General features: G+C 70.1%; 85 protein-coding genes and 2 tRNA genes. 41 read left to right on the top strand and 46 right to left on the bottom strand.

Going from position 1 to position 85,959, the window contains the following annotated elements:
• Positions 1 to 1,212 precede the first annotated feature (1,212 nt).
• The 7 genes from era to hrcA all read right to left on the bottom strand — a co-directional run bounded on the left by era (position 1,213) and on the right by hrcA (position 7,690).
• Complete coding sequence (gene era, locus KY462_07985) at positions 1,213 to 2,157, bottom strand: GTPase Era (GenBank protein MBW3577661.1); 945 nt, start codon at positions 2,155 to 2,157, stop codon at positions 1,213 to 1,215.
• A 5-nt stretch (positions 2,158 to 2,162) separates the two neighbouring features.
• The gene (locus KY462_07980; protein ID MBW3577660.1) at positions 2,163 to 2,630 is read right to left on the bottom strand and encodes a cytidine deaminase; all 468 of its coding nucleotides are present in this window, start codon (positions 2,628 to 2,630) and stop codon (positions 2,163 to 2,165) included.
• Positions 2,627 to 3,898 (bottom strand): hemolysin family protein, encoded by a 1,272-nt coding sequence (locus tag KY462_07975; GenBank protein MBW3577659.1) that lies wholly within the window; start codon positions 3,896 to 3,898, stop codon positions 2,627 to 2,629. Before KY462_07975 ends, KY462_07980 begins: the two co-directional genes overlap by 4 nt.
• On the bottom strand, positions 3,895 to 4,341 hold the full coding sequence (gene ybeY / locus KY462_07970) for an rRNA maturation RNase YbeY (protein MBW3577658.1): 447 nt from the start codon (positions 4,339 to 4,341) through the stop codon (positions 3,895 to 3,897). The genes KY462_07975 and ybeY overlap by 4 nt, the downstream gene beginning before the upstream one ends.
• A gap of 3 nt (positions 4,342 to 4,344) precedes the next feature.
• Positions 4,345 to 5,292 carry a PhoH family protein gene (locus KY462_07965; protein ID MBW3577657.1) on the bottom strand — a complete coding sequence of 316 codons (948 nt, stop codon included), beginning with the start codon at positions 5,290 to 5,292 and terminating at the stop codon, positions 4,345 to 4,347.
• A gap of 222 nt (positions 5,293 to 5,514) precedes the next feature.
• A complete protein-coding gene (locus KY462_07960; protein ID MBW3577656.1) occupies positions 5,515 to 6,621 on the bottom strand; it encodes a J domain-containing protein in 1,107 nt (368 codons plus the stop codon).
• On the bottom strand, positions 6,614 to 7,690 hold the full coding sequence (hrcA, locus tag KY462_07955; protein ID MBW3577655.1) for a heat-inducible transcriptional repressor HrcA: 1,077 nt from the start codon (positions 7,688 to 7,690) through the stop codon (positions 6,614 to 6,616). Before hrcA ends, KY462_07960 begins: the two co-directional genes overlap by 8 nt.
• 255 nt (positions 7,691 to 7,945) lie before the next feature.
• On the opposite strand from hrcA, the gene KY462_07950 reads away from it, so the two are divergent.
• Both KY462_07950 and KY462_07945 read left to right on the top strand, forming a co-directional pair.
• Positions 7,946 to 8,302: a phage holin family protein gene (locus KY462_07950; protein MBW3577654.1), complete on the top strand. Its 357-nt coding sequence runs from the start codon at positions 7,946 to 7,948 to the stop codon at positions 8,300 to 8,302.
• Positions 8,299 to 8,532 (top strand): hypothetical protein, encoded by a 234-nt coding sequence (locus tag KY462_07945; GenBank protein ID MBW3577653.1) that lies wholly within the window; start codon positions 8,299 to 8,301, stop codon positions 8,530 to 8,532. Before KY462_07950 ends, KY462_07945 begins: the two co-directional genes overlap by 4 nt.
• A 5-nt stretch (positions 8,533 to 8,537) precedes the next feature.
• Here the strand turns inward: KY462_07945 and hemW are convergent, their stop codons facing one another.
• On the bottom strand, positions 8,538 to 9,680 hold the full coding sequence (gene hemW / locus KY462_07940; protein MBW3577652.1) for a radical SAM family heme chaperone HemW: 1,143 nt from the start codon (positions 9,678 to 9,680) through the stop codon (positions 8,538 to 8,540).
• Entirely contained in the window at positions 9,677 to 11,530 is a 1,854-nt protein-coding gene (gene lepA / locus KY462_07935) for a translation elongation factor 4 (protein MBW3577651.1), read from the bottom strand. Before lepA ends, hemW begins: the two co-directional genes overlap by 4 nt.
• A 171-nt stretch (positions 11,531 to 11,701) precedes the next feature.
• On the opposite strand from lepA, the gene rpsT reads away from it, so the two are divergent.
• The gene (gene rpsT, locus KY462_07930; GenBank protein MBW3577650.1) at positions 11,702 to 11,962 is read left to right on the top strand and encodes a 30S ribosomal protein S20; all 261 of its coding nucleotides are present in this window, start codon (positions 11,702 to 11,704) and stop codon (positions 11,960 to 11,962) included.
• A 67-nt stretch (positions 11,963 to 12,029) separates the two neighbouring features.
• On the opposite strand, the gene KY462_07925 is transcribed toward rpsT, so the two are convergent.
• Positions 12,030 to 12,770, bottom strand: a complete 741-nt coding sequence (locus KY462_07925) for a zeta toxin family protein (GenBank protein ID MBW3577649.1) — start codon at positions 12,768 to 12,770, stop codon at positions 12,030 to 12,032.
• 484 nt (positions 12,771 to 13,254) lie between these two features.
• Between KY462_07925 and KY462_07920 the strand changes: the two genes are divergently transcribed.
• The 3 genes from KY462_07920 to KY462_07910 all read left to right on the top strand — a co-directional run bounded on the left by KY462_07920 (position 13,255) and on the right by KY462_07910 (position 17,162).
• A complete protein-coding gene (locus KY462_07920; protein MBW3577648.1) occupies positions 13,255 to 14,526 on the top strand; it encodes a hydrogenase expression protein HypE in 1,272 nt (423 codons plus the stop codon).
• Positions 14,527 to 14,792: 266 nt separating this feature from the next.
• Complete coding sequence (locus tag KY462_07915; protein ID MBW3577647.1) at positions 14,793 to 16,523, top strand: nickel-dependent hydrogenase large subunit; 1,731 nt, start codon at positions 14,793 to 14,795, stop codon at positions 16,521 to 16,523.
• A gap of 9 nt (positions 16,524 to 16,532) precedes the next feature.
• Positions 16,533 to 17,162: a hypothetical protein gene (locus KY462_07910; protein MBW3577646.1), complete on the top strand. Its 630-nt coding sequence runs from the start codon at positions 16,533 to 16,535 to the stop codon at positions 17,160 to 17,162.
• Between the two features lie 43 nt (positions 17,163 to 17,205).
• On the opposite strand, the gene KY462_07905 is transcribed toward KY462_07910, so the two are convergent.
• The 5 genes from KY462_07905 to KY462_07885 form a co-directional block, all read right to left on the bottom strand.
• Positions 17,206 to 17,388, bottom strand: a complete 183-nt coding sequence (locus KY462_07905; protein ID MBW3577645.1) for a hypothetical protein — start codon at positions 17,386 to 17,388, stop codon at positions 17,206 to 17,208.
• A gap of 100 nt (positions 17,389 to 17,488) precedes the next feature.
• On the bottom strand, positions 17,489 to 18,379 hold the full coding sequence (locus KY462_07900; GenBank protein ID MBW3577644.1) for an alpha/beta fold hydrolase: 891 nt from the start codon (positions 18,377 to 18,379) through the stop codon (positions 17,489 to 17,491).
• Between the two features lie 44 nt (positions 18,380 to 18,423).
• Positions 18,424 to 18,825: a DUF2267 domain-containing protein gene (locus tag KY462_07895; GenBank protein ID MBW3577643.1), complete on the bottom strand. Its 402-nt coding sequence runs from the start codon at positions 18,823 to 18,825 to the stop codon at positions 18,424 to 18,426.
• 150 nt (positions 18,826 to 18,975) lie between these two features.
• Positions 18,976 to 19,404, bottom strand: coding sequence for a hypothetical protein (locus KY462_07890; GenBank protein ID MBW3577642.1), 429 nt, complete (start codon positions 19,402 to 19,404; stop codon positions 18,976 to 18,978).
• Positions 19,401 to 20,225: a TIGR02587 family membrane protein gene (locus KY462_07885; GenBank protein MBW3577641.1), complete on the bottom strand. Its 825-nt coding sequence runs from the start codon at positions 20,223 to 20,225 to the stop codon at positions 19,401 to 19,403. Before KY462_07885 ends, KY462_07890 begins: the two co-directional genes overlap by 4 nt.
• A gap of 146 nt (positions 20,226 to 20,371) precedes the next feature.
• On the opposite strand from KY462_07885, the gene KY462_07880 reads away from it, so the two are divergent.
• The 6 genes from KY462_07880 to KY462_07855 all read left to right on the top strand — a co-directional run bounded on the left by KY462_07880 (position 20,372) and on the right by KY462_07855 (position 27,804).
• A complete protein-coding gene (locus KY462_07880) occupies positions 20,372 to 21,808 on the top strand; it encodes a hypothetical protein (protein MBW3577640.1) in 1,437 nt (478 codons plus the stop codon).
• A gap of 38 nt (positions 21,809 to 21,846) precedes the next feature.
• Positions 21,847 to 22,638, top strand: coding sequence for a hypothetical protein (locus tag KY462_07875; GenBank protein MBW3577639.1), 792 nt, complete (start codon positions 21,847 to 21,849; stop codon positions 22,636 to 22,638).
• 65 nt (positions 22,639 to 22,703) lie between these two features.
• Positions 22,704 to 23,777, top strand: a complete 1,074-nt coding sequence (locus KY462_07870) for a serine/threonine protein kinase (GenBank protein MBW3577638.1) — start codon at positions 22,704 to 22,706, stop codon at positions 23,775 to 23,777.
• Positions 23,774 to 24,241 (top strand): hypothetical protein, encoded by a 468-nt coding sequence (locus KY462_07865; protein MBW3577637.1) that lies wholly within the window; start codon positions 23,774 to 23,776, stop codon positions 24,239 to 24,241. Before KY462_07870 ends, KY462_07865 begins: the two co-directional genes overlap by 4 nt.
• 95 nt (positions 24,242 to 24,336) lie before the next feature.
• Entirely contained in the window at positions 24,337 to 26,862 is a 2,526-nt protein-coding gene (locus KY462_07860) for an HAD-IC family P-type ATPase (GenBank protein ID MBW3577636.1), read from the top strand.
• Positions 26,863 to 26,874: 12 nt separating this feature from the next.
• A complete protein-coding gene (locus tag KY462_07855) occupies positions 26,875 to 27,804 on the top strand; it encodes a ribose-phosphate pyrophosphokinase (GenBank protein MBW3577635.1) in 930 nt (309 codons plus the stop codon).
• Between the two features lies 1 nt (position 27,805).
• Here the strand turns inward: KY462_07855 and KY462_07850 are convergent, their stop codons facing one another.
• The 10 genes from KY462_07850 to KY462_07805 form a co-directional block, all read right to left on the bottom strand.
• The gene (locus tag KY462_07850; GenBank protein MBW3577634.1) at positions 27,806 to 28,228 is read right to left on the bottom strand and encodes a cupredoxin domain-containing protein; all 423 of its coding nucleotides are present in this window, start codon (positions 28,226 to 28,228) and stop codon (positions 27,806 to 27,808) included.
• A 120-nt stretch (positions 28,229 to 28,348) separates the two neighbouring features.
• A complete protein-coding gene (locus tag KY462_07845) occupies positions 28,349 to 29,743 on the bottom strand; it encodes an NADH-quinone oxidoreductase subunit N (GenBank protein MBW3577633.1) in 1,395 nt (464 codons plus the stop codon).
• A 2-nt stretch (positions 29,744 to 29,745) separates the two neighbouring features.
• Positions 29,746 to 31,227, bottom strand: coding sequence for an NADH-quinone oxidoreductase subunit M (locus KY462_07840; protein ID MBW3577632.1), 1,482 nt, complete (start codon positions 31,225 to 31,227; stop codon positions 29,746 to 29,748).
• A 2-nt stretch (positions 31,228 to 31,229) separates the two neighbouring features.
• Positions 31,230 to 33,158, bottom strand: a complete 1,929-nt coding sequence (locus KY462_07835; protein MBW3577631.1) for an NADH-quinone oxidoreductase subunit L — start codon at positions 33,156 to 33,158, stop codon at positions 31,230 to 31,232.
• A 2-nt stretch (positions 33,159 to 33,160) separates the two neighbouring features.
• Entirely contained in the window at positions 33,161 to 33,466 is a 306-nt protein-coding gene (locus KY462_07830) for an NADH-quinone oxidoreductase subunit K (GenBank protein MBW3577630.1), read from the bottom strand.
• Positions 33,463 to 34,191 carry an NADH-quinone oxidoreductase subunit J gene (locus KY462_07825; GenBank protein ID MBW3577629.1) on the bottom strand — a complete coding sequence of 243 codons (729 nt, stop codon included), beginning with the start codon at positions 34,189 to 34,191 and terminating at the stop codon, positions 33,463 to 33,465. The genes KY462_07830 and KY462_07825 overlap by 4 nt, the downstream gene beginning before the upstream one ends.
• A complete protein-coding gene (locus tag KY462_07820) occupies positions 34,191 to 35,141 on the bottom strand; it encodes an NADH-quinone oxidoreductase subunit H (protein ID MBW3577628.1) in 951 nt (316 codons plus the stop codon). The genes KY462_07825 and KY462_07820 overlap by 1 nt, the downstream gene beginning before the upstream one ends.
• Complete coding sequence (locus KY462_07815; GenBank protein MBW3577627.1) at positions 35,141 to 36,445, bottom strand: hypothetical protein; 1,305 nt, start codon at positions 36,443 to 36,445, stop codon at positions 35,141 to 35,143. Before KY462_07815 ends, KY462_07820 begins: the two co-directional genes overlap by 1 nt.
• Positions 36,436 to 36,762, bottom strand: coding sequence for an NADH-quinone oxidoreductase subunit A (locus KY462_07810; protein MBW3577626.1), 327 nt, complete (start codon positions 36,760 to 36,762; stop codon positions 36,436 to 36,438). Before KY462_07810 ends, KY462_07815 begins: the two co-directional genes overlap by 10 nt.
• Before the next feature lie 88 nt (positions 36,763 to 36,850).
• Positions 36,851 to 37,261 (bottom strand): four-helix bundle copper-binding protein, encoded by a 411-nt coding sequence (locus KY462_07805; GenBank protein ID MBW3577625.1) that lies wholly within the window; start codon positions 37,259 to 37,261, stop codon positions 36,851 to 36,853.
• A gap of 302 nt (positions 37,262 to 37,563) precedes the next feature.
• On the opposite strand from KY462_07805, the gene KY462_07800 reads away from it, so the two are divergent.
• On the top strand, positions 37,564 to 37,917 hold the full coding sequence (locus tag KY462_07800; protein ID MBW3577624.1) for a hypothetical protein: 354 nt from the start codon (positions 37,564 to 37,566) through the stop codon (positions 37,915 to 37,917).
• 97 nt (positions 37,918 to 38,014) lie between these two features.
• Positions 38,015 to 39,016, top strand: coding sequence for a potassium channel family protein (locus KY462_07795; protein ID MBW3577623.1), 1,002 nt, complete (start codon positions 38,015 to 38,017; stop codon positions 39,014 to 39,016).
• A gap of 101 nt (positions 39,017 to 39,117) precedes the next feature.
• Here KY462_07795 and KY462_07790 read toward each other — a convergent pair whose 3' ends face one another.
• Positions 39,118 to 39,504: a metalloregulator ArsR/SmtB family transcription factor gene (locus tag KY462_07790; protein ID MBW3577622.1), complete on the bottom strand. Its 387-nt coding sequence runs from the start codon at positions 39,502 to 39,504 to the stop codon at positions 39,118 to 39,120.
• Between the two features lie 854 nt (positions 39,505 to 40,358).
• Here KY462_07790 and KY462_07785 point away from each other — a divergent pair.
• On the top strand, positions 40,359 to 40,745 hold the full coding sequence (locus KY462_07785; GenBank protein MBW3577621.1) for a cell wall-binding repeat-containing protein: 387 nt from the start codon (positions 40,359 to 40,361) through the stop codon (positions 40,743 to 40,745).
• Between the two features lie 171 nt (positions 40,746 to 40,916).
• Here the strand turns inward: KY462_07785 and KY462_07780 are convergent, their stop codons facing one another.
• Together KY462_07780 and KY462_07775 are read right to left on the bottom strand one after the other, a co-directional pair.
• Entirely contained in the window at positions 40,917 to 41,327 is a 411-nt protein-coding gene (locus KY462_07780) for a hypothetical protein (protein ID MBW3577620.1), read from the bottom strand.
• Between the two features lie 8 nt (positions 41,328 to 41,335).
• A complete protein-coding gene (locus KY462_07775) occupies positions 41,336 to 41,773 on the bottom strand; it encodes a YciI family protein (GenBank protein ID MBW3577619.1) in 438 nt (145 codons plus the stop codon).
• 133 nt (positions 41,774 to 41,906) lie between these two features.
• Here KY462_07775 and KY462_07770 point away from each other — a divergent pair, with 133 nt between their 5' ends.
• From KY462_07770 to KY462_07760, 3 genes are all read left to right on the top strand, one after another.
• A complete protein-coding gene (locus KY462_07770) occupies positions 41,907 to 42,476 on the top strand; it encodes a hypothetical protein (GenBank protein ID MBW3577618.1) in 570 nt (189 codons plus the stop codon).
• A 509-nt stretch (positions 42,477 to 42,985) separates the two neighbouring features.
• Positions 42,986 to 43,633 (top strand): dihydrofolate reductase family protein, encoded by a 648-nt coding sequence (locus tag KY462_07765; protein MBW3577617.1) that lies wholly within the window; start codon positions 42,986 to 42,988, stop codon positions 43,631 to 43,633.
• A 397-nt stretch (positions 43,634 to 44,030) separates the two neighbouring features.
• Positions 44,031 to 44,468 (top strand): VOC family protein, encoded by a 438-nt coding sequence (locus KY462_07760; GenBank protein MBW3577616.1) that lies wholly within the window; start codon positions 44,031 to 44,033, stop codon positions 44,466 to 44,468.
• Between the two features lie 461 nt (positions 44,469 to 44,929).
• Here the strand turns inward: KY462_07760 and KY462_07755 are convergent, their stop codons facing one another.
• Positions 44,930 to 46,015 (bottom strand): helix-turn-helix domain-containing protein, encoded by a 1,086-nt coding sequence (locus tag KY462_07755; protein ID MBW3577615.1) that lies wholly within the window; start codon positions 46,013 to 46,015, stop codon positions 44,930 to 44,932.
• Between the two features lie 73 nt (positions 46,016 to 46,088).
• Between KY462_07755 and KY462_07750 the strand changes: the two genes are divergently transcribed.
• A complete protein-coding gene (locus KY462_07750) occupies positions 46,089 to 46,475 on the top strand; it encodes a hypothetical protein (protein ID MBW3577614.1) in 387 nt (128 codons plus the stop codon).
• A gap of 654 nt (positions 46,476 to 47,129) precedes the next feature.
• Here the strand turns inward: KY462_07750 and KY462_07745 are convergent.
• Together KY462_07745 and KY462_07740 are read right to left on the bottom strand one after the other, a co-directional pair.
• Positions 47,130 to 48,194: an ornithine cyclodeaminase family protein gene (locus tag KY462_07745; GenBank protein MBW3577613.1), complete on the bottom strand. Its 1,065-nt coding sequence runs from the start codon at positions 48,192 to 48,194 to the stop codon at positions 47,130 to 47,132.
• A 500-nt stretch (positions 48,195 to 48,694) separates the two neighbouring features.
• Positions 48,695 to 49,708: a hypothetical protein gene (locus KY462_07740; GenBank protein ID MBW3577612.1), complete on the bottom strand. Its 1,014-nt coding sequence runs from the start codon at positions 49,706 to 49,708 to the stop codon at positions 48,695 to 48,697.
• A gap of 576 nt (positions 49,709 to 50,284) precedes the next feature.
• Between KY462_07740 and KY462_07735 the strand changes: the two genes are divergently transcribed.
• Positions 50,285 to 50,647, top strand: coding sequence for a hypothetical protein (locus KY462_07735; protein ID MBW3577611.1), 363 nt, complete (start codon positions 50,285 to 50,287; stop codon positions 50,645 to 50,647).
• A 783-nt stretch (positions 50,648 to 51,430) separates the two neighbouring features.
• Complete coding sequence (locus KY462_07730) at positions 51,431 to 52,345, top strand: cation diffusion facilitator family transporter (GenBank protein MBW3577610.1); 915 nt, start codon at positions 51,431 to 51,433, stop codon at positions 52,343 to 52,345.
• A gap of 5 nt (positions 52,346 to 52,350) precedes the next feature.
• Here KY462_07730 and mnhG read toward each other — a convergent pair whose 3' ends face one another.
• From mnhG to KY462_07675, 11 genes are all read right to left on the bottom strand, one after another.
• A complete protein-coding gene (mnhG, locus tag KY462_07725; protein ID MBW3577609.1) occupies positions 52,351 to 52,704 on the bottom strand; it encodes a monovalent cation/H(+) antiporter subunit G in 354 nt (117 codons plus the stop codon).
• A gap of 5 nt (positions 52,705 to 52,709) precedes the next feature.
• The gene (locus KY462_07720) at positions 52,710 to 52,967 is read right to left on the bottom strand and encodes a hypothetical protein (protein MBW3577608.1); all 258 of its coding nucleotides are present in this window, start codon (positions 52,965 to 52,967) and stop codon (positions 52,710 to 52,712) included.
• The gene (locus tag KY462_07715; GenBank protein ID MBW3577607.1) at positions 52,964 to 53,485 is read right to left on the bottom strand and encodes a Na+/H+ antiporter subunit E; all 522 of its coding nucleotides are present in this window, start codon (positions 53,483 to 53,485) and stop codon (positions 52,964 to 52,966) included. The genes KY462_07720 and KY462_07715 overlap by 4 nt, the downstream gene beginning before the upstream one ends.
• A complete protein-coding gene (locus tag KY462_07710) occupies positions 53,482 to 54,945 on the bottom strand; it encodes a Na+/H+ antiporter subunit D (protein MBW3577606.1) in 1,464 nt (487 codons plus the stop codon). The genes KY462_07715 and KY462_07710 overlap by 4 nt, the downstream gene beginning before the upstream one ends.
• Complete coding sequence (locus tag KY462_07705) at positions 54,945 to 55,346, bottom strand: NADH-quinone oxidoreductase subunit K (GenBank protein MBW3577605.1); 402 nt, start codon at positions 55,344 to 55,346, stop codon at positions 54,945 to 54,947. Before KY462_07705 ends, KY462_07710 begins: the two co-directional genes overlap by 1 nt.
• Positions 55,343 to 58,090: a DUF4040 domain-containing protein gene (locus KY462_07700; GenBank protein ID MBW3577604.1), complete on the bottom strand. Its 2,748-nt coding sequence runs from the start codon at positions 58,088 to 58,090 to the stop codon at positions 55,343 to 55,345. The genes KY462_07705 and KY462_07700 overlap by 4 nt, the downstream gene beginning before the upstream one ends.
• A gap of 239 nt (positions 58,091 to 58,329) precedes the next feature.
• Positions 58,330 to 58,572 carry a hypothetical protein gene (locus KY462_07695; protein ID MBW3577603.1) on the bottom strand — a complete coding sequence of 81 codons (243 nt, stop codon included), beginning with the start codon at positions 58,570 to 58,572 and terminating at the stop codon, positions 58,330 to 58,332.
• Positions 58,565 to 58,828, bottom strand: coding sequence for a hypothetical protein (locus tag KY462_07690; protein MBW3577602.1), 264 nt, complete (start codon positions 58,826 to 58,828; stop codon positions 58,565 to 58,567). Before KY462_07690 ends, KY462_07695 begins: the two co-directional genes overlap by 8 nt.
• Positions 58,818 to 59,054 (bottom strand): hypothetical protein, encoded by a 237-nt coding sequence (locus KY462_07685; protein ID MBW3577601.1) that lies wholly within the window; start codon positions 59,052 to 59,054, stop codon positions 58,818 to 58,820. The genes KY462_07690 and KY462_07685 overlap by 11 nt, the downstream gene beginning before the upstream one ends.
• Before the next feature lie 18 nt (positions 59,055 to 59,072).
• On the bottom strand, positions 59,073 to 59,303 hold the full coding sequence (locus KY462_07680) for a hypothetical protein (protein MBW3577600.1): 231 nt from the start codon (positions 59,301 to 59,303) through the stop codon (positions 59,073 to 59,075).
• 2 nt (positions 59,304 to 59,305) lie between these two features.
• Entirely contained in the window at positions 59,306 to 59,617 is a 312-nt protein-coding gene (locus KY462_07675; protein ID MBW3577599.1) for a hypothetical protein, read from the bottom strand.
• A gap of 148 nt (positions 59,618 to 59,765) precedes the next feature.
• On the opposite strand from KY462_07675, the gene KY462_07670 reads away from it, so the two are divergent.
• A tRNA-Gly gene (locus KY462_07670) sits at positions 59,766 to 59,839 on the top strand.
• A gap of 75 nt (positions 59,840 to 59,914) precedes the next feature.
• On the opposite strand, the gene KY462_07665 is transcribed toward KY462_07670, so the two are convergent.
• Positions 59,915 to 59,991 (bottom strand) — tRNA-Pro (locus KY462_07665).
• Positions 59,992 to 60,140: 149 nt separating this feature from the next.
• On the opposite strand from KY462_07665, the gene tig reads away from it, so the two are divergent.
• The 5 genes from tig to KY462_07640 all read left to right on the top strand — a co-directional run bounded on the left by tig (position 60,141) and on the right by KY462_07640 (position 67,826).
• Complete coding sequence (gene tig, locus KY462_07660; GenBank protein MBW3577598.1) at positions 60,141 to 61,628, top strand: trigger factor; 1,488 nt, start codon at positions 60,141 to 60,143, stop codon at positions 61,626 to 61,628.
• Positions 61,629 to 61,679: 51 nt separating this feature from the next.
• Positions 61,680 to 62,306 carry an ATP-dependent Clp endopeptidase proteolytic subunit ClpP gene (gene clpP / locus KY462_07655; protein MBW3577597.1) on the top strand — a complete coding sequence of 209 codons (627 nt, stop codon included), beginning with the start codon at positions 61,680 to 61,682 and terminating at the stop codon, positions 62,304 to 62,306.
• Positions 62,307 to 62,421: 115 nt separating this feature from the next.
• Positions 62,422 to 63,693, top strand: coding sequence for an ATP-dependent Clp protease ATP-binding subunit ClpX (gene clpX, locus KY462_07650; protein MBW3577596.1), 1,272 nt, complete (start codon positions 62,422 to 62,424; stop codon positions 63,691 to 63,693).
• Positions 63,694 to 63,789: 96 nt separating this feature from the next.
• Positions 63,790 to 66,519, top strand: coding sequence for a valine--tRNA ligase (locus KY462_07645; protein MBW3577595.1), 2,730 nt, complete (start codon positions 63,790 to 63,792; stop codon positions 66,517 to 66,519).
• On the top strand, positions 66,516 to 67,826 hold the full coding sequence (locus KY462_07640) for a bifunctional folylpolyglutamate synthase/dihydrofolate synthase (GenBank protein MBW3577594.1): 1,311 nt from the start codon (positions 66,516 to 66,518) through the stop codon (positions 67,824 to 67,826). Before KY462_07645 ends, KY462_07640 begins: the two co-directional genes overlap by 4 nt.
• A 14-nt stretch (positions 67,827 to 67,840) precedes the next feature.
• On the opposite strand, the gene KY462_07635 is transcribed toward KY462_07640, so the two are convergent.
• Positions 67,841 to 68,674: a CAP domain-containing protein gene (locus tag KY462_07635; GenBank protein MBW3577593.1), complete on the bottom strand. Its 834-nt coding sequence runs from the start codon at positions 68,672 to 68,674 to the stop codon at positions 67,841 to 67,843.
• A 241-nt stretch (positions 68,675 to 68,915) separates the two neighbouring features.
• Between KY462_07635 and ndk the strand changes: the two genes are divergently transcribed.
• Complete coding sequence (gene ndk / locus KY462_07630; protein MBW3577592.1) at positions 68,916 to 69,332, top strand: nucleoside-diphosphate kinase; 417 nt, start codon at positions 68,916 to 68,918, stop codon at positions 69,330 to 69,332.
• Between the two features lie 142 nt (positions 69,333 to 69,474).
• Complete coding sequence (gene radC, locus KY462_07625; protein MBW3577591.1) at positions 69,475 to 69,981, top strand: DNA repair protein RadC; 507 nt, start codon at positions 69,475 to 69,477, stop codon at positions 69,979 to 69,981.
• An 11-nt stretch (positions 69,982 to 69,992) separates the two neighbouring features.
• Here radC and KY462_07620 read toward each other — a convergent pair whose 3' ends face one another.
• On the bottom strand, positions 69,993 to 70,994 hold the full coding sequence (locus KY462_07620; protein MBW3577590.1) for a hypothetical protein: 1,002 nt from the start codon (positions 70,992 to 70,994) through the stop codon (positions 69,993 to 69,995).
• 57 nt (positions 70,995 to 71,051) lie between these two features.
• Between KY462_07620 and KY462_07615 the strand changes: the two genes are divergently transcribed.
• From KY462_07615 to KY462_07565, 11 genes are all read left to right on the top strand, one after another.
• Positions 71,052 to 72,071: a rod shape-determining protein gene (locus KY462_07615; GenBank protein MBW3577589.1), complete on the top strand. Its 1,020-nt coding sequence runs from the start codon at positions 71,052 to 71,054 to the stop codon at positions 72,069 to 72,071.
• Positions 72,072 to 72,107: 36 nt separating this feature from the next.
• Complete coding sequence (gene mreC / locus KY462_07610; GenBank protein MBW3577588.1) at positions 72,108 to 73,058, top strand: rod shape-determining protein MreC; 951 nt, start codon at positions 72,108 to 72,110, stop codon at positions 73,056 to 73,058.
• Between the two features lie 34 nt (positions 73,059 to 73,092).
• Positions 73,093 to 73,599: a rod shape-determining protein MreD gene (mreD, locus tag KY462_07605; GenBank protein ID MBW3577587.1), complete on the top strand. Its 507-nt coding sequence runs from the start codon at positions 73,093 to 73,095 to the stop codon at positions 73,597 to 73,599.
• A 94-nt stretch (positions 73,600 to 73,693) separates the two neighbouring features.
• Complete coding sequence (gene mrdA, locus KY462_07600) at positions 73,694 to 75,721, top strand: penicillin-binding protein 2 (GenBank protein ID MBW3577586.1); 2,028 nt, start codon at positions 73,694 to 73,696, stop codon at positions 75,719 to 75,721.
• Between the two features lie 77 nt (positions 75,722 to 75,798).
• The gene (gene rodA / locus KY462_07595) at positions 75,799 to 76,980 is read left to right on the top strand and encodes a rod shape-determining protein RodA (protein MBW3577585.1); all 1,182 of its coding nucleotides are present in this window, start codon (positions 75,799 to 75,801) and stop codon (positions 76,978 to 76,980) included.
• A 478-nt stretch (positions 76,981 to 77,458) separates the two neighbouring features.
• Complete coding sequence (locus KY462_07590; GenBank protein MBW3577584.1) at positions 77,459 to 79,183, top strand: Rne/Rng family ribonuclease; 1,725 nt, start codon at positions 77,459 to 77,461, stop codon at positions 79,181 to 79,183.
• A 124-nt stretch (positions 79,184 to 79,307) separates the two neighbouring features.
• Positions 79,308 to 79,610, top strand: a complete 303-nt coding sequence (gene rplU, locus KY462_07585; protein MBW3577583.1) for a 50S ribosomal protein L21 — start codon at positions 79,308 to 79,310, stop codon at positions 79,608 to 79,610.
• 59 nt (positions 79,611 to 79,669) lie between these two features.
• Positions 79,670 to 79,924, top strand: coding sequence for a 50S ribosomal protein L27 (gene rpmA, locus KY462_07580; protein ID MBW3577582.1), 255 nt, complete (start codon positions 79,670 to 79,672; stop codon positions 79,922 to 79,924).
• 15 nt (positions 79,925 to 79,939) lie between these two features.
• Positions 79,940 to 81,394 (top strand): GTPase ObgE, encoded by a 1,455-nt coding sequence (gene obgE / locus KY462_07575; protein MBW3577581.1) that lies wholly within the window; start codon positions 79,940 to 79,942, stop codon positions 81,392 to 81,394.
• Positions 81,387 to 82,514: a glutamate 5-kinase gene (gene proB, locus KY462_07570; GenBank protein MBW3577580.1), complete on the top strand. Its 1,128-nt coding sequence runs from the start codon at positions 81,387 to 81,389 to the stop codon at positions 82,512 to 82,514. Before obgE ends, proB begins: the two co-directional genes overlap by 8 nt.
• 144 nt (positions 82,515 to 82,658) lie before the next feature.
• The gene (locus tag KY462_07565) at positions 82,659 to 83,903 is read left to right on the top strand and encodes a glutamate-5-semialdehyde dehydrogenase (GenBank protein MBW3577579.1); all 1,245 of its coding nucleotides are present in this window, start codon (positions 82,659 to 82,661) and stop codon (positions 83,901 to 83,903) included.
• Positions 83,904 to 83,934: 31 nt separating this feature from the next.
• Here the strand turns inward: KY462_07565 and KY462_07560 are convergent, their stop codons facing one another.
• Positions 83,935 to 84,843, bottom strand: a complete 909-nt coding sequence (locus KY462_07560) for a LysR family transcriptional regulator (protein MBW3577578.1) — start codon at positions 84,841 to 84,843, stop codon at positions 83,935 to 83,937.
• Between the two features lie 152 nt (positions 84,844 to 84,995).
• On the opposite strand from KY462_07560, the gene KY462_07555 reads away from it, so the two are divergent.
• On the top strand, positions 84,996 to 85,928 hold the full coding sequence (locus tag KY462_07555) for a putative selenate ABC transporter substrate-binding protein (GenBank protein MBW3577577.1): 933 nt from the start codon (positions 84,996 to 84,998) through the stop codon (positions 85,926 to 85,928).
• The last annotated feature ends 31 nt before the right edge of the window (positions 85,929 to 85,959 follow it).

Genomic DNA, 85,959 nt, shown 5'->3' with positions numbered 1-85,959 from the left:
CGGACGACCGACGGGCGGTCGCCGACGTCGCGCCGAACCCGGGCGGCGCTCCGCTCCTCGTCGATGGCGTCGGCAACCCCTGTGAACGTCCGTGGTCGGGCCGCAGACCACGCAATCCGGCGCGCCGTTCCCCCACGGTGCAACCGTCTCGCGAACTTCGATGCCATCCGTCGGTGCCTCTACGCCGGTGACGTGGGGAGGGGAGACGACACGCTGGTCCCTCTGCCCGTCATGTCTGTCGACCAGGTCGGGATGACGTCCCTCTCGAACCCGTTCAGGCCTTCCGGTGGTTCACGCGACGCCCACTCATGCGCGTCAGTAACTATGTGCGGGAATCTGGACCTTAAGGGACCCCCCAGAACGGGGAATGTCGCGCGGTTCGCGCCCAGCTGCACGGCTCCTGAATGCGGTAGTCCGGGCGGGTCCGCAAACAAACGCCGCTACGGCCTGCTCCGGCTTCCGCCACCGCGGGACGCGGGTCCGGGTGTGGCGCAAGGGTTGAACTGAGCGGGGCCGGCCATGGAGTGAAGTGCCGCGTCACCGGCACCGGGGCCGCCTGTAGGCTCCAGTGCACTCGGCAGCTTGGTCAGCGCATGGATGAACTCATTGCAGTCATCCGCACTGCACGGTCGAGGCCTTCGAGTGCCGGACCACCGCGTGAGCGGATACCAGGAGACTTCGAGACGGTGTCACTTCCCGGGACGGATGCTGATGCCCTCACGGCCCTACTGCAGTCCCAGGGTGTCCACTCCATCATCGAGATCGGACTTGCCTACGGCGCGTCGGCACTGGCGGTGGCCGAGGCGCTGGCGGTCCAGCCGGAGAGCGCCAGACACACGTCCGCGAGTACGTCGATGCCCACCTTGTCGAACTGATTCTGGAAGGCGTCGATGATCGTCACGATAGCCAGCCCTGCAAGGAATTCTAGGCGCATACCAATACCTTCGATCGCGACAGACTGACGAAGAGTGTTGAATCCACGGACGACTGCCCTAACATTGGCCCGCAATCGGCGGCTGTTGTCGTCTTAGCCGAGAGAATGACAGCCATGGCATGACCGAACGCGTGTCCTCGACGCCCGCAGCCACCGGTGAAACCTCTTCGCTCGCCGTGTCCGTGTCGGCCGCAAAGCGGCCCTCGCCTCGCAGGTAGGGGACTGCCGACACATATCAGGTCTCCGGCGGCCCGGGTAAGTGCGTCCGACACCTAGTCCTAGTACCCGAAGCGCTCCAGGCGGCGGGGATCGCGCTGCCACTCCTTGGCGACCTTCACGCGAACATCGAGGAAGACACGCGCCCCCAGCAGCGTCTCCAGCTCCTGGCGCGCCTGCGTGTTGGCCTTCTTCAGCACGGCTCCCCCGCGCCCGATCACGATCGCCTTCTGGCTGTCACGCTCGACGTAGACGGACGCGAAGATCCGGATCAGGCCAGGTCCGCTGTCGTGCCGCGGCGCCTCCTCCTCAACCTCTTCCACAACCACCGCGATCGAGTGCGGCACCTCCTCGAACACCCGGGTGATGAATTTCTCGCGGAGGATCTCGGCGATCAGCTGCCGCTCCGGCTGATCGGTGACCATGTTGCGCGGGAACAGCGGCGGCCCCTCGGGAACGTATCCGGCGAGAACGTCGGCGAGGTGCTCGACGTTGAAGCCGGTCACGGCCGAGGTCGGAACGATCTCGGCCCAGTCCCCCAGTTCGTCGGCCCGTGCGAGGATCGGAAGGAGGCCGTCGCGCGAGACGCGGTCCTCCTTGTTGACCACCAGCACGACCGGAGAACCGACCTCAGCCAACTGCTCGGCGATGAACGCGTCGCCCCGCCCGATGCCCGCATCGGCGTCCACCAGGAAGCACACGACGTCCACGCCCGACCAGGTCCGCTTGACCAGATCGTTCATGCGGCGGCCCAGCAGGGTGCGGGGCTTGGCCATCCCGGGGGTGTCGATGAACACCAGCTGCACGTCGGGCCGCGACACCACACCGCGGATCGCGTTGCGGGTGGTGCCCGGCACCGGGGTGACGATCGCCACCTTCGACCCGACCATGGCGTTGAGCAACGTGGATTTGCCCACGTTGGGCCGTCCCGCCAGGCACACGATCCCCGACCGGTGATCCTCGGCGACCTCCTCGTCGTCGGAGGCCAGGATGGCGCCGAGATCCAGCTCGCTCACGGCGTCTCCGGGAACGTTCGCGCCCCGGTGTTGCGGGCCTGCGCCAAGCGCACCGGACCGAACGCGTGTGGCAGCAGCTCTCGGATCGATGCCACCAGCGGCCGCCCAGCGTCGCCGCTGGCGTACACGACCGCCTCCGGACCGAACTCGAAGATCACCTGCCGGCACGCCCCGCACGGCACGCACGGGTCGTTGCCGTCGCCGACCACCGCGACAGCCACGATCGGCGAGCGCACGCCAGTCCCCACCAACGCCTGGATCGCGACCCGCTCCGCGCACTGTGCCAGCGGGGCTGCGGCGTTGTCGACGCTCGCGCCCTCAGCGAGGCGCCCATCCTCGGTCAGGACCGCCGCCCCGACCCGGAAGCCGGAGTACGGGGCGTACGCACGCTCCCGCGCGGCCCGTGCTCGCCGCAGCAGGTCGGCCTCGTCGACCGCATGTCCGGGTCGGGCCGCGCCTCTCATGACGCCTCAGCCCGGCTGGGCTCCTCCTCGGGGCGGGTGACCAGGACCTTGCTGACCCTGCGGCCCTGCACGCGCTCGGCGACGAACGTGAACCCGTCGACCTGCACGGCCTCGCCCGGTTCGGGGACGCGCCCCAGCAGGCCGATCATGAGGCCCCCCACCGTGTCCCAGCCCTCGTCCTCGGGCAGCTCGGCGTCGAGAAGCTCGTTGAGGTCGTGCACCGTGATGCGCGCACTGACCCGCAACCGGCGCTCGTCGAGGTGCAAAACCGGTGGCTCCTCGTGATCGTGCTCGTCGACGATCTCGCCGACGATCTCCTCGAGGATGTCCTCGATCGTGACCAGCCCGACCGTCGCGCCGTACTCGTCGACGACGATCGCCAGGTGCACCTTCTGGTTCTGCAGCTCACGGAGCAGGTCGTCGGCGCGTTTGGACTCAGGCACGAAGGTGGGCGTGCGTATCAGCTGTTGCCAGCCGTCCACGTCGTCGCCGTCGCCGAGAAGCCCCAGGATGTCCTTGGCGTACACCACCCCCACGATGTGGTCGCGCTCATCTGCCCACACCGGGACGCGTGAGAAGCCGCTGTGGACCATGGTCCGCACCACCGCCGCGAGAGGCGCGTCGGCTTCGACGACCACCATGTCGGGGCGCGGAACCATGATCTCCCGGCAGACCGTGGCGCCCAACTCGAAGATCGAGTGGATCATCTGCCGCTCGTCCTCTTCGATCTGGCCGTCCGCCTGCTCGTCCTCGTCGGTGGAGCGCATCAGTCGGCGCAGCTCCTCGTCGGATGCGAACGGTCCGGCCCCGGCATGTGGCGCCACCGCCCCGCCGGCGGCGATCAGCCACCGCACCACCGGCTGCAGAGCGCGCGCCAGCCACGCGATCGCCGGGGCGACGCGGAGCCCGACCGTGTCGAGGTTGCGCAGCGTGTAGCTACGCGGCGCAACCTCCGCCAGGACGAAGCTGAAGATCGCGAGCAAAGCTACCGCGACCACCGTGACGAGCGACCCCGCCCGCAACGCGACCGCCGTGAGGACCGCCGCGGCGGTGACACGCGTCACGATCGTCAGCAGCAGCAGCACGTTCAACCCGCGTGCCGGGTGCTCGACCAGCCACAGCAGCTGCTTCGACCCCGGCGCGCCTTCCTCATCGAGCCGCAGGGCGCGCACCACCCCGATCCGGGTCAAGACGGTCTCGGACGCGCCGAGGAAGCTCGCGAAGGCCACCAGCGCGACGACGAGGATGACACCCACGGCGACGCTCAACGTCCCGCCTCGCGGTAGCTGTCCAACAGCTCCTGCGTCACCGCCGACATCTCCCGCTCGTCCGCCGGGTCGGCATGGTCCATGCCCAGCAGGTGCAGGATCCCGTGGACGGTCAACAGCCGCAGCTCGTCGGTGACGCGGCGCCCGAGCTGCGCAGCCTGACGCTCGGCGACGCCGGGTGCGAGCACGACATCACCGAGGATGGCAGGCACGCCCGGCGGGGACTCCCCCGGCTCGTCGATCGGAAAGGCGAGGACGTCCGTGGGACCCTCCTCACCCATGTGGTGGGCGTTGAGGGCCGCGATCGTGTCCTCGTCGACCAGGATGACCGACAACTCCATGTCCGGTGGGACGCGGCGCGCGTCCAGGACGTGACGGGCCAAGGCAGCGAGGTCGTCGCTGTCGACTGGATGGTCCTGCTCGTCGGCGACGAAGACGGCCATCGGTCACAGACGACCCGGAGCCTGCGCGGTGCGGCGATCCTCCTCGTCAGCGTGACGTTCGTAGGCTTCGACGATCCGCTGGACGATCTGGTGGCGTACCACGTCGCCGGCGGCCAGGTACGCGAAAACCACCCCGTCGATGTCGGCGAGGATGTCTCGGACGACACGGAGCCCCGAGTGGCGCCCCGCCGGCAGATCAACCTGCGTGATGTCTCCGGTCACGACCGCCTTGGAGCCGAACCCGATACGGGTGAGGAACATCTTCATCTGCTCCGCGGTCGTGTTCTGCGCCTCGTCGAGGACGATGAACGAGTCGTTGAGCGTGCGGCCCCGCATGTACGCGAGTGGAGCCACCTCGATGGTGCCGCGCTCGACGTGTGCGACCAGATCCTCGGCGTCCATCATGTCGTGCAGCGCGTCCCACAACGGCCGCAGGTACGGGTCGATCTTCTCCTGGAGCGTCCCGGGGAGGTACCCCAGGCTCTCACCGGCTTCGACCGCGGGACGGGTGATGATCAGCCGGTTGACCTCGCGCGCGCGCAGGGCCTGTACGGCGGCGGCCATCGCCAGGTAGGTCTTGCCGGTCCCGGCCGGTCCGATCCCGAAGGTGACGGTGTTCGCTGCGATGGCATCCAGGTAACGCTTCTGACCCAGCGTCTTGGGACGGATCGTCCGTCCGCGATGGGTGAGCGCCGCGTGGCTCAACACCTGCGACGGCGCTTCGGGAGCGTTCGCACGGACCATCCGGATCGTCTGGCCGACGACGCTTCGGTCCAGGCCCTGGCCGCGACCTAGGAGGCTCAGCAGCTCCTCGAAGAGGCGCACCACCCGATCGACCTCGTCGGGGTGGCCGGTGACCGAGATCTCGTTGCCGCGGACGTGAACGCTGGCGTCGAAGGCTTCCTCGACCAACCGGAGCAGCTCGTCTCGGGTCCCCAGCAGCGCGACCATCGAGCGGTCGCCGGGGACGAGGACCTTGGCGGAGGTGACCGGGGCGGTGCCGGGCGACGACGGCTGGGGCGTCGGGGAAGGCTGTGGGCTGCTACTCAAGTGGCGCGCGTGCTCCTCGCGGCGACGCTGTGGTCGGGGTTGACAGCCAGTGTACCCGGTACGACTGTCGAGAGGCTTGGTCGGCGGACGTCTGGTTCGGTCAGCCGGCTGCGGCGACGACGGTCAGCGGAAGGCTTCGCGGAGCCGGCGGAACAGACCGCGACCGGTCGGTGGTGCCTGCTCGCCGCGGACCTCGGCGAACCGCCGGAGCAACTCCTCCTCCTCCGGTGACGACACGCGCGGCACCTCGACGTTCACCCGAACGTGAAGCGCCCCCGGGTCGTGGCCGCCGCGGCGGGGCAAACCCGCCCGGCGGATCGTCAGGACGTCGCCGGGCTGCGTGCCGGCCGGCAACTCCACCGTGGTGGTCTGCCCGGTCAGCGTCGGGACCTCGAGCGTGGCGCCGAGCGCGGCGTGGACCAACGGGACCGACACGTCGCAGGTGAGGTCGCGGGCGTCGCGGGTGAACACCTCGTGCGGCCGAATGCGGACCTCGACCAACAGGTCTCCGGTCCGAGCGCGGCGGCGTCCAGCCTCGCCCCGAGCGGATACGCGCAGCCGATCACCGTGCTCGACCCCGGGCGGGACCTCGATCGTGACGGTTCGCCGCTCGCCGTGACGGCCTTCCCCCTGGCAGCGCGGGCACGGGTCCCCGACCGTCCGGCCGGAGCCACGGCAATCCGGGCAGGGCCGGACGGTCGCCATCTGTCCGAACGCCGAGCGCACCACCCGACGGACCTGGCCGGCGCCCCCACACGTCCGGCAGGTGACCGGTCCGCCGTCGCCCGCCGAACCGCTGCCGTCGCAGCGCTCGCACTGCACCGCCGTGTCGATCGTGACCTCGCGCTGGGTGCCGACGGCAACCTCCTCGAGGTCCAGTTCGATGCCGACGAGGACGTCACGCCCCGGTTCGTCGGTGCGCGGACGGCTCGACGTGGTGAACCCCGTCCCGAAGAACGCATCGAACACGTCCCCGAGACCGCCGAAACCGCCACCGAAGCCGAACGGATCGGAGCTGGCTGCACGCGTCGCGTCGTCACCGAACCGGTCGTAGCGGGTCCGGCGCCCAGGGTCGGACAGCACCTCGTAGGCGTGGGTGACCTGCTTGAAGGCATCCGCGTCGCCGCCGGCGTCAGGATGCAGTTCGCGGGCTCTGCGCCGGTAGGCGCGCTTGATCTGGTCCTGGGACGCATCGCGCGGCACTCCCAGGAGGGCGTAGAGGTCAGCCACGAAGACCCCCGTGGTCCCCCGCGCCGCCACCGTCGGTCAGTTCCCGCAACATCGCCTGGAGATGTTCGGCGACCGCCTGCACGGCGGCGAGCACGATCGGGTAGTCCATCCGGGTGGGACCCAGCACCCCGAGAGATCCCGGCACCTGCCGCCCGTAGCCGGTGGCGACGATGGAGGCGGCCCTGAGCTGCTCGATCGGCTCGTTCTCCTCGCCGATGCGGACCAGCGGCCGGTCCAGCGACGCCGACTCGGTGAGCACCCGGCCGAGCGTGACCTGCTCCTCGAGGAGCTCGAACACCTGCTGCAGCTCCGACCCTTCGAACGTCCCCTCGGCGGCCAGGGCCGCCTGGCCGCCGACGAAGACCCGGTCGGGGTCGGGGTGGACCAGTTCCGTGCCGACGGCGGTCGAGACGTGCTCGATGAGCTCGCGCAGCTCCGGCGGGGCGGCGTCGACCAAGGAACTCACCGCACCGGGGACGTCGGTCATGGCCAGACCCGCGCTGGTCTCGTTCAACACCGTGCGGGTCCGTTCGACCTCCAGGGCACCGACCGGAGCCGACAGCTCGATCAGCCGCTTCTGGACGCGGCCGGTGTCGGCGATCAGCAGCACCAGGACGGTCTGGGGAGCCAGGCCGACCAGCTCGACCAGCTTCAGGCGGGACCGGTCCAGGGCCGGTGCCAGCACCAGCGAGGCGTACCGGGTGAGGCGCGACAACACCGAGGTGGTGCGACGCAGCAGGTCCTCGAGGTCACGCGCTTCGGACAGGAAGCCCCGGAGGGCGGCCCGCTGGGCCTCACCGATCGGGCGCAGCTCGTCGATCGCGTCCACGAAGTAGCGGTACCCCTTGTCCGTCGGGACCCGGCCGGCCGAGGTGTGCGGCTGGGCGATGTATCCGGCTTCCTCCAGCGCCGCCATGTCGTTGCGCACGGTCGCGGCGGACACCTCCAAGCCGTACGACTCAACGATCCGCTTGGAGCCGACCGGCTCGGCCCTGTCGACGAACTCGCGCACGATCGCGGTGAGGATCGCCGCTTTGCGCGGCTCGAGGGACGCGGGGTCGTCGGACACGGGCGCTCGGCACCTCCTCACAGGCGCGGGGTCCCACGCGGAGTCGGACGGGATGGTACCGCCACGCCTCGCGCCCCGGTCGTGACCGTCCGTTCGTCCACGCGGCCGCACGGGTGACTGCGAGAAACTCGAGTCGCAACCCGACCGCGGGAGGCTCTGCTGAGCACGTCCACCACGCCGTCCACCACGCCGTCCACCACCCCGCCGCGCACGCAGCGGGTCCCGCCGCCCGACGGCCGGCCGCCCACAGAGATCGTGCGCTCGCTGCTGGACGAGACACAGCGGCTGGCCTACAAGCACGTGGAGTTGGCACGGATCGAGATCCTCGCCGCCGTGGAGGCCCGGATCCGGGGTCTGGCGGCGTTCATCGTGGCGGGGGTCGTGGGGCTGTTCGCGCTGGGCTTTATGGCCAGCGCCGCTGCCTTCGGGTTGGACGAGGTGATGGCACCCTGGCTGTCGCGGATCATCGTGACCGTCTTCTTCCTGGTCGTGGCCGGCGGCGCGGCGCTGTACGGGTTCAAGCGCCTGCAGCAGCCGTCGATGACGCCGCAGACCACCAAGCAGACCTTGAAGGAGGACGCCGAATGGGCCAGGACCCAACTCGGACGGTGAGGGAGATCGAGGCGATCCGCACGCGGATCGACACCCAGCTCGTGGAGCTGGCCGACGCGTTCCCTCCCCGCGACGAGATGGTGAGGCGCGCGTTGCTCGCGGCGACCGGTGCTGCGCTCGCCGCGTTCTCGCTGTGGCTCATCGTGCACCGGGTCAAGGTCAACCGACGCGAAACCCGCGTGAAGCGGCTCGTCAAGGACGCGATCCGGGAGTTGAACGGAGCAGCCTGACAGTCTCAAGCCAGCCGGCGGATCAGCTCGTCGAGGAGGAACCAACCGTCGGCGGTGGCCTGGAAACGACCGCAGGACAGCTGCAACAGGCCGGCTCCCACAGCGTCGTCGACCGCGGCCGCGTCCAGCGGCGGGACGTCGGCCGGGTGCAGGCCCTCGCGGACCCGCAGGCCGAGCAACAGACGCTCCATCGCACGTTCGTCGACGGTCAGGTCCTCGTGGCCGGCGATCGGGTCCTCGAACCATCGCTCGATCGAGCGGTGGTTCCACCAACGGCGACCGGAGCGGTGACCGTGTGCACCGACCCCCAAGCCGAGGTAGTCCCCGTGCCGCCAGTACAGGACGTTGTGACGGGATCGTCGTGACGCGCCCCGCGCCCAGCTCGACACCTCGTAGTGGTCGAAGCCGGCGTCAGCCAGGATCTGGCGGCCGACGTCGAAACGGCGCCGTTGCAGGTCGGGGTCGGGTTCCCGGATGCGGCCGTGCGCGACCGCCCGGCCGAACGCGGTGTTGGCCGCGACGGTGAGCGCGTACGCCGAGACGTGGTCGACCTCGCAGGCCAGCACCGCGGCGAGGCTCCCGGCCCAGTCCGCGTCGGTCTCCCCCGGTGTTCCGTAGATGAGATCGAGGTTGACCTGGGCGATCCCGGCTGCCCGCGCCGTCGCGACGGCGGCCGGGACCCGGTCGGGGTCGTGTCGCCGCTCCAGCGTGGCCAGGACATGCGGGGCGAACGACTGCGCCCCGAGGCTGATCCTGTTCACGCCGGCGTCCGCCAGCGTCCGGAAGCCAGCCTGGTCGGCCGTCTCCGGGTTGGCTTCGACCGTGATCTCCGCATCGTGTGCGACGTCGAACGACGCCCGCACCGCCGCGATCAGGCCGGCGAGGTCGTCGGCGGGCAGCAGCGTCGGTGTGCCCCCGCCCACGAACACGGAGGTGACTGCCGGCCAGGGGCCCCGCTGGGCCCATCTCGTGATCTCCGTCCGCAGTCGCGCTGTGTAGCGGCCGATCAGGTGAGAGCGGTCGTCGTAGGTGGCGAAGTCGCAGTAGCCGCAGCGGTGCGCACAGAAGGGGACGTGCAGGTACACGCCGAACCCGGCCTTGTCGCCGCACTCCAGGGGTTGCCTCAGCCACCGCTTCGAGCTGCTCACCGACCTGGGACCTCCTGGCCGCCCCCGCCGACCTTGAGTGCGGCGACGAACGCCTCCTGAGGGACCTCCACCGACCCGAGCATCTTCATGCGCCGCTTGCCGGCCTTCTGCTTCTCGAGCAGCTTGCGCTTGCGCGAGACGTCACCGCCATAGCACTTGGCCAGGACGTCCTTGCGCTTGGCCTTGATGGTCTCGCGGGCGATGATCTTGCTCCCGATCGCGGCTTGGATCGGGACATCGAAGAGCTGGCGCGGGATCAGATCCTTCAGCTTGCTGACCATCGCCTTGCCGTAGTCGTAGGCCTTGTCGCGGTGGACGATGTTGCTGAAGGCGTCGACCGGCTCCCCGTTGAGGAGGATGTCGACCTTGACGAGGTCGCCCGGCTGGTACTCGTCACGTTCGTAGTCGAGTGACGCGAAGCCGCGGGTCTTCGACTTCAGGTGGTCGAAGAAGTCGGTGATGATCTCCGCCAGCGGCAACCGGTAGCGCAGCTCAACGCGCTCCTCCGACAGGTACTCCATCGCCACCATCTGCCCGCGGCGCCCCTCGCACAGCTGCATGACCGCACCGACGTACTCGGCGGGTGTGAGGATCATCGCGCGGACTGTGGGCTCCTCGATCCGTGCGATCCGGTTGGGGGGCGGCAGGTCCTGGGGGTTGGAGACCTCGATCGTCTGCTCGGGATGCTGTGCGCCGTCTTCGAGCACGACCTGGTAACGGACACTCGCGGCGGTGGCCACCAGCGGGATGTCGTACTCGCGTTCGAGGCGTTCCATCACGATCTCGAGGTGCAGGAGTCCCAGGAAACCGCAGCGGAAGCCGAAGCCCAGCGCCGTGGACGTCTCGGGCTCGTAGACGAACGACGAGTCGTTGAGGCGTAGGCGGTCGAGCGCCTCGCGCAGCAGCGGGAAGTCGTCGGAGTCGACCGGGTACAGACCGCTGAACACCATCGGCAGGGGGTCGCGGTAGCCGGGCAGCGGTTGCGCCGCCGCGCGGGTGCGGTCGGTCAGCGTGATCGTGTCACCGATCTTGGCCTGACTCACCTCCTTGATCGAGGCGTGCAGGTAACCGACCTCACCGGGCCCCAGCGCGTCGACCGGGGAGGGCTCGGGAGAGATGACACCCAGCTCGTGGATCTCCGACTCGAACCCGGTGGCCATCAGGCGGATGCGATCGCCGCGGCGCAGCCGCCCGTGGACGACCCGGAAGTACACCACCACACCGACGTAGGGGTCGTAGATCGAGTCGAACACCAGCGCGCGAGTCGCCGCATCCGGGTCCCCGGCCGGGGCGGGCACCGCCTGCACGATGCGGTCGAGGAGCTCGGGGACGCCTTCGCCGGTCTTGGCCGAGATCGCGAAGACGTCGTCGACCGAACCGCCGAGGATGGAGACGATCTCGCGGGCGATCTGCTCGGGGCGCGCGGCCGGGAGGTCGATCTTGTTCAGCACCGGGATGATCTCGAGGCCGGCGTCCACCGCCAGGTACAGGTTCGCGATCGTCTGGGCCTCCATCCCCTGGGCCGCGTCGACGAGGAGCACCGCCCCCTCACAGGCGTTCAGCGCCCGGCTGACCTCGTACGAGAAGTCCACGTGCCCAGGCGTGTCGATCAGGTTCAGCAGGTACTGCTCACCCGCCCCCGGCGGGCGGTACGGGATACGCACCGCCTGCGCCTTGATCGTGATACCCCGTTCACGCTCGATGTCCATGCGGTCGAGGTACTGGTCGCGCATCTTGCGCGGGTCCACCAACCCGGTGTGCTGCAGGATGCGGTCAGCCAACGTCGACTTGCCGTGGTCGACGTGGGCGACGATGCAGAAGTTGCGGATGCGCTCGATCGGGTACGTCACGACAGGGAAGCGACCTCATCGTCGACGAGCGCACGGGCCGGGCGCTCAGGGAGACACGGCCAGGGTACCGACCAGGGTCACGGTTGGTTGCCGGCGATGCCCGTGGTAACCTCCCCGCGCAGCCTGGATCGGGTTGCGTCCCTTGTCAGCGTGGAACGAGTCGTACCCGCCGTGGCCAACATCCAGTCCCAGATCAAGCGCAACCGCCAGAACATCGTGCGCCGCGACCGCAACAAGGCGGTGCGCTCGATGCTGAAGACCTACAGCCGGCGCTTCCGGGAAGCAGTCGAGATCGGCGACCGTGAGGTCGCCGCGGAGGCCTACCGCGTCGCCGCCAAGCACTACGACAAGGCAGCGAGCAAGGGTGTGATCCACAAGAACACCGCTGCCCACAAGAAGGCCACGCTGGCGAACCACCTCAACGGGATGTGACGCGGCCTGGCACCAGCAGACCTGCCAAGCCCAGCAGACCTGCCTGCACTGGCGTCCCCGGGATGGGTCACGCCTGCTGATGTCGTGTGATGGCCTCGACGGCCAACCCCGTGACTTGCGCGACGGTGGCATCGAGCGCAGCCGAGCGCACCGTGGGGGTGTCGTGCTCGCGCGCACGGCGAAGCACCTCGTCGTGGATGCGCCGGATCTCGTCGAAGTGGTCGAGGTAGCGCTGTTGCGGTCGGTCCTCGCCATCCGAGCGATCTGTGAAGCGACTCCGATGAGCTTCGGCGTCTTCGATCTCCAGGACGACCTGCACGGTCAGCGCGTCGTCGACGCTGGGTAGGTCCAGCGTCCCCGGGACGAGGTGGACGCCCTCCAGGACCATGTCCTGCTTCTCGACGACGGCGCGCTGAAGCACGTGCCGGACGCCGACGGCCACGACCGACGCCTGATGCAGGAACCCGATGATCAGCCGGTCGATGGAGCCGTGTGCGAACACGGCAGGGACGGCGTCTGCCGCCTGGAAGGACGAGCTGTGCAGGCTCGGCGCCAGTTGTGGGCTCATCGTGCTGCGCATCACCTCTCGGATGGCATCGGTGGAGATGACCCGGGTGATGTCGAGGTGGTAGGCCACATGTGTGGCGACCGTCGACTTCCCGGCCCCGGTCGCCCCACCGATCAGGACGATCAGCGGCAGAGCCCGCTCAGGAGCATCGTGCCAGGCAACGTAGCGGTCGGCCTTCTCGTCGCCGACGTGCCTGCGGAGCATCCTGGCAGTGACGTCACGCAACTCATCGATGCTCACCGCCGCCGGCTCCGAGTCGTCCATCGCGACGGCGACCGAGCGACGCCCTGACGGGGACGACGCGGCGTTCCGCGCGCACATCGAGGTTCGGGCTGCAGCATCGGCCATCGTTGTTCGACAGTGACGCCACCACCCTATCCAGCCTCCAGGTCGGCGTCCTCGCCGCCGGGGGCGGTTGCCAGGTGGACACGGCCGCGATCGAAGTCGTCCGACCCCAGCGCGTCGCTGCATGCCCGACCGGCCGGCCGACGCCGCCTCGGCGGATGGTGTGGTTGGGCACTAGCACTATATGTTGACAACATGTAGGTCTTGGATGTCGCTGTTCGAAGCAGGCATCGCCGAACGACGGCCGGAGAACGCGTTGAGAGGGCACCAGGCACCCGACAAGACCCCCGCACAGCGTCTCCTCGACGCATTGGGGTCGGTGGAGAACTTCCGCGAGCGCGAGGAGTACGGCGACTTCGGGCTGTTCGCCGGGGCCACGATGGAGGAGTACCTCGACCCGGTCTCGAAGGGCAGCCACGTCAGCCGTCTCGGACCACTGGACAAGGTCCACGCGTTCTGGTTCTCCGGGATGAGCTGCGACGGGTGCACGGTAACGGTGACCGGCGCCACGACGCCGTCCATCGAGGACCTGCTCACGGGGAGCCATCCCGGCCTGCCACAGATCGTGCTGCACCACCCGGTCGTCAACCTCGAGTCGGGCCCCAACTTCCTGCGGGCCCACGAACGCGCGCTGCGAGGTGAGCTCAACGCCCCGTACGTGATCATCCTCGAGGGTTCCATCACCGACGAGACGGCCGCGATGGAGACCGGCGGGTACTGGGCGGGCAACGGCGACGAGCCGTGGGGCGCCGACGGCGAAGAGCGCGCCGTCACCGCCGACGAGTGGATCGCGCGTCTGGCACCCGGTGCGGCGGCGTCGATCGCGATCGGGACGTGCGCCACCTGGGGCGGGATCCCCTCGGCCGACGGCAACCCGACCGGGGCGATGAGCATGATGGACTTCCTCGGCCAGGACTACCGCAGCGCCTTCGGCCTGCCGGTCGTGAACGTCCCCGGCTGCGCCCCGATCGGCGACAACTTCAACGAGACCGTCGCGGCCATCCTGTACTTCCTCCAGGGCTTCGGGCCCCTGCCCGAGTTCGACGAGATCGGTCGGCCGGCGTGGCTGTTCGGCGAGACGGTGCACCGCCACTGCGTGCGGGGCGCCTACTACGAGGAGGGAAGCTACGCCCAGGAGTTCGGCGACCCCGAGTGCCTGGTCGAGATCGGCTGCTGGGGGCCGGTCGTCAACTGCAACATCACCTCCCGTGGTGCGATCAACCACGTCGGGGGGTGCATGAACGCCGGCGGAGCATGCATCGGGTGCACGATGCCCGGCTTCCCCGACAAGTTCACGCCGTTCTACAAGGTGCCGCCAGGGTCGGCGGTGTCCACGGCCGCGTCGCGGATCCTGGGCAGCCTGATCCGGCCGATGCGTCTGTACACCAACGAGCACCTCAACCGTGAGGTGCGCTGGGACCTGCACCACGACGTGCCGTCCGGGTGGGCACGGGGAAAGCAGGAGCCGGGGCGCTTGAAGGAGGCTGGTCACCGCATCTACGACAAGCTGCGGCGCTCGAACGACACCGGCAAGGCCGACGTCGCGCCTTGGGGCAAGCGCCACGAGTGGACCTACGAGCGCGATCCGGCCCGCGAGCGAACGCTTCCCGGCGGCACCGACCGCAACACCGCCGAGCGCGGCGCCGAGTAGACGACCATCAGCTGCTCGGTGGGCGCCGGTCCCGCCGGTCCACCGACCAGCGAACCAGCGGCGTCTGAACCGGAAGCGAGGAGGAAGCCAGCGTGTGCTTCAAGAACCTACCGATCGAGTTCGACGCTGCGGGCAACGCCCGCTTGACCGGCGACGTCGCCGACCCCTACTCGGTGTCGACCGCCCGCCCCGAGGTCGGCATGACCGAGGAGGAACGGATCGCGCACATCCACGAGCTGATGGCCCGCAACGGGCACATCAAGGACATGAGCATGGATCCGGTGACCCGCATCGCGGGGGCGCTGGCCCTGCATGTGACCGCCGACCTGTCCGAGGGCCGCCACCTCAACGTCCACTCGCAGGCGCCCCTGTTCCGCGGGTACGAGGTCATCCTGATGGACCGAGACCCCCGTGATGCGATCTTCGTCGCATCCCGGGCGTGCGGGGTGTGCGGTGGCGTGCACTCGCACGCCGCCGCGTACGCCGTCGAGATGGCCTGGGGGCTGCAGCCCCCGCCGTTGGGCACGGTGATCCGCAACCTCGGCGAAGCGGCCGAGATGGGCTACGACAACCCGCTGCACCTGTACCTGCTGGCCGGGCCGGACTACTCCGAGGCCGTGGTCAAGCGCACGAACCCCGAGCTGTGGCCCAAGGCGGAGAAGTGGAGCTGCCCGGGGCAGAACTTCCACGGGTTCGACACCATGGCCGACCTGATGGCGGCGTTGAACCCGCTGACCGGTGAGCTGTACCGCGAGGGTCTGCACTTCACCCGTGTGGCGCGTGAGCAGTTCTCCCTGTTGCACGGCAAGTACCCGCACCCCCAGACGATCGTGCCCGGAGGGGTGTCGACCACGTTCACGCTGCAGACGCTGAACGAGTTCCAGTCGCGCCTGTCCGCCACCTTCGATTACGCCCAGCGGATGGTCGCGGTGTGGGACGACATCTCCGAGTTCTTCTACGAGGCGGACGAGCGCTACAAGCAGGTCGGGGCCCGCCGCGCCAACCTGATCGATCCCGGCTACTGGGACGACCCGTACGCGTACGACGCCACCTACGCCAACTGCAACGAGTGGGGCGAACAGCGACCGTCCACGCCCGGTGTGGTCATCGACGGTGAGCTTGTGACCACGCGCCTGACCGACATGAACATGGGGCTCGAGGAGTTCGTCGAGCACTCCTGGTACGACGAGTGGGTCGACGGCGACCAGCGTTACGACACCGATCCGCTCGGAAACCCGCTCAGCCCGTACCACCCGTGGAACAAACGCACGCTGCCCCGGCCTGGCGCGAAGGACTTCCGCGGCAAGTACACCTGGGCGTGCACCCCGCGGTGGGACCGCCAGACCGTCGAGGCAGGCGCGTACGCCCGCCTGTTGATGACCGCACTGGCGCAGAAGCACCCGCCCAGCGACTTCTACGAGGCCACTGGCCACAGCCTGCGGATGCGGGTGCCCAAGGGCATGCAGCCCGAGGCCGAGTTCGAGTGGGATGTGCCAGAGGTCTGGAACGCCTTCGAGCGCAACCGCGGCCGTGCCTACCACTACCTGTTCTCGCAGCTGGTCTCGTTGCAGAACGTCGTCCTCGCGCACCAGCTGCTGAAGAGGGGCGAGGACAGGGTCGCCGCGGTCAACGACAAGGAGCTCGAGCGCCGCATCCCCAAGGACGAGCGCCTCGGCGTGGGCTGGTGGGGCGCGGGGCGGGGCTGGTTGACTCACCACTGCGTGCTCGACCAGGGCAAGATCGTCAACTACCAGATCTGCACCCCGTCGACGATCAACGCCTCACCGCGCGACCCGTTCGACCAGCCCGGCGCGTACGAGGAGTCGGTGCTCAACACCCCCATCCTGGAACGGATCGCCGAGCCCAACGACTACACCGGGATCGACATGGTCCGGGCCGTGCGCAGTTTCGACCCGTGCATGCCGTGCACGACGCACCTGCACACCGGCCACGGGACGATCGTGCGTGAGATCAACACCTGCGCCTGCGACGGCTGAGGGGACCTCATGGCCGGGTTCGTCGCACTGACCGACATCTTCGTCCAGATCGTCCAGGCGGGCGTCGACGACGCGCAAGCCGTCCGCCGGTCCTACGACCGCTGGGTCCGTGACCTGGCGCCGGGCGCCGACGGCTGGCTGGCGTCGACCGCGGGGATCAGCGACGACGGCCACCTCATCTCGGTCATGCGGTTCGCTTCGCCGCTCGCAGCGCGGCTGAACAGCCAGCGGCCGGAGCAGGATGCGTGGTGGCGTGACCTGCAACAGCACCTGTCCGACACCCGCGTCATCGACTGCGTCGCGGTCGCGACGTTCGGTGACGACCGCCCCGACGCCTCCGGCTTCGTGCAGATCTTCCAGGGCCGCACCTCCGGGCTGCGCGACGCGATGGAGCAGGTGGCCGAGACCGCCCAACACCACATCTACGAGCACGGCCTGGACGTCGTCGGTGGGTTGATCGCCGACCACGGCGACGACGGGTTCACCGAGGTGGTCTACTACCCGCCTGGCGATGCTGCTTCCCGACGCGACCCCGACCAGGTGGGCGACCAGGGCCTGACCCTGGTCGACGAGCTGTCGGGGCCGATCTGGGACCTACGGACCTACGAGCTGCGCGAGCCGTGGCACCACTGCGCGTGACAACCGGGAAGCGGTGAACCGGCCACCGCCGCCGCCAGCGTGGTCAGCGGCCCTCGAGCTCGGCGAGCCGCTCCTCGACGGAGGTCTGCAGCTGCTGGAGCTCGGCGATCTCCTCGTCGCGGCTGGCAGCCGGTGCCGTGTCCCCACAGCAGCCGCACGAGCAACCGCCGGAGGACCCCAGCAGGTTGCGTCCGGTGATGGACTGCGTGCTTGGCGTGTTCTCCATCGTCGTTCCCCGATCTCGTGGTTGACCGCTGGCGTCGACGCCAGCGATGGGATTCCCCGGCATCGTACCTCTGCCCGGACGGGTCGGCCGGCTGGGCCGCTCACCTGACGCGGCGGGCCCGGTCGCGGTCGGGGAACCGACCGGCCGACAACGCCGCGTGGACGGCGCGGCCCAGCGCCACCGCGAACGCCGGGGTGATGCCGTCCTCGGCGTGCCCGAACCCGGCGGGCTCGCGCCACAGCGTCGCCGGTCCGGCCGCCGCGACGTGGAGCTGCGCGCCGTGGCGGAACGGGAAGAAGTGGTCGTCCTCGCCGTGCACCACCAGCAGCGGCAGGTCGACCTTGGCGGCCAGCTCGCGCGGGTCCGGTAGCGCGTCGAAGCCGCGGGGCGCCGCCAGCCGGACCCCGGTCAGCAGCCGCAAGCCGACCCGCTTCCAGGCGGTTCGCCACACGTCGTCGAGGCCGGCCAGGGCCTGGGTCTCCACGACGCCGACCACCGACGGCGTCGAGATGACCACGGCGGCGTCGGCTGGCGCCCCGTGCGCCAGGGCGTGCAGCACCGCGGTCCCGCCCATCGACAGGCCGACCGCGGCGACCCGCCGGTGGCCGGCCTCGCGGACGGCGCGCAGCGCTGCGGCGACGTCGAGCCGTTCGCGGCCGCCGAGGGTGCACCAGCCGCCGGAGTCGCCGTGACCCCGCAGGTCGAGCGCGAGGACCGACATGGTTCCGGCGAGCACGTCGGCCAGGAGGGCGTACGCGGGTTTGCGTCGGTGCGCGGCGAACCCGTGGACGATCACGACCACGGGCGCGTCGCGGGATGGCCCTGGCAGGAACGAGGCGGCCAGCCGGGTGCCGTCTGCCGCCGTCAGTCGGATGTCGCGGTGCGGGGCGCGGTGCCCGCCCACCAGGCCTCGCACCTCCAGCAGGCGACGTCGCTGCGTCCGTCGCGTGCGTTGACTCTGGGCCAGAGCGTGCTGTGGGTCGGCGTGCACGCGGCCTCCTCGATATCGCGCGGAGCTGGCCGGGTTTGCAGCCGTCAGGCGCCCGCCTGGCCGCCTTCCCACGTGAACAGCTCGGAGAACTCCGCCGGCAGCGCGGCGCGGAGGTTGTCGACCGTGCCCTGGCTGACCGCGTCGCGCAGCACCGAGATCACCGCGCGAGCGTGGAAGGCCGCCTGCGGCAGGTCGGTGCCGGGTGACTCGACCTGTGCCACCCGTTCGTAGAACTCCGTGATCCCGAATCGGTCCGTCTCGTCCTCGCTGCGCTCGAGGTGCAGTCCTAGCTCGGGTGGGAGCTGGGCCGCGACGTTGCTGGGCAGGCCGCCACCGAGTCGGGTCGCCAACGTCTCCAGCGTCGCCCGCGTGGCCTGCTCGGCGGCACCGCGTGAGTCGAGCCGGGCGCGCGCCTGAACGTAGCCGATGAACTCGTCGTGCTTCACGGGTGTCTTCCCTCGGTCGCCTTGGCGATGTCGCAGTCGATGCCAGCCCAGCGCCGGTCGGGCGGTACGGCGACCCAGCCGTGCGGTCGAACGTCGGGCCCCGTACCACGAGTTGGACGTTCGGACGATGTCCGCCTCGGGGGCAGCGAGCTACGGCTGCTCGAAGCCGATCACCCGCACGCGGACCTCGTGCGCTGCGGGGTCACGTTCGAACACCAGCCCGACCCGGCGACTGCTCGATGGGGGGAGCACGTCGACCACGGCCTCGGTGCGCTCGACGACCGCCCCGCTGGCGTGGAGCTCACCCTGGATCTGCACCCCCGTGGCGGCCGTCCCGCCGCGGTTGATCACATCGACGGTGACCAGGTAGCTGTCGGGCTGTGTCACCGTGGCATGTGGCCTGGCCTGCGGCTGCGGTGGCCCGTCCGAGCGGTTGACGGCCGACAGCACCAGGACCACCAGGATGGCGACGGCCAAAGCCGCACCGATCAGAGCGATGACCCACTCCAGCAGCGGGGTACCCGATCCCAACACGACCGGATCGCGATCGCTGCCGGCGTCGCCGCCCCCGAGGGTCACAGCAGGAGCCGCGCGGCGGCCGCCCCGAGCGCCGCGGGCAGCGCCAGCACCACGGTCCGGGTCGCGGCGACGATCAGCGCCACGTCGTCGAAACGTCCGAACAGCCACAGCAGGTACGCCGAGACCAGCAGCGCCACCCCGTACCCGGCCAGGGTGAACCCGAAGAACACCGACCACACCGGGGCGTCCGAGCGGTGCTGGCCGCGGAAACCCACCCCGTACACGATCGCGTGCATCAACACGACCGAGATCACCAACAGCGTGAGCGACCGAACGGTCCCGACCTGTAGGGCCAACAGAGGGATCTCGTCGGTGGGGGCGATGTTGAACGAGAGCACGATCGCCCCGACCCCCATCAGCAGGATCTCGTCGCCGTAGCCTTCGATCTCACGTCGTGCGCGATCCACACCCGCGGTGATCTGGCTGCGTCCGATCGCCGCGCCGATCGATGCCGGGACCGACTCGATCGCGACGATCCCGACCACCTCCCCCAGAGACCGGTCGGCGTGCAGCACACCGATCATGGTGAGGATCGCCGCCGAGGCGATCACCCCCACCGCGTAGGCCACCAAGCCGTCGGCCAGATGATCGGCCCACCCGAGTCCGGTCGTGTCGCGGAACCCCAGGTAGCGGGCCAGAGCCACGAGCAACGGCAGGGTCAGCGCCACGAACGTCGCGATCCGCCACGGCCGTAGCGTCCCGCCGAACTGCCACAGTTCCATGGTCATCAGCATCGGGAGCGAGAACAGCACCGCCCCACCGCCGGCACGCGCGACGCCCAGGAGCAGGTCGCGCGTCGACGGCACCGCGGTCTGGCTCATGAGCGCCAGTACACCACCACAGCACCGCGACGCGACACAGGCACCCGGTCGGGAAGGGCCGGGTACAGGCACGCGTTCCGCCTCGGGCCCCGCAGGGACCGGGTTGGGCCCTACCCTGACTTGGAGCCACCTGCAGGAGACCGCCGATGCCGCATGCCGACGCACTGATCGTCACACTCGCCGGTGAGGTCTACACCAAGTCACCGCGGACGCGGCGGCGGTTCCGCACCGTCCTCGAGGACAACCTGCAGGCGGCCGCTCGCCGCCGGGGAGCGACGTTCGTCGCCGATCAGCTCGACGCCGGACGTCTGCTTCTGACCGCCGACGACCCGGACGCGGTCACGGCGGCGGCGTGCAGCACGTTCGGTGTGCACCGGGTGGAGCGGGCGCGGCCGCTGCCCGGCGCCAGGTCGGTGGATGACCTGGTGTCCGCCGTGGCCAACCGGGTCCGCGACCGCATCCGCGACCGGATCTTCGCCGTCCGCGTCCGCCGCCACGGCGACCACGGCTGGTCCTCGATGGACGCGGAACGCGCGATCGGCTCGGCGCTCCTGCACGACTCGGCGGGTGTCAACCTCGATGATCCCCAGGAGGTCGTCGAGGTCCTCGTCGTGCACGACCGCGCCTGGCTGGTCGACGACAGCCGCGATGGCCCCGGAGGTCTGCCCTTGGGGACCCAGGAGCCGTGCCTGGCGATGGTGTCGGGCGGGTTCGACTCTCCGGTGGCTGCCTGGATGCTGATGCGCAAGGGCAGCCCCATGGACGTGTTCCACCTCCAGCTGCGCTGCGCCCAGGCCGACCACGCGCTTGCGGTGAGCCGCGAGCTGTGGCACCGCTGGGGCGGAGGCACCAGCCCGCTGGCGTGGATCGTCGACTTCGCTGAAACCCAGGCGGCGATCCAGCGCGAGATCGCCCCGGCGTTCCGCCAGGTGATCCTGAAGCAGCTGATGGTCGAGGCGGCCGACCGGCTGGCCGACCACATCGGAGCCCCGGCGATCGTCACCGGCGAGTCGGTGGGTCAGGTGTCCAGCCAGACGCTGCGGCACCTGCGGGAGATCGATCGCTGCTGTTCGCGCCTGATGCTGCGGCCCCTGGCCGGGCTGGACAAGCAGGAGATCATCGCTCACGCGCGGACGATCGGGACGCACGAGCTGTCCGTGCGGGCCCAGGAGGTCTGTGACCTGTCCGAAGGGCACCGTGTGGCGGTGGCCGCGCGGGGACCCGAGCTGGTCCGCGCCCGTGGGGCTCTGCCGGCCGGGCTGGTGGATCGTGCGCTCGCGACCCTGCGGGTCGTGGCGCTGGAGCACTGGTTCCCGGGTGTGGACGCGGTGCCGGTGGTGGCCGAGCCGCCGGCTGGAGCGCTGTTGGTCGATGTGACCGAAGCGGACATCCCGGAGGCCAAGGCGGTCGCGCTCACCGGCGCCGGCGCGGCACACGCCGCGTCGCGCCTCCGCGCCGAGGGCCGCGACGTGTGGCTGGTCGACGCGACACGTCGCGGAACCCAGGCAGTGACGCAACGTAGCGATCTCACTGCGGAGGGACTCTATGCTGCGGCGGGTGGCGACCGTCCCGTGACCGCGTGAGCGCGCGGACCGAGGCCGCGTGAAGGAGGACTGCCGCCGTGGAACTGACGTCCGCGCCGACTGCCGGTGACGCCGAGCACACCGTCACCGACGCCCTCGAGCTCGCGGGCGATCTGGGGGTTGACACGGAGACGGTCCGGGCCCACATCGCCGCACTGCCGGCCTCCTACGTCGAGTCGGTCCCCGCCCGAGCGGTGGTACGCCACGCCGGCATGGGCGCTGGGCCGCTGAGTCCAGACGAGCTGCGGACACGGGTCTCATGTGCGCCACCGGACGACGAGCCCGTCGACGTCCTCGACGTGGTGGCGCGGCAGCGTCCCGAGATCCTCGCCACCGTCGCCGGGATCCTGGCCATCCACGGTGGCTCGGTCCGATCCGCGCGGGCGTTCATTCGCAACGACCGCGTCGCGGTGGAGACCTTCCAGGTGTACCGGCCGGTCGGTTCCAGTGCGGCGTGGTGGGTGGCGGTCGAAGGCGATCTCGCTGAGGCCGCCGTCGGCCGTCTCGCGTTGACCGCCCGCGTCCGTCGCGCCGCGCAGGCCACGCCGGCGGCCGGCGAGCCGTTCGAAGTCGACGTGGCGATCCGGCGCGCTCCGGCCGGTTTCGAGAGCATCCTCGAGGTCCGCGCCCCCGACCGGGTCGGTCTGCTGTTCGACATCGCGTCGGCGCTGGCGGAGCTCAGGCTGCAGGTCGTCGCGGCCGTGGACACGGTCGGGAACGAAGCGATCGACGCCTTCCGCCTCCTCACAGCGGACGGGTCGGGTCTGGACGAGGACCACGCCGCCGAGGTCCTGCTCGCGGTCGGCGACGCGTTGCGCTCACCGCGCTAACGCCGAGGCGCTGTTCACACTCCGGTCCGTAGGCTGGCGGCGATGAGCGCGCGCGAGGGCACGTCATGATCGCCGAGGACACGGTCCTGTCGGACCGGTACAGGATCGTGTCGGTGCTCGGCCGTGGCGGGATGGGTCGGGTCTACGAAGCCGTGGACCTCGAGCGCGACGAGCGGGTCGCGGTCAAGGTGCTGCGGACCGCCGAACCCCGCGACCTGCGTCGCTTCGCGTCCGAATCGAAGGTGCTCGCGCAGCTCGATCACCACGCGATCGTCAGGATGTTGGGGACCGGCCAGCACGGCGACACCCCGTACCTGGTGATGCAGCTGGTCGGGGGCCGCTCGCTGGCCGACGAGCTCCGCGACGGCCCGCTGGATCCCGACCAGGTGCGCCGCATCGGCCGCGATGTCGCCGATGCGCTGGCGTACGCCCATCGCCGCGATGTCGTCCACCGCGACGTCAAACCGGGCAACGTCCTGATCGGTGAGGACGGTTCCGCTCACCTGGCCGACTTCGGGATCGCCCGGCTGGCGGATGTGACCGGCTTCACCAGCACCGGCGTCACCATGGGCACGGCCGCCTACCTGGCGCCCGAGCAGGCCCGGGGCGGCGGCGTCGGCCCGCCCGCCGACGTCTACGCCCTCGGCCTCGTCCTCCTCGAGGCGCTGACCGGCGAGAAGGCGTTCAGCGGGACCCCCACCGAGGCCGCCGTCGCCCGGCTGTCGCGCGACCCGGCCATCCCGGACCGACTTGACGACGGCTGGCGGCAGCTGCTGCGCCGCCTCACGGCCCGTGATCCGCAGGCCCGGCCGAGCGCCGAGGACGTCGCCAGCCTGCTGGAACAGGAGCCGAGCGCTGCGGCGCTGGACACGGTCGCGCTCCCTCCTGGCGACGGTGACACAACGACCGAGCTGCCCTCGCCGACCACACCGCAGCGTCCCGGCCGCGTCCGTCGGGTCCTGCCGGGCCTGGTGCTGACCGTGATCGCCGTCGTCGCCGTGGCGGTGGTGCTGTGGGCGCTGCCGCCCGACCAGACCCGACCGCAACCGCAGGAGCCGGCCACGACCGCCCCGGCCGCGGAACTGCCCCAGCCGCTCGAGGACTCCCTCAACCGCTTGGATCAGGAGGTCAGCGGATGACCGGACGCTTGGTTGCCGTGGCCGTCGCGGCCGCCGTGGTCGTGACCGGGTGCGGTGGCGGAGGTCTCCCCGAACCGCTCTCCCAGGACCTCCAGCAGCGAGTCGCCGAGGTGCGTCAGGCGGCTGTCGCCCAGGACCGGGCGGCGGCGCGGCAGGGGTTGGCCGAGATCCGCGCCATCGTCGAGGAGGCCCGGGCGGACGGGCGCATCAGCGCCGAGAAGGCAGACGACATCCTGGCGGCGGCCGAACAGGTCGAGGTGAACCTGGCGCTGCTCCCGGAGCCGGCGCCGCCTCCGCCCCCGCCCCCCTCGCCCACCGAGACCGACGAGGACGACGACCGCGCCGACGACCGCGCCGAGGACCGTGGCGAAGGCAAGAACCGGGGCAAGGACCGGGGCAAGGACCAAGACGAGGGCGAGAAGAAGGACGAGAAGAAGGACGAGGACGAGGACGAAGACGACTGAGCGACCGTCCCGGGGTACAGCGGCGCCCCGACGGCTGGCCGCAACACCGGGCGTATCGTCGGCCCATGTCCGACGCCGGGGGATCCGTTCCGTCCGTGACGGAACCGCACGCGCGGGACGGCGAGGAGATCGCCGGTGAGCTCAGCGTCGATCCCGAACGCGGTCTGAACTCTGAGGAGGTCGAGCGCCGCCGCGCCGCGGTAGGCCCCAACACCGTCGCTCCCCGGCGGACCCGGCAGTGGTGGCGGATCCTGTGGGCCCAACTCAAGAGCGCTGTGGTCGTCCTGCTGGCCGCCGCGGGACTCGTCGGCCTGGCAGTCGGCCAGGTCGAGGAGGCCGCCGCGATCGGGGTCGTGCTGGTGGCCAACACCGTCGTGGGGTTCCTGACCGAGTACCAGGCGGCGCGGTCGATCGCGTCGTTGCGCAAGATGATGCGCACGATCGCCGAGGTGGAACGCGACGACCGCCGCGACGAGATCGACGCGCGCGGGCTCGTCCCTGGCGACATCGTCGCGGTGGAGGCCGGTGAGCGGGTTCCGGCCGACGTCCGCCTCCTGGAAACCGAGGACCTCACCGTCGACGAGTCGGCGATCACCGGTGAGTCGCAACCGGTCACCAAGGGGGTGGCCGCCGTGGCCGCGGACGCGCCGCTGGCTGAGCGCACCTGCATGCTGTTCATGGCCACGACCGCGCGGGCCGGGCGCGGGCGCGGTGTCGTGGTCGCGACCGGCCGAGCGACGCACATGGGGCGGGTCGCGGAGCTCGCCGAGGCCGCCGATCAGCCACGCGTTCCCCTGCAGGCGGGCCTGGCACGGCTCAGTCGTCGCCTGGCGCTGATCGTGGTGATCGCGGCCGGCGCGCTGGCCGGGATCGGAATAGCGCGGGGGCGTCCCCCCACGGAGGTCGCCGAGGTCGCCATCGCACTCGCCATCGCGGTGGTCCCCGAGGGCCTGCCAGCGGTCGCGACCCTCACCCTTGCCGTGGGGATGCGACGGATGGCGCGCCGGCACGCGCTGGTCCGCAACCTGCCGGCAGTCGAGACGCTGGGGTCCACCACCGTGGTGTGCTCCGACAAGACCGGGACGTTGACGGTCAACCGGATGGACGTCGCGGAGGTCATCACGGCCGACGACGCCGAGGCACGGCGGCTGTGGGAGACGGCGGTGCTCTGCAACGACGCCGACATCGATCCCGACGGGGATCCGGTTGGTGACCCCACCGAAGTGGCGCTGCTGGCCGGCGCGACCTCGGCGGACCTCGACTGGCGCCGTCTGCGCGACGACCGGCCGCGCCAGCGCGAGGTCCCGTTCGACTCCGAGACGATGCGGATGGCGACCGTCAACGACGGGACGGTGCACGTCAAGGGCGCCCCGGAGGCCATCCTCGATCCTGCTCAGCACCGCCAGCTCGCCGACGCCGCCCAGCGCATGGCGGAGGACGCGATGCGGACGCTGGCGTTCGCCCGCCGCGGTGCTCCCGACGGGGACGCTCCCGACAACGCGCTGTTCGAAGGCCTCGACGTGCTCGGTGTGGTCGGTCTGCGCGACCCGCCCCGCGACGCTGCGGTCGAGACGGTGAAGGTCTTCCACCGTGCCGGCATCCGCGTCGTGATGATCACCGGCGACCAGCCTGCGATGGCGCGCGCGCTCGCCGACCAGCTGCACCTGGCCGACCACGAGGTGATCACCGGGCCGGACCTCGACGACACCGACGACCACAGCCTGGTCGCGCTCGTCGGCGAGGTGGATGTCTTCGCCCGGGTCGACGCCGAACACAAGCTGCGCATCATCCGGGCGCTGCAGGAGCGGGGCGAGGTCGTGGCGGTCACCGGGGACGGCGTCAACGACGCTCCGGCGCTGAGTCAGGCCGACGTCGGGGTGTCGATGGGGTCGGGGACCGACGTCGCTCACGAGGCGTCCGACATGGTGTTGACCGACGACGACTTCAACACGATCGAGTCGGCCGTGGAGGAGGGGCGGAGGATCTTCAGCAACATCCGACGCTTCGGCCAGTTCCTGTTCTCGTGGCACGTGGCCGAGGTCACCGTCGTGTCCGCCGCCCTGCTGGCCGGCCTCGATCCGCCGCTCGTGGGCCTGATGATCCTGTGGAACAACCTCATCATCGACGTTTTCCCGTCGTTCGCGCTGGCCCTCGAGCCGCGCGGTGCGGAGGTGATGCAGCAGCCGCCGCGGCCGCCTGGCGAGCCGGTGATGACGCGTGACGTCGTCCGCAGGCTCGTGGCCCACGGGCTGCTGGTCGCTGCGGTCGGTCTGGCCGGGTACGCCGTGGGACTGCGGGGTCTGCGGCTGGACGTGGCCGGCGCACAGACACTGACGTTCGTGACGTTGACCGCCGCTCAGGTGCTGGCGGTGTTCAACGCACGCAGCGAGCACGGTCTGGGCTTCGCGGGTGCGGGGCGGAACGTGTGGCTGTGGGCGGCGCTGGCGGCGACCATCGCGTTGGAGGCCGCGGCGCTCGGCGTGCCGACGTTGCGCAACCTGCTCGGGCTGACCGTGCTCCCGCCCGCCGCGTGGTTGGTTGCGGCGCTCCTCGCACCGATCCCGCTCCTGGTGGTGCAGGCCTGGCGGGTGACGAGGCATGCTCGCAACTCCGCGACGTGACGGAGTGCGAGGATGCTGAGGATCTTGGCCGGCAACGCCAATGCCCCGCTGGCCCACGACATCGCGGCCACGCTCGGGCTGGAACCCACCGGTTGCCGGGTGGACCGGTTCCCCGACGGCGAGTTGGACGTCGCGGTGGACCCCGACGTGGCCGGGGGCGACTGCTACATCGTGCAGCCCACGAGTCCTCCGGTGGACCGGCACCTACTCGAGCTGTTCCTCCTGGTCGATGCCTGCCGCCGCGCCGGAGCCGATCGGATCAGCGCCGTGATCCCCTACTTCGGCTACGCCCGTCAGGACCGTAGAGGCGAAGCAGGACAGCCGGTCAGCGTCCGGGTGATCGGCCACCTCCTGGCGTCGGTCGACCTCGAACGCGTCGTGGTGGTCGATCCCCACAGCCCCGACCTGGAGGCGATCGTCGGGTTGCCGACCGAGCCCGTGACCGCGGTGCCCGTGCTGGCCGACGCCGTGGCCCGCGACCTCCCCGACAACGCGGTGGTCGTGGCGCCCGACCTCGGCGCGGTGGAGCTCGCCGAGGAGTACGCCGGCCACCTGGACCGCCCCGTCGCGGTGGTGCGCAAGACCCGGGTGTCCGGCGACACCGTCCGGGCCGATCAAGTGGTCGGCGACGTCCGTGGTCAGGCGCCCGTGATCGTCGACGACATGATCAGCACGGGAGGCACGATCGAGGCGGCGGCGCGCGCACTGATCGACGCGGGCGCACAGCGGCCCCTCACGGTCGCCGCCACCCACGGTCTGTTCGTTGGCGACGCTCCGCAGAGGTTCGGCGAGCTACAGGTGGACCGCCTGATCGTCACCGACACCGTCCCGCCGGGTCGGCTGGCGTCCGCGGAGGTCGTCGGCGTCGCGGGGCGCCTGGCCGAGGCGGTGCAGCGCCTGCACGAGCGGCGCTCGCTCGCGCCGTTGGAAGCCTTCCGCTGACCTATTCCTCGACCACCAGGACCCCGTCCTCGCCCGCCTGACGGTGGCCGGACAGATGGCAGTAGTAGGTGTACTCGCCGGGCGTCAGTGCGACGGTGCCCTGCGCCGCCTCACCGGGCGCAGCGCGCAGGTCCAACTGCTCCTCGAACCCCTCGATCGTGAAGGTGTGCTCGTCGCCGGTGTTGTTCTCCAGTCGGATCGTCACCTGGCCCGCCCCGGCGGTGGTCTCCCGGGGTTCGAACCGGGCGGGCTCGATGACGCGCACCGTGACGTCCACGTCCGGGGTCTGCGCCGGGTCGCCAGCGGTCGGTTCGATGCCCTCGGGCCCCTGCGCCCCGAAGGGATCCTCGGGCGGGGCGGGGCGGCAGCCGGCGACGAGCGCAGCGGCCAGCACGGCGAGGATGGCGACAAGTGAGCGGCGCAACGACGGCCCTCCGGAACCCGGGGGACCCACCCTACGTGGTCGGCGCACTGGGCGGTGATGCCGCGACCGCGACAGACGTGGTGGAGCGCGGACGACCATCGACGCCGTTCGTGCGGCGCGTCAACCGCCGGTGAAGGCGCCGACGGTCGGGCCGGCGAGCACGCCGGTCGCCACGAGGCCGATCGTGGCAGCGGCCACGGTGGCAGCCGACCACGGCCCCAGCGTGACCGGGCGTTCGCCGCGCTCCCCGAGGTAGGCGGGGCCGATGACCCGCAGGTAGTAGAAGAGGGATGCGACGGTGTTGACGACGGCGAGAACGGCGAGCCAGCCGTAGCCGGCGTCGATCGTGGCGGTGAACAGCTGCAGCTTGGCGGTGAAGCCGATCAGGGGCGGGATGCCGACGAGCGACAGCATGGCCAGGGTGAGCGCAGCGGTCAGCCACGGGCACGAACGCGCCAGGCCGGTGTAGTCGCTGATGTCGGTGCGCCCGCGGAGGGCGACGACCACCCCGAAGGCGGCGAGGTTCGCCAGCGCGTAGGCGAGGGCGAAGGTCAGCAGCGCCGGCGTCGCATGTGGGGAGGCGCCGACGGCGACGGCTGCCATGATCCCGTAGCCGGACTGGGACACGCTCGACCAGCCGAGGAGCCGGCGGACGTCGTCCTGCCAGAACGCGGCGAGGTTGCCGAGCGTCATCGTCGCGGCGGCGACGACGGCCACCAGCGGGCGCCAGCCGACACCGTCTGAGGGCAGGACCTGCACGAGCCGGGCGAGCGCGATCAGCGCACCGATCTTCGGCGCGACGGTGAGGAACGCGGCGGCGGGGGCGGGGGCGCCCTGGGAGACGTCTGGGACCCAGGCGTGGGCGGGGACGGCGCCGAGCTCGAACGCGATCCCGATCACGATCAGGGCGACGGCGATGACCAGCAGGCTCGCGTCGGGGGTCGCGACCGGGGCGGCGATGTCGCGGTAGAGGGTGGTGCCGCTGAGCGTGAACAGCAGCACGGCCCCGACCAGCAGGAGCGAGTTGGTCAGCCCGCCGATCAAGAAGAACTTGACGCCCGCTTCGGCCGACAGCGGAGAACGCCGGTGGTAGGAGGCCAGCACGTACCCGGTGACCGACGACAGCAGGATCCCGACGACGAGCTCCATCACGTCGGCGGCCCCCGCCATGACCTGCGCGCCGAGCGCTGCGAGCAGCAGCATGGCGTAGTACTCGCCGTGGCGGCGGTCGGTGCGCATCCAGCGTGGTGACAGACCCACGGTGAGGGCCGTGGTCACGACGATGATGACGGCACCCCAGGTGGTGAGGCCGTCGAGGGCCCACTGCCCGTCGAATGTCAGGACGTCCGAGTCGCGCCGCACCGCCAGCTGCGCCGCCGCGGCGACGGTGAGGGCGGCCAGCGCCAGCGGCGCTGCCAGCCACTGGCGGTGATGGCCGGTGAACAGAGAGACGATGACAGCCGCTGCTGCGCCGACGAGCAGGGTGATCTGGGGGGCCAGGTCACCGATCGGCACGGTCAGCTGCCGATCAGCACGCCGCTGGCGGCGTGGACGACGTCGAGCAGCCAGCGGGGGTAGACGCCGATCGCGACCACGAAGGCCAGCATCACGCCGAGGGTCGCGGCCTCGGACGGCCGCAGGTCAGGGAACGCCGACCAGCGTTCGGGGAGGTCGCCGAAGAACAGCCGCTGGAGCATCTGCAGGAACAGCGCAGCGGTGATCAGCACGCCGAGCAGCCCGATGCCGGCCAGGACGGGGTATACGGCGAAGGTCCCGACGAAGATCTGGAACTCGGCGACGAAACCGGCCAGCCCGGGCAGGCCGAGGCTGGCGAACGCGGCCAGCACCGTGGCGCCGGTCAGCCCACGGGTGCGGCCGGCCAGACCACCATAGGCGTCGAGGTCGAACGTGCCGCCGCGCTGCCAGAACGACCCGGTGATCAGGAACAGCGCGCCGGTGATCAGCCCGTGGGCGACCATCTCGACGGTCGCGCCGGTGAGCGCAAGCTGGCGGGCCTGCTCGCTGCCCGACAGCAGCCCCCCGGCGGCGGCGATGCCGAGCACCGTGTAGCCCATGTGGTTGACCGACGTGTATGCGATGCGCCGCTTGAGGTGCTCCTGGCCGAGCGCGACGAGCGCGCCGTAGACGATGCTGACCACCGCGACGATCGCCAGCGCCAACGCGTACCGGCTGAACGTGTCGCGCATCATGGAGAACGGGATGCGGATCATCCCGAACGTGCCCATCTTCAGCAGCACTCCTGCCAGGATGGCCGATGCGGGCGCCGGGGCGTCGACGTGGGCGGGGGGCAGCCAGGTGTGCAGCGGCACAACCGGGGTCTTGACCCCCAATCCGAACAACAGCCCGAGGAGGACCATCCCGGCGCGGGTCCCCTGGCCGGCAAGTGGCTGGCGAGCGATCAGCTCCGGCATCGAGAAGGTGATCGGGTCGGTGGCGAGCACCAATCCCAGGATCGCGAGCAGCATGACCAGCGATCCGGCCAGGGTGTAGAGGAAGAACTTCAGCGCCGCAGCCCGTGCGCCTTCATGGCCCCAGCGGGCGATCAGGAAGTACATCCCGACCAGCGACAGGTCGAAGAAGACGTAGAAGACCAGCAGGTCGAGGGACAGGAACAGCCCGAGGGAGACCGCCTCGAGGAACAGCAGCCACGCGTAGTAGCCGCGCGGACGACCTTGGGTATCGACCGGGTAGGCCACAGCTGCGGTGAACAGCAGCGCCGAGGTTGCCGCGACGGCGAGCGCGATGCCGTCCACCCCGACGCGGTAGGCGACCCCCAGCGTGGGGATCCACTCGACCTCCTCGACGAGCTGGAACAGCGCGTCGCTGCCGATGTCGAACCGCAACCACGCCGCCACCAGCAGCAACAGCGGGACGGCTGCGACCGCGACCGCGAAGAGCCGCGCCGAGCGTTGGGACCAGCGCGGCACCAGCAGCGCGACGGCGCCGGCGAGCGGGACGAGGATGGCGGCAGTCAGCACGGCTACCTCCAGAGGGCGGCGACGGCCACGGCCAGGGCCGCGCCCACGGTGACGATCGTGAGGTAGTGGTGGGCCGCGCCTGTCTGAAGGCGGCGCAGATCCCGGGCGCTCCACGAGAACCCGCCGGCGACGCCGCGCACGGCACCGTCGACACCGAGCTCTGTCAGCCGGGTCCACCGTTCGGCCACAACCCGCGTCAGCGCGGCGACGCCGCGCACGCCGGCATCCACGACCCGGACGTCCGCGTCGCCGGCGCGCGTCGCGGTGGCCGAAGCCAGCCGTGCGACCCCGCGCACGCCGGCGTCGACCACGCGGTCGTCGAACCGCCTCGTTCCCGCCGCCAACTGCAGGACGGGGTCGGCGATCGCCCGGCGCGACAGCTCGGACAACCCGAGCCACTGGCCCACTCGGCGGGATGCCCCGGTCGTGCCCAGCGACGCCAACCAGCCGGCGCGGTCACCCAGCACCGCCGCGTACGCGGCCGCCGCCACGACGCTCAGCGACGCGACGAGCTCCCACGGCTCGCTCGACGGCAGCTGCCCGATCCGGCGCAGCATGTGCTCGACCGGCGGCAGCCACAGCGCGCTCAACCCGATCGTGGCCAGCGCCAGGCCGGCCATCGCGCCCAGCTCCACCCGACCGGGCCGAGTTCTCCGGTCGCGTGGCGAGGTGTCGTCGTGGCGCCTCGGACCGAACGCCAGCAGCTGGAAGCGGGTGATGTACAGCGCAGACAGGCCGCCGGCGACGATCGCCACGATCCCCGCCAGCAGGTGCGCAGCCGTCGCGGCGGCCACGATCTGCTCCTTGCTCCAGGCGGCTCCGAGCGGGGGGACGGCGGCCAACGCCAGGCTGCCGGCCGCGGCGAGCACCGCGGTGGCCGGCCGGTGTGACCCCAGCCGCATTCGACCCAGGACCTCGCTGCCGACGGCCGAGATCGCCACCCCGGCGGCCAGGAACAGCAGCGCCTTGAAGGCGGCGTGCGCCACCAGGTGTGCGGTGGCGACGACGGGGTAGCCGGCGCCGACGGCGACCAGCATCAGCCCGTACTGGGCCGACGTCGAGGCGGCGAGCAGATGCTTGGCGCGGTGTTGCACGACCGCGACGACGCCGCCGGCCAGGGCGGTGAGCAGCCCGATCGTGAGCGTGACCGGCCCGAACCAGCCGACCGGTCCCAGCACCGGCTGCAGGCGCACGAGCAGGTACGCGCCGGCGGCGACCATGGTGGCCGAGTGCAGCAGCGCCGACACCGGGGTGGGACCGGCCATGGCGGAGAACAGCCACGGGGAGAACGGCAGCTGCGCCGACTTGGTCACCGCAGCCACGACCACCCCTGCGGCGACCAGATGCAACGCCGGGCCGTCGACGGCGGCGAGGTCGGTGTAGGTCAGTCCTCCGGTCGCCGCGAAGGCGGCGCCCGCGGCGACGAACAACCCCAGCGCTCCGGCGCGGGTGACGTTGAACGCGTGCGCGGCCCGTGCCGGACGGGTCGGGTCCCGCCACTGGTGTCCGATCAGCGCCCACGAGACCGCCGCGACCAGCTCCCATCCGATCAGAACCGTCAGCAGGTCGGCAGCGACCACCACCAGCTCCATGGCCCCGGTGAACACCACGAGCAGCCCGAGCTGGCGGGCGAGCCCGCAGGCAGCCTCGTGCGCGGCCGCGTAGACGACCGTGGCCAGCGCCACGCCAGGGACGGTGATCGCGACGGCAGCAGCCAGCGGCGGGACCTCGAGCCCGAGCCGCAGCCCGGCACCCCACGCCCAGCTGGTCGAGGCAGCCGTGGCGCCCGCGACGACCGCCAACGCGCACGTGGCGATCAGGGCAGCGGCGGACGCGACGGCCAACACGATCCTGGCCCGGCGGCCCTCGCGGGGGCCCAACCCCCAGATCGCCGCGCCGGCGACCAGCGGGAGCACGACCAGCCATGCCAGCGTCATCGTTGCATCGTCTGGACGGCCTCGGTGGTGTCGGCCTGCCGTGCCCGGTAGACGTTCACGACCACGGCGAACCCGATCGCCGCCTCGATCGCCATGACCAGCATGGCGACGATGACCAGCACCTGCCCTTTGGGTTCACCACCGGCGGCGAGCGCCCACCCGCCCACACCAGCCAGCATCACCCCGTTGATGATCAACTCGTAGCCCATCATGATCATCACGAACGACTGCTGCGACAAGGCCCCGTAGAGACCGATCCCGACCAGCGCCGCAGCGACGATCAGCACGGTGGTCAACGTCATCCGTGACCCCCGTGACCGTCGTGACCGTCGTGACCGTCGTGCCCGCCGTGCCCGCCGTGACCGCCGTGACCACCGTGACCGCCGTGACCGCCGTCGCCTCCGTCGCCTCCGTGGCCGCCATGCCCACCGCCGGCGACGGATCCTGGCGCGTGCCCGGTCGGCAGCACCGGAGCGTCCGGCGGGGCGTCGGGGTCCAACGACGGCGGCAGGGAACCCTCGTCGGAGGGGCCGTAGCGGCCCCGGGCGGACGTGAGGACGGTGGCGCCGATCATGGTCGCCAGCAGCGTCACCCCGACGGTCTGCATCACCAGCATCGAGGAGCCCATCACCTCGTGACCCAGCGCGCGGATCGCCCCGGCCGCATCCCTCACCGGCCGGTCGGGCAGGTCGGCGGTCACCATCGCCACGGTCAGGACCGCGAAGACGCTGGCGCCGGCGGCGATCGCGGTGCGGTGCTGGTGGACCATCTGCATCGGGTTGAGGCCGGCCGGGTTCATCATGAACGCGACCATGAAGATCGCCATGACGGTCATCTCGACCGTCATCATGAACCACACCGCCATGCCCAGGTACTCGCCGGCGAGCAGCACCATGATCGCCCCGGCGTTCAGCAGGGAGGCCAGCAGCGCGAACGACGCCCGGACCATCGAGTCGGTCCGGAACACCCGCCAGCCGAACCACACGGCGGCAGCGGCGAACACCCAGAAGGCGATGTCGGCACCCATCAGCCGCCGCTGGCCAGCAGCGCGACCGAGCCGGCCTCGACCAGGTGCACGAACGACGCGGGAAGCAGCACGGTCCACGCGACGGTCACAACCCGCTCGGCGCGCCACCGCCCCGCGAGGTGGCCCGACGCCAGCAGCAGTGTCAGCACGGCGATGCTCTTGAGGGCCATCCACAGCCAGCCCGGCAGCCAAGGACCGTGGTGGCCACCGAGGAACACAGCGGCGCCCGCCACGGCGTAGGCGACCAGCATGGCGCGGCGAGCCGCCGCCCAGGCGAGGCGGTGGGGACCGGAGGTCTCCGCGGAGGTGCCACCGGCGAGGTCGGCGGCGTCCGCGAGCTGGAAAGGCCCCCAGAAGGCCGTAGCCAGGCCGACCGCGAGCCACAACGGCAACCCCAGCGGCTGGCGGACCACGTTCCACAACGTTGCCTGCGAGTCGACGATCGCCCCGAACGACAGCGACTCCGCCGGCAGGGCCGCCCCGATCAGGACGAACATGCTGATCAGCAGGGTGCTGAACACCACCGCGAGGAAGCGGTAGCCGCCGATCAGCGACAGGTAGGAGTTGGCCGACCACCCGTGCACGTACACCGCGACCATCGTGAGGACCTCCACCGCTCCGAACACGACGATGCCGGTGCGCACGTCGGCCGCGGCGATCCCCTCGGCGACGGGCACGACCGCGACCGCGGCCGCGGCGCACGCACCGTAGAACCCGGGCGCCAGCAGCCACAGGGTCACGTCCGGACGTTCCGTGATGGTGCCGCGCTGCTGCCACACGAGCGCGGCCCGTCCGAACGTCTCGCCGGCCACGGAACGCCACCACCCGCCACCGGCGATCGCGGCGCTCAGCGCGGCGTCCAGGAGCGTGAGCGTGAGCACCCCAGCGGCCAGCACCCCGCCGACGAGAAGCACGGACAGCAGCGGGCCCGCGGCCGTGACGTCCTCCATCAGCCCTGCGCCGGTGACGAGGTCGGTGGGAGGCCGGCGGCCGCTTCCAGGTCGAGGTCGAGGCTGGCGATCGTGGTGACCGCATCTCCCCATTCGAGCCCCGACAGCCACTGCGGCAGCTGTCGCAGCAGGACACCGGTGCCGGCGCGAGGATCCTCCACGCCGTGGTCGGGGCCGACCATCGCGTCGCCAGCGGCGGTAACGAGCTGCACCGCCTGGACCGCCTCATCGATGCGCTGCAGCCACCGCGCCCGGGCATCACCGCGCTGGCGGGTGATCATCTGGAAGCCGAGCGCCCGGTACGTGCGATCCCCGGCGCGGGCGTCGACCGGGACCCCGGCGGCGCGCGCCACGACGCCTCCGACCCCGAGATCCTCCACGGTGCCAGCCTCCAGCACCCCGACCCCGGCGGTGGCCCCCCACAAGGCAACGCCCCGCTCCAACCAGCGTCGCAGCCGTGCGATCCGCCGCAGGTCAGAGGGCTGCAGCTGCACCGCCAAGCGCGCCACCCGACGGCCGCCCGAGGCCAGCCCGTGCAGATGCAGCGCCTCGGCCAACCGCAGCAGGTGGTACCGCGCACGGGCCAGCTCGACCTCGGCGACGCGGATCGGGCGTCGGCGCGCGGCGTCGAACACGTCACCGACCGACCGGAGGGGCGAGCCGACCCGTTCCCCAGACTCGAAGGGATTCGCGGCGAGTCGGGCCTGCTGGATCACGTCACCCTGGAGCTCGACATGCAGAGCCAGACCGGGCGGGAACCCCGGCAGCGCCGGGCCGACCTGCAGCGAGACACGGTCGAGTTGCAGACCGTCGCGCAGATCGGGGCCGGTCATCGCCATCCCCCGTCCGTAGGGCTGGCCGCCCATCATCCCCTCACCGCCGTGCCCGTGGGGTCCCACCCCGCGCCACTCGACGGGATTGACGGCGGGGCCCACGGGCGCGGTGGACGGCCGCTCGCCGATCACGAGCTCAGCGTGAACCCGTCGGATCGTCCCCACGACGTCGCCGTCGGGTGCCACGATGACCGCCCCGTCGATCCCGAGCGCGCCGGAGTCGTCTCCGCCCCACCACACCACCGATCGCGGCTCGGGCAGCTGATCGTGGACGTGCGCGACCGCCTCGAACAGCTCGCCGGGGATCGCACCACCGACCAGCAGCACCGTCGCGTGCCGCGGCGAGTGGACCGGGTCGACGCCATCGGCAGCGCGAAGCCCGAGCAAGGCGTCCCTCGCCCTGGCCCCGGCGGTCACCAGCACCGGGACCGGCGCCCGCGCCCCCAGGCGCGGCCCGACGCTCACTGCCACCGGAACGCGCCTTCCCGCCAGGCGTAGAGCACCCCCAGCGACAGCACCGCGAGGAACACGCCCATCTCGACCAGTGCCTTGGCGCCCTCCTCGACGAAGACGACCGCCCACGGGTACATGAACATCATCTCCATCTCGAAGGCGATCAGGACCAGCGTCATCGGGTAGTAACGGGCGTGGAACCGGTTCCAGGCGTGTGTGGGCGGATGAGGCCCCCCGAGCACCGGCAACGTCGACGACCAGTGGGCCAGCGTCGGGTCCAGCGTTGTCCGCACGGTGCTGGCCGCAGACAGCACCACCACGGCGGACGCCGCCACCGTGACGGCGCCTACGAATGCGGTGAGCACGCAGCTGTCTTCCTCGCGCCGCGGGTCACGTCAACGCGTGACGCGCGCATCCTGCCTGTCAGGCGGCGAGCGCCTGCAGGACTCGTTCGCAGGCGTCCGCGCACCGGCGGCAGGCGTCCGCGCACACGCGGCAGTGCTCATGCTTCTCCGCGTGCCGCTCGCACTCCCCACCGCACGAGCGGCAGGCCTGCGCGCACGCCTCGACCGCGGCCCGAACGACGTCGCGGTCCGGATCGGTTTGACGTAGCAGCATTGTTGCTGTCGTCCGGCACGCGTCAGCGCAGTCCAGGTTGAGGCGGATACAGCGCCGCAGCGCGCTGACCTGATCTTCGGCGAGGCAGGCGTCCGCGCAGGCAGTGCAGGTGTCGGCGCAGGATGTGAGCGAATCGATCGCTTCGACCAGCACGTCGCGGTCGATCGTGGCCGAACTGGGGTGGGTGCCGAGCATCTCATCAACGTGGTGACTCACACGGGATCCTCTCTTCGGTGGCCGACGGAGCTTCTACTATGGCCGCTGAGGAATATCCGTAGGTACGTACGGATGTCCGTATTCGATGGCCGCGTGCCGAGCATGCAGACAGCATCATGCATGCAGACAGCATCGTGGAGGCAACGCGTCTGAGGCGGCCAATGCAATCAGGGCACGGCGGACCATCACCGGACGATCCCCAACCAGGTCTTGCGCCGGCTACCGGCCAACCGGCATCTGCAGAGTCGGGGGCCGAGTCTGGCGACCGCAAGCACGCACGGTCGACCTCGGACGAGGCGGCGGTGTCCAGTACCGGGCGGCCCGTCGAGGAGGAGACCATCGAGGGCTACGTGATGGACATCGCCTGCATCCGCAAGGCCCCCGCGGAGGAGCTCGCCGGCCGAGCCGCGAACCACCCCACGAGCTGTGGTCTGATGGGCCACTGCATCCAGAGCGGTTACGGACTGGTCGACGGTCGCGGTGGCGTTCGTCTGCTTGAGCCCCACGCGACCACCCTCATCGTGCGTCACCTTCTCGAGACCGACCTGGAGAAAGGCCTCAGGCTGCGTGTCGTCCGCCGCCGCGACGGTCAGGAGATGGAAACCACCAGCGTGGACGCCGTCTCGCCGGATTCGGTCACCGAGGGCTGGCGCTGAACGTCGTCATACCCGAGGAGCATCGGCGACCAGCGCCACTCTCCGCCGCAGGCGGTGAGGTCGCCGACGACACACGGCACGGGTGATGCAGATATGGATGCTGTCCGTCGGAACACTGATCGTCGCCCTAGCGGTCTTGGACGCCCTGTCGACGACCCTGGCGGCGTCGACCGCAGCCGGACCGATCACCTCGAAGATTGGTGGCGGCATCTGGCGGGTGGGTCGGCGGATCGCGTCGGGACCTCGTTCGCCGCTCCTGGTGCTCATGGGCCCGGTCATCGTCGTATCCACCGTGGCCACCTGGCTGTTCCTGCTGTGGATGGGCTGGACGCTGGTCTTCTCCTCGGACGTCAGCGCGGTCGTGTCCACGGCGACGGGCCAGCCGGCCGACTGGTGGGCACGCACCTACTTCGCGGCGTATTCGCTGTTCACTCTGGGGTTGGGCGACTACGTGCCGCACGGCGCGCCGTGGCAGCTCGCCACATCGCTGGCGTTGGTGAACGGGCTTGGTCTGACGACGCTGGCGATCACCTACCTGGTCCCGGTCGTCACCGCCGTGACCGAACGCCGGCAGCAGGCCAGCACCATCTCGGCACTAGGGACCGACGCCCAGGCCATCGTCGCCAGCGCTTGGGACGGAGCCAGCCTGCGGTTCCTGGATCAGCCGCTGTTCACGCTCTCGCAGCAGATCGCGCTCACGACGCAACGCCACCTCAGCTACCCGATCCTGCACTTCTACCACAGCCGGTCGCGGGCTCAGGAGTTCGCCGTCAGCATCGCCGCACTGGACGAGGCGCTCACCATCATCACCGAAGCCGTCGACGTCACGATCCGGCCACATCCCGCAGCGCTCGGCGCTGCCCGTACCGCCGTGAGAGACCTGCTGGCGGTGGTCGGATCAACCTTCCACGAGCCTGCCTCGCAGACACCGCCACCGCCCGACCTGACCCCTCTGCGGCAGATCGGGCTCCCGGTAATGGACGACGATCGCTTCGCTGCACGCCTCGACGAGCTCGCCGGGCACCGCGCGCGTCTGCTGGCGTTCGCGACCGGCTCGACCTGGCCATGGTCGCAAGCCGTTGAGGCGCGCACGGACTGAGTCCCCGGGCACCGAGCGCACGCCGGCGAAGACACGCGTCCAAAAATTCCCACGAGAACTGGCCGTCTGCGTCCTGAGGTCGACGAAGACCAGATGCCGAGTCACCCGGCAGGGGGTGGCGTCGCCGCAGCCAGCCGTCGCAACTCAGCCAGAGCTGATCGCAGAGCGGGCTGGGTGTCGTCGTCCGCCAAACGGTAGAAGTTCAGTCTGCCTTGCCGGCGGCGCTGGACGAGCCCGGCCGTGCGCAGCACCCTCAGCGCGTACGACGCCGCATCCTCCGATACATCTGCCGCTAGTGCGACGTCCCCGACGCACAACTCCTCCACGGCGAGCAGTGCGGTGATGATCCGAGCACGCACGGGCTCGCCCACGATCGACAGCACCTCAGCCAGGCGGTCGACCTCCGCGGACGAAAGTCGCGCCGAACGTGCCCGCTCTACGCTCTCCGGATCGAAGGGATGACCGTGCCCTGCATCCCCCACGATCATCCTCCGGTCGCGACGGCCGCCATGCTGGGTCCCGAGCACGAGGCTCCGCACGGACGTCCGTACAGGCATCCGTCTCCGCGTAGGGACATCCGGCGACGCCTCGTAGTCCGTGCCCGGCGACCGAGGCACTCGCCGTCTTCCAGGATCGCGCATGTCCCGGGTTGTCTGACGGGGTGGGCGGCCGGTGTACAATCGAGGACACCCGCGAAAGGTTGGAGTGTGCTGGGTTTCATCCTCGGGGTTCCCTTCTGGACCGGCGTCATCGTGGGCGTGCTGGGAACGCTGCTAGTGGTGGCCATCTTGTGAGGATCGCAGTCCGGTGGGCCGACGTCGTGGTCGGCGCCGGCGGTTGCAGGCGAAGCCCGGCAGCATCGGACTCCTGACGGCGGAGACGTTCGTCGACGACGCAGCACTCGCCGCGGGCGTAAACGATAACGCCGCCTCCTACGCGTTGCGCCTGCTGCGCACCGCGGGACTCGTGCAACGACGCCGAGAGGCCGCTTGAACTTCTACCGGCTCGCCGACGACGACACCCAGCCCGCCCTGCCATCCGCTCTCACGGAGCTGCTGCGGCTCAGCGAGCAGGACCCCTTCGCAGGGTGAGCACGGAAGGGTGAGACGTCATAGTTTGTTCGCTCTTCACCACGCGTCACGCTTCTCGTCCAACACCACCTACACCTCCACACCCTCGGCCCAGGCCGCCATCATCTCGGTAGGCGCCAACAGTCACGGGCATCCCACCGGCGAGGCGATCAGCCGGCCCAACCTGGCCGGCACCGCCCTGTTCCAGACCCAGTCGTCCAACGGCGCCGTCGTGGACGGTGACGTGAACCGTCACCGTCCAGGGCGATCTGGTGGCGATCTCAACGTCCAGGCGCCCCCACCATCTGCGGTTCCGTCTGGACGAAGCCAGCGGTCGCGCCGGGCACGACGAGGTCGCCCGTCACGCCGGAGCCAAACGGATCGCCACCGCAATCGAGGTGTCCAAGGACGGGTTCCCAACCGCCGACACGGTGGTGTTGGCCACGGCGGGGGACTTCCCCGACGCGCTGTCGGACGCGCCGCTGGCCGCGTCGCTGGGCGCGTCCGTCCTACTCACCGCCCAGTCGGCGCTGGTGGACGAGGTCGCCGCCGAGATCCGCCGCCTCAACTCCCACACCATCGTGGTGCTGACGACGTCCTCGTCCACCTCCTGCCGGCTGGAGGCGCGGACGAGGCCGGCGACATCGACGCCGCGCTGACCGCCGACTCGCGGCCATCGGGGTGGAGATCGCCGCGTGGCGGGAGCGGGGTTGGGCGAGCAGTCTGTCTGGTCGCCGTGGCACTGTCACTCGACGCGGCTCCGACAGCTGCCGCTGCTGGCACTGTCCGTGCTACTGCAGATGGCGCGGCCTGGCTCACCCGGCCCGTGATCAGTTGCTTGCGTTCGCGGCAGGCGAAGCATCCGAGCCGGTGACGACGCCGAGCCGATCGCGGGCGCCGGCACTGGGAGCGTCACGGCCCGACTGGCTCGCCCGGTAAGCGGGCCGGCGCAGACGGTTGAGCACGCCCACCGGCCGCAGCGCCTGGCCGGTGTGCCACGGATCGAACCGCAGATCGTCGGCCACGTCCTGTGGGAGACGATCACCCAGCCGCAGCTCGGCGATCTCGCCATCGGAATCCAGGGACAGCTGGATGCGCAGCGCCGAGGTTTCAGCTTCCCTCAACTCCTCGAGGGTTGCCGGGCCGACGTCGTGCCCCAGGCGGGCGACGCCCGCGATCATCCACGCGGACTCGATCCGCCAGACGGCCTCGACGGTGCGCTTGACGTCAGCGCTCGCCACGGTCACGCCTACGGGCCGGCGTCGTCCTGCGCGCGCAGCTGCTGCTCCAGCTGCCGCTCCCTCTCACGCAGCTCCGGGGTGAACTCGTCGCCGAAGTCGTCGGGCTCGAACACCGGACGGATCTCCACCTCGGAGTGCTCGCCCTCGGGGTTCGGGATCCGCCTCACCCACTCGATCGCCTCGTCCATCGACTTCACCTGCCACAGCCAGTAGCCCCCGACGAGTGCCTTGGTCTCCGCGAACGGGCCCTCGATCACCTTGCGCTCGCTCCCGGAGAAAGCGACACGCACGCCCCTCGAGCTCGGGTGAAGGCCCTCACCGGCAAGCATCACCCCCGCCCTCGCCAGCTCCTCGTTGTAAGCCGTCATCTGCTCGAGCAGCTCCTGACTGGGCATCTCGCCGGCCTCACTCCGCTCCGTAGCCTTGATCAGCACCATCACTCGCATCGTGGTCGCTCCCATCGGGTGCGTGCTTCCACCTATACATCGAACGAGCAAGGCCGAATCGACACGCCCCGGGAAGAAAAGTTCGCCATCTACTCAGCCCGTCCGTGGCGTCCGCGCTACCGGACACATCCGGGTGGCGTACAGTTCCCGTCTACTCGACGGGGGCCCAACCGTAGCGACCACCGCATCCGGACGTCTGGGGAGCATCCGTCGCCGTCCCGCGCTGAGCGTGCTGGCGGCCATCGGGACGATCGCCCTGTTGATGAGCATCGGGGGCGTGGCGGGCGCCGACCGTCTTCCGGAGGCGGTCGGGCATGCCATGAGCCATCTGTCGGTTGGACTCCCGCTCGCACTGCTCCTCATCGCGGCACTGCATTGGTGGCCACCCGCGCGTGCCACCCGACCGGGGTGGGTCGCCCGTCGTGCGGTCGTCGCCGGCCTCGGAGGCGTGGTGACGGGTCAGTTCCTGGAGATAGCGGGCGCCAGGGTCGACGAGCCCACGGGCACCGCTCTCGAGGGGCTCTCCCACACGGCCGGGATGGTCATCACGATGCTCTCGATGCTGGCACTGGCCGCCGGTGCCGGCCTCGCGCTGGTCGCCGCAGCCCGCGACGGAGCCGTCCCCCGGCGGCTCGCCGTCGTCGTCGTCGCGTTGATGATCGGTGTGCTCGGCGTGCTCACGTTCGGTGGCCCCATCCGCTGAGCTGGACCCGAACTCCTGGTTCTCGCCGAGGACTGGGACGTCGAGTCGATGTCGTCAGGCGTGCAACGCGCTAGAGAGCAGGTGCCAAGACCCGACCCGTGACCCGCGACCGAGCGCTGGCCGAAAGAGCAGCCCGGCACCGTACGTACGATACGCCGACTGCGGCTACGGGCGCCCGCCGGGGCGGACGGGGCCGCACGTCGCCACGGCTTCCGTTAGGCGATCGGTATCGCGAATCGGTCACGGCGACGTCGGCGTGATCGAAGCGGCGGGTCCCTCCCATCGGCTCCAGGCGCCCAGGGCCGCAGTGGTGGCGCACGGCCTGGTGTCGCGCAGTTGCTCCCCCAGCGCCGGCCGCATGCGACCGATGAGTTCCCCGTACGCCGGCAGTCAACAGGGGTGAGCGCGTCCCAAGCTGCAGAACTGAGCGCGTCCCAAGCTGCAGAACTGAGCGCGTCCCAAGCTGCAGAACTGAGCGCGTCCCAAGCTGCAGAACAAGGAGAAGAACGATGCGTCTGATCGTCACCACCTTCCTCACGATCGACGGGGTCATGCAGGGCCCTGGCGGCCCCGATGAGGACACGAGCGGTGACTTCGACAAGGGCGGATGGGTGATCCCGCTGTTCGACGAGGCCCTCGCCCGGCGGATCTCGGACTGGTTCAGGCAGGCGGGCGCCTTCCTCCTGGGCCGGAAGACGTACGAGATCTTCGCGAGTCACTGGCCCCGCGTGACCGACCCCGACGATGTCGTCGCCACCCAGCTCAACGCGTTACCGAAGTACGTGGCGTCGACCACGCTGAGGGAACCGTCATGGGCGGGAACCACCGTCATCGACGACGTGGCCGACACGGTCACCGAGTTGAAGCGTCAGCAGGGCGGCGAACTGCAGGTGCACGGCAGCGGCCGCCTGGCCCGCACGCTGATGGCCCACGACCTCGTCGACGAGTATCGGCTGCTCGTCTTCCCGGTCGTGCTGGGCCAGGGCCGGCGCCTGTTCGGGGACGAGGCCGTCCCGGTCGCCTTCACGATGGTCGACAGCGAGGTCACATCGACCGGTGTCGCCGTGCACGTCTACCGGCGCAGCGGCCAACCCGCGTACGCCGCTGCCACGCTGGAGCAGGACGGCGACGTCGTCCGGGACTCGGTCAACCGGTGAAGCGACCCCGAGACCCCGGCTTGCGCGATGAGCTCGGGCGCGGAGCTGTCCGCGAGGAGAGGCGAACAGAAGCACCACCACCAGGATCGAGCGGACGATCGACGCACTAGGTCGAGCGTGTACCGCACTCCTGGACGCCGAGTCGGTCCGGCTGGACGGTTCCCGACGGGATGGCGAGTGAAGGTCCACCGCTTCGAGGCCCGCGGGGGCGGCGAGTTCCGGATCTCACTCATCCACGACACGCCGCCAGTCCCCGGCGGTCGCGCGGCGGGCCGCCTACTAAGCACAGAACATCCGAGGAGACCCGCGTAGAACCACGGCGATGGGCGACACGCAGGGGAGGGAAGCGTTGTCGCACCGATGATCTACGTTTGATCCGCTGTCCTCAGGAGGACCCATGGAACAACGGCTGAGCCTGGTCACCTTGGGCGTCGCTGACATCAGCCGCGCACGCGAGTTCTACGAGCGACTCGGGTGGCGCGGACAGGAGATTCAGGAGACGGTGTTCTTCCAAGCGGGCACTATCGGGGTCGTCCTCTGGGGACGCGACAAGCTCGCCCAAGACTCCGGCGTCGACGACACCGATACCGACGGGTTCGGAGGTATCGCGCTCGCCCACAACGTTCGCTCGCCGGCCCAGGTCGATGCCATCGTCACCGCCGCCGCCAACGCGGGAGCTACAGTCACACGCCCCCCTGGCGAGACCTTCTACGGCGGGTACGCGGGATGTTTCACCGATCCCGACGGACACGTGTGGGAGATCGTGCACAACCCAGGGTTCCCCTTGGGCCACGACGGTGCCATCACCATCCCCGACTTCGGCGCCGACGACTGACCGCACGATCCGATGAGTTCGGTACGCCGGTTGTGCGCGCCTCCGGGCCCAACCCTGAACCGCCCGCAGCCACGGGCGAGATGGGCCCTCTTGTCGCCTCGGTAGCCCACCGCGTCGGAACCGCGCCCCGGAAGTCGGGCGCCCACGCCAGCAGTACTCCGGACGCCTCGCAGACGGAAACCCATGTTGAGTCGGAAGCGCGTTCGACCGCAAGAACCGGGTGTACCGGCCGCGCGAGGCGGTGGCGAAGGCGCCAAGCGTACTCCAGTACCTGGCCTAGGCCTCGCCTAGGCCTCCGCCTAGGCCAGGTTTAGACGCGGTGGCGTCAGACAACTCATTCGCTGGCCACGGCCGCTGGGCGGTCAGCGAACACCAACCGTCCGCGTCTGCCCAATCGGTGGGTTCCAGGATCGCTTGCACGCCGCTGTCTGCGTTACCGCTCTGGGGCGGTATCCGGCGTGTCAGGCGGAGCGGCGGAAGCGGCGGCGATAGCCGGTCGGGCTGACGCCGACGGCTTCGCGAAGACGGGTCCGAAGGTTCGCGGCGGTACCGAGCCCGCTGCGTGTGGCGATGGCGTCGATGGTGAGCTCGGTGGTTTCGAGCAGCTGACGGGCTCTGGCGACCCGCTGGGTCGTGAGCCATTGGTGGGGTGTTGTTCCTGTGGCGTCGGAGAAGCGTCGTGCGAAGGTCCGTTCGCTCATCGCCGAGCGCTCTGCCATGTCCGCGACCTCGAGCGGTTCGTGGAGGTTTTCGACGATCCAGTGCAACAGTTCCCCGAAGGGCGTTCCGCCGGTCGGTACCTCCGGCACGGTCGTGTACTGCGCCTGCCCTCCGTCGCGATGAGGCGGGACGACGGTGCGACGTGCCACGAGGTCCGCAGCATCGGCCCCGTAGTCGGTCCGGACGATGTGCAGAGACAGGTCGAGACCCGATGCGGACCCCGCGGAGGTGAGCACGTCACCTTCGTCGACGTAGAGCACGTCGGGTACGACCTCGACCTTCGGGTAGCGGGCACGGAAGGCCTCGGTGTACATCCAGTGCGTGGTGGCGCGCCGACCGTCGAGCAACCCGGCCTCGGCGAGCACGAACGCCCCCGAGCAGAACGACACCATCCGCGCCCCGTTGGCCGCTGCTTGGCGGAGAGCAGCGAGGACGTCGTCGCCGGGCAGCGCGGGCATCCGCCACCCGCACACCATCTGTTCCGCATCAGAGGCCCTAACGGCCATCGGGACGATGACGGTGTCCGCGGTCACGAGGTCCTCAAGTCCTCGATCGATCGTCAGGGAGAAGCCGAAGCGCGTCGGCACCGTGGCTCCCGGCCACGCCGCGCACACGCGCAGCTCGTACCAGCGGGGCTCCGCCATCGTCGCCAGGACCTCGCCCCTGCGGATCCCGAAGATCTCGCACGCGATGGAAAACTCGAACGGGTTCATGTGGTCGACGAACAGGACCGCGACGCTCGGCTCGCCAACGACCGGACGGTCGGCAGCCTCGACGAGGTCAGGGTCGAGGGATCCGGCCTCGAGGGTGGCAGGATACTTGCGCATATTGTCGATGCTGCCACTCGTCGTGCGGGACGTCAAAGGTCATTCTTACTCCATGGAGGTAGAGGAGTTCACGATGGCTCGCCCCCCGGGCACCCTCGACACCCCGCACTTCGCGCTGCTGGGCCGACTCGCCCGACGCATGGCCGGCGGACACGTCCCTGACGAGGTTCGACGGATCGTCGATGTGCTGACCGCGGCAGCCGACCCCGGCCGCGCCGACCGACTCGCTGTACGGCCCGGGGAGCCCGCCATCCTCGTCGAGCGACTGGCGGTGTGGGCCCTGCGCCGAACGACGGAGGAAGCTGTCGCGGATGCCACCCGGGTCCTCGACGGCGCCGACGCCTGCGAACGGGAGACGCAGCACGAGGACGAGTCCGCCCAGCACCGGTATCCCGTTGCGGTCCAGCTGATCCCCACGTCCCGGCACACGCTTTCAGCGGACGACAGGCGGACGGTGTGATACCGGGTACGTCGGCCACGCTGCTATGGGCGCCGAGGAATTCGAACAGCGACCGCCCATAGCCACTGCGCGCCCCGCGAGATTCGCAGTCGAGTGTCGGTTGGACCCCGATGACTCGGGGCACTGGGAGTCGGCGGAACGCGCTACCTGAGCGGTCATCCCGGCGAGGTTGGAGGGCTCGAGGTTGCTCCGCGTTTGACGTTCGCTGGCCTCTACAAGGAAGCGCGTGTAGACGAACAGCGACGGCGATCTTGCGGGGCGGCTCGCCTCGGGTTGACCCGTTGGTGGCCACCTGGGGCAGGGTCGGCGATATTCCTTGACTGGATGGCGGTGACAATGGGCTCCACATGCACCGGCAGATCATCGCACTGGCGTGGCGGTGGCTCGTATGCGTCCTACACCGGCACCACGTCCAAAACATCGGCCAGGATACGACATCATGATCACGGTGAGGGTCTTTCACTCCAGCCGTGGAACATGACGCGTTACGACGATTTCGATTTCGTGAACGGACCTGCGGCTCCCGCGCTCGCATTCGACCGACTCAGACTCCTGAATGCGAATGCATCTCGCGCTTCTGCGCGGGTGATCCTTTGGCCATTCTGTAAGAAAGACCCGGAGATCGACAGCTGGCAAGGAGCTGCTCGTCGACCGCTATAAGGTGACGAATTGAGCTATCCGCGGGTGGTCGAAAATCATCATCTCCTGCAGCGTGAGCTCTCGACCCTTTCCCGCCTCCAATGCACGACGGTACATGGCGAGTGCGATCGCGACGTCGACGAAGGCGAGTCCCACCGCGTTGAAGTAGACGCGCTCGTCATCCGTCTCCCGCCCCGGCTTATCGCCAGCGACGACCTCCTCCAGATCGGCATAGACGTCTGAATCTCGCAGCTCGCCGTCGTTGTACATGCGACTGAGGGTCTGCATGCGGTGCTTCACTGTACTCCAGTCATCACAGACGATCTTCTCGCACTGTTTCGCCACGTCGTACTCGTCCTCCCAGCCACCGACATGACTGTAGAAGGAGCCCGGCTTCATCCAGGCGGCTCGGAGAAGCGGAGCCTGGGCGCTTGTCGCAGTGACGAGGATGTCGGCCCCTTCCATGGCACGGGCGTGGTCCGTCTCAGCTGCGATGAACTCGACGTCGGGGAGGATGGTCTCGAGATCGCCCACGAACTGCTGTTCCTCCTCGGCAGTCTTCGCCGAGACCCGGCATTCCGCTAGCGCGGGCAGCACGCTCTTCATGGCCAGAAGATGCATCTTGGCCTGTTCCCCGCTGCCGATGAAGCCGATCGTACGCGCCTGCGGAGGGGCGAAGTGCTTCGCCGCGAGGGCCCCGATGGCGCCGACGCGTAGGTTCGATGCGAGCGTCCCCTCCATGACCGCGAGCGGGAACCCTTTCTCGATCTCCGAGAGAACAAAGAGAGCAGTCAGGTTCTGGAGACCAAACTTGGGGACGTTCGGTGGGAAGACCGAAACCCACTTCACGCCACAGACGTTTTCCGCACGCAGAGTCGCAGGGAGACAGTTGATCCGTTCCTGTGTGTCGTCATTGAAGATCTGCACGATCTTCTCGGGAAACATCACATCGCCTCGCCGGTGCGCGAGGAGCGCAGATTCCGCCGTTCCCAGCGCCATCCGGAGATCAAGGCAGCCTGACGCGAGCAGGTCTTCCTGAGAGAGATAGGTGAAACGGATCGCCCGATCGCCCTCGTTCATACGCACCTTGAGACGAAGCCCTTGACCAGCAACGGCCCTGCTCCTCGACGGTCGCGAGCGGATGCTATCAATCCTTGGACGCCTTCGCGAGGGCGGTGCGTCGGCGTAGCCCACCCCCGCGCGTGCTGCCCCTTCGCGGAGGCGCCTGGGAGCCTCACGCCCACCATTATCGCACCGAGGACGATGGCTATTGCCCGATCCAACTCGTAAAAAGGTGACGTACCGCGGCGGCGCCACCCTGGCACCGGTTCACGACTTCTCATCGCCCGTCCAGCGCGACACACGCCCGGCTCTGCACGTGTACATCCCGGCGTTCGGCGAACCGCGTGCGAGCCTCGTCGCGCACCGCACGCATCACCGTCTCCCACCGATCCCGAACTCGCAGGCGACCGCGGCGGTCCCACCGGCCTCCTCGCCGCGCAGTACTCCCCGTGCCAGTCGTCCGCGCGACGCCCAGCCACGTACGGGCGGGCGACACCATTGTTGCCGCCGACGGGTGGTCAGGCTGCCACGTCCACGCTGGTGTGCCACTCCCAGCCCGAGTGGCGTACCAGCCCGTGGAGCCGGCTGCGGCGTTGCCCTTGGCCGTGGGCGGCGGATCGCAGCTCCTCGAGCGGCCGGCACGGGACCCCGGCGGCGCTCAACTCCTCGATGTCGGGCGGCGGCGGGGCTTCTTCGGCCCGGACGATGAAGGTCTCGGGCATGGTCGCCAGGAACGCGGTGATGGCCTGGCGCGCCGGTTGGGTGACGCTGGCCGGTGGCCGGGCCGCCGGCTGCACCACCGCGCACAGCAGCAGCAGCGCGTCGTCGAGCCGGGCGACGGCCGGGCCGATCGCCGCATCGTGGTCAGACGACTGGAAGTAGTGAAGGACCGGGTACGTCAAGTGGTGCTCGGCCAGCCGCGCCAGCTCGGGCGCGAGCGCCATCAGGTGGTACGACAGCGCCGAGAAACCGGTGCCGTCCCAGGCGCTGGCGACGATCCGGCTGGGTCGAGAACCAAGCCCGGTCAAGGCACGGGCCACGCGGCGACGTTCCGACGCCGCCGACGCCAGCGGGTTGAGGTAGGTGATCGCCAGCGTCACCAGAAACAGCCCCGTGCCCGCCGCCATGCCTGTCAGGACTTGCCACAGCGGCGTCGTCGCCTGTAGCCCGCTGCCGCCGAGCGTGAACACCGTGTACATGGCGAAGGCAAGGCGTGACCAGCCGCTCGCCGGACCGTTCCCCGGCGCCGTCACGACCGCGGCGTCGAACGAGGAGAACACCAGAAACCAACCGGTGATCATCAGCGCGATCCACGACGACATGACCGCGAGCGTGATCAGCGGCCCAGCGAGGTAGCGCAGGACCGGTCGCGGCAGCTGCCGGTCGACGGCGATCATCAAGCGCCACAGTGCCTGCCCCAGCCACCTCACGATGACGCCGCCACGGGTGCTGACCCGCACGGTCGTTCCGACCGCATCCGCGGCGGTCATCAGGATCAGCGCGGCGCCCACGACCAGACCTGCGATCCCCACCTGGAGCTGCTCCTCACACCCGTCGCGGGCAACGACCTGCCGTACAGCCACCTGTCGAACGCCGATCGAGTCGCCGGCCGCCAGGTTCCCATCCCGCGAGGCTAATCGGACGGTAGCTGGGCACGGCCGCGACCAAGGGCGGCGCTTCGGCAGTGGCGGAGTGGTCCCGCGGTCGGGGCGACCAGCTGAGGATCGCGGCAGGCCGGAACCTGCAAGCTTTGGTAGACGTGTAGGGAAGGAATTGCCAGTGGTTCTCCTGCGTCGGGGTTGGTTGATCCAGCTGCCAGCGTGCGCCGTCGGCGGTTGAGGGTGCCGTGCAACCGCCGTTCTTGGTACCGCACGTTCGCCGGACTGCGGTACTTCACGCACGCCGCCGCGGCCGACTGTGGTAGTTGGAGCATTGGGCCGCGGGGAGGCGGCTGGTGAGCCGCCGATGCCATGATGTCAGGGGCGGCGAGCAAATCTGCGGGGATCGATTCGGCCAAGGTCGTCGGAGGCGGGCTCGACAGAAATTCCGCGCTACCGCCCCAGTGTGTCGATGTGGGAACCTGGCCGTGACCGACGAGGAGCCGAACGATGCGCATCCAGCCAGGGCAGCTCGTTCCTCTCGGGTACGGCAGATACGTGCGCTCCGACGACGTGATTGCAGTCGACCCAATCGTCGAGAATCGGGGTCCGGGTAGGCGGACGTACGTGTGGGCGCGCGGGGTCGCGGAGCCGCTCATCGCCTCGAGGTCGGAGGCGGCCATCGTCGACGATCTCGGTACGCCTGCGGAGGAGGCCCAGCGGATGCGTCAGCTGCGTTCCATGCTGGCCGGGATCGTCCGGGACCTGGAGGGTGTCCCGCCGATGCTGCGCCGCCTGCTTGCGGATGAGGCGGGCATCGACGTCGCCGCACTCACCGACGAGGCCCGGCGGTTGTTGGGCGACAGCTCCTAGCTCGGGGCTCCCCGCTCGGCGCCCCCCTATCGGTTGTAACCCCGACCGGGCACCGCTCATCCGGGATACTCCGTGTACGGTGCTCTCCGTCCGGTCAAGAGTGAGGTCCGGAGAATCACGGCGGCCGTCGGCCGGAGCCGGGCGTCGAACGTTGGCCGACCCCGCCACTCTTGGGACTCTTGATCACAAAGGCCTCCGCAACGTCGACGCTCCGGGGCTCGCGGACTAGGCCCAATACCGTTTACTTACCAATGACGAGGCTCTCCTCCGCAGGGCGGGCGGGCTGGGGCCAGTCGCGGTGGCGGGCGCGTTTGACGCCATAGTTCGATATCTTGCGCTTGACGACTCGAGGGTGGCGTCGTAGGCGACGTGCGGGCAGGTGTTCGCGGAGGATCTCGTCGGTGGCCAAGGCCCGGTTGTCGGCTTCGAGCGCGTGCCGTCTCGGAGATCTTCTACCGTGACTTCGACTGCAGGACGCGCGTTGGAGCTTGGCGTTCTCCGCCGCCAGCTGCCGTGCGTCCTCCTCTGCATTGCGGGCTGGGCCTCGAGCTGACGAGCGCTCGCAGAGCTCGGCGCTGACAGGATGCCGGGTCGGCAGCGCGGGGGGGCGTGGGCGTAGAGAGGGCTGCGGGCAACCTTGGGACGACGGCGAGCCGCCGGCGACCGAGACTGACTCTGCGGCAACGATCGCAGGAGGCGGCGGGCGCCAACAGCGTGGCTGCCGCCTCCCGCGGCAGCTGGAGGCCGCGGACACAAAGGCGCCTGGGGGCGACAGGGGACGAGATGGCGAAACAGCCGTCCGCGGTGATCGCGGCCTTCTTCGCGAACCTCGGCATCGGGGCGGCGAAGTTCACCGCGTTCGCCCTCACCGGGTCCAGCTCCATGCTGGCGGAGAGCTTCCACTCCGTGGCGGACACCGGCAACCAGGCGCTGCTGCTGCTGGGACACCGGCGAGCACAGCGGAGGGCGACGCCGGAACACCCCTTCGGATACGCCCGCGAGCGGTACTTCTGGGCGTTCGTCGTGGCGATGATCCTCTTCGCGCTCGGCGCGGTGTTCTCACTGTGGGAGGGGTACAGCAAGCTGCGGTCTCCGCATCCGATCGAGTCGCCCATGTGGGCCTTCGCGGTCCTGGGCATCGCACTCGTCGCCGAGAGCGTGGCGCTGCGCATCGCGGTGCGTACGGCCAACGAGAGCCGGACCGGCTCGTGGTGGCACTACATCCGCACGACCAAGGATGCGGGCAACGCGGTGGTGCTGCTCGAGGACGCCGCGGCCGAGACCGGTCTCGTCGTTGCGCTGCTGGGCGTGGGGCTGTCGGTCGTCACCGGCGACGCCCGTTGGGACGCGATGGGAAGTCTGGCCATCGGAGCTCTGCTCGCGTTCGTCTCCATGCTCCTCGCCGTCGAGATGCGCAGCCTGCTGATCGGAGAGGCCGCAAGCCCCGCGGACTACGGTCGTGTCCGGCGGGCGATCGAGGATGAATCGGCACTGGTCAGCATCATCGAGCTGCGCACGATGCATCTCGGGCCATCCGAGCTGATGGTCGCCGCGAAGGTGCAGCTGAGATCCGACCTCGACTTCGACGCCGTTGCACGGACGGTCAACGCCATGGAGGCGCGGGTGCGAGAAGCCGTGCCGACCGCAGCGCACATCTTCGTGGAACCAGCCCGCGCCCGCAGCGCCACGGGCGGCTGAGGTCCTCACTCATCCGATCCGTCCAGCCCACGGTCGGACCCGTCCTCGGCGAGGTCGTCCATGACCGCCGTCGACCCCATGGGCTCGCCGGCACGGTGGGCGGCACGGGCCACCGCGTGCGCCGCGATCGGCGCAGTGGAGAACTGCAGCAGCAGGACAAGGGCCAGCTTCGCGGCGTCCCCGGCTTCTCCGATGCGGATAGCGGCTGCGATCAGGACGATCAGCAGGCCGAACGTGGCCGGCTTGGTGGCCGCGTGCATCCGGGCGTAGACGCTCTCGAAGCGGTGCAGGCCCACACCAGCCAGCATCGCGAAGACGGAACCGACCAGCAGCAAGGCCGCGACGACGACGTCGATCATCGGAGTCACCGCCCGTGCTCGATGAACCTGGCCACGGCCACGGTGCCGACGAAGGCGAGCAGGGCGGTCACCACCATGAGGTCGAAGTAGACAGTGGAGCGCGTCGCGACCGCGTGGATCGCGATGCCGTGGACGATCGCGATCAGCAGGGTGTCGAGCGCGACGACGCGGTTGGCCAGCGACCCACGTCGCAGCAGACGGGCGACACACAGCACACCGTCGACGGACACCATGATCGCGGCGACGACGATGGCGACGGTCATCGCGCATCTCCGGTCTCACCGTCGAGGGCCGCGACCTCGTGGCGCGAGCCGAACGCCCGGATCGCCAGCTCCTCCAAGCGTCGTACCTGGGCGCGCGCGTGCTCGGCGTCGCGGAAGTGCATCACGTGCATGTAGAGGCCGATGGGGTCGCGTTCGACGTCGACCGTGACCGTGCCCGGCGTCAGTGATATCGCGTTGGCGACGGTCGTGACGATCGCGTCGGAGCCGGTCCGTAGCGGCACCAGGACGATCGCCTCGCGGGCGCGTTCCTCGGGCGTGACCACGTCCCAGGCCACGGCGACGCTCGCGGTGGTGAGGTTCCAGAGGAACGCCACCACGAAACGGACCGTCGCGACGGGGCGGAGGAGCGGTCGCCACGCCGGCGTCCCTCCGTCGCCTGCCGCCACCGACACCGCCGCGCCGACCGCGAGACCGCCCAGAACCGTCCCTGGGCTGGCGTCGCGCCACAACGCCGTCCACGCCACTGCGAGCACCGCGACCATCCCGATCCGGTTCATCGCGGGAGCACGGCTTCGACGTAGCGTGCCGGTTCCAGAGCGTGCGCCGCCTCGACGCTGAGGTCGACCAGGGGACCTGCCGACACCGCCACCGCGACGGTGGCGACGACGACCGCGACGGTGGTCGCTGTCATCGACCGCGGCACGTCCTGGTGGTCGGTCGCCTCCGGGGCCTGGCCCCAGAACGCGCTGTTCCACACCTTCGACATCGAGAACAACGTCAGCACGCTGACCGCGAGGCTGACCGCCACGATCGCTCCCTGGTCCACATCGAGACCCGCCTGGACGAGCGACAGCTTGGCGACGAACCCCGACAAGGGCGGGAAGCCGGCGAGGCTGAGCGCCAGAGCCGCGAACAGCACGGCGGTGACGGCGGTGCGTTGACCCAGCCCACCCAGGTCGCGCAGGGCAGCCGTCCCGGTTCGCTGCTCGACCATCCCTCCGACCAGGAACAGCCCGGTCTTCACCAGGATGCTGTGGACGATGTAGAAGATCCCTCCAGCCAGGCCCGCCACCGTCAACAAGCCCAGCCCCATCACCATGTACCCGATCTGGCTGATGATCTGGAACGACAGGATCCGCTTGATGTCATCCTGTGCGATGGCGCCGAGCACCCCGACCACCATCGTCGCCCCGGCGATCACCAGCAGCAGCGGCGAGGGGGTGCCGAGGTCTACGAAGAGCAGCGTCTGGGTGCGGATCATCGCGTAGACACCGACCTTGGTCAGCAACCCCGCGAACACCGCGGTGATCGGTGCCGCCGCGGTGGGGTAGGCGTCGGGGAGCCACATGAACAGCGGGAAGATCGCAGCTTTCACCCCGAAGACGATCAGGAGCAGCAGCCCCACCCCTGTGCGCAGCCCAGGAGGAAGACCGCCGACACGGTCGACCAGGTCAGCCAGGTTCACGGTGCCGGTGCTGGCGTAGACGATCCCGACCGTGGCGATGAACAGAGTCGACGCCAGCAGCGAGATCACCATGTAGGTCATGCCGCTGCGCACCTGCGCGAGGGTCCCGCCCAGCGTGATCAGCACGTAGCTGGAGATCAGCATGACCTCGAAAGCCACGAACAGGTTGAACAGGTCGCCCGCCAGGAAGCTGGCCGACACGCCGGCAGCCAGCACCAGGTAGACGGCGTGGAAGGCGCGGGTCTCGTCGCGCGTGGTCGGATGGCCGATCGCGTACAGCAGGACCACCAGCAGCACCACGGCCGACACCGTGAGCATGATCGCTGCCAACGGGTCGGCCACCAAGGTGATGCCGAACGGGGCCGGCCACGCACCGACCTGCAGGACCGAGGTCCCTTCCACCCGCACCTGCGCCAACAGGCGGGCCGTCGCCGCGAGCACGACCGACAGCGACACGACGCTCAGCGACCGTTGCGCCAACGGACGTCGCAGCAGCATGACGGAGACCCCGGCGGCTGCCAGCGGGACGAGGATCGGGATGGCGATCAGCATCACGCCACCTCCTCGTCGCCGCCCTCGCGGGCGATCCGTTGGTCCTCGAGGTCGTCACGGACCAGGTCGTCGTGCGTCAGCAACCAGCTACGCCGCGACAGCGCCAGCAGGAACGCCGTGACCCCGAACGTGATGACGATCGCGGTGAGCGCCAGCGCCTGGGGGAGCGGATCGCTGACCTGGGCGGTCGCGGCCGTGGCGTCGTTGAGCGGTAAGGAGCGTGGCGCCACGTCGATCAGCGGCGGGTTCCCCGGTGCGCCACCCGCGAGCAGCAGCAGCAGGTTCGCACCGTGTCCGAGCACAGCGATCCCGATCACCACCCGCGTCAGGGTCCGCTGCAGCACCAGGTAGGTGCCGGCCGAGAACAGCGCCCCGATCACCAGGGCATGTGTGAGGATCACCCGCCCGGCTCCTGTCCGAACGCCTGCAGAGCGTTGGCGATGAACCCGACCACGATCAGGTACACGCCCGCGTCGAAGGCGAGCGTGGACGAGACCTTGACGTGACCGACCACCGGGGCCGTGAACGTCCAGGTGGTCGCGTCGAGGAACGTCGCGCCCCATAACCAGCCGGCCGTTGCGGTTCCCACCGCGACCAGGAGCCCGACCGCGACGACACCAGGCGCGCTCAGCGGCAGGGCGTTGCGGACGGCGAGCGGACCCCGTGCGACGTAGCGCAGGATCAGCGCAGCGCCCGCAACCAGCCCCCCGACGAAGCCTCCCCCCGGATGGTTGTGCCCGGCGACCAGGAAGTAGATCGAGACCAGGAGCGCCGCCGGGTAGATCGCGCGGATGGTCGTGTCGGCGATCAGAGAACGTTCCTCTTCAGGGAACAGAGGCCGCATCCGGGGCCGCGTCTCGTCGGTCGACGGGTGGCGCAGGATCCCTGCGATCCCCAGTGCGGCGACGAGGAGCACGGTGACCTCACCCAGGGTGTCGAGCGCCCGGAAGTCCACCAGGATGACGTTGACGACGTTCTTCCCCTCCGCCTGCGGGAGAGCACGGGCGAGGTACTCCGACGCGATGCTCGGTGGATGATCGACCGTGGACGCCAGGACAGCCAGCGCCATCACGAACAGGCCGACGGCTGCCGAGATGGCGAACCGTCCGACGCGCCCGAAGGCCCACCGCGGCGGGGTGAACGACTCCGGGAGGTGGCGCAGGACCAGGACGAACAGCACCACGGCCACCGTCTCGATCAGCACCTGGGTCAGCGCCAGGTCGGGGGCGCCTTGCAGCAGGAACAGCACGGCCATGCCGTACCCGACGGCCCCGAGGAACAGCAGCGCGACGAACCGGCGGTGCGTCAGCGTCAGCCCCACAGCCGCAGCGACGAGCGGGGCGGCCACCACGACCTGGAGGGCGGGTGCGGTCCCCGACACCGATCGTTCCCACGCCGGACCGGTCAACAGACCCGCCGAAGGAACCGTGACCGCCGCCACCGCGATCATCGCCACGTACACCGGCAGCGAGCCGTTCTGAACCACCGCGGTGACGCGCGTCGCCGATCGCACGGTGACCGCCACGGCCGCACGGAAGACCGCCCCCGCGTCCGGGAGGCGCGGCAGGCGCCGCAGCGTCGCGGTGACCGTGCCGGTCGCCGCATACATGGCGACGCCCGCAACGATCGCGATCACCGACAGCGCCAAGGCGGGGTTGAACCCCGCCCACAGCTTCAGCTCGGCGTCGGTGTCCAACCCCAGCGATGCCGTGGCGATCGACACGACCTCTCCGGCCGCATGCGCTGCCAGTCCCGCCACGAGCGACAGCGCCGTGAGCACCAGGATCGGGGTCAGCGACAACCATCCGGCTTCGTGTTCCGGACCGGTCACCTCGCCCACCGGGCCCCGATCCGGGTCGCGGTCGGTGAGCGCCCCGAGCAGGAACCGCAGACTGTAGGTGACCGTGAGCGCCGACGTGACGACGACGCCGGCGAGGGCCACCTCCCCCCAGCCCGGGGCGACGTGCAGCAGCTCATCGAGCGCCGCTTCGTGGGCCACGAACCCGAACAGTGGCGGGATTCCCAGCATCGACGCACCGACCACGCCCGCGCCACCTGCGGTGAGCGGCATCGCACGGGCGACGCCACGGAGTCGCCGCAGGTTGCGGGTGCCCGCAGCGTGGTCGATGTTCCCCACGACCATGAACAGCGGGGCCTTGTACAGCGCATGCGCGACCAGGACGGCCACACCGGTGTAGGACAGAGCCGGGATGCCCGGACCCAGGAGCGCCGTCATCAGCCCCAGCTGGCTGATGGTGCCGTAGGCCAGGAGGAGCTTGAGATCGTCCTGACGGAGCGCCCGGACCGCGGCGAACACCGCAGTGGCGAGCCCGATCCCCACGGTCAGCGACCGCCACAGGACGGCCACGGCCAGGACCGGAGCGAGCCTGGCGATCAGGTACACCCCGGCCTTGACCATGGTCGCAGAGTGCAGGTAGGCGGAGATCGGCGTGGGGGCGACCATCGCTGCGGGCAGCCAGCCGTGGAACGGCGCCTGCGCCGACTTGGTGAACGCTCCCACCAGGATCAGGAGCGCCGCGGCCGTGGTCGCCGGTCCTGCCGCGCCTGCGCTGAGCTCGCTCATGCGGTACGTGCCGGCCGCCTGCCCCAGCACGACGAACCCGGCCAGCATGGTGAAGCCACCGACGACCGTCACGAACAGTGCGTGCTGGGCCGCTTCGCGCGCGTCGGCATCCGTCCCGTCGCCGGCGATGAGCACATAGGACGTGAGCGAGGTCAGCTCCCAGAAGACGTACAGCACCAGCAGGTGGTCGGCGACGACCAGCCCGACCATCGCGGCGGCGAAGCCGGTCAGCGCGGCCGCCACACGGCCTGCGTCGCCCGTACCGTGGAAGTACTCGGCGCTGTAGACGAAGACCAACGTTCCGATGCCCGCGACCAGCAGCAGCATCAGCGCACCGAACGCGTCGACGCGGAGGTCGACGGCCAGGTTCAGCCCGGTGACCCAGGCCCAGCGCTCGTGCAACGAGACGCCCGCGATCAGGTCCCGGGCGTGGATGCCCAACCACGCCAGCGCGCTGAGCGGGGCGATGGCGGCAACGAGGAAGGTCCGGCTGCCGAGCCTTCGACCCAGGACCGGAGCCAGCGCAGCCACGGCCGCGTGGACCAGCAGCACGCTCGTCACAGCTGACGACCGCCTCTGGCCCGCCAGGCGAACTCGTGGTGATGCACACTCGATCCTGAGGGCTCGGAACGGTCCAGCGGCGCCGAGGTCGGCTGACGATGTCCGCGCCACGGCGGACGCCACTCGAGCGGGTCGTACCTTATCCCGGCCTCATCCCGGTCGTTCATCCGGACGGCCGGGCCCGCCCCTTCAGGTCGCGTCCCTTCAGGTGGTGGGCGGGGGGCGCGTGTCCGTCGCGATCACGAGCCGATGGCGTCGCCGGAGTCGACCGCCTCATTCAGCGCCCCGTTCAGCCGGTGCAGGGCCGCGCCGGCGTTGTTCAGCTGGGTCTCGATGGCCCGGACGCCGGCCGTGATCCTCCCCACGGTGGATGCGATGCTGCGCAGCGTCCTGGTCAGCAGCACCAGACTGAGGGCGAGCGTCGCGAGCAGCGCGACCCCTTCTGTCACGACAGGGGCGGCTGGTCTCTTCGTGTCAGCCATGGCCACTCCGCACGACGTCACGGAGCTGGCCGGCGAGGGCGGCCGTCTCCTCCAGCATCCACGTGGTCGCGGTGTTGCTGGCGACCTGCTTGCCCATCAGCCAGACATCAGTGATCTCGGCGTCGAGTTCCTTGGCGTGCCGCCATATCGCACCGAGCAGACCCCCGACGGTCCCGACGACGGCGAGGCCACCGAGCGCGACGAGCCAGCCACCGGATGCTGCGACCACCGCTGCCGGCTGCGCCTCAGCGGCCATGGAGCTGTTCCACGACGGCCCTCAACCTGCGGTTGGTGTCGCCGACCTTCCACAACGGTTCGGTGGTGCTTCGCACCGCGTCGAGATCGTGCTCGATCGTCCTCGCCAGGTCACGCAGGGACTTGGTCAGGTTCAAGGCGTAGGCGAGCAGGATGGCGACGACCGCCACGCCCGCACCGGACCATGCCACGACCCTTCGACCGCCCGACCCGTCAGCGCGTTCCATCTGTGTGCTCCGTCGCGCTCAGCGCCCCGCCAGGGCGTCCTCCAACTCGCCAAGAGCCTCGTTCACCCCGCTGATGCCAGGATCGATCACGGCTGCGCCCCCTGCAATCCGTCTCAGCACTGCGTCGAGGTCCTCCAGCTTGCTCCGGATCCGCCACAGCAGGCCAGCGATCGTTGCCAACGCACCCGCGACGCTGGCGGCGAGCAGACCGGCCGTGATCGCCGTGGCCCGCACCCCCCGTTGGCTCACCGTCACTCTCCCGCTTCGGCGCTGATCCCCGGCGCGCCAGGGCGCCGTGCCGGCTTCGGTGTCTGGTTCTGCGTCTGCTGTTGGGCGAGCTCGCGGAGCAGGTCGCGTGTCTGCTGTAGCCGACCGAACTCGCCGACGGAGTCCTCGATGCGGTAGGTGGCCTCGAGGATGTCGTCGGCGTACCGCACGATCTGGTACGCCGAGGCGATCACCTCCTTGGCGAGGAACGTCACGACCGGGATCGTCAGACCGAGAGTGACCGGCGTCACCGACCAGAAGGCGCCTGCAGATGCGGTCGTCCGCCGGATCGCCATATCGTCCCAGGATCGTCTGGCGTGGTGTCGGCAACTGTAGTGACGCGATCACGCCCCCGGCAACGTGTCCAGCGTCTGTCGGTCCCGGGCGGCAACACTGGTCCCAAGCGGGGCCGAGGCGTACCCTGCGACGGCCACGCGGCAACCTGCGGCGGTAGCTCAATGGCAGAGCCTCGCCCTTCCAAGGCGATGACGCGGGTTCGACTCCCGTCCGCCGCTCCAAGCTCAACAGCTCGATCGTCCCCCGCAGCGCCCACGATGACGGGATGTCATCCGGGGCCGGCAACGGCGACCGTGTGGTCGGGGCGGCCGGATTCGAACCGGCGGCCTCGTGCTCCCAAAGCACGCGCGCTGCCAAGCTGCGCCACGCCCCGCACGGACGAGAGCGTACCGGCCCCGGTACCGTGCCAGGCGAGGATCCGCACCGACGCAGCGCCGCTGGACGTCACGACGTCGCCCCACTGACACCGGCGGGCCACATCGCACCCGCACCACACCCGGCACCACACGAGGACCGACACCGATGAAGACCACGCTGGAGCGACTCGGCGACACGACCGTGAAGCTCACGGTGGAGGTCGAGCCCGAGCGCGTGAGCAAGGCGTTCGACGAGGCCGCCCGCGACATCTCCCAGCAGGTGGAAATCCGGGGCTTCCGCAAGGGCAAGGCTCCGCGCCGTCTGATCGAGGCGCGCCTCGGCAAAGGAGTGATTGCCCAGCACGCGATGGAGGAGTCGCTGTCGACCTTCTACGCCGAGGCTGTCCGCGAGGAGGACCTCGCCCCGGTGGCCCCGCCGGAGATCGATGTGCAGACCTTCACCGAGGACGAGGGATGCGCCTTCGAAGCCACGGTCGAGGTCCGCCCCGAGATCGACCTGCCCGACCACGAAGGCATCGAGGTCACCTTCCCCGAGTGGGACGTCACCGACGAGGAGGTCCGCGACCGGCTCGACGACATGCGGGAGCGGTTCGCCGAGCTCGAGGAGGTCGACCGTCCCGCCGCGGTCGGCGACTACGTCACGATCGACCTGTCGGTGTTCAAGGACAGCGAGCCGATCGAAGGCGCCACCGCCGAGGACGCGTTCTATGAGGTCGGTTCCGGGGGTGTTACCCCCCGGCTCGACGAGGAGCTCGCCGGGGCGGCCACCGGCCACATCCTGAACTACACCGACCGGCTGCCCGACACCTACCCGGAGCACGGCGGCGAGGAGGTCGAGTTCCGGGTCCTGGTCAAGGATGTCCGCGCCAAGCGTCTGCCTGCACTGGACGACGACTTCGCCGCCACCGCGTCCGAGTTCGACACCTTGGCCGACCTCGAGGAGGACGTCCGCCGCAGCCTGCGGCAGCGCCGGTACTCCAGCGCCCGACAGGAGCTGCGCGGCCGGGTCCTGGAGGCTTACCTGGCACTGGTCGACGTGGCCCTGCCCGACGCGATGGTCCGGGCGGAGGTCGAGGGCCGCCTCGAGCAGCTCCAGCGGCAGGCCGACCAGTACGGGGTGGAGCTCGAGCAGCTGCTCGACATGTACGGCACCGACGTCGACAGTCACCGTGATCAGCTCGAGGACCAGGCTGCGCAGGCCGTGAAGGCGCAGCTGGTGCTCGAGGCGCTCGCCGAGCAGGAAGGCCTCACGGTCGACTCCGACGATCTCGAAAGCGAGCTGAGGCGCCACGCCAGCCGCCACCGCATCGAGCCGAACCAGCTCGCCCAGCTGCTGCAGGAGCAGGGAACGATCGGGGCGCTGGTCGGCGACGTGATCCGCCGCAAGGCCCTCGATGTGCTGGTGGAGACGGCCCGCATCGAAGGCCAACCCTCCGAGGAGCTGCGCCGGGAGCTGCTGGGCGAGCCCGCCGAGGCGTCGGGGGCCGACCCAGGCGCGTCGGTGGCGCCCCACGCCCCGTCACTCGGTGGGGAACAAGCCCCTGAGCAGATCGGGCAACAGCCGGTCGATGTCGACGCGGAGTCGCCCGCCGTGGTCGTCGAGGGCGCCGCCAGGGACGTGGCCGACCAGTAACGGTACGCTCGCCACCAGCCCAAGACGGGGCAGTCCGACGAGGAGATCGCCGTGTCGTCCGAGGTCCTCAACTACCTCGTACCGGTCGTGGTGGAGCAGACCAACCGAGGCGAGCGCTCGTTCGACATCTACTCGCGGCTACTCAAGGAGCGCATCATCTTCCTGGGGACGCCGATCACCGACGAGATCGCCAACCTCGTGATGGCCCAGCTGCTGCACCTGGAGTCCGAGGACCCCGAGAAGGACATCGCGCTGTACATCAACTCGCCGGGGGGATCGATCACGTCGCTGTTCGCGATCTACGACACGATGGAGTACATCAAGCCCGACGTCACCACGATCTGCATGGGTCAGGCCGCATCGGCGGCCGCGGTGCTCCTGGCAGCCGGCGCGAAGGGGAAGCGTTTCGCGCTCCCGCGCTCGCGGGTCTTGCTTCACCAGCCACACGGCGGGACCGAAGGCCAAGCGGTCGACATCGAGATCCAGGCCAAGGAGATCCTGCGCATGCGGGACCTGCTCAACCACATCCTTGCGGAGAAGACCGGCCAGCCGGTCGAGCGGATCGCCAAGGACACCGACCGCGATTTCGTGCTCGACGCCCCCGCCGCCAAGGAGTACGGCATGATCGACGAGGTCATCAGCAGCCGCACCACCCAGGAAGCCATCCAGGCGTCCTGAACCCCCGCCTGGGCGGCCCGCGGCGGCGGTCTTCCAGCGACCGCAACCGGTGGCGGGTACGCTGACCGGGGCCGATCCGTGAAGCCGATCTGTCAAGCGGAGAGCAGGAGCCGCGATGGCCAAGTTCGGGGAGGGCGGCGACCTGCTGAAGTGCTCCTTCTGTGGCAAGTCGCAGAAGCAGGTCAAGAAGCTGATCGCAGGTCCGGGGGTGTACATCTGCGATGAGTGCATCGATCTGTGCAACGAGATCATCGAAGAGGAGCTAGCCGAGCCGTCCGAGCTCAAGCTCGACCAACTGCCCAAGCCCAAGGAGATCTTCTCCTTCCTCGATGACTACGTGGTCGGCCAGGACGCCGCCAAGCGCACCCTCGCGGTCGCCGTCTACAACCACTACAAGCGGATCCAGGTCGGGGCCGCCACCGGCGACGACGTCGAGCTGGCCAAGTCCAACATCCTCCTGCTCGGCCCGACCGGTTCGGGCAAGACCCTGCTGGCGCAGACCCTGGCGCGGATGCTCAACGTCCCATTCGCGATCGCCGACGCCACGGCACTGACCGAAGCCGGTTACGTCGGCGAGGACGTCGAGAACATCCTGCTCAAGCTGATCCAGTCGGCCGACTTCGACCTCAAGAAGGCCGAGACGGGGATCATCTACATCGACGAGGTCGACAAGATCGCCCGCAAGAGCGACAACCCGTCGATCACCCGGGATGTGTCCGGGGAAGGTGTCCAGCAGGCGCTGCTGAAGATCCTGGAGGGGACGGTGGCGTCGGTGCCGCCACAAGGGGGCCGCAAGCACCCCCACCAGGAGTTCATCCAGATCGACACGAGCAACGTCCTGTTCATCTGCGGCGGGGCGTTCGCCGGGCTGGAACGCATCATCGAGTCACGCATCGGGCGCAAAGGTGTCGGTTTCGGCGCCGACGTCCGCGGCCCCGGCGATCGTGACCTCGGTGCGGTGCTGGCCCAGGTCCTGCCCGAGGACCTGGTCAAGTACGGGCTGATACCGGAGTTCGTCGGCCGCCTGCCCGTGGTGTCGTCGGTGGATCCGCTCGACGTCGACGCGCTGGTGCGCATCCTCATCGAGCCCAAGAACGCCCTGACCAGGCAGTACCAGCGCTTCTTCGACTTCGACGGGGTGGAGCTGCGGTTCGAGGACGACGCGCTGCAGGCCATCGCCGACCTGGCGATCCTGCGCCAGACCGGGGCGCGAGGGCTTCGGGCGATCCTCGAGGAGGTCCTGCTCAACACGATGTACGAGCTACCTTCGCGTGAGGACATCAGCCGCTGCGTGATCACGGCCGGTACCGTCCGTGACCGTGTCAACCCGACACTCGTGCCCCACGGCGCCACCGACATCGACGAGCCGGCTGAGCGCTCCGCCTGATCGCGACCGGACCCCCGTGTGACGCGGGTGGGCGCAGCCGTCGCGTGAACGGCGTGGCGCCCCGGACCCGCTACCACGGTCGGTACGCTCCCCGCGATGAGTGAACGACTCGGCGGCGACGGCCGCGCCACTGCGCCTGTAGACGTGGCCGCGAGCCGCGCCTACGAACCCACCCAAGTCGAGGCAGCCCTGTACGAGGACTGGGAGCGGGCTGGCCTGTTCCATGCTGAACCCGATGACCCCGGCGAGCCGTTTTCGATCGTGATCCCTCCCCCGAACGTGACCGGTTCGCTGCACATCGGCCACGCCCTGGACAACACCATCCAGGACGCGATCATCCGCCGCAAGCGGATGCAGGGCGCCAACGCCGTGTGGATGCCCGGCACCGACCACGCCGGTATCGCGACGCAGAACGTCGTCGAACGCCAGCTGGAGGACGAGGGCCTCACCCGCCACGACGTCGGACGCGCCGCCTTCGTCGCGCGGGTCTGGGAGTGGCGCGAGGAGTCGGGCGGGGTGATCCTGCGCCAGCTCCGTCAGCTTGGAGCGTCCTGCGACTGGGACCGTGAGGCGTTCACCTTCGACCAGCCGCGCTCCAAGGCGGTCCGGGAGGTCTTCGTCAGGCTGTACGAGGAGGGCCTGATCTACCGGGGCGACCGCCTGATCAACTGGTGTCCCCGGTGCCTGACGGCCCTGTCGGACATCGAGGTCGAGCACGAGGACGTCGACGGTGAGCTCGCTCACCTGCGTTACCCGGCGAGCGACGGAGGACCGGGCGTCGTCGTCGCGACCACCCGGGCGGAGACCATGCTCGGCGACACCGGCGTGGCGGTGCACCCCGACGACGAGCGCTACCGCGACCTGGTCGGCACGAAGCTGACCCACCCCTTCCTCGACCGCGAGCTGGCGGTTATCACCGACGACGCCGTCGATCCCGAGTTCGGGACCGGCGCCGTGAAGGTCACCCCGGCGCACGACCCGACCGACTTCGAGATCGGCGAACGCCACGGCCTGGACATGATCGACATCATGACCGACGACGGCCACATTTCGCCGGCGGGCGGGCCGTTCGCCGGGCTCGACCGCTTCGAGGCCCGCCGGGCCGTCAAGGAAGCCCTCGACCGGGCGGGCCTCCTGGTTGGCGTGGAACGGCACGAGCACGCCGTCGGCCACTGCTCACGCTGCGGAACGATCGTCGAGCCGCGCCTGTCGCTGCAATGGTTCGTGCAGGTGGGGCCGCTGGCGGACGATGCGATCGCGGCGGTTCACGATGGGCAGGTCACGTTCGTTCCCGGACGGTTCACGGAGCCCTTCCTGGAGTGGCTCCGCAACCTTCACGACTGGTGCATCAGCCGACAGATCTGGTGGGGCCACCGCATCCCCGCGTGGTACTGCCCGGCCGGCCACGTCACCGTCGCCCGCGACGATCCCCACGCTTGCGTGCACTGCGGGGCGGGCAACCTCGTACAGGACGAGGACGTCCTCGACACGTGGTTCTCGTCGGCGCTGTGGCCGTTCACCGTCTTCGGGTGGCCGGAGGACACACGTGAGCTCGCCACCTGGTATCCGACCTCGGTCCTGGTCACCGGTTACGACATCAACACGTTCTGGGTCAGCCGGATGCTGATGATGGGCGTGCACTTCCTCGGCCGGGTGCCGTTCCACATCGTGCACAACCACGGCATGGTGCGCGACGAGCACGGCAAGAAGATGTCGAAGTCGTTCGGGAACGTGATCGACCCCCTCGACTTCATCGACCGCTACGGCGCCGACGCGCTGCGCTTCGCGCTGTTCCAGCACTGCTCGCCCGGGCAGGACGTCCCGCTCGCCGAGGAGTGGGTGGAGGGCGCCCGCCGATTCGCCAACAAGCTGTGGAACGCCGCCCGCTTCGCACTCCAGACGATCGACGTGGACGGGTCAGGTGGCGGTGGTGTCATCCCCGGCGAGCTGCCGTCCGGCGATCGGTTGGCACTCGAGGACCGCTGGATCCTGTCCCGGCTCGAACACTGCAGGAACACGGTCGACGGAGCTACTGCGGTGGGAGCCTTCGAGTGGTCTCGCGCCGCCCAGCAGCTGTACTCGTTCGCTTGGGACGAACTCGCCGACTGGTACCTGGAAGCCAGCAAGGTCCGTCTCTACGGCGATGATCCCGACGCTCGACGCACCGCCCAGCAGGTCCTGGCTGCCGTGCTGGATGACCTGTTGCGCTTGTTGCACCCGTTCATGCCGTTCGTGACCGAGGCGTTGTGGCGGTCGCTGACCGGGGCGGGCGGTGGGCGGCAGTCGCTGATGATCGCGTCGTGGCCGGCGCCCCGCATGACGCGCGACCTCGCCGCCGAGGAGCGGTTCACCGTGCTGCAGGACGTGGTCAGCGAGCTGCGGCGGTTCCGCTCCGATCACCACATCCCGCCCGGCCGACGGTTCCCGGCCACCGTGGCCACCGACCAGCCGCAGCTGCTGACGCTCCTGGCACCGCTGATCTCATCCCTGGCCGGCCTGTCACAGGTCGAGGTCAGCGACGAACCCGGCGACACGGCCGGGACCACCCGCGTCGTGTTCCCGGCGGGAGAGGCGTACATCCCAATGGCGGGTGTGATCGACGTGGAGGGGGAGCTCGCGCGGCTGCGGCGGGAGCTCGACAACGCCCGCGGAGAGGTGGCACGCGCGCAGCGCAAGCTTGACAACGAGCAGTTCGTGCAGCGAGCCCCGGGCGAGGTCGTCGAGCGGGAACGGACCAAGCTCGAGGACTGGCTGCGGGTCGTGGGCCAGGTGGAGACGGAGATCGGCGACCTGGAGACCGTCGCGGGGGGCGAACCCGGACGGTGAGCTACGAGGACGCACTGCGCGACCTCCAGGAGCGGGTCCCCACGCGTCTGGTCCCCGACCTGCACCGGATCACGGCGCTGGCGGAGGTGCTGGGCGATCCCCAAGCCACCTACCCGTCGATCCACATCACCGGCACCAACGGCAAGACCTCGATCGCGCGGATGGTCACGGCCCTGTTGGGAGCCCTGGGCATCCAAGCCGGGACGTACACCTCACCGCACCTGCAGACGGTGCGTGAACGCATCCGGGTCGGGGGCCGACCGATCAGCAAGGACGACTTCGCCGACGTCCACCACGCGATCACCCCGCTGGTCGAGCTGGTCGACGCACGTGACACCGGACGGGTCACCTACTTCGAGCTGCTGACGGCCATGGCGTACTGGTGGTTCGCTGATCACCCGGTCGAGGTCGGCGTGTTCGAGGTCGGGATGGGTGGCACCTGGGACGCCACCAACCTCCTCAGGGGCGAGGTCGCGGTGATCACCCAGATCGACCACGACCATCCGATCCTGGGTCACACCCTCCCGGAGATCGCCCAGGAGAAGGCTGGGATCATCAAGTCGGGCGCCACGGTGGTTGTCGGTGAGCAGGACCCGGCCGTGTTCGAGGTGATCCGGCGAGCCGCCGAACGCCACGACGCCCGCCTGTTGTCGACCGGCACCGACGTGGCGGTGGACAACAGACGTACCGCTGTGGGGGGACAGATCCTGGATCTGCGGACGCCCAGTCGCCGGTACGTCGACGTCATGCTGCCGTTGCACGGCGCGCACCAGGCCGACAACGCAGCACTCGCACTGGGCGCGGTCCACGCCCTGCTCGGTGACCTGGAGGCGGTCGGCGACGACGTGGTGCGCGAGGCGCTCGCTGCCGTGGAGGTGCCTGGCCGCCTGGAGGTCGTGCACCGACAGCCAACCGTCCTACTCGACGGAGCGCACAACCCAGCCGGCGCGGCCCGTGCCGCCGAGGCCGTCGTCGAGGCGTTCGCGTTCCGCGACGTGATCCTGGTGGTCGGGTGCCTGAGCGACAAGGACGCTCAGGGGATCCTGCGCCCGTTCCGGGGCCTGGCCAGCCACGTGGTGGTGACGCCGCCGCCATCTGACCGGGCCACCCCGGTGGCCGACCTGGTGGCCGCCGCCGAGGCGGTGTGGGCTGACTCATCCGTCGCAGTGGAGACGGGCGACACCATCGCACACGCGCTGGAGAAGGCCACCGGCGTGGCTGGCCCCGACGATGCGGTGCTGGTGACCGGCTCGCTGTACCTGGTCGGTGCCGCTCGTGACGTCTACGTCCCCGCCGACGCCGACTGAGTCCGCCACGCGCCTTACGCCGACGGGCGCGTCCTCTGACCGCCGCAGAAGCTGCTCAGGACATCGCCGAACGGTTCTTCGGTCACGTGGGCCTGTAGCAGCGCCAAGTGGACGCTTGCCCTGTCGCGACACGGCGGTTCAGGCGCAGGGGGAGGCGGGTGGGCGCGCGGCGCCGCCTGCGCCGGGGCCGGCCTGTGGGGCGGTGGGGCTTCCTGCGCGGCCCGCCGAGCGGGGGCTGGGGTGGCCGGCCGCGGCTTCGAAGCGTGCGTCGCCGGCTGCTGTGGGGGCTTGGACTCTGGAGGAGGCGGAGGTGGAGGCGGCGGGGGCGGCGGCGGGGGCGGCGGGGGCGGTGGGGCGGTCTCGCGCGGTGGTGGCGCGCTGTCGGGCTCGCGGAAGACCTGCGTCACCCACAGGGTCCCGCCGCGACGCTCCACGCCGACGCCGACCTGGATGAACGCCCGAGACAGAATGTTCGCGCGGTGGCTGGAGGACGCCATGAAGGCGTTGTGGACGGTGCCCACGTCGGGTCCACGCCCGACGTTCTCCCCCACGGATCGCCAGCAACACACTTGGCTACCGATCGCGCCGTTGTGTGAGGCCTTGCCCTCATCAGCCATGCGCTTGCTGTGTCGGCGGGCCACGTCCCGTAGGTCCCCGCGGACCGCCAGCGCAGGCAGCCCTCGACGGCTGCGCTCGGCGTTGATCCGCCCGACGAAGTCGCTTTCGGCACCGGCGTCGAGGTCAGCGACCGCCGGGACGGGAACGGCGCCGAGTAGGGCCAGCATCGCGGACAGTAGGGCGACCGCTCGGGCCACGCCCCGCAGCGGGCGGGGCATGGCGAGCGACACCAGTCGTGGCTCTCCGTATCGGACGTCCCGACGCGTTGAGGCGCCGGTCGCTGCGGTCGTCTTCGGGTCCGCGTCGCAGCGCGCGGGACCGTAGCAAGGTCGTCGCAGCAAGCGGCGGAACCGTCGCTGCCGCGCGCGGTGGCCGCGCCCGGCCAGGGGCACGGCGCACGCCCGCTCGGGTTGCCCGCAGCGTCATCGCCTGCGAACCTCCTCGCAACGGTGGCCGGTACGAGGAAGTCGCGTGGTGCAGCAGACGCTGGTCCTGATCAAGCCCGACGGCGTCCAGCGGGGGCTGATCGGTGAGGTGATACGCCGGATCGAGGCCAAGGGCTACACGATCCGGACGCTGCAGTTGCGCACCCTCGAGCAGGGAACCGCCGAGGAGCACTACGCCGAGCACGCCGACAAGCCGTTCTTCTCCGAGCTGGTGACGTTCATCACGTCCGGGCCGCTCGTCGCGATGTGCGTCGAGGGGGAGGACGCCGTGCGAGGGCTGCGCCAGCTGATGGGGGCGACAGACCCCCTGGAGGCGGTACCCGGATCGATCCGGGGTGATTTCGCCACCCGCATCGGCGAGAACATCGTCCACGGGTCGGACTCGGCGCAGAGCGCGGAACGCGAGCTGGCTCTGTTCTTCCCCGAGTCCTCTGACGACTGACCCGCCACGCCACACTGCGTTCGTGGCATCGTCGCACGTCCCGGCGGGTTTCCACAGGTCGCCCCCGCCACTGTTGCCGGGGCGCGGACCGACCGCGACGGTGCGACCCCCGGCAAGGAGCACCTCGCTGAGACAGCACTCGATGACGTGGACGACCGGACCCGACGCCGGGATGCTGAGGCTCGCCCAGGATCCATCAGCTGCGCACCACGGCTGTCTCCGCTGCGCGGCGGAGGCGTCCCGGCACGTACGACTCGCCGACATCGACGAGCGGCCCCAGGTCACCTCACCCGAGGATGCCGCCCGGATCGTCCTCGGCGAGCTGGCCGGTCGCGACCGTGAGCACTGTGTCGCGACGCTGCTGGACACCAAGCACCGGATGCTGTCGGTGGTGACCGTCAGCGTCGGCAGCGTCGACCACACCTTCATGCGACCGAGGGAGATCCTGCGCGACGCGCTCCTGGCCAACGCCGCCGCCGTGGTCGTCGCCCACAACCACCCGTCCGGGGATCCTGAGCCCAGCCGCGATGACGAGCTGGTGTCCCGCCGGATCGTGCGGGCCGGCGAAGTGGTCGGGATCGACGTGCTCGACCACCTGGTGGTGGGGGGCGCTCGTTGGGTCAGCCTGGCGCGGCGGGGGCTGCTGTGACTGATCGGGGCTCAGCTGGCCGACGGGAACCACCGGGTGCGGAGCGGGAACAGGTAGCGGTCGGTGACGTGGTTGAGGACTCGACGGGCGTCCCCGAAGCGTTCAGCGGCCGTCTCGAGCAGCGCGACGGTCGCGGACGTCGACCCGGCCGTGCGCGCCGCCTGGCGGTACCAGCGCGCGCCGAGGTCCTCCAGTAGCCCGACGGCGCCCCGCGCCGCGAGCGCCGTCAGCAGCCGCTCAGCGGCCTGCGCGGGGTCATCGGTCGGACCTGCGGACCGGGCGAGCCGCTCGATGTCCAGCGGGGCCAGGCCGCGGCGCGCGGTGTGGTCGGGAAACACCCCGGTGAGGAACAGCGCCACATCGCCGAGCCTGCGGTACACGCCCACGTGCGTCTCGTCGGGTAGGACGTCCAGCAGTCCCGCCAGTCGGACCGGGTCGAGCTCGCTGTACCGGCGTCGGCGCGGACCGTGGCGGGTGCGGACGGTCAGCGCGCCGCTGGCGACGCGGGTGTAGGAAGCCAGCAGCTCGGTGAGGAACAGCCGCATCCCGGGGTCGTCGAGGAGCGCGTGCAGCTCGTCGCTGGCGAACACCGGGAGCCGTTGCCGCGGGCCGACCCACTCCTGGACGTACGGCACGGTCGCCATGTCGCGCCACGCTCGCGCCACCGCCACCCCGAACACCAGGAACGGTGACGCGTGCAGCAGGTCGTCGACCGGGTCGGCAGGCTGCGCGAGGACCGCTTCGAACACCGGCTCGGATGCGAGCAGGTCCTCGACCTGCTGGGGGCGACGGCGCAGGTCGCCAGCGTCCGTGCCGGGCGCTGCCGCAGCGAGCACGCCCAGGTCCCGTGCCGTGAGGTGCTCGAGGTAGATCAGCCCCCGGGTCGTCTGGTCGATATCCACCACCAGACCGTACCGCGACATCGGCCACATCGAGTACCGTTCGCTGGCGCAGCGGGGTCCCTGGTAGGCTCCGCCCGCCGACGGTGGGTGGCGCCCGTCGGTGGCGTCCACCGGTGGCGTCCATCCCAGCGACCCTCAGGTACCGCCGTGGCCAACATCCCGCAGAGCTTGCAGGTCCTCGGACGCGACATGGCGGTCGATCTGGGGACCGCGAACACGCTCGTGTACGTCCGCGCGCGCGGCATCGTCCTCGACGAGCCGTCGGTGGTGGCGATCAACACCAAGAACGGCGCGATCCTGGCCGTGGGTTCCGAGGCCAAGCGGATGATCGGCCGCACGCCCGGTCACATCGTGGCGATCCGGCCGCTGAAGGACGGGGTGATCGCCGACTTCGACGTCACCGAGAAGATGCTGCGCTACTTCATCCAGGCGGTGCACCGCCGCCGGTTCCTCGCCAAGCCACGCGTGGTGGTCTGCGTCCCGTCCGGCATCACGGGGGTGGAGCAGCGCGCGGTGGAGGAGGCCACCATCCAGGCCGGCGCCCGCTCGGCGTACATCATCGAAGAGCCGATGGCCGCGGCCATCGGCGCTGGGCTCCCCGTCCACGAACCTGCGGGCAACATGGTTGTGGACATCGGCGGCGGGACCAGCGAGGTGGCGGTGATCTCGCTCGGCGGCATCGTGACGTCGCAGTCCATCCGGATCGGTGGCGACGAGCTGGACGAGTCGATCATCTCCTACATCAAGAAGGAGTACTCCCTGATGCTCGGCGAGCGGACCGCCGAGGAGATCAAGATGGCGATCGGTTCAGCCTTCCCCCTGTCGGACGAGCCGCATGCCGAGATCCGCGGCCGCGATCTGGTGTCGGGCCTGCCGAAGACGATCATCGTGTCGGCCGAGGAGATCCGCAAGGCCATCGAGGAGCCGGTCAACGCCGTGATCGACGCGGTCAAGAACACCCTGGACCGCACCCCGCCCGAACTCGCTGCCGACATCATGGACAAGGGCATCGTGCTGACGGGCGGTGGCGCGCTGCTGAAGGGCCTCGACGAGCGCCTCAAGCACGAGACCGGCATGCCGATCCACGTCACCGACAACCCGCTGACGTCCGTGGCGATCGGCTCCGGGAAGTGCCTGGAGGAGTTCGAGGCGCTGAAGAAGGTCCTGATCTCCAGCTCCCGTCACTGACCCGCCCCGTGGTCCGACTCCTGTAGGACCCTTCGAATGTTCGACCGTCACCGCGCCCGCATCCTGCTCGCGGCCCTGACGCTCATCTCGCTCGTGCTCGTCACGGTCGACGAGCGCGCGGGACGCGGCGGGCCGCTGGCGCGTGTGCGCGACGGGCTCGCCGCGGTGTTCGCGCCGGTCCAGGACGGACTGGCGACCGTCGTCCGCCCGATCGGGGGTCTGGTCGCCGGGGTCGGTGACCTGCTGGAACTGCGGCAGGACAACGCTCGCCTGCGGGCCGAGCTCGAACAGCTGCGTGACCGGCGCGGAGCGTACGACGACGTGGTGCGCGAGAACCGCACCCTTCAGGACCTGCTCGACATGCGCGCCCGGCTGACGGCTCGCAGCGACGAGTTCCGGTTCGCCGCCGCCCGGGTCATCGCGCTGGCACCGTCGAACATCGCCGAGTGGACCATCACCATCGACGTCGGCAGCCGAGACGGGATCACCCGTGACATGACCGTCATCAACGGTGACGGACTGGTCGGTCGGGTCGTGCAGGTGGCGCCGAGCGCGTCCCGCGTCCTGTTGGCGATCGACCAGAACTTCTCCGCCGCCGCGCGTATCGCAGCCACCGGGGAGCACGGGCTGGTCGAGGGCAGGGATACCGAACCGATGACGCTGGAGCTGCTCAACCCCGAGGCCGAGGTGGAGGTCGCCCAGGAGGTCGTCACATCCAGCTACAGCAACGCGACGTTCCCGGACGGCATCGTGATCGGTGCCGTGTCATCCGAGCCGCCGGAGATCCCGACGCTGACCCTCACCGTCGACGTGACGCCGTACGTGGACTTCACCCGCCTGACCACGGTCCTGGTGATCCTGCGGGCGCCACCGCCCGACCCGCTGCCCGTGCCGACCCCCGGGACCCAGCCCGCCGGCCCTGCCACGCCCACGGCCACGCCGACCGAAACGCCCACGCTCGGCCCGACCGAGGGACCCACGCCGTGATGCACCTGATGGGCCGCCCGGCGCGGGCAACCACGTGATCCGCGTCGCCGTGACCGGCCTGCTGCTGTTCTCCGCGGCGCTGCTGCAGACCACCGTCCTGCCGCATCTGTCGATCGCCGGCTACCGCCCGGACCTGCTGCTGCTGGTCACCGCGCTGTTCGCCTTCCGCGACGGCCCGGTCACCGGTGTGGTGCTCGGTTTCGCCGCCGGGCTGCTCAACGACCTGCTGCTGGTGCAGTCGGCACTGGGCCTGTCCTCCGTCGTGTTCACCGGTGTCGGGTACGCGGTCGGCGTCGTCCGGCCCTACCTGGCGCCGGCCTCGATCACCGCTCCCCTGGCGGTCGCGTTCGTCAGTGGGGTCGTGGCCACCGCCGGGTACGGCCTGCTGTCGCGGCTGCTCGGCGACCCGCGCTACACCGTGGGGCTGGTCGTGCAGGCCTCGCTGCTGGTCGGGCTGTACAACACGATGCTGACCCCGCCCGTCGTGGCGGCGGTGAGCGCGTTGTCGAGCCGCTTCCCACGCGAGCGCGTGGCACTGTGACCGGCGGACCCGACGCTGTGCAGCGCCGCCGGCGGCCACCGGTGGTAGCGTTTCAACGATCTCCGTGACGCGGCGCCCCGTCCGAAGAGCCACCATGGCCCAGCACGAGTCGTCGTCGGCGACCCTCCGTCTGACCCTGCTGACCCTCGTGGTGGCGGGGATGTTCGCGGCGCTGTTCTCGCGGCTGTGGTTTCTGCAGGTGCTCGCCGGCGAGCGGTACGTCGAGCTCGCCGACAGCAACCGGGTGCGCTGGGTGATCACCGCTGCGCCGCGCGGCCGCATCCTCGACCGCGATGGCGAGCCTCTGGTGAAGAACCGTCCCGCTCTGACCGTCAGCGCCGACCGTAACCGGCTCCTGAACGGCGAGGGAGAGCCGCGCGACCACGAAGCTGAGCTCGTGATCTCACGCCTGAGCGCCCTGCTGGATATGACGCCCGACGAGATCGTCCAAGCCATCACCAACCGAAAGTACTCCCCCTTCCGCCCGACCCCGATCAAGAAGGACGTCGCCCCGGAGGTCATCTTCCAGATCAAAGAGCACCAGGAGCATTTCCCGGGGGTGGACGCCGAGACGCTCCCCGTGCGGGTGTACCCGCACGCGACCACGGCGGCTCACGTCGTGGGCTATCTCGGAGAGATCAGCGAGCAGGAGCTGACGGCGGAGCGCTTCAGCGGGTACCGGCTGGGTGATCTCGTGGGCAAGTCGGGAGTGGAGGCGGCCTACGAGGAGCACCTTCGCGGCACGGAGGGACTGGAGCAACTGGAGGTCAACGCGCGGGGCGTCACGCTGGGGACGCTGGCACAGCGCGCTCCTATCCCTGGTAACGAGCTCTTCACCACCGTGGATCTCGGGCTGCAACGTGAGGTCGAGCGCGTGCTCGAGGAGGGGATCGTTGCGAGCCGCTCTCAGATGCACCGCCAGAGCGGCCAGAACCTGAAGTCGGTCGCCGGGTCGGCGGTCGTCCTCGATCCCCGCAACGGCGAGGTCGTCGCCATGGCGTCGTGGCCGACGTACGACCCTGGCCTGTTCGTCGGCGGGATCGACCCGCAGGAGTTCGAGCGTCTCCACGACAAGCAGAGCGGCCTGCCGATCCTGAACCGGGCGATCCAGGGCGAGTACCCGCCAGGGTCCACGTGGAAGATCGTCTCAGCGGAAGCCGCGCTCCAGGCGGGTCAGATCACGCCCCAGTCCACGCTGCCGTGCCCACCGAGGTGGGGATGGGGCAAGCGCAACTGGTATCCGCGGCACGACGGGACGATGGACGTCGCCCGGGCGCTGATGCGCTCCTGCGACACGTTCTTCTACGAGCTGTCGTACGACCAGTGGCGCGCGGAGGAACAGCAGAACAAAGCCGGTGGACCCGTCGACGAGCGCTACCAGGCCACGGCCCGCCAGTTCGGATTCGGGGACCGGGTCGGCGTCGACCTGCCCGGGGAGCGTCCCGGTCGGGTTCCGGGGCGGGAGTGGAAGCAGAGCTACTGGGAGGAGATGCGCGACACCTACTGCAGCAAAGCCCAGGAGTTCCCCCCCGGGGAGTACGCGCACCGCCTGTACTCCGAGCTGTGCAACGAGGGGAACATCTGGCGCGGTGGCGACGCCGTCAACATGTCGATCGGGCAGGGCGACGTGCTGACCACCCCCCTGCAGCTCGCGACCGCGTTCGGGGCGGTCGCCAACGGCGGGAAGGTGTGGCGGCCGCACCTGGGACTGGAGGTCCGCTCGCCCGACGGGAAGGAGACCCTGTGGCGGTACGAGCCCGGGCCGGCGTCCGAGGTGGCCTTCGCACCGGGACACCTTCAGGCGATCCGCAGAGGTCTCGAGATGGTCGTGCGAGAACCGCGCGGTACCGCCAACTATGCGTTCCGCAGCGGCGGCAACCCGTTCCCCCTCGATCAGATCCCCGTGGCCGGGAAGACCGGCACCGCCGAGGTCGGGGGGAGGCTGCCGTCGGCGTGGTTCGTCGCCTACGCACCGGCCAACGCCCCCCGGTACGTGGTCGTCGTGGCGGTCGAGGAGGGCGGTGGGGGGTCACAGACGGCGGCTCCGATTGCCCGACGCATCCTCGAAGCCGCCTTCGACCTGCCGGTGACCCCCTTCCGCGCTGGCGTCGCGACGGACTGACGCGTGGGTCACGACGCCGCACACGAAGCTGGGCTCACGGCCGCTGACGCCGCTGGAGCCAAGGAGGATCTCGGCTGATGGACGTCGGCTACTACGGCGCCGACCGCAACGAGCGGCTGGTGCGTGAGCGCATCCAGGCCAGCTGGATGGACGCCTATTCCCCGGCGCGCCATCTCGACGCGGTGCTGGTCGTGGCGGCGATGCTGCTCAGCAGCATCGGCATCGCGATGATCTACAGCGCGACGTACCACCGGCTGGAGTTGGCGGGGCTGCCACCGGCGTCACTGGCGAACAAGCAGGCCGTGGCACTGGGGATCGCGCTGGCGGCAATGATCGCCACGGCAGTCTTCGACTACCGCTACGTTCGGGCGTACGCACCGTTGCTGTACACCGGTGCGATCTTCTTCCTGTTGGTCGTCCTGACACCGTTCGGCAAGGCCGTGCACGGATCCCAGAGTTGGATCGACCTCGGGGGGTTCCAGCTCCAGCCGTCCGAGTTCGCCAAGGTCGCGCTCGTCGCTGCGTTGGCTGCGCTGCTACACGAGCGCAAGGCCGAGCCCGATCTCACGGCGATCCTGGCGGCCGTCGGCCTGGTCGCGGTCCCCACGGGACTGATCCTGCTGCAACCGGACTTCGGGACCGCCCTGGTGTTCCCGTGGATCGCGTTCATCATCCTGCTGGTCGTCGGGACCCGGGCGCGGTACCTGGTCGGGCTGCTGGTCACGGCGGCGCTGGGGGTGGCCCTGGTCCTCAAGGCCGGAGTGCTGGCCGACTACCAGATCGCGCGGCTGACCTCCTTCTTGGACGTCGGCAACAGCGAGCTGGCCAGGACCACGCTGTACAACACCAACCAGTCGATGATCGCGGTCGGGTCGGGGGGCTTCGCCGGGCGAGGCTTCCTCAAAGGCACTCAGACCAACCTGTCGTACGTGCCCGAGAACCACAACGACTTCATCTTCACCGTGGTCGGCGAGGAGTTCGGATTCCTCGGCGCTGCTGTGGTCCTCGGCCTGTTCGCCATCATCCTGTGGCGTGGGCTGCGGATCACCGCTCTGGCCAAGGACACGTTCGGTCGTCTCGCGGCGGCCGGTGCGGTGGCGGTGCTGTCCATCCAGATGTTCGTCAACGTTGGTATGACGATCGGGATCACGCCGGTGACGGGGATCCCGCTGCCTTTCGTCAGCTACGGCGGAACGTCGCTGATCAGCTCGTTCCTGCTGGTGGGCCTCTTGCTCAACGTTCACATGCGTCGTTTCTGAGGTCTTCGCCCGCCCAACCGGCTGCCTTCGGCCCGCTTGGGCCACTGCCCGGCATCGGGCACGTACCGGTGGTAGCCTCCGGTATGGCCGAGCGCGCCCCGCGGAGGTCCGCTGAAGCGCCGGCGCTAGGGGGGAGCACACCGGACGTCGCTGACGCCGGGCCACGCCCGTTGTCTCCGTCCCGCACCACGAGACTTCGGAGGCGCCATGCCGCCCCGTGCCGCAACCGCGGTGGACTGTGCATCACGGTGTCCCCACCGACTCCGGCGCTGCTCAACGGGCTGCGGTGCGACCGCCAGGCGCGTGTCGCAACCGTGCCTCCTCGAGTCACCACGGAACCGGCCCAGGAGCGGCCGGAGCCTGCGGCCAGACGCAAGCCGACCACCGGCTCTCTCTCGCCGCCGACCATGTCACCGCGCGGCGCCCCGCCCGTCCGCCGATGAGACGGCGGGGCGCGCCGTGAGAAAACGAGACCCACGTGACCGACGACACCAATACCTCCGGCGCGGACCGGGACGACGGCGACGCTGCCCGAACCCGGACCCGCACCCGCACACGAACAACTCAGGACGCCCAGCGATCGACAGCCGACCAAGCAACCGCTGAGCAGCGGGAGACGGCCACCCCCGACGATCAGCGCGACGAGACGGCAACGAACGGAGACCGACGCCGACGCCGACGCCGTGGAGGGAGGGGCCGTGGCCGTCGCCGCCCCGCCGCGGCGCGTCCCGCGGGTGCGGACGAGGACACCGCAGCCGCGGACGACGAACCAGCCGAGGCGAGAAGCGGTGAGGTCGCCGACGAGATCGTCCGGGGGGGGACCCGGCTCGCCGCGAAGCGACAGGCGCGGGACCGACGCGGAGGTCGCGCCGCCCGGCGCAGCGGTGCCCGCCGGGTCGCTGAGGTTTCCGAGGATGTGCGTCGGGCCATGCTCGACGGCCCACCGCGGACGATGCTGGTCACCACCCGCGGAGACCGTACCCGCATCGCGGTGCTCGAGGACCGCACCGTCGTTGAGCACTACGTCACACGCAAGGAGGACGTCTCCTTCGTCGGCAACATCTACATGGCGCGCGTTCAAAACGTCCTGCCCGGGATGGAGGCGGCGTTCCTCGACATCGGCAAGGGCCGCAACGGCGTCCTCTACGCGGGTGAGGTCCTGTACGACGAACTTGATCTCGAAGGCGACGCCGAACGCCGCATCGAAGCGGCCCTAAAGCCAGGACAGACCGTCCTGGTACAGGTGACCAAGGACCCCATGGGTTCCAAGGGAGCCAGGCTCACCATGCACCTGTCACTCGCTGGCCGGTACATGGTCCTGGCACCCAACGAGACGATCTTCGGGATCTCACGCAAGCTCGCTGACGACGAACGCGAGCGGCTGCGCAAGATCCTCAAGCGCATCAAGCCCGATGGTCACGGCGTGATCGTTCGGACCGCGGCAGCCGATGCCACCGAGGAACAGCTCGCCGACGACCTCCGGCGGTTGCTCAAGAAGTGGGAGGTCGTCCACGAGCGGGGACAGACCGCCAAGGCGCTCGAGCCGGTCTACGAGGAACCAGACCTCGTCGTGCGGGTGATCCGCGACAACTTCGGGCCCGACTTCGAGGCTCTGGTGGTCGACAGCGAAGATGTCCGCGGCAACGTCGCGGCGTACCTGGAAGAGGTCATGCCCGAGGCCCTGGACAAGCTCCAGCTGTACCAGCCGCCGACGGACCGCAAGCGCGAAGAGCCACTCAGCCTGTTCGACGCCTACCACGTGACCGAGCAGCTGAAGCAGGCGCTCGAACGCAAGGTGTGGCTGCCGTCTGGCGGGTACCTAATCATCGAGAAGACCGAGGCGATGACGATCATCGACGTCAACACCGGGAAGTTCACCGGCTCGACGAACCTCGAGGAGACGGTGTTGAAGACGAACCTCGAGGCGGCCGAGGAGGTCGTCCGCCAGCTACGGCTGCGCGATATCGGTGGGATGGTCGTCATCGACTTCATCGACATGCTGCTCAAGGCCAACCAGGAGCAGGTGGTGCGGCGACTCAAACGCGAGCTGCTGCGCGACCGCACCAAGACACGCGTCTCGGACGTCAGCCGCCTCGGCCTGGTGCAGATGACCCGCAAGAACGTCTCCCAGGGGCTGCTCGAGGTTTTCAGCCGGCGCTGCCCCCACTGCGAAGGTCGGGGCCTGCTCCTGGAGCTGGAGTGACGTTGACCGTGCCCCGGACCGCCTGTACCCTCGCACAACGGTGCCGTTGGGCACCGTTCTTCGTGTCGATGAGCGCCCGACGATCGCCCGCTGCTGCCGTTGCCGAGCACCGACGGAGGCCACCGTGTACGCCGTGATCGCAACCGGTGGCAAGCAGTACCGCGTCGCCCCCGGCGATGAGCTCCGCGTGGAGAAACTCGACGGCCAGGTCGGCGACCCGGTCGAGCTGCGCGCCGTGATGGTCGTCGACGATGACGGGACCGTGACCACCGGTCGTGACCTCGGCGACCGGGCGGTGGCCGCCACCATCACCGGCCACGGCAAGGGGAAGAAGATCACGGTCTTCACCTACAAGAACAAGACCCGCCAACGGAAGAAGCGCGGTCACCGCCAGCGTTACACGACCGTGAAGGTCGAGCAACTGTAGACGAAGCGCGTCCCGTTGCGACGCGCGGGTCTCGGCAGCAGACCACAGGAGGACCTGGTATGGCACACAAAAAGGGCGGCGGCTCGTCCAACAACGGCCGCGATTCCAACCCGCAGTTCCTCGGGGTGAAGGCCTACGGCGGCGAGGCGGTGACCGCCGGCTCGATCATCGTCCGCCAGCGCGGCACCCGGATCCACCCGGGTCGGAACGTCGGTCGCGGGAGTGACGACACGTTGTTCGCGCTGGCGGACGGCAACGTGTCATTCCGCAGCCGGCGCAACCGCAAGTACGCGGAGATCATCCCGGCCGAGTAGGTCCCACCCGGACCGATGTGGAGGGCGGCTCAGGCCGCCCTCTTTCGTCGTCGAGGAGAGATCGTGTCCGATGCCTCCCCCAGCTTCATCGACGAGTGCACCGTCCACGTGCGCGGCGGCGGGGGCGGCAACGGCGCGGTCTCGTTCCGCCGCGAGGCGCATGTGCCACGCGGCGGTCCCGACGGGGGCGACGGCGGCCGCGGCGGCGACGTCGTCCTGGTCGCCGACCGCGGCGTGACCTCGCTCCTGGACCTGCATCGCGACCCGCACCGGCGCGCGCCCCGGGGCGGCCACGGGCAGGGCATGAACCGCACTGGAGCTGCCGGTGACGACCTCATCGTCGCGGTCCCGGCCGGGACGATCGTCCGTGACCGCATCACCGGGGACGTCCTCGCCGACCTCGCGCGGCCGGGTCAGCGCATCGTGGCCGCGCGTGGCGGCCGCGGGGGACGCGGCAACGCCTCGTTCGCCAGCAACCGCCGTCGCGCCCCGCGCTTCGCCGAACTTGGCGAGCACGGCGAGGAGCACTCGCTCCGCCTCGAGCTGAAGCTGATCGCCGACGCCGGCCTGGTGGGCTTCCCGAGCGCCGGGAAGTCATCGTTGATCTCGCGGCTCTCGGCCGCGCGGCCGCGGGTCGAGCCGTGGCCGTTCACCACGCTGACCCCGCACCTGGGCGTGATGCGTGCCGGCGATGTCGACGTCGTCCTGGCCGACGTGCCCGGCCTGGTGGAGGGCGCCAGCGAAGGACGGGGTCTCGGGCACCGCTTCCTGCGGCACATCGAGCGGACAGCCGTCGTGGTGCACGTCCTGGACACCGTGCCGCTCGAACCCGACCGCGACCCCGTCCACGACCTGGACGTGATCACCCGCGAGCTGCGTGCGCACGACCGCTCGCTACTGGAGCGGCCGGCGGTCGCGGTGCTGAACAAGGTCGACGTCCCGGACGGCCGGGCCATGGCGGCGCTGGTGCGCCCCGTCTTGGAGGCACGCGACCTGGAGGTCTTCGAGGTCAGCGCGGTCACCGGCGAGGGTCTCGACCGACTGCGGTGGCGGCTGGCGGAGCTCGTTTCGGCCCGTCGCGCCGCCGAACCCGATGCCGTCCCCGGGGAGCTGGTGATCCGCCTCGAGGAGCGAGAGGAGCCGTTCACGGTCGAGCGCGACGCTGCCGGCCGCTTCGTCGTGCACAGCCGGCGTGTCGACCGCTGGGTACAGATGACCCCGTTGGACAACCCCGACGCCATCCGGTACCTGCAGGGTCGGCTGCGGCGCGCCGGCGTGGAAGGGGCACTGATCGCCGCCGGGGCGCGGGATGGTGACGAGGTGGTGCTCGGCGGTGAGGTGTTCGACTTCTCACCTGAGCCGCACGACCTGCCCGAGGACGAGCGCGAGACCGTGGTGAGGCCTGAGGCGGACGCCTGGGAGGACCTCGACGAACCGGGCGCCGGCGGCCCGGAGGCGGCCGGTGGCTGAACGCCGCTTCGACCGACCTCGACTGGCCGTGGTGAAGGTCGGCTCCAGCAGCCTGCGCGGCCCGGATGGGCGACTCGACCGCGACCAGATCCGGGTGGTCGTCGACGGGATCGCCGCCGCGCGCGCGTCCGCGACCGACGTCGTGCTGGTGTCCTCCGGGGCGGTCGCAGCCGGCCTCGTGCTGCTGGCGTTCGACCAGAGGCCAACGGACATGGCGAAGCTCCAGAGCGCCGCGTCGGTCGGGCAGGGAGCGCTGATCCACGCCTACCAGCGCGACTTCGCCCGGCACGGGCTGGTCTGCGGACAGGTCCTGCTCACCCAGGACGACTTCGTCTCACGGCGCCGCTACCTCAACGCCCGGAAGACCTTCCGCATGCTGCTGGATCTGGGTGCGGTCCCGGTCGTCAACGAGAACGACGTCGTGGCCACCGACGAGCTCGCGTACGGCGACAACGACCACCTGGCTGCCCTGGTCGCGTCCATGCTCGAGGCTGACCTGCTGCTGCTGCTGTCCGACGTCGGGGGCCTGTACGAGGTCGATCCCCGGCAAACCCCCGACGCGAACCTGGTCGACCGCGTTGACGACCTCGACCGCCTGGCGCAGCTGCGTATCGGAGGGACCGGTTCGTTCGTCGGCAGCGGCGGGATGCGTTCGAAGGTCGAGGCCGCCCGCGTGGCCGTCCTGTCCGCCTGCCATGCCGTCGTCGCCGACGCTCGTCGACCGGCCGTGATCCCCGACGTGCTCGCCGGTGAGCCGATCGGGACGTGGTTCGTCGCTCAGCCCAAGCGCCTGGAGGCGCGGCGGCTGTGGATCGGGTTCGCGTTGAACACGCGCGGTCGCGTCCACGTCGACGCCGGCGCGGCCCGGGCCCTTGTGCGGCGCGGCACCTCACTGCTGGCGGTGGGGGTGACCGGCGCGGACGGGGATTTCACCAGCGGTGACGCGGTCGCGATCGTCGACCCCACGGGGACACTGATCGCGCGAGGTCTGGTGAACTACGACGCGTCGGACCTGCGCCGCATCGCCGGGCGCACCACCGAGGACGCCGCTGCGGCGTTCGGCGACGCATACGGCCGCGAGGTGGTGCACCGCGACGACCTCGTCGTCCTGGTCTCGTGAACCCGCTGGTCTCGTGAACCCGTCCCCGGCCGGTGTATCCTCCACGGTGCGTTGCGCTGGGAACGTGACGTCATCCCGGCGGCCTCCCGCCTGCGGCTTGGACCCGCTCCCCAGGCGACCGACAGCCTCGACGAAGTAGGAACCATGCGTACCGTCCGTGAGATCTGTGCAGCCGCCAAGGATGCGAGCCGGGTCCTGGCCACGGCGCCGACCGCGGTCAGAGACGCTGTGCTCCGCGACATCGCCGACGCGCTCGAGGACCATGCCGACTCGGTGCTCGACGCCAACCAGCGTGACATCGAAGCGGGGCGCGACGCCGGCTTGAGCGCTGCGCTCATCGACCGGCTCACGCTGACCGAGGACCGCATCCGGGCGATGGCCAACGGCTTGCGCAAGATCGTCGACCTGCGCGACCCGGTCGGGGAGGTCGTCGCCGGCTGGACGCTGCCCAACGGGGTCGAGATCCGCAAGGTACGGGTCCCGCTGGGGGTCGTCGCGATGATCTACGAAGCCCGGCCCAACGTGACGGTCGACGCTGCGGGGCTGTGCCTCAAGTCAGGCAACGCATGCGTCCTACGCGGCTCATCCAGCGCCCAGTCCAGCAACGAGGCGCTGGCGGCGGTGATCCGCGAAAAACTCGCCCTGGCCCGGCTGCCCGAGGACGCCGTCGCGCTGGTCGAGGATCCCTCCCGCCACAGCGTGCAGGAGCTGATGGAGGCGCGTGGGCTGGTGGATCTGCTGATCCCGCGGGGCGGGGCCGGTCTGATCGAGCGGGTGGTCAGCGGGGCCACGGTCCCGGTCGTCGAGACCGGTGTCGGGAACTGCCACGTCTACGTCGACGCCGCTGCGGACCTGGGGAAGGCGGTCGAGATCGTGGTCAACGCCAAGGCGCAGCGTCCCTCGGTGTGCAACGCAGCCGAGACCCTCCTCGTTCACCAGGCCGTCGCCGACGAGTTCCTCCCCAAGGCCGCGGCGGAACTGCGCGCCGCCGGGGTGACGCTCCTCGGCGACGACCGCGCACGCGCGGTCGTGGACATGGACCCCGCCAGCGAGGATGACTTCGCCACGGAGTTTCTGGATCTCACGCTCGCGGTGGCGGTGGTCGCCGACCTGGACGCCGCGATCGCCCACGTCGGGCGGTACGGGACACTGCACACCGAGGCGATCGTCACCGAGGACCGTGGCGCGGCCCGCCGGTTCCAGCGCGAGGTCGACGCGGCTGCCGTCATGGTCAACGCCTCGACCCGGTTCACAGACGGGGAGCAGTTCGGGTTCGGTGCCGAGATCGGCATCTCGACGCAGAAGACCCACGCCCGTGGGCCGATGGCGCTCCCGGAGCTGACGTCGGTGAAGTACCTCGTCGACGGCGACGGGCACGTCCGCCGATGACATCGCTGCTCGCAGCGGCCTGCGGTCTTCGTCATCCGGCATCGTCGCGACCGCGTCCGACATCGAGCACGAACTCGACGAAGGCCCGCACGTGGGCCGGGTGGTCACGGTCGGTGACGTGCACCACGTAGAGGCTGCGCACGACCGGCACACCCACCACGCGCAACGCCCGGACCTGGCTGGCGTGGTGCTCGACCGCGCGGAGCGACACCACGCCGATCCCGAGGCCCGCCTCCACCGCGGACAGCACCGCCCCGCTGCTGCCGAGCGTGATCGCTGCCGGCTGTGGCGGGACCGCCAGGCCGTGCGCCGCCAGGGTGTCGACGAATGTCTGCTGGGTCCCCGATCCCTCCTCGCGCTGGATCAGGCGCTGACCGGCGAGGTCGTCGACGGCCACGGCTGACCGCTCGGCGAGGGGATGCGACGATGGGGCGGCGAGGACGATCTCGTCCTGGCCGATGGGCTCGTAGCACAGGCGGGGATGGTTGACCCGTCGACCCGAGAAACCCACGTCCCAGCGGTCGTTGTGGAGCAGGTGGCGGGCAACGCCGGCCGAGTCCGTGACGAACTCTCGCGTCTTGACCCCGGGTTGCTCGTCGACGAAGCGGGCGACGAGCTCGGGGACCAGGTACTCCCCCGGCGTCGTGCTCGCCACGATCCCGATCGTGCCGGTCATAGCCCCGGCCGGGAACCTGGCCTCGGCCCGGATCGCGTCGTACTCGGCCAGGGTCCGTGTGGCGAACGTCAGGAACCGCTGACCGGCGTGGGTGAGCCGGATACCTCCGGCGCCGCGGATCACCAGCGTGACTCCCAGTTCGTCCTCGAGGCGCTGCACGCGGCGGGACAGGCCGGGCTGGCTGATCCCCAGCTGTCGGGCCGCCGCCGACAGGCTCCCTGCGCTGACGGCGGCGCAGAAGGCCCGGAGCTCGCTGGTGTCCATCTGTGCGCTCCGTGCATCGAACGGCGACCGCGGCCGATGAGCGACCCCAAGCTTAGCCATGACGCCGACGCATGGCTGCGTTGACGCGCCTGAAACCGTTCGGTTGAGTGCCGGAGCGGGGATCCGTGTCCGGGGACCGGGAGCGCACCGATATGTCTGCTCGACGTGTGCACCGCCCACCGCCCACGCGGCGCTGGGCGTGGGTGGGGCTGGTTGTGGCCCTGCTGGCGTCCGCGTGCGGGGCGACGACCTCGTCGTCCGCAGCTGATCGTCGGCCGCGACCGATCGTGATCGGGGGAATCCCCGACCAGGACGTGTCGGTTCTGCGCGAGCGTTTCGCCGGGATCGCCGCCGAGCTCGAGGACCGCGTCGGCATCCCGTTCCGTTACCAGCCGTCCGTGTCGTACGTGGCGGTCGTGACCGGGTTCCGCAACGAAGACGTCCTGCTCGCCTGGGTCGGTGGGTTGACCGGGGTGCAGGCGCGCCTGGCGGTCGACCGGACGGAGGCGGTGGCGCAGCGACCTGGCGACGCGGAGTTCCGGTCGGTGTTCATCGTGGGTCATGGCGTGGACGCCGAGTCGCTGGAGGACCTGGCGGGGACCACGTTCACGTTCGGCAGCGAGAGCTCCACCTCGGGGCACCTCATGCCGCGGCTCGCGTTGCGGCAGGCCAGCATCGATCCCGAGTCCGACTTCACCGGGCGCCCCGGCTACTCGGGGTCGCACGACATGACGTGGAAGCTGGTCGAGACGGGGGCCTTCCAGGCCGGCGCGTTGAACCAGACCGTGTGGCGATCTGCGGTCGACCACGGCAAGGTCGACACGCGCAAGGTCCGGGGCGTGCACACCACCGCGCCCTACCACGACTACCACTGGGTCGTGCATCCGCGGATCGACGAGCTCTACGGCGAGGGCACCACCGACAGGATCGTCGACGCGCTGCTCGCGATGCGCCCCCAAGACGGCGAACGGACCGCTCGGACCCTCGATCTGTTCGACACGGACCGGTTCATCCCCACCCGCAACGACAACTACGACCCGATCGCCGAGGTCGCCCGCGACCTCGGACTGCTGCAGGGTCGGTGACCGGCGTGTCGCCACCGCCCGATGCCACGCC

It is taken from the genome of Actinomycetota bacterium (assembly GCA_019347675.1).
Lineage (GTDB): Bacteria > Actinomycetota > Nitriliruptoria > Nitriliruptorales > JAHWKO01 > JAHWKW01.
Note: the sequence above shows the minus strand (reverse complement) of the source record. Positions and strands in the feature narration are given on the sequence as shown.

What these genes read in the sequence shown, in the direction of transcription:
- KY462_07980 (MBW3577660.1), bottom strand. Translation starts at nt 2,630, where the DNA reads ATGAGAGGCGCGGCCCGACCCGGACATGCGGTCGACGAGGCCGACCTG.
- ybeY (MBW3577658.1), bottom strand. Translation starts at nt 4,341, where the DNA reads ATGGCCGTCTTCGTCGCCGACGAGCAGGACCATCCAGTCGACAGCGAC.
- KY462_07965 (MBW3577657.1), bottom strand. Translation starts at nt 5,292, where the DNA reads ATGGTCGCGCTGCTGGGGACCCGAGACGAGCTGCTCCGGTTGGTCGAG.
- KY462_07920 (MBW3577648.1), top strand. Translation starts at nt 13,255, where the DNA reads ATGGAGGAGTACCTCGACCCGGTCTCGAAGGGCAGCCACGTCAGCCGT.
- KY462_07915 (MBW3577647.1), top strand. Translation starts at nt 14,793, where the DNA reads ATGAGCATGGATCCGGTGACCCGCATCGCGGGGGCGCTGGCCCTGCAT.
- KY462_07910 (MBW3577646.1), top strand. Translation starts at nt 16,533, where the DNA reads ATGGCCGGGTTCGTCGCACTGACCGACATCTTCGTCCAGATCGTCCAG.
- KY462_07905 (MBW3577645.1), bottom strand. Translation starts at nt 17,388, where the DNA reads ATGGAGAACACGCCAAGCACGCAGTCCATCACCGGACGCAACCTGCTG.
- KY462_07885 (MBW3577641.1), bottom strand. Translation starts at nt 20,225, where the DNA reads ATGAGCCAGACCGCGGTGCCGTCGACGCGCGACCTGCTCCTGGGCGTC.
- KY462_07880 (MBW3577640.1), top strand. Translation starts at nt 20,372, where the DNA reads ATGCCGCATGCCGACGCACTGATCGTCACACTCGCCGGTGAGGTCTAC.
- KY462_07870 (MBW3577638.1), top strand. Translation starts at nt 22,704, where the DNA reads ATGATCGCCGAGGACACGGTCCTGTCGGACCGGTACAGGATCGTGTCG.
- KY462_07865 (MBW3577637.1), top strand. Translation starts at nt 23,774, where the DNA reads ATGACCGGACGCTTGGTTGCCGTGGCCGTCGCGGCCGCCGTGGTCGTG.
- KY462_07855 (MBW3577635.1), top strand. Translation starts at nt 26,875, where the DNA reads ATGCTGAGGATCTTGGCCGGCAACGCCAATGCCCCGCTGGCCCACGAC.
- KY462_07830 (MBW3577630.1), bottom strand. Translation starts at nt 33,466, where the DNA reads ATGACGTTGACCACCGTGCTGATCGTCGCTGCGGCGCTGGTCGGGATC.
- KY462_07825 (MBW3577629.1), bottom strand. Translation starts at nt 34,191, where the DNA reads ATGGGTGCCGACATCGCCTTCTGGGTGTTCGCCGCTGCCGCCGTGTGG.
- KY462_07820 (MBW3577628.1), bottom strand. Translation starts at nt 35,141, where the DNA reads ATGGAGGACGTCACGGCCGCGGGCCCGCTGCTGTCCGTGCTTCTCGTC.
- KY462_07795 (MBW3577623.1), top strand. Translation starts at nt 38,015, where the DNA reads ATGCTGTCCGTCGGAACACTGATCGTCGCCCTAGCGGTCTTGGACGCC.
- KY462_07790 (MBW3577622.1), bottom strand. Translation starts at nt 39,504, where the DNA reads ATGATCGTGGGGGATGCAGGGCACGGTCATCCCTTCGATCCGGAGAGC.
- KY462_07775 (MBW3577619.1), bottom strand. Translation starts at nt 41,773, where the DNA reads ATGCGAGTGATGGTGCTGATCAAGGCTACGGAGCGGAGTGAGGCCGGC.
- KY462_07765 (MBW3577617.1), top strand. Translation starts at nt 42,986, where the DNA reads ATGCGTCTGATCGTCACCACCTTCCTCACGATCGACGGGGTCATGCAG.
- KY462_07760 (MBW3577616.1), top strand. Translation starts at nt 44,031, where the DNA reads ATGGAACAACGGCTGAGCCTGGTCACCTTGGGCGTCGCTGACATCAGC.
- KY462_07755 (MBW3577615.1), bottom strand. Translation starts at nt 46,015, where the DNA reads ATGCGCAAGTATCCTGCCACCCTCGAGGCCGGATCCCTCGACCCTGAC.
- KY462_07750 (MBW3577614.1), top strand. Translation starts at nt 46,089, where the DNA reads ATGGCTCGCCCCCCGGGCACCCTCGACACCCCGCACTTCGCGCTGCTG.
- KY462_07745 (MBW3577613.1), bottom strand. Translation starts at nt 48,194, where the DNA reads ATGAACGAGGGCGATCGGGCGATCCGTTTCACCTATCTCTCTCAGGAA.
- KY462_07735 (MBW3577611.1), top strand. Translation starts at nt 50,285, where the DNA reads ATGCGCATCCAGCCAGGGCAGCTCGTTCCTCTCGGGTACGGCAGATAC.
- KY462_07730 (MBW3577610.1), top strand. Translation starts at nt 51,431, where the DNA reads ATGGCGAAACAGCCGTCCGCGGTGATCGCGGCCTTCTTCGCGAACCTC.
- mnhG (MBW3577609.1), bottom strand. Translation starts at nt 52,704, where the DNA reads ATGATCGACGTCGTCGTCGCGGCCTTGCTGCTGGTCGGTTCCGTCTTC.
- KY462_07720 (MBW3577608.1), bottom strand. Translation starts at nt 52,967, where the DNA reads ATGACCGTCGCCATCGTCGTCGCCGCGATCATGGTGTCCGTCGACGGT.
- KY462_07715 (MBW3577607.1), bottom strand. Translation starts at nt 53,485, where the DNA reads ATGAACCGGATCGGGATGGTCGCGGTGCTCGCAGTGGCGTGGACGGCG.
- KY462_07710 (MBW3577606.1), bottom strand. Translation starts at nt 54,945, where the DNA reads ATGCTGATCGCCATCCCGATCCTCGTCCCGCTGGCAGCCGCCGGGGTC.
- KY462_07695 (MBW3577603.1), bottom strand. Translation starts at nt 58,572, where the DNA reads ATGGCTGACACGAAGAGACCAGCCGCCCCTGTCGTGACAGAAGGGGTC.
- KY462_07690 (MBW3577602.1), bottom strand. Translation starts at nt 58,828, where the DNA reads ATGGCCGCTGAGGCGCAGCCGGCAGCGGTGGTCGCAGCATCCGGTGGC.
- KY462_07685 (MBW3577601.1), bottom strand. Translation starts at nt 59,054, where the DNA reads ATGGAACGCGCTGACGGGTCGGGCGGTCGAAGGGTCGTGGCATGGTCC.
- KY462_07675 (MBW3577599.1), bottom strand. Translation starts at nt 59,617, where the DNA reads ATGGCGATCCGGCGGACGACCGCATCTGCAGGCGCCTTCTGGTCGGTG.
- tig (MBW3577598.1), top strand. Translation starts at nt 60,141, where the DNA reads ATGAAGACCACGCTGGAGCGACTCGGCGACACGACCGTGAAGCTCACG.
- clpX (MBW3577596.1), top strand. Translation starts at nt 62,422, where the DNA reads ATGGCCAAGTTCGGGGAGGGCGGCGACCTGCTGAAGTGCTCCTTCTGT.
- KY462_07645 (MBW3577595.1), top strand. Translation starts at nt 63,790, where the DNA reads ATGAGTGAACGACTCGGCGGCGACGGCCGCGCCACTGCGCCTGTAGAC.
- radC (MBW3577591.1), top strand. Translation starts at nt 69,475, where the DNA reads ATGACGTGGACGACCGGACCCGACGCCGGGATGCTGAGGCTCGCCCAG.
- mreC (MBW3577588.1), top strand. Translation starts at nt 72,108, where the DNA reads ATGTTCGACCGTCACCGCGCCCGCATCCTGCTCGCGGCCCTGACGCTC.
- mrdA (MBW3577586.1), top strand. Translation starts at nt 73,694, where the DNA reads ATGGCCCAGCACGAGTCGTCGTCGGCGACCCTCCGTCTGACCCTGCTG.
- rodA (MBW3577585.1), top strand. Translation starts at nt 75,799, where the DNA reads ATGGACGTCGGCTACTACGGCGCCGACCGCAACGAGCGGCTGGTGCGT.
- rpmA (MBW3577582.1), top strand. Translation starts at nt 79,670, where the DNA reads ATGGCACACAAAAAGGGCGGCGGCTCGTCCAACAACGGCCGCGATTCC.
- obgE (MBW3577581.1), top strand. Translation starts at nt 79,940, where the DNA reads ATGTGGAGGGCGGCTCAGGCCGCCCTCTTTCGTCGTCGAGGAGAGATC.
- KY462_07565 (MBW3577579.1), top strand. Translation starts at nt 82,659, where the DNA reads ATGCGTACCGTCCGTGAGATCTGTGCAGCCGCCAAGGATGCGAGCCGG.
- KY462_07560 (MBW3577578.1), bottom strand. Translation starts at nt 84,843, where the DNA reads ATGGACACCAGCGAGCTCCGGGCCTTCTGCGCCGCCGTCAGCGCAGGG.
- KY462_07555 (MBW3577577.1), top strand. Translation starts at nt 84,996, where the DNA reads ATGTCTGCTCGACGTGTGCACCGCCCACCGCCCACGCGGCGCTGGGCG.